105 protein-coding genes and 6 pseudogenes (2 of these 111 only partly in view) are annotated in these 112,656 nt (G+C 71.4%); 68 read left to right on the top strand and 43 right to left on the bottom strand.

Going from position 1 to position 112,656, the window contains the following annotated elements:
- A protein-coding gene (locus tag N5875_RS04995) for a heavy metal translocating P-type ATPase (protein ID WP_318209428.1) crosses the window boundary here: on the top strand, window positions 1–918 show its 3' end. 1,053 nt of this gene lie to the left of the window's left edge; only the last 918 of its 1,971 coding nucleotides appear in the window; its start codon lies off the left edge, out of view; it ends in the stop codon at window positions 916–918.
- 8 nt (window positions 919–926) lie between these two features.
- Window positions 927–1,346, top strand: a complete 420-nt coding sequence (locus N5875_RS04990; RefSeq protein ID WP_318209427.1) for a (2Fe-2S) ferredoxin domain-containing protein — start codon at window positions 927–929, stop codon at window positions 1,344–1,346.
- Window positions 1,347–1,356: 10 nt separating this feature from the next.
- Here N5875_RS04990 and N5875_RS04985 read toward each other — a convergent pair.
- Window positions 1,357–1,788: pseudogene (locus N5875_RS04985) on the bottom strand (methyltransferase domain-containing protein); the annotation flags it as partial.
- A 184-nt stretch (window positions 1,789–1,972) separates the two neighbouring features.
- Here N5875_RS04985 and N5875_RS04980 point away from each other — a divergent pair.
- Complete coding sequence (locus tag N5875_RS04980; RefSeq protein WP_318209426.1) at window positions 1,973–3,847, top strand: potassium transporter TrkA; 1,875 nt, start codon at window positions 1,973–1,975, stop codon at window positions 3,845–3,847.
- 27 nt (window positions 3,848–3,874) lie between these two features.
- Here the strand turns inward: N5875_RS04980 and N5875_RS04975 are convergent, their stop codons facing one another.
- Window positions 3,875–4,234 carry a DUF4190 domain-containing protein gene (locus tag N5875_RS04975; RefSeq protein ID WP_318209425.1) on the bottom strand — a complete coding sequence of 120 codons (360 nt, stop codon included), beginning with the start codon at window positions 4,232–4,234 and terminating at the stop codon, window positions 3,875–3,877.
- Window positions 4,235–4,287: 53 nt separating this feature from the next.
- Here N5875_RS04975 and N5875_RS04970 point away from each other — a divergent pair.
- Window positions 4,288–4,587 (top strand): annotated as a pseudogene (locus N5875_RS04970) (transporter associated domain-containing protein); the annotation flags it as partial.
- Window positions 4,584–5,586 (top strand): annotated as a pseudogene (locus N5875_RS04965) (hemolysin family protein). The pseudogenes N5875_RS04970 and N5875_RS04965, both read left to right, overlap by 4 nt.
- 28 nt (window positions 5,587–5,614) lie before the next feature.
- Here the strand turns inward: N5875_RS04965 and N5875_RS04960 are convergent.
- Window positions 5,615–6,967 (bottom strand): MFS transporter, encoded by a 1,353-nt coding sequence (locus N5875_RS04960; protein ID WP_318209424.1) that lies wholly within the window; start codon window positions 6,965–6,967, stop codon window positions 5,615–5,617.
- 193 nt (window positions 6,968–7,160) lie between these two features.
- On the opposite strand from N5875_RS04960, the gene N5875_RS04955 reads away from it, so the two are divergent.
- Entirely contained in the window at window positions 7,161–7,529 is a 369-nt protein-coding gene (locus N5875_RS04955; protein WP_318209423.1) for a hypothetical protein, read from the top strand.
- Window positions 7,530–7,553: 24 nt separating this feature from the next.
- Here the strand turns inward: N5875_RS04955 and N5875_RS04950 are convergent, their stop codons facing one another.
- Both N5875_RS04950 and N5875_RS04945 read right to left on the bottom strand, forming a co-directional pair.
- Window positions 7,554–7,913, bottom strand: coding sequence for a metalloregulator ArsR/SmtB family transcription factor (locus tag N5875_RS04950; protein ID WP_318209422.1), 360 nt, complete (start codon window positions 7,911–7,913; stop codon window positions 7,554–7,556).
- Window positions 7,914–8,169: 256 nt separating this feature from the next.
- On the bottom strand, window positions 8,170–8,301 hold the full coding sequence (locus N5875_RS04945; RefSeq protein WP_318209421.1) for a hypothetical protein: 132 nt from the start codon (window positions 8,299–8,301) through the stop codon (window positions 8,170–8,172).
- 388 nt (window positions 8,302–8,689) lie between these two features.
- On the opposite strand from N5875_RS04945, the gene N5875_RS04940 reads away from it, so the two are divergent.
- Window positions 8,690–8,830 (top strand): hypothetical protein, encoded by a 141-nt coding sequence (locus N5875_RS04940; RefSeq protein WP_338492045.1) that lies wholly within the window; start codon window positions 8,690–8,692, stop codon window positions 8,828–8,830.
- A gap of 97 nt (window positions 8,831–8,927) precedes the next feature.
- Here the strand turns inward: N5875_RS04940 and N5875_RS04935 are convergent, their stop codons facing one another.
- The 5 genes from N5875_RS04935 to N5875_RS04915 form a co-directional block, all read right to left on the bottom strand.
- Window positions 8,928–9,584 (bottom strand): DUF1326 domain-containing protein, encoded by a 657-nt coding sequence (locus tag N5875_RS04935; protein ID WP_318209420.1) that lies wholly within the window; start codon window positions 9,582–9,584, stop codon window positions 8,928–8,930.
- A 242-nt stretch (window positions 9,585–9,826) separates the two neighbouring features.
- Entirely contained in the window at window positions 9,827–10,699 is an 873-nt protein-coding gene (locus N5875_RS04930) for a DUF2182 domain-containing protein (protein WP_338492043.1), read from the bottom strand.
- A gap of 161 nt (window positions 10,700–10,860) precedes the next feature.
- Entirely contained in the window at window positions 10,861–11,556 is a 696-nt protein-coding gene (locus N5875_RS04925) for an ATP-binding cassette domain-containing protein (protein ID WP_318209781.1), read from the bottom strand.
- A gap of 26 nt (window positions 11,557–11,582) precedes the next feature.
- The gene (gene pstC, locus N5875_RS04920) at window positions 11,583–13,415 is read right to left on the bottom strand and encodes a phosphate ABC transporter permease subunit PstC (RefSeq protein WP_338492042.1); all 1,833 of its coding nucleotides are present in this window, start codon (window positions 13,413–13,415) and stop codon (window positions 11,583–11,585) included.
- Window positions 13,416–13,417: 2 nt separating this feature from the next.
- Window positions 13,418–14,329: a phosphate ABC transporter substrate-binding protein gene (locus N5875_RS04915; protein ID WP_338492040.1), complete on the bottom strand. Its 912-nt coding sequence runs from the start codon at window positions 14,327–14,329 to the stop codon at window positions 13,418–13,420.
- Between the two features lie 801 nt (window positions 14,330–15,130).
- On the opposite strand from N5875_RS04915, the gene N5875_RS04910 reads away from it, so the two are divergent.
- The 5 genes from N5875_RS04910 (at window position 15,131) to N5875_RS04890 (ending at window position 20,161) form a co-directional block, all read left to right on the top strand.
- Window positions 15,131–16,381 carry an RCCLKC-tail radical SAM protein gene (locus N5875_RS04910; RefSeq protein ID WP_318209416.1) on the top strand — a complete coding sequence of 417 codons (1,251 nt, stop codon included), beginning with the start codon at window positions 15,131–15,133 and terminating at the stop codon, window positions 16,379–16,381.
- A 30-nt stretch (window positions 16,382–16,411) separates the two neighbouring features.
- Window positions 16,412–17,674 carry a GNAT family N-acetyltransferase gene (locus N5875_RS04905; RefSeq protein ID WP_318209415.1) on the top strand — a complete coding sequence of 421 codons (1,263 nt, stop codon included), beginning with the start codon at window positions 16,412–16,414 and terminating at the stop codon, window positions 17,672–17,674.
- 37 nt (window positions 17,675–17,711) lie between these two features.
- On the top strand, window positions 17,712–18,818 hold the full coding sequence (locus N5875_RS04900; RefSeq protein ID WP_338492039.1) for a GTP-binding protein: 1,107 nt from the start codon (window positions 17,712–17,714) through the stop codon (window positions 18,816–18,818).
- A 19-nt stretch (window positions 18,819–18,837) separates the two neighbouring features.
- The gene (locus N5875_RS04895; protein WP_318209413.1) at window positions 18,838–19,626 is read left to right on the top strand and encodes a methyltransferase domain-containing protein; all 789 of its coding nucleotides are present in this window, start codon (window positions 18,838–18,840) and stop codon (window positions 19,624–19,626) included.
- A gap of 199 nt (window positions 19,627–19,825) precedes the next feature.
- On the top strand, window positions 19,826–20,161 hold the full coding sequence (locus N5875_RS04890; protein ID WP_318209412.1) for a metalloregulator ArsR/SmtB family transcription factor: 336 nt from the start codon (window positions 19,826–19,828) through the stop codon (window positions 20,159–20,161).
- Window positions 20,162–20,385: 224 nt separating this feature from the next.
- Here the strand turns inward: N5875_RS04890 and trxB are convergent, their stop codons facing one another.
- Both trxB and N5875_RS04880 read right to left on the bottom strand, forming a co-directional pair.
- A complete protein-coding gene (gene trxB, locus N5875_RS04885; protein ID WP_338492036.1) occupies window positions 20,386–21,384 on the bottom strand; it encodes a thioredoxin-disulfide reductase in 999 nt (332 codons plus the stop codon).
- A gap of 5 nt (window positions 21,385–21,389) precedes the next feature.
- Window positions 21,390–21,809 carry an arsenate reductase ArsC gene (locus N5875_RS04880; RefSeq protein WP_318209410.1) on the bottom strand — a complete coding sequence of 140 codons (420 nt, stop codon included), beginning with the start codon at window positions 21,807–21,809 and terminating at the stop codon, window positions 21,390–21,392.
- A gap of 71 nt (window positions 21,810–21,880) precedes the next feature.
- On the opposite strand from N5875_RS04880, the gene N5875_RS04875 reads away from it, so the two are divergent.
- From N5875_RS04875 to N5875_RS04825, 11 genes are all read left to right on the top strand, one after another.
- Window positions 21,881–22,189: a metalloregulator ArsR/SmtB family transcription factor gene (locus N5875_RS04875; protein WP_187620930.1), complete on the top strand. Its 309-nt coding sequence runs from the start codon at window positions 21,881–21,883 to the stop codon at window positions 22,187–22,189.
- Window positions 22,186–23,271, top strand: coding sequence for an ACR3 family arsenite efflux transporter (arsB, locus tag N5875_RS04870; RefSeq protein WP_338492033.1), 1,086 nt, complete (start codon window positions 22,186–22,188; stop codon window positions 23,269–23,271). Before N5875_RS04875 ends, arsB begins: the two co-directional genes overlap by 4 nt.
- A gap of 75 nt (window positions 23,272–23,346) precedes the next feature.
- Complete coding sequence (locus tag N5875_RS04865) at window positions 23,347–24,405, top strand: ArsO family NAD(P)H-dependent flavin-containing monooxygenase (protein WP_338492031.1); 1,059 nt, start codon at window positions 23,347–23,349, stop codon at window positions 24,403–24,405.
- An 88-nt stretch (window positions 24,406–24,493) separates the two neighbouring features.
- On the top strand, window positions 24,494–24,874 hold the full coding sequence (locus N5875_RS04860) for a metalloregulator ArsR/SmtB family transcription factor (RefSeq protein ID WP_318209406.1): 381 nt from the start codon (window positions 24,494–24,496) through the stop codon (window positions 24,872–24,874).
- 243 nt (window positions 24,875–25,117) lie between these two features.
- Window positions 25,118–25,426: a metalloregulator ArsR/SmtB family transcription factor gene (locus N5875_RS04855; RefSeq protein ID WP_318209405.1), complete on the top strand. Its 309-nt coding sequence runs from the start codon at window positions 25,118–25,120 to the stop codon at window positions 25,424–25,426.
- Between the two features lie 539 nt (window positions 25,427–25,965).
- Window positions 25,966–27,228 carry an ATP-grasp domain-containing protein gene (locus N5875_RS04850; RefSeq protein WP_338492029.1) on the top strand — a complete coding sequence of 421 codons (1,263 nt, stop codon included), beginning with the start codon at window positions 25,966–25,968 and terminating at the stop codon, window positions 27,226–27,228.
- A 37-nt stretch (window positions 27,229–27,265) separates the two neighbouring features.
- Complete coding sequence (gene mtnA / locus N5875_RS04845) at window positions 27,266–28,291, top strand: S-methyl-5-thioribose-1-phosphate isomerase (protein ID WP_338492028.1); 1,026 nt, start codon at window positions 27,266–27,268, stop codon at window positions 28,289–28,291.
- Window positions 28,288–28,980 carry a methylthioribulose 1-phosphate dehydratase gene (gene mtnB, locus N5875_RS04840; RefSeq protein WP_318209402.1) on the top strand — a complete coding sequence of 231 codons (693 nt, stop codon included), beginning with the start codon at window positions 28,288–28,290 and terminating at the stop codon, window positions 28,978–28,980. The genes mtnA and mtnB overlap by 4 nt, the downstream gene beginning before the upstream one ends.
- A complete protein-coding gene (locus tag N5875_RS04835; RefSeq protein ID WP_318209401.1) occupies window positions 28,977–29,552 on the top strand; it encodes a cupin in 576 nt (191 codons plus the stop codon). The genes mtnB and N5875_RS04835 overlap by 4 nt, the downstream gene beginning before the upstream one ends.
- The gene (gene mtnC / locus N5875_RS04830) at window positions 29,552–30,334 is read left to right on the top strand and encodes an acireductone synthase (protein WP_318209400.1); all 783 of its coding nucleotides are present in this window, start codon (window positions 29,552–29,554) and stop codon (window positions 30,332–30,334) included. Before N5875_RS04835 ends, mtnC begins: the two co-directional genes overlap by 1 nt.
- Window positions 30,327–31,148, top strand: a complete 822-nt coding sequence (locus tag N5875_RS04825; protein ID WP_318209399.1) for an S-methyl-5'-thioadenosine phosphorylase — start codon at window positions 30,327–30,329, stop codon at window positions 31,146–31,148. The genes mtnC and N5875_RS04825 overlap by 8 nt, the downstream gene beginning before the upstream one ends.
- 80 nt (window positions 31,149–31,228) lie before the next feature.
- Here the strand turns inward: N5875_RS04825 and N5875_RS04820 are convergent, their stop codons facing one another.
- Complete coding sequence (locus N5875_RS04820; protein WP_318209398.1) at window positions 31,229–31,741, bottom strand: GNAT family N-acetyltransferase; 513 nt, start codon at window positions 31,739–31,741, stop codon at window positions 31,229–31,231.
- Between the two features lie 117 nt (window positions 31,742–31,858).
- Complete coding sequence (locus tag N5875_RS04815) at window positions 31,859–32,980, bottom strand: permease (RefSeq protein ID WP_318209397.1); 1,122 nt, start codon at window positions 32,978–32,980, stop codon at window positions 31,859–31,861.
- Window positions 32,981–33,378: 398 nt separating this feature from the next.
- Between N5875_RS04815 and N5875_RS04810 the strand changes: the two genes are divergently transcribed.
- Both N5875_RS04810 and N5875_RS04805 read left to right on the top strand, forming a co-directional pair.
- Entirely contained in the window at window positions 33,379–33,708 is a 330-nt protein-coding gene (locus N5875_RS04810; protein ID WP_318209396.1) for a metalloregulator ArsR/SmtB family transcription factor, read from the top strand.
- A 32-nt stretch (window positions 33,709–33,740) separates the two neighbouring features.
- Window positions 33,741–34,115: a metalloregulator ArsR/SmtB family transcription factor gene (locus N5875_RS04805; RefSeq protein WP_318209780.1), complete on the top strand. Its 375-nt coding sequence runs from the start codon at window positions 33,741–33,743 to the stop codon at window positions 34,113–34,115.
- 141 nt (window positions 34,116–34,256) lie between these two features.
- On the opposite strand, the gene N5875_RS04800 is transcribed toward N5875_RS04805, so the two are convergent.
- Complete coding sequence (locus N5875_RS04800) at window positions 34,257–34,619, bottom strand: metalloregulator ArsR/SmtB family transcription factor (RefSeq protein WP_318209395.1); 363 nt, start codon at window positions 34,617–34,619, stop codon at window positions 34,257–34,259.
- A 303-nt stretch (window positions 34,620–34,922) separates the two neighbouring features.
- On the opposite strand from N5875_RS04800, the gene N5875_RS04795 reads away from it, so the two are divergent.
- From N5875_RS04795 to N5875_RS04755, 9 genes are all read left to right on the top strand, one after another.
- Window positions 34,923–36,347, top strand: a complete 1,425-nt coding sequence (locus N5875_RS04795; protein WP_338492025.1) for an NAD(P)-binding domain-containing protein — start codon at window positions 34,923–34,925, stop codon at window positions 36,345–36,347.
- A gap of 36 nt (window positions 36,348–36,383) precedes the next feature.
- Window positions 36,384–36,851 carry an ArsI/CadI family heavy metal resistance metalloenzyme gene (locus N5875_RS04790; RefSeq protein ID WP_338492024.1) on the top strand — a complete coding sequence of 156 codons (468 nt, stop codon included), beginning with the start codon at window positions 36,384–36,386 and terminating at the stop codon, window positions 36,849–36,851.
- A gap of 7 nt (window positions 36,852–36,858) precedes the next feature.
- Entirely contained in the window at window positions 36,859–38,076 is a 1,218-nt protein-coding gene (locus tag N5875_RS04785) for an MFS transporter (protein ID WP_318209392.1), read from the top strand.
- A gap of 378 nt (window positions 38,077–38,454) precedes the next feature.
- Window positions 38,455–39,195: an RNase A-like domain-containing protein gene (locus tag N5875_RS04780; protein ID WP_338492023.1), complete on the top strand. Its 741-nt coding sequence runs from the start codon at window positions 38,455–38,457 to the stop codon at window positions 39,193–39,195.
- Between the two features lie 10 nt (window positions 39,196–39,205).
- Window positions 39,206–39,865, top strand: a complete 660-nt coding sequence (locus N5875_RS04775; protein WP_318209390.1) for a hypothetical protein — start codon at window positions 39,206–39,208, stop codon at window positions 39,863–39,865.
- A gap of 35 nt (window positions 39,866–39,900) precedes the next feature.
- Window positions 39,901–40,311 carry a WXG100 family type VII secretion target gene (locus N5875_RS04770; protein WP_318209389.1) on the top strand — a complete coding sequence of 137 codons (411 nt, stop codon included), beginning with the start codon at window positions 39,901–39,903 and terminating at the stop codon, window positions 40,309–40,311.
- A gap of 73 nt (window positions 40,312–40,384) precedes the next feature.
- Complete coding sequence (locus N5875_RS04765; RefSeq protein ID WP_318209779.1) at window positions 40,385–40,639, top strand: WXG100 family type VII secretion target; 255 nt, start codon at window positions 40,385–40,387, stop codon at window positions 40,637–40,639.
- Between the two features lies 1 nt (window position 40,640).
- Window positions 40,641–40,991 (top strand): RNase A-like domain-containing protein, encoded by a 351-nt coding sequence (locus N5875_RS04760; RefSeq protein ID WP_338492020.1) that lies wholly within the window; start codon window positions 40,641–40,643, stop codon window positions 40,989–40,991.
- Between the two features lie 8 nt (window positions 40,992–40,999).
- Window positions 41,000–41,638 (top strand): contact-dependent growth inhibition system immunity protein, encoded by a 639-nt coding sequence (locus tag N5875_RS04755; protein ID WP_318209387.1) that lies wholly within the window; start codon window positions 41,000–41,002, stop codon window positions 41,636–41,638.
- Between the two features lie 63 nt (window positions 41,639–41,701).
- On the opposite strand, the gene N5875_RS04750 is transcribed toward N5875_RS04755, so the two are convergent.
- On the bottom strand, window positions 41,702–42,829 hold the full coding sequence (locus tag N5875_RS04750) for a hypothetical protein (RefSeq protein ID WP_338492019.1): 1,128 nt from the start codon (window positions 42,827–42,829) through the stop codon (window positions 41,702–41,704).
- 170 nt (window positions 42,830–42,999) lie between these two features.
- Window positions 43,000–43,393, bottom strand: a pseudogene (locus N5875_RS04745) (amino acid transporter); the annotation flags it as partial.
- 195 nt (window positions 43,394–43,588) lie between these two features.
- Here N5875_RS04745 and N5875_RS04740 point away from each other — a divergent pair.
- Window positions 43,589–43,924, top strand: a complete 336-nt coding sequence (locus N5875_RS04740) for a metalloregulator ArsR/SmtB family transcription factor (protein WP_318209385.1) — start codon at window positions 43,589–43,591, stop codon at window positions 43,922–43,924.
- Window positions 43,924–44,631, top strand: a complete 708-nt coding sequence (locus N5875_RS04735) for a cation transporter (protein WP_318209384.1) — start codon at window positions 43,924–43,926, stop codon at window positions 44,629–44,631. Before N5875_RS04740 ends, N5875_RS04735 begins: the two co-directional genes overlap by 1 nt.
- Window positions 44,632–45,201: 570 nt before the next feature.
- Here N5875_RS04735 and N5875_RS04730 read toward each other — a convergent pair.
- Window positions 45,202–45,396 (bottom strand): annotated as a pseudogene (locus N5875_RS04730) (metal ABC transporter permease); the annotation flags it as partial.
- Window positions 45,393–45,756, bottom strand: a pseudogene (locus N5875_RS04725) (ABC transporter ATP-binding protein). The pseudogenes N5875_RS04725 and N5875_RS04730, both read right to left, overlap by 4 nt.
- Window positions 45,757–45,937: 181 nt before the next feature.
- On the opposite strand from N5875_RS04725, the gene N5875_RS04720 reads away from it, so the two are divergent.
- Window positions 45,938–46,507 (top strand): HutD family protein, encoded by a 570-nt coding sequence (locus tag N5875_RS04720; RefSeq protein ID WP_338492017.1) that lies wholly within the window; start codon window positions 45,938–45,940, stop codon window positions 46,505–46,507.
- Window positions 46,508–46,514: 7 nt separating this feature from the next.
- Here N5875_RS04720 and N5875_RS04715 read toward each other — a convergent pair whose 3' ends face one another.
- From N5875_RS04715 to N5875_RS04705, 3 genes are all read right to left on the bottom strand, one after another.
- A complete protein-coding gene (locus N5875_RS04715; RefSeq protein ID WP_338492015.1) occupies window positions 46,515–47,981 on the bottom strand; it encodes a cytosine permease in 1,467 nt (488 codons plus the stop codon).
- A 167-nt stretch (window positions 47,982–48,148) separates the two neighbouring features.
- Complete coding sequence (locus N5875_RS04710) at window positions 48,149–49,864, bottom strand: ABC transporter ATP-binding protein (protein ID WP_318209381.1); 1,716 nt, start codon at window positions 49,862–49,864, stop codon at window positions 48,149–48,151.
- Window positions 49,861–51,579, bottom strand: a complete 1,719-nt coding sequence (locus N5875_RS04705; RefSeq protein WP_338499091.1) for an ABC transporter ATP-binding protein — start codon at window positions 51,577–51,579, stop codon at window positions 49,861–49,863. The genes N5875_RS04710 and N5875_RS04705 overlap by 4 nt, the downstream gene beginning before the upstream one ends.
- A 259-nt stretch (window positions 51,580–51,838) precedes the next feature.
- Between N5875_RS04705 and N5875_RS04700 the strand changes: the two genes are divergently transcribed.
- The 4 genes from N5875_RS04700 to N5875_RS04685 all read left to right on the top strand — a co-directional run bounded on the left by N5875_RS04700 (window position 51,839) and on the right by N5875_RS04685 (window position 54,963).
- Window positions 51,839–52,519, top strand: a complete 681-nt coding sequence (locus N5875_RS04700; RefSeq protein WP_318209380.1) for a TetR/AcrR family transcriptional regulator — start codon at window positions 51,839–51,841, stop codon at window positions 52,517–52,519.
- A 123-nt stretch (window positions 52,520–52,642) separates the two neighbouring features.
- The gene (locus tag N5875_RS04695) at window positions 52,643–53,467 is read left to right on the top strand and encodes a DUF4389 domain-containing protein (protein WP_338492013.1); all 825 of its coding nucleotides are present in this window, start codon (window positions 52,643–52,645) and stop codon (window positions 53,465–53,467) included.
- A gap of 108 nt (window positions 53,468–53,575) precedes the next feature.
- Window positions 53,576–54,244 (top strand): DUF998 domain-containing protein, encoded by a 669-nt coding sequence (locus N5875_RS04690; protein WP_318209378.1) that lies wholly within the window; start codon window positions 53,576–53,578, stop codon window positions 54,242–54,244.
- 71 nt (window positions 54,245–54,315) lie between these two features.
- Window positions 54,316–54,963, top strand: coding sequence for an alpha-ketoglutarate-dependent dioxygenase AlkB (locus N5875_RS04685; protein ID WP_318209377.1), 648 nt, complete (start codon window positions 54,316–54,318; stop codon window positions 54,961–54,963).
- Between the two features lie 52 nt (window positions 54,964–55,015).
- Here the strand turns inward: N5875_RS04685 and N5875_RS04680 are convergent, their stop codons facing one another.
- From N5875_RS04680 to N5875_RS04665, 4 genes are all read right to left on the bottom strand, one after another.
- On the bottom strand, window positions 55,016–55,480 hold the full coding sequence (locus tag N5875_RS04680) for a hypothetical protein (RefSeq protein ID WP_338492010.1): 465 nt from the start codon (window positions 55,478–55,480) through the stop codon (window positions 55,016–55,018).
- A gap of 64 nt (window positions 55,481–55,544) precedes the next feature.
- Window positions 55,545–56,759 (bottom strand): mannosyltransferase family protein, encoded by a 1,215-nt coding sequence (locus N5875_RS04675; protein ID WP_318209375.1) that lies wholly within the window; start codon window positions 56,757–56,759, stop codon window positions 55,545–55,547.
- Window positions 56,760–56,955: 196 nt separating this feature from the next.
- A complete protein-coding gene (locus N5875_RS04670) occupies window positions 56,956–57,357 on the bottom strand; it encodes a hypothetical protein (RefSeq protein WP_318209374.1) in 402 nt (133 codons plus the stop codon).
- Window positions 57,350–57,847, bottom strand: a complete 498-nt coding sequence (locus N5875_RS04665; RefSeq protein ID WP_318209373.1) for a SigE family RNA polymerase sigma factor — start codon at window positions 57,845–57,847, stop codon at window positions 57,350–57,352. Before N5875_RS04665 ends, N5875_RS04670 begins: the two co-directional genes overlap by 8 nt.
- A gap of 279 nt (window positions 57,848–58,126) precedes the next feature.
- On the opposite strand from N5875_RS04665, the gene N5875_RS04660 reads away from it, so the two are divergent.
- Window positions 58,127–58,534, top strand: coding sequence for a YciI family protein (locus tag N5875_RS04660; RefSeq protein ID WP_318209372.1), 408 nt, complete (start codon window positions 58,127–58,129; stop codon window positions 58,532–58,534).
- Between the two features lie 11 nt (window positions 58,535–58,545).
- The gene (locus N5875_RS04655) at window positions 58,546–59,769 is read left to right on the top strand and encodes a DUF6596 domain-containing protein (RefSeq protein WP_338499089.1); all 1,224 of its coding nucleotides are present in this window, start codon (window positions 58,546–58,548) and stop codon (window positions 59,767–59,769) included.
- On the opposite strand, the gene N5875_RS04650 is transcribed toward N5875_RS04655, so the two are convergent.
- Window positions 59,762–60,577 (bottom strand): DUF4232 domain-containing protein, encoded by an 816-nt coding sequence (locus N5875_RS04650; RefSeq protein WP_318209371.1) that lies wholly within the window; start codon window positions 60,575–60,577, stop codon window positions 59,762–59,764. The genes N5875_RS04655 and N5875_RS04650 overlap by 8 nt on opposite strands.
- A gap of 221 nt (window positions 60,578–60,798) precedes the next feature.
- On the opposite strand from N5875_RS04650, the gene N5875_RS04645 reads away from it, so the two are divergent.
- Window positions 60,799–62,064, top strand: coding sequence for a helix-turn-helix domain-containing protein (locus N5875_RS04645; RefSeq protein WP_338492009.1), 1,266 nt, complete (start codon window positions 60,799–60,801; stop codon window positions 62,062–62,064).
- Window positions 62,065–62,338: 274 nt separating this feature from the next.
- A complete protein-coding gene (locus tag N5875_RS04640; RefSeq protein ID WP_318209776.1) occupies window positions 62,339–63,415 on the top strand; it encodes a nitric oxide synthase oxygenase in 1,077 nt (358 codons plus the stop codon).
- Window positions 63,416–63,439: 24 nt separating this feature from the next.
- On the opposite strand, the gene N5875_RS04635 is transcribed toward N5875_RS04640, so the two are convergent.
- Both N5875_RS04635 and N5875_RS04630 read right to left on the bottom strand, forming a co-directional pair.
- Window positions 63,440–63,730, bottom strand: a complete 291-nt coding sequence (locus N5875_RS04635) for a hypothetical protein (protein ID WP_338492007.1) — start codon at window positions 63,728–63,730, stop codon at window positions 63,440–63,442.
- A gap of 121 nt (window positions 63,731–63,851) precedes the next feature.
- Window positions 63,852–64,736 (bottom strand): NAD(P)-binding domain-containing protein, encoded by an 885-nt coding sequence (locus N5875_RS04630; protein ID WP_338492005.1) that lies wholly within the window; start codon window positions 64,734–64,736, stop codon window positions 63,852–63,854.
- Window positions 64,737–64,809: 73 nt separating this feature from the next.
- On the opposite strand from N5875_RS04630, the gene N5875_RS04625 reads away from it, so the two are divergent.
- On the top strand, window positions 64,810–65,160 hold the full coding sequence (locus N5875_RS04625; protein WP_318209367.1) for a helix-turn-helix domain-containing protein: 351 nt from the start codon (window positions 64,810–64,812) through the stop codon (window positions 65,158–65,160).
- A gap of 145 nt (window positions 65,161–65,305) precedes the next feature.
- Here N5875_RS04625 and meaB read toward each other — a convergent pair whose 3' ends face one another.
- From meaB to N5875_RS04610, 3 genes are read right to left on the bottom strand one after another with little or no spacing between them, the layout of a single operon-like run.
- On the bottom strand, window positions 65,306–66,289 hold the full coding sequence (gene meaB / locus N5875_RS04620) for a methylmalonyl Co-A mutase-associated GTPase MeaB (RefSeq protein WP_338492003.1): 984 nt from the start codon (window positions 66,287–66,289) through the stop codon (window positions 65,306–65,308).
- Window positions 66,286–68,460: a methylmalonyl-CoA mutase gene (gene scpA, locus N5875_RS04615; protein WP_318209365.1), complete on the bottom strand. Its 2,175-nt coding sequence runs from the start codon at window positions 68,458–68,460 to the stop codon at window positions 66,286–66,288. Before scpA ends, meaB begins: the two co-directional genes overlap by 4 nt.
- Entirely contained in the window at window positions 68,460–70,271 is a 1,812-nt protein-coding gene (locus tag N5875_RS04610; protein ID WP_318209364.1) for a methylmalonyl-CoA mutase family protein, read from the bottom strand. Before N5875_RS04610 ends, scpA begins: the two co-directional genes overlap by 1 nt.
- A gap of 93 nt (window positions 70,272–70,364) precedes the next feature.
- Here N5875_RS04610 and N5875_RS04605 point away from each other — a divergent pair, with 93 nt between their 5' ends.
- Window positions 70,365–70,640 carry a hypothetical protein gene (locus N5875_RS04605; protein WP_318209363.1) on the top strand — a complete coding sequence of 92 codons (276 nt, stop codon included), beginning with the start codon at window positions 70,365–70,367 and terminating at the stop codon, window positions 70,638–70,640.
- Window positions 70,641–70,677: 37 nt separating this feature from the next.
- Here the strand turns inward: N5875_RS04605 and N5875_RS04600 are convergent, their stop codons facing one another.
- Window positions 70,678–71,148 carry a hypothetical protein gene (locus tag N5875_RS04600; RefSeq protein ID WP_318209362.1) on the bottom strand — a complete coding sequence of 157 codons (471 nt, stop codon included), beginning with the start codon at window positions 71,146–71,148 and terminating at the stop codon, window positions 70,678–70,680.
- Window positions 71,149–71,237: 89 nt separating this feature from the next.
- A complete protein-coding gene (locus tag N5875_RS04595; RefSeq protein ID WP_318209361.1) occupies window positions 71,238–72,557 on the bottom strand; it encodes a hypothetical protein in 1,320 nt (439 codons plus the stop codon).
- A gap of 168 nt (window positions 72,558–72,725) precedes the next feature.
- Here N5875_RS04595 and N5875_RS04590 point away from each other — a divergent pair, with 168 nt between their 5' ends.
- Window positions 72,726–73,430, top strand: coding sequence for a DUF2470 domain-containing protein (locus tag N5875_RS04590; protein WP_338492002.1), 705 nt, complete (start codon window positions 72,726–72,728; stop codon window positions 73,428–73,430).
- A gap of 42 nt (window positions 73,431–73,472) precedes the next feature.
- Here N5875_RS04590 and N5875_RS04585 read toward each other — a convergent pair whose 3' ends face one another.
- The gene (locus N5875_RS04585) at window positions 73,473–74,408 is read right to left on the bottom strand and encodes a TIGR03564 family F420-dependent LLM class oxidoreductase (protein WP_338492001.1); all 936 of its coding nucleotides are present in this window, start codon (window positions 74,406–74,408) and stop codon (window positions 73,473–73,475) included.
- A 150-nt stretch (window positions 74,409–74,558) separates the two neighbouring features.
- Between N5875_RS04585 and N5875_RS04580 the strand changes: the two genes are divergently transcribed.
- Genes N5875_RS04580 through N5875_RS04570 form a run of 3 tightly spaced genes read left to right on the top strand, consistent with a single transcriptional unit; the run spans window position 74,559 to window position 76,836 of the window.
- A complete protein-coding gene (locus N5875_RS04580; protein WP_338491999.1) occupies window positions 74,559–75,113 on the top strand; it encodes an HD domain-containing protein in 555 nt (184 codons plus the stop codon).
- A complete protein-coding gene (locus N5875_RS04575) occupies window positions 75,110–75,775 on the top strand; it encodes an RNA polymerase sigma factor (RefSeq protein WP_338491997.1) in 666 nt (221 codons plus the stop codon). The genes N5875_RS04580 and N5875_RS04575 overlap by 4 nt, the downstream gene beginning before the upstream one ends.
- Entirely contained in the window at window positions 75,772–76,836 is a 1,065-nt protein-coding gene (locus N5875_RS04570; RefSeq protein WP_318209356.1) for a CU044_5270 family protein, read from the top strand. Before N5875_RS04575 ends, N5875_RS04570 begins: the two co-directional genes overlap by 4 nt.
- 3 nt (window positions 76,837–76,839) lie before the next feature.
- On the opposite strand, the gene N5875_RS04565 is transcribed toward N5875_RS04570, so the two are convergent.
- Window positions 76,840–77,763, bottom strand: a complete 924-nt coding sequence (locus tag N5875_RS04565; protein ID WP_338491995.1) for a glycerophosphodiester phosphodiesterase family protein — start codon at window positions 77,761–77,763, stop codon at window positions 76,840–76,842.
- Window positions 77,764–78,141: 378 nt separating this feature from the next.
- Here N5875_RS04565 and N5875_RS04560 point away from each other — a divergent pair, with 378 nt between their 5' ends.
- From N5875_RS04560 to N5875_RS04550, 3 genes are all read left to right on the top strand, one after another.
- Window positions 78,142–79,746, top strand: coding sequence for a hypothetical protein (locus tag N5875_RS04560; RefSeq protein ID WP_338491993.1), 1,605 nt, complete (start codon window positions 78,142–78,144; stop codon window positions 79,744–79,746).
- A 144-nt stretch (window positions 79,747–79,890) separates the two neighbouring features.
- Entirely contained in the window at window positions 79,891–80,628 is a 738-nt protein-coding gene (locus tag N5875_RS04555) for a helix-turn-helix domain-containing protein (protein ID WP_318209353.1), read from the top strand.
- 177 nt (window positions 80,629–80,805) lie between these two features.
- On the top strand, window positions 80,806–81,276 hold the full coding sequence (locus N5875_RS04550) for a hypothetical protein (protein ID WP_338491992.1): 471 nt from the start codon (window positions 80,806–80,808) through the stop codon (window positions 81,274–81,276).
- A gap of 68 nt (window positions 81,277–81,344) precedes the next feature.
- On the opposite strand, the gene N5875_RS04545 is transcribed toward N5875_RS04550, so the two are convergent.
- From N5875_RS04545 to N5875_RS04530, 4 genes are all read right to left on the bottom strand, one after another.
- A complete protein-coding gene (locus tag N5875_RS04545) occupies window positions 81,345–82,787 on the bottom strand; it encodes a GH1 family beta-glucosidase (protein ID WP_318209351.1) in 1,443 nt (480 codons plus the stop codon).
- 83 nt (window positions 82,788–82,870) lie between these two features.
- Complete coding sequence (locus tag N5875_RS04540) at window positions 82,871–83,791, bottom strand: carbohydrate ABC transporter permease (protein WP_318209350.1); 921 nt, start codon at window positions 83,789–83,791, stop codon at window positions 82,871–82,873.
- A 4-nt stretch (window positions 83,792–83,795) separates the two neighbouring features.
- The gene (locus N5875_RS04535) at window positions 83,796–84,800 is read right to left on the bottom strand and encodes a sugar ABC transporter permease (RefSeq protein ID WP_318209349.1); all 1,005 of its coding nucleotides are present in this window, start codon (window positions 84,798–84,800) and stop codon (window positions 83,796–83,798) included.
- An 87-nt stretch (window positions 84,801–84,887) separates the two neighbouring features.
- Window positions 84,888–86,234: an ABC transporter substrate-binding protein gene (locus N5875_RS04530; protein ID WP_318209348.1), complete on the bottom strand. Its 1,347-nt coding sequence runs from the start codon at window positions 86,232–86,234 to the stop codon at window positions 84,888–84,890.
- 327 nt (window positions 86,235–86,561) lie between these two features.
- Between N5875_RS04530 and N5875_RS04525 the strand changes: the two genes are divergently transcribed.
- Window positions 86,562–87,635 carry a LacI family DNA-binding transcriptional regulator gene (locus tag N5875_RS04525; protein ID WP_318209347.1) on the top strand — a complete coding sequence of 358 codons (1,074 nt, stop codon included), beginning with the start codon at window positions 86,562–86,564 and terminating at the stop codon, window positions 87,633–87,635.
- A 128-nt stretch (window positions 87,636–87,763) separates the two neighbouring features.
- Window positions 87,764–88,678, top strand: a complete 915-nt coding sequence (locus N5875_RS04520) for an NAD(P)-binding domain-containing protein (RefSeq protein ID WP_318209346.1) — start codon at window positions 87,764–87,766, stop codon at window positions 88,676–88,678.
- A 127-nt stretch (window positions 88,679–88,805) separates the two neighbouring features.
- On the opposite strand, the gene N5875_RS04515 is transcribed toward N5875_RS04520, so the two are convergent.
- Both N5875_RS04515 and N5875_RS04510 read right to left on the bottom strand, forming a co-directional pair.
- Complete coding sequence (locus N5875_RS04515; protein ID WP_338491989.1) at window positions 88,806–90,551, bottom strand: glycoside hydrolase family 6 protein; 1,746 nt, start codon at window positions 90,549–90,551, stop codon at window positions 88,806–88,808.
- Window positions 90,552–90,634: 83 nt separating this feature from the next.
- Entirely contained in the window at window positions 90,635–92,143 is a 1,509-nt protein-coding gene (locus N5875_RS04510) for a cellulase family glycosylhydrolase (RefSeq protein WP_338499088.1), read from the bottom strand.
- Between the two features lie 320 nt (window positions 92,144–92,463).
- On the opposite strand from N5875_RS04510, the gene N5875_RS04505 reads away from it, so the two are divergent.
- From N5875_RS04505 to N5875_RS04455, 11 genes are all read left to right on the top strand, one after another.
- On the top strand, window positions 92,464–95,376 hold the full coding sequence (locus N5875_RS04505) for a glycoside hydrolase family 48 protein (RefSeq protein ID WP_338491987.1): 2,913 nt from the start codon (window positions 92,464–92,466) through the stop codon (window positions 95,374–95,376).
- 173 nt (window positions 95,377–95,549) lie between these two features.
- Window positions 95,550–97,481 carry an aminotransferase class I/II-fold pyridoxal phosphate-dependent enzyme gene (locus N5875_RS04500; RefSeq protein WP_338491985.1) on the top strand — a complete coding sequence of 644 codons (1,932 nt, stop codon included), beginning with the start codon at window positions 95,550–95,552 and terminating at the stop codon, window positions 97,479–97,481.
- On the top strand, window positions 97,478–98,281 hold the full coding sequence (locus tag N5875_RS04495; RefSeq protein ID WP_338491984.1) for a phosphatidate cytidylyltransferase: 804 nt from the start codon (window positions 97,478–97,480) through the stop codon (window positions 98,279–98,281). Before N5875_RS04500 ends, N5875_RS04495 begins: the two co-directional genes overlap by 4 nt.
- A gap of 103 nt (window positions 98,282–98,384) precedes the next feature.
- Window positions 98,385–99,908: an alpha-N-arabinofuranosidase gene (locus N5875_RS04490; protein WP_338491983.1), complete on the top strand. Its 1,524-nt coding sequence runs from the start codon at window positions 98,385–98,387 to the stop codon at window positions 99,906–99,908.
- Between the two features lie 186 nt (window positions 99,909–100,094).
- Window positions 100,095–101,378, top strand: coding sequence for an extracellular solute-binding protein (locus tag N5875_RS04485; RefSeq protein WP_338491981.1), 1,284 nt, complete (start codon window positions 100,095–100,097; stop codon window positions 101,376–101,378).
- The gene (locus tag N5875_RS04480) at window positions 101,378–102,460 is read left to right on the top strand and encodes a sugar ABC transporter permease (protein ID WP_318209339.1); all 1,083 of its coding nucleotides are present in this window, start codon (window positions 101,378–101,380) and stop codon (window positions 102,458–102,460) included. Before N5875_RS04485 ends, N5875_RS04480 begins: the two co-directional genes overlap by 1 nt.
- On the top strand, window positions 102,457–103,332 hold the full coding sequence (locus N5875_RS04475) for a carbohydrate ABC transporter permease (RefSeq protein WP_338491979.1): 876 nt from the start codon (window positions 102,457–102,459) through the stop codon (window positions 103,330–103,332). Before N5875_RS04480 ends, N5875_RS04475 begins: the two co-directional genes overlap by 4 nt.
- A gap of 14 nt (window positions 103,333–103,346) precedes the next feature.
- A complete protein-coding gene (locus N5875_RS04470) occupies window positions 103,347–103,922 on the top strand; it encodes a hypothetical protein (RefSeq protein WP_318209337.1) in 576 nt (191 codons plus the stop codon).
- Window positions 103,923–104,298: 376 nt separating this feature from the next.
- Window positions 104,299–107,031, top strand: a complete 2,733-nt coding sequence (locus N5875_RS04465) for a Tat pathway signal sequence domain protein (protein WP_338491977.1) — start codon at window positions 104,299–104,301, stop codon at window positions 107,029–107,031.
- Between the two features lie 17 nt (window positions 107,032–107,048).
- Entirely contained in the window at window positions 107,049–108,098 is a 1,050-nt protein-coding gene (locus N5875_RS04460; RefSeq protein WP_318209335.1) for a rhamnogalacturonan acetylesterase, read from the top strand.
- A gap of 194 nt (window positions 108,099–108,292) precedes the next feature.
- Entirely contained in the window at window positions 108,293–108,604 is a 312-nt protein-coding gene (locus N5875_RS04455; protein ID WP_338491975.1) for a hypothetical protein, read from the top strand.
- 36 nt (window positions 108,605–108,640) lie between these two features.
- On the opposite strand, the gene N5875_RS04450 is transcribed toward N5875_RS04455, so the two are convergent.
- Window positions 108,641–111,526, bottom strand: a complete 2,886-nt coding sequence (locus N5875_RS04450) for a glycoside hydrolase family 2 TIM barrel-domain containing protein (RefSeq protein WP_338491973.1) — start codon at window positions 111,524–111,526, stop codon at window positions 108,641–108,643.
- A 237-nt stretch (window positions 111,527–111,763) separates the two neighbouring features.
- Between N5875_RS04450 and N5875_RS04445 the strand changes: the two genes are divergently transcribed.
- Window positions 111,764–112,656, top strand: partial view of a LacI family DNA-binding transcriptional regulator gene (locus tag N5875_RS04445; RefSeq protein WP_338491971.1) — the 5' portion only. Its footprint extends 232 nt past the window's final position; only the first 893 of its 1,125 coding nucleotides appear in the window; its start codon is at window positions 111,764–111,766; the stop codon falls past the right edge of the window.

The following is a 112,656-nucleotide window of genomic DNA, read 5'->3' as shown; positions in this document are numbered from 1 at the left end:
CGGCTGACCGACCTGCGTGCCCTGGACGGCTCCGGCCTCGACGAGGACGCGCTCCTGCGCCTCGCGGCGGCAGCCGAGCACCCCAGCGAACACCCCCTCGCCCGCGCTGTGGTGGACGCCGCCCGCGCCCGTGGCCTGGAACTGCCGGCGGCCGAGGACTTCACCTCCACGCCCGGCACCGGTGTCACCGCCACTGTCGACGGCCATGCCGTCGCAGTCGGCAGCCCCGCCCGCCTCCTCGACGAACCGGCCCACCCGGCCGCGGTCCTGGCCGCCGCGCTGGAGGAGGAGGGTCGCACCGCCGTCGTGGTCACCCTCGACGGTCGCCCGGCCGGCGCCCTCGGGATCGCCGACCGGCTCCGTCCCGAGGCCGCCACCGCCACCCGCGCGCTGGCCGAACTGACGGGCCGCACCCCGGTCTTGGTCACCGGCGACAACCCGCGCGCCGCGGCCCGTCTCGCCGCCGAGGTCGGCATCACCGACGTACGGGCCGGACTGCTGCCCCAGGAGAAAGTCGCCGCCGTCCACGAACTCCAGAACAGCGGCGCCAAGGTCCTCGTCGTCGGCGACGGCGTCAACGACGCCCCGGCTCTCGCCGCCGCCCACACCGGCATCGCCATGGGCCGGGCCGGCTCCGACTTGGCCTTGGAGACCGCCGACGCCGTCGTCGTCCGCGACGAACTCGCCACCATCCCCACCGCCGTGAACCTCTCCCGTCGCGCCCGCAAGCTCGTGATCCAGAACCTCGTCATCGCGGGCACCTTCATCGCCGTCCTGGCCGTCTGGGACCTCGTCGGCACCCTGCCCCTGCCGCTCGGCGTCGCCGGACACGAGGGCTCCACCGTCCTCGTCGGCCTCAACGGCCTGCGCCTGCTCGCCGACGGCGCCTGGCGCCGCGCCCGCCCAGAGACCCGGTAGGACGTGCGATGAGCCTCCGTACGAACAAGCGCAAGGAGGCCGCCCCCACACGGGCGGGGGCGGCCTCCTGCACGGTCGCGGTGTGCCGAGGCTGCTGCTGCGGCAGACCCAAGATCCCCGGCGTCGACCACGCCGCACAACTGGCGGCCCTGCGCCGCACCATGCCGGACGGGGCGCAGGTCCGGGTCACCGGCTGCCTGGACTCCTGCGAGCGCGCCAACGTCATCGTCGTCCAGCCCTCCGCCGCCGGACGCGCGGCGGGCGGCCGGCCGGTCTGGCTCGGCCTCGTCCACGACGAGGACGCTGCCACCGACATCGCCGCCTGGATCGAGGCCGGTGGTCCCGGCCTCGCGGACCCGCCCGGTGTCCTCGAGCTCTACGCCTTCAGCCCCGCCCGCCGCGTCCGCGCCGAACTGCCCAACGGATAGGGCCCGGTCGTCAGGCCCCCTTTCCGAAGACGAGGACTTCGGTGGAGGCGAAGCCCATGCGGGCCGGGAAGCTGGCCTCCAGGGCGCAGCCGAGGGTCGCGAAGAGGTCCACGCACGTCTGGCGGGGCATGGCGGCCGGGTAGGAGTCGTGTCCCACCCCGCCCTTCGTCGCCCAGGCGCGCACCGTCGTCGGGTCCAGGCAGGTCTCCGTCATGACGTCGAAGACGATCCGGCCGCCGGGTCGCGTGACGCGTGCCATCTCGAAGAAGTAGCGGGAGGCATTGAGGAAGGTCACGGTGTTGAAGACCTTGTGGGCCTGGACGAGGTCGATGCTCCCGTCGGGCGTGGGGGCGAGGCTGCTGCCTGAGGTCGGTTGGGCGACCACCTTGAACGTGTCCACGAGGTAGTCGGCCCAGGGGGCCGCTGTCTCGTAGATCTCGTACGACAAGGGACCGGTGCCGGAGCCGACTTGGCCCTGGTTGCTGACGCGAGCCCGGGTCCCAGCGCATTCGTCGGCGAATGCCGCCTCCGAGGTCTGAAAGAATGATCAACCGCGCCAGGTCGGAGCCACGGGAACGACCTGTGCCGCACGAAGACGACGGATGGCGCGGGGCGGGGGACATTCGGTGGCGCGCGACAGGCTGCGGACCCGGTTTCGGTACTGGTTCGACGGGACGATGGACCGGGGAACACCGGCGCTGATCAGCTGGCTGGCGCTGGCCTCGGTACTGCTCATCGCGCTCGCCTCGACCCTGGTCGTGCTGTTCACCGACACGGACGCCGAGGACAACGGCGGCTGGTTCGGCGTGGCGTGGATGAGTCTGCTGCGCACGCTTGACGCCGGCACCATGGGCGGGGACACCGGCAGCCCGGTCTTCCTGGGCCTCATGCTGGTGGTGACGATCGGCGGCATCTTCCTCGTCAGCGCCCTGATCGGTGTCCTGACCACCGGCCTCAACCAGAAGATCCACGAGCTCCGCAAAGGCCGGTCGCAGCTCATGGAACGCGGTCACACCATCGTCCTCGGCTGGTCCGACCAGGTCTTCACGGTCATCGCGGAGCTCGTGGAGGCGAACCAGAGCGAACGGCGCTCGTGTGTCGTGCTCCTCGCGGACCGCGACAAGGTGTTCATGGAGGACGCCATCCGGGCCCGGATCCCGGACACCGGCAGCACCCGCGTTATCTGCCGCTCCGGCAGCCCGCTCGTCCGGACCGACCTGGAACTGGTCAGCCCGGACACGGCCAAGTCGATCATGGTGTTGCCGTCGGCCGACGAGGAGAAGGACGTCGAGGTCATCAAGGTCCTGCTGCTGCTGAACAGCCGGCCATGGCGGGGCGCCCGGCCGGACATCGTCGCCGCCGTGCACGACTCGGACAACATCGCCGCGGCCCGACTGGCCGCGGGCGAGGGCGCGTTGGTCATCGACGCCGAGGACATCGCCGTACGCCTCATCGCCCAGGCGCACCGCCAGACCGGTCTGTCGGGCGTCTTCAACGAACTGCTCAGCTTCGTCGGGAACGAGTTCTACCTCCGCGAGGAGCCCGCCCTGGTCGGGGCCACATACGGGACGGCGCTGCACGCCTACGAAGTCGGCGCTCCCGCCGGACTGCGGCGGGCGGACGGCGCGGTACTCGTCAACCCGCCCATGGACACGCTCATCGGCCCGGGCGACCAACTGCTCGTCATCGCGCAGGACGACCTGCTCATCCGGCTCGCCCGGACTCCTCCCCGGATCGTCGAATCGGCCATCACCTCGGCCCCGGCCGAGCCGCCACGGCGCGACCGCACCCTCCTCATCGGCGAGAACTCCCGTACGAGCAAGCTCGTCACGCTCCTCGACAGCTTCGTCCAGCCCGGATCCACCCTGGACATCGCCGCGCCCCGCCGCCCGGACACCGCGCTGGAACAGCCCACGGTGAACCTCACCGTGGGCTACAAGCACTGCGAACCCACCCGCAGGTCCTCGCTGGAGACCCTGAACCTGGGCGCCTACCAGCACATCGTCGTGCTCTCCGACGACACGATCGCGCCCGGCCCGGCCGACGACCGGACGCTCGTGACCCTGCTCCACCTGCGGGACATCGAGGTGCGCCTCGGCGACCCGTACTCGATCGTCACGGAGATGAACGACGACGCCAACCGCGAGGTCGCCCAAGTGACCAAGGCCGACGACTTCATCGTCAGCACCAAGGTGATCAGCCTGCTCCTGACCCAGCTGAGCGAGAACCGCGACCTGTACGACGTCTTCACCGACCTCTTCAACCCGGAGGGCTCGGAGATCTACCTCAAGCCGGCGTCGGACTACGTCGTCCTCGGCGCGGAGGCCGACTTCGCCACCGTCGTCGAGGCGGCCCGGCGGGAGGGCGAGACCGCGATCGGCTATCGTCTCGCCCGACACGGCGAGGCCCCGCCCAACTACGGGATCTTCCTCAATCCGTCGAAGACCGCCCCCCTGACCCTCGGGCCCGCGGATGCGATCGTCGTCCTCGCGGAGGGCTAGGACCCCCGCCGTGCGCGAAGGGCCAGGTCAGTTCATGTGGTCGAACAGGACCGCCAGACCCACCACCAGGCCGACCGCCACCAACGTGACGAGCAGTGCGTAGAGAGCACACAACCAACCGGTGACGATTGCTCCGAGAGCCCACCAGCGCCCTCCCAATCCCTGGCGCTTCGCCCGACGGCGGGCGACGTGCCCGGCGACGATCGCGGTCAGGGAGGAGAGTTCGACCAGCACCAGCCAGCCGAGCGTCAGGGGAACGTAGAGCGTGCCCGCCGAGCCCCACACGCTGCCGCTGGCCACGATCACCGCGAACACCGCGGCCCCGACGCTGATGTTCGCTGCCCGGTTCTCCGGCTCGGCCGGAACGGCGTCCCCCGTTTCGATCATGTCGGGGACCCTAACAGCAGGGGGATCAGGAGGTTGCAGTCGCCCTGGGAACCGAGGCGGCCACGGTCGTCGCCCCGGCCGTGCCCGACGTGGCGGGCTGGCGGATCGACGCCGGACGCCGACTCGACGAGGTCGAGGACGCCACCGGCATCGCCCTGCCCGAGGACGAGGACTACGACACCGTGGCCGGCCTGGTCATCGACCGCCTCGGCCGCTTCGCGACGATCGGCGACACCCTCACCGTCGACGACGTCCGCATCGAGTTCCTCAGCCTCGACCGCCACGTCCCCGAGCGCGTCCGCATCGAGCGGTCCGCCGACGCCGCCGAGCAGGCCGAGGAGGCCCAGGCATGAGCTTCCCCATGGCTCTCTTCATCACCGTGCTGCTGCTCATCGGCAGCGGCTTCTTCGTCGCCGCCGAGTTCGCCCTCGTCGCGGCCAAGCGCCACCGCATCGAGAAGGCCGTCGCCGACGGGCAGCGCGGTGCGAAGGCGGCGCTCGCGGGCATGCGCGAGCTGTCGCTGATGCTCGCTGGCGCCCAGCTCGGCATCACCATCTGCACCCTGGGCCTCGCTTCCATCTCCAAGCCCGCTGTCTCCCACGAGCTCGACCCGCTGCTGGTCAAGCTCGGTCCGCCCACCGGCCTCAGTTATGCCGTCTCCTTCGCCGTCGCCATGATCATCGTGGTCTTCCTCCACATGGTCGTCGGCGAGCTGGCCCCGAAGTCCTGGGCCATCGCCCACCCCGAGCGCTCCGCCATGCTCCTCACCCCGCCCTTCCGGGCCCTGGTCAAGACCGTCCGGCCGCTCATCTGGCTGCTGAACAAGGTCCAGCAACGCACTTGTACGGATGGGCCGTGTGCAGCCACGGGACGAACTGGCCGCCGTCCACAACCGCGAGCAGCTCACCCACCTCGTCGAGGAGTCCGAGCGACTCGGCCTGATCAACAAGACGGACTCGCAGCTGATCACCCGCTCGCTCACCGAGCCCCAGACCCCGGTCGCCGAGCTGCAGACGCCGGCCGCCGACGCCGACCTTGACACCGTCCTCGAGCGCGCGGCCGACGCCGGCCGCTCCCGCCTCCTCGTACGGGAGACGGACCGGATCCTGGGGTCCGTGCACGCACGCGACGCTCTCGTCGCCGCCTCCCGCGGCCGGAACGCCGTGGCCCGCGACCTCGTCCGCCCCGTACCCGAGCTCGCCGGCACCGACACGGTCTCGCACGCCGTCGAGCAGCTGCGCCGCCGCCGTGCTTCTCTGGCGCTGGTACGGGATGGGGGAGGAACCGTGACGGGACTGGTCAGTCTCGACGACCTGCTGGTCCGGCTGATGGGTCCGCAGACGGCGTCCTGATCGACGCCGTCCGGCCACCGGCTGCGTATTACGCCGCGGACCGCTCCCGTACGGGTGTGTGCGCAGGCCACCGCTGGTGAAGGGCGTCGATGTGGAAGGTGTGGCTGTGACTGCGGCCGGGGACATCGGCGAGGTGAGGGTGGTCGCCGGGTAGATCGGGGTGGGAGTGCGTCAGCTCCGCGGGATCGGTACGCGGCCACAGGCGTACGGCGACCGCGGCGGCGGCGAGGGCGATGGCGGTGAGCACGGCGGCTGACACGGCCAGGCCGGCCTGGGCGGCGAGCCAGCCGGCCAGCGGGTAGGTGACGAGCCAGCAGGCGTGCGTGAGGGAGAACTGGGCGGCGAAGGCCGCGGGCAGATCCGGTGCCGCCGCGGAGCGGCGTAGCAGTCGTCCGCCGGGGGTGAGGATCGCGGAGGTTGCGGCCCCGATGACCAGCCAGGCGGCCAGCAGGAGCGGCCACGTCAGCGCGCCTCCGCCGAGAATGGCCGCCAGCAATGCGAGCGCGCCGGTCATGGCGAAGGCGGCGGGCAGCATCAGAGTCCGGTCACCCAGGCGTCCGACGGCCCGCGGCAGCAGCAGCGCGACGATCATCGAGCCGGCCCCGTACGCCCCCAGCGCGAGTGACACGTCACCGGCCGAGTGGTCGAGGGTGTCCCTCACCAGGACGACCGTGTTGACCAGCACCATGGCGCCGACGGCCGCGACCACGAAGTCGAGCGCGAGAAGGGCCCGCAGGCGTGGGGTGGCGAGGAAGAGGCGGGTCCCGAAGGCGGCCTTCGCGTAGACGCCGCCGGTGCGTTCGACCGGCAGGGGCTTGGGCAGCAGGACGGAGACGACCAGGACTCCGGAGACCACGAAACCGGCGGCCGTGCCGGTGAAGAGCCAGTTGTACGAGACGAGCGAGAGCAGCGCGGCGGCCAGTACGGGGCTGAAGAGGCTTTCCAGGTCGTAGGCGAGCCGGGAGAGCGACAGGGCGTGGGTGTAGTCGTCCTCGTCGGGCAGTACCTCGGGGATGGTCGCCTGGAAGGTAGGGGTGAATACAGCGGACGCGCCTTGGAGCAGGAAGATCAGGATGTAGACCTGCCACACCTCGGTGACGAACGGCAAGGTCAGGGCGACGCCCGCACGGATGAGGTCCATGGTGACGAGCAGCGCCCGCCGGGGTATCCGGTCGGCGAAGGCACTGATCAGCGGGGCTATGCCAACGTACGCGACCATCTTGATGGCCAGGGCGGTGCCCAGCACAGCCGAGGCGCTCCCGCCGGCGAGGTCGTACGCGAGCAGGCTCAGGGCCACGGTCGCCAGACCGGTGCCCACGAGGGCGACGACCTGGGCGGTGAACAGGTGGCGATAGGTGCGGTTCCTCAGGACGGACAGCATGCGGGCATCCCTCGGTCGGCAGCAGGTGATTCCAGCCTAGCCGAAGCGTGCATATGTGCGCACCTATTGATTTGTGGGGTCCGGCATGGCGGCGCTGACCGTGCCCTCGCCGCGCTGCAAGCATGGTGGTTGCGGGCGATCCGGGTGGCCGATCCTCGCGGTCCTCCTGTGGCCAACGCGGAAGGATCACATCATGATCGACTGGCCCCAGATCCTCTACGGCGCAGCCCTCTCCGCCATCGTGGCCGCCCTGCTGCTCGCACTCGCCCTGCGCCCTCGACGGCCGGCCGCCATCATCATGGGAGCCCTCGCGGCCGCGGCCGGAGCGATCGCCTGGAACGGCATCTTGCGCGCCGCGCACGGGGACCGGTTCTTCACCGACGCGTCCTTGGCGGTCCTTCCCGTCAGCTGGCAGGACACCGGCTCCGGTGTCTTCGCCCTGGCAGCCGCAGCCCTCGTGCTGGGGCTCGGCCCCTTGCGAGCCGAGCCGGCCCGTCGGGCGGTCGGCGGCGCTCTCCTCGCCGGACTCGCCGCCCTGGTCGTCGACGTCTACCTGTACTGAGGTCCTGGCGACCCGCAGCCGGCCTCAGTCGTGCCAGGGTTCGCCGGTCACCTGGTGGTCGGCGTGGCTGATCGCCTCGACGACCAGGCGCTTGAGGTGGCCGTCCGGCAGTGAGTAGACCACGCGACGGCCTTCCTTACGCGACTCGACGAGGCCGCCGAGCCGGAGCTTCGCCAGATGCTGGCTGACCGCGGGCCGGGCGGCGCCGACCGCCTCTGCGAGCGCGGTCACGTCCGACTCCCCGCGGGCCAGCAGCCACACCAGGTGCAGCCGGGTCGCGTCGGCGAGCAGCGCGAAGACGCCGGCCGCCGCCAGAAGCTCGCGAGAGCTGGGGGTGTGCTGATGCGCAGAAGTGGCAGCTGGAGAGGTGTCGCGTGAGGACATGCAAGCATCGTAGGCGCACGGCACGGGCGGCACCGCGACGGATGTCGCACGCAGCCCATCTCCGCATGGGCGGTTGGGAAGGGGCTGGAGCGCCGGTTCCGAAGGGGGTCCGCACAGGCCGCTGCAGGAGACACCTGCAGTGTGGTGAGGGCGCCCGGCCAGAGGACGCAGACGAGCCGGCGGGATCTGAGCGGATGCCTCAACGCCAGCGCCGCCATGCCGAAGCCCCGTCGTGGGCGATGCGGACTGCGTGCTGTCACTCGCCAGATTCGTCGATCAGGTCTTCTGTGATCCATCCATAGGGGACCAGTGCTTCGCCGTTGCTGCGCCTCCAACGAGCCTGGACCGCACTGCGGAAAGGCTCGTCGTCGAGGTCGGCGTGCTCCATGACGATGACCTGGAGCGTTGACCCTGGGGACCACTTGGGGACCACACGGTGTGCGCGGCGGTGCACGATGGGCCCTCGCGTGCACAACCTACGCCCGGATTAAGTCCGCTATATCCAGAAAATACCCTTGACTCTCACTCCTGGGGGTCAAGGGGTCGCAGGTTCAAATCCTGTCGTCCCGACTTTTCGAAGTCGTGGGTCAAGGGGCCGTTTCAGAGCAATCTGAAACGGCCCCTTGACCGTTTTGGGGGACCGCTTGAGGGTCAACTCGCCCTTGACCGGTCAGCGCGCGACCACGACAGGGCTCGGCAGGGACCGCGGCGCGCGGAGCACGCTGAGGTGTGCCGAGAGGGCGGCACCGACGGCGGTGGCGAACCAGGTGAGTCCGGTGTGCCGGAGGTCGTGGCGGCTCGCCCCAGGCCCGGTACTCGCCGTTCGAGGCGGCCACGAGCGCGTCGGCCGGCTCGGCGAGCGCTTCCCGGTCGGGCAGCGTCAGTGCTCGCGGGTCGAGGAGTTCGTCCTCGGCTGATGGACGGCGCCATCGACGGCATCGGGCCCCGGTGTCCCGGGCGGCAGGCAGTCCTGGGGCTGCGCGCCTACGTGGCCGGGTCGGGCAGATGGGCTCTTCACTCAGGGCCGCTCCAGTCGAAGGGGAAGTGCTTGCTCGACTTCCCGGTGCGTTCCCAGGCGAAGCCGAACGCGTCCGCGCGGTCGACGGTGGACCGCCCCCATGTGGCGATCTGGCCCGGCCCCACCTCGGAGCCCGGCGAGTTGAGGACCTGGACGCGTGCGCCGTTCGGGGTGGTCGGGCCGGTGAGCGCCTCGGCGGTCGCCGTGACACGGCCCGGGATCTCGGCTCGCCACGCGGCGAGATCCTCGTCGATCTCCACGTGGATGGGGACGACGTCCATGCCCCGCATCTCGGGGTGGAACATCGCCACGAACTCCGCCGGCCATCCGCCCGCCTCACCGCCGAAGACGGTCCCGAGCGCGGCCCGCTGCCGGTCGTCGGCACGCTCGTCCAGGAAGACCGCGGCGTAGGGCTCGGTATGCGTGCCGGCCCACGGGTTGCCCTCGAACGACCCGAGCATCAGGACATTGAGATCGTCGAGCCGTACCTCCCCGAAGTTGCCCTCCCGGATGTGCCAGACCATGACGCCTTCGCAGTCGCCGTAGGTCGGGGGCTGCGCGAACGTGCACGGGCACGGAATCGCGCACTTGCATACGTCGAACCAGTCGCCGGCCAGATGCCAGCGCGTGCCGGTGGTGGCCTGCTGTGTCATGTCGCTTCCTCCAGCCGAGCCCCGAGGAGCTCACTCGGAGTGGCGAGACCGCGCTTCCCGAGCCCGTTCCGGGGATCGGAGGACGGTCTCCCTTCCAGCTTGCACCTCACGTGCCCGGCGGGAAACCGGCCGACGTCAGCGGTGGCCCGCGCCCCAGCCCGGTCCGGCTGGTGGGCACGCCCGAGGGCCGCCTCCCCCTGACGTGCCGGTGTCCGACGGCATTACCGCGTGCGCACAGAGGATTACATGCCGTCCATGGGTGGCATCGAGCCCTCCAGCCCAGGCAGCATCCAGTCCTGGAACGGTGCGAGCAACGCCAGGACGAGGAAGGCGATGCCCACGACACCACTGAGGAGGACGCCCCGGGACCACAGCTTCTCCACGAAGATCACCACGGCCAGTCCGGCCATCGCCGCCACGTTCATCATGCCGAGCGGAACGAAGACGACCATCAGCCCGGCACAGCAGCCGACGCAGTACGCGCCGTGGTGGACGCCCACCCGCAGGTCGCGGGCCGGTCGCCGGAAGCCGGCGTAACGCACCAGATGACTCAGCGGGTCACGACAGTGCCGCAGACAGACGTTCTTGAGGGGACCGAGCTGATACAGGCCGGCGAGCAGGAAGGCGACCGCACCGATCCAGCGTCCGGCGGTGGGATGGTCGTCCACCAGGCCGCCCGTGATGGCCAGGGCCGCATAGGCGAGTAGTCCGAAGGCGGTCCACACGAGCAGGTATCCGCCCACGAACTCGACGGTGCGGGCGGTCCGGGTCCAGCCGGAGGACTGGCGGCCGATCCCACGTACCCAGGTGATGGCCACCGGTGCCATGGACGGAAGCATCATGGCCGCCATCATCGTCACCCAGAGCAGCAGGAACAGGGGCAGCGTCATCCCCATGGTGCCGGGCTCGACGCCCATGTCCCGGGCCTGACCGATCGTCAGAACCCAGGCGGGCACCGCGATCAGGACGACGAGGATCCAGGCGGCCGCGAGATCCCGCTTGGGCTGCAACCCCCCGCCGGCTCCGGTCGGGGCGGTCGACCGGGCGGATACGAAGGCGGAGATCCGGCTGCGACGCATCGGCGTGCCTTCCTGCGGCTGCTTCCAGAACAGCACACGTCCCCCTGCGACGCGACCGGGACCGGCGCGGCAGCGGTCCTCGCGGACCGCCGGCTCGGCGAACGCGCAGGTCCGAGCGACATGAACCCGCCATCGCGCATACGTCGCGATGGCGGGCCCCGGTCCCAGCGGGCACGGAGTGCGGAGAGGGCCGGCGCTCAGACCGCGGCCGGGGAAGGCTGCCACGTGTTCGGCAGGTCGATGCGGACCGTCCGGTCGCAGAGCCGTTCCACCTGTGCGGGGTCGTGCGAGACGAGCAGGACAGTCCGGTTGCCCCGCAGAGCCGCCACGGACTCCTCGACCGTGTCGCGGCTCCGTTCGTCCAGGGCGCTTGTCGGCTCGTCGAGCAGGAGGGCCGCGGGTTCGAGGGCCAAGGCCCGGGCCAGGCAGAGCCGTTGGCGCTGGCCGTTGGACAGCGTCTGGGCCGGCGTGTCCAGCCGATCGGAGATCTCGCTCCACAGGCCCGCCTCGCGCAGTGCCTGCTCGACGCGGTCGTGCATCTCCGTCCGGGACGCCCGTACCAGGTGACGGAGGCCGAACAGGGCGTTGTCCAGGATGCTGCCGCCGAAGACCACGGGGGTCTGCGGTACCAGGACGACGGTGCTGCGCAGGCCGGCGTCCCCCTTGCCGTACCGGACGGGACGGCCGAGGACCTCCACCTCGCCCTGACGGCGGAGCCCGTGGGGCAGCAGGTCGACCAGGGCACGTAGCACGGTGGACTTGCCGGCGCCCGACGGACCGCACAGGCCGGTGGTGGATCCGGCGGCCAGTTCGAACGTCACTGGTCCGACCAGGCGCTTGGTGCCGTCGAGGATCTGCAGGTCGCGGACCGCGATGACAGTCCTGTCGACCATCTTGTCCGTGGTCGTGACACGGGTCGTCACGTCGTCCATCGTCGTGCTCCTTCGAAGCGGTTGCGCAGGAGGACCGCCAGGCTGAGCAGGCCCGCGGTGATCAGGACCAGGACGAGGGCGCTGCCCCACGCCTGGGCGATCGCCTCCGGGGCGCCCGAGTCCTGCGACAGAGTGAAGATGTGCGTGGGCAGGGCCTGGACCGGAGCGTTGACGATGCCGGTCGGGAGGGCGGGGGCTCCGAAGAACACCGTGGCGGTGAAGATGAGGGGGGCCGTCTCGCCCGCCGCGCGGGCCAGGCCGAGCAGGAGGCCGGTGAGCGTGGCCGGCCAGGTGTACGGGATGACCACGGAGCGGACGTACTGGGAGGTGGTGAGGCCCAGGGCGAATGCGGCCTCGGTGATCTCCGCCGGCATGCTCCGGATCCGGCCCGCGGTGGTGAGGGCGACCACCGGCACCACCACGGGCACCAGGACCACGGCGCCGGCCAGCCAGGAACGGCCCCAGCCCATGGTCGTGCAGAAGAGGACGTACCCCGCGAGGCCCAGCAGGATGGTGGGCGTCCCGCCGATCGCCACGGTCAGCGTCTCCAGGACGCGGGCGGTTCTCGCGGAGGCCCGCGTGCCGATCATGACGCCCGCTCCGTAACCGAGCGGCAGCGCGATCAGCGCCGTCGTCGCAAGGAGCAGGAGCGTACCGAGGATCTGGTCGCGTATGCCGCCACCTGCCGCGCCTTCGGAGGGCGAGAACCAGAAGGCCGGATCGAGCGCCGCGCCGCCGCGGGCCAGCAGGATGCCGAGCATGCCGACGAGCAGGGCCCCCGGCAGCAGCAGTGCCCCGAGACGGACGACGGCGGTGAGCCGGTCCTTCGGAGTGCGCAGCCACGCGGAGGACCGACGGGCACGCGGAGCGCGCGCGGCCCGTCCCGTGGAGCCGCGGGTGCCCCATACGGTGGCGACGGCGACCAGGGCCAGCAGGATGATGCCGAGACCGCACAGTGCTGCGAAGTACGGGCCGGAGGTGCCCGCGAGCATCGGCTCGGGGCCGGCCAGCTTGGTGGTGAGCGTCTGACCGGGGCGCACGAGGGAGGAGAAGATGTCCCCCGACGACTCCGGCAACCGTCCGTCGGCGCGGCCGATGACCATGAAGACCGCGATGGCCTCGCCCAGTGCCCGGGCCAGGCCGAGGAGGACACCGGCGCGCATGCCCGACCGGGCCTGGGGCAGGACGGCGGACCGGACGACCTCGCGGCGGGTCAGGCCGAGGGAGTACGCGGTCTCCCGGTACCGGCCGGGCACGGCGGCCAGGGCGTCCACGCTGACCGCCACGATCGTCGGCATGATCATCACAGCCAGGACGATGCCGGCTGCGAGGAGGCTGTCACCGCCGGGCACGTCGCCGAGGTCCGCCACGAACGGCCTGATCACCATGATGCCGATCAGGCCGTAGACGATGGAGGGGACTGCCGCCAGGAGTTCGATGCTCAGGCGCAGCGGCTTGGCGAGGCGGGGCGGCAGGTACTCGGACAAGGCGACGGCCGCCGCCCAGCCGACAGGGACGGCGAGCGACAGTGCCAGGACGCATACGGCCGCCGAGCCGTAGATCATGGCGAGGCCGCCGAAGGCGAGAGTCCCCGGACTCCAGGTGGATGAGGTGAACAGGGCCGCCCAGTCGACCGTTCCGCTCGCGATGCCCGTGACCAGGTAGCCGAGCAGGACCGTGAGGGTGAGCAGCACGGACAGGATGCCGCTGTACGCCCAACCCCAGACCCATCTCGCCCGGCTGCCGCGGCCGCTCCCGGAGGACGGCCGCGACGCGGCGGGTCCGGGCGCCTGGGCGGGGCGCTCCAGAGTGAGCCCCATGGTCAGAGGCCCATCTGCTCGCGCGTGAGGTAGCCGTGCTTGGGCAGCAGCTTCTGGCCCTCGGGCGAGAGGATGTGGTCGATGTACTGCTTGACGGTGCCCTTCGGCTTGCCGTTGGTGATCATGTACAGCGGACGGGTCATCGGGTACGTGCCGGACGCCACGTTCGCCAGGGTGGGCGCGACGCCCTCCAGAGGCACGGCGACCAGTTCGGGGTGACCGTCGATGAAGCCGGTCGACAGCGGGGCGACGGAACCGCGGGTGGACTTCAGCTTGTTGCGGGTCTCCAGGTTGCCGCCGACGATGGCGTAGTTCGCGGACTTGGGCGGGGCCGGCGGCTCGTCCTTGCCGTAGATGAACTTGTCGAGGACCTCACGGGTGCCCCGGCCGGGCTCCTTGTCGTACACGAAGACCTGGAGGTCGGGGCCGCCGACCTCCTTCCAGTTGGTGATCTTCCCCTCGAACAGGCCCGCCACCTGTGCCTTGGACAGACCCTTGACCCCGCCGTCGGCCACTTCCCTGGTGATGATGACGCCGACGGCGTCCGCGCCGATCTGCGTGGTGACGAAGTCCGCGTCGGGGTACGCCTTGTGGTCCTTGTCGGACAGGGGCTTGGAGCTGAGGGCGATGTCGATCTGGCCGGTGCCGAGCTGGGAGATACCGCCGGCGGAGCCGCCCTGAGTGGCGACGGTGATGTTCAGGCCCTTGGCCTTCAGTGCCTCGGCGGCGTCGGAGGCGACCGGGGCGACGGTGGTGGAGCCGCTGGCCTGGATGGCGTCCGAGCCGGCGTTCGCGGAGCCGGCGCAGCCGGTCAGGGCGGCGGCCAGGAGAAGAGCGGCGGAGGCGGCAGAGGCGCCCTGGCGGACACGCCGTCCGGTGAAGCGCGGCGCTCTGCGGCGGATTTCGGTGGACATGAAAGACATGGCGGTGCCTTTGCGGTGAGGGAAGGGGTGGGATTCGGGTGACGCCGGTGGCCGATCGCCGAGGCCAGGGCCCCATGTGGCAGGCGGGTCTGGGGTCGTGAGGGTGAAGGGGTGCGGTCGCGCGCCCCGGCGGAACCCGTACCGCGTGGACGAATGACGGCGACTCACGGTGTGCAGCCGGATGCCCTTGCGGATCCTTACCGCGTTCTCCGTTGAACCTGCTCAGGACCGCAGGGCTGCCGTAGGGCTCACACGCCTGAACGATTGAGTGCTCGGCCCACTCCCCTTTGAAGGGCCTGAAGCATGAAGGCATCGGTATCCGTCCACCCGCTGACCCCGGGTGTGGACCGCGATGCCGTGGGCGAACGCTACCGCCTCCGAGTCGCGCTGGCGACATTTTGATGGGCGAAATCATCGATGATCGGCGATTGAATTTGAGTCACGGGCTGGGATGGCGGCTGCACGGCATGAGGCCGGCCACGAATTCCGAAGCCGCATGGGTCGCCAGTCCACGGCCTCGCCCTGGACGGCTTCAAGCTGTGTGAACAAATGGATTCAAGCGGGTGACCTCTCTTCGCAACCAGCCACAGACGAGGGCGAATCGGGGCAGTGGCGCTCTGTGGCGACGGGGGCCCGAGGGATGGTCTTTCAGTCATTCATCGATCTATTGACATACATCGCTCAACGCTGGCAGGGTTCCGGCCGTCGGTCGACAGCGTCGTTACCGACCTGGGCTCTGACCCGGCCCCACCTCGATCCGTCACGCTCCTTGATCACTCCCTGGGGGGAAGTGTGAGTAGTCCCCGTGTTCTGGTCGCCTCCGCGTTCGAAGCGGAGCTCCAGCCCTTGACGTCCGCGTGTGCGGCAGCCGCTCTGCAGCAGCACGGCGCCGACGTCGTCGGCTGGGACGCGCACCTGCTTCCCGACGCCATTCCGGAAGGCCCCTTCGACCTCACGCTGGTCTCGGTCCAGCAGTTCGAGGGTCTCGAGCGGGGAATCGCCCTGGCGCGCAGGGTCTCGGAGGCGTACGGCACCACGGTCGTGACCTTCGGCCAGTACGCACAGATGAACCACCGAGAGTTCCTCGAGGTCGCCGACGGCATCATCATGGAGGAGCCCGAACTCATCAGCGAGGAGCTGGCCCAGCTCGCCGCCGGCGCCATCGCGCTCGACGCGGTGCCCGCCCTGATGACCCGCACGGGCATGCGGCCCAAGCCCCCACGCCGGCGCATCTCGGTCACCAAGCCTGCCCGGGACCTCTTCCCCTCCCTCGTGCACTACCCGGCGCACCACTCGCCGTTCGGCCTGATGGGCAACATCGAGGCGTCCCGCGGCTGCCACCACAAGTGCACCTACTGCTCCGTGTACGGCGCGTACGACGGCGGCGTCGCCGCCTACGACGCCGACAGCGTCCTGGCCGACGCCCTGCAGTTGGCGGAGGAGGGCGTGCGGCACTTCTGTTTCATCGACGCCGAGTTCTTCAACTCCCGCACCATCGGCATCGGTGTGGTCGAGCGACTCGTCGAGGCCATCGGCCCCATCACGTTCGAGTTCACCACCCGCGTCGACCACGTCCTCGACTACACGAAGGAACTGGAGAAGCTCGTCTCCCTCGGGCTGCGCCGCGTCACCTGCGCCCTCGAGTTCCCCTCCAACCGCATCCTGCGCATCTTCGACAAGCACATCGACGTCGACCACATGCGCGAGGCGGTCGACGAGGCCGAGCGGATCGGCTTCGAGCTGTACCCGACGTTCATCCCTTTCACCCCGTGGATCGAGTACGAGGAGCTCCTCGGCTTCGAGGACTGGCTGGTCGAGACGGGCCTCGCCCGCGTCACCGACCCCACCGCCCTGCAGACCCGACTGCTGCTGTTCAAGGGCTCCCCGCTGCTCTCCTCGCCCTGGATGGAGGACATCGCCACCGTCGACCGCGGCTTCTGGGTGGAGTGGACCCACCCCGACAAGCGAGTCGAGGAGCTCTGGCAGGAGCGCCGCACCGACGCCGAGGACGCGGGCAAGATCCGCTGCTGCGTGAAGTGCTGACCCACCCGCTCACAAGAAAAGGACACTGACATGGGTGGATCACCCCGCGTCGTCATCTCCACCGGCCAGGCCCTCCCGGACATGGACTGGACCGGCGAGCTCGCCGGTCTCACCGACTCGTGGCCGTACCTCGGACCCACCTGGCTGCGCGCCACGGAGAAGGTACTCCCCGACGTCCAGCCCTGGCACACCCTCGCCCACCGCGCCCGCGGTGAGCTGGCCCTTCTCCCCGGCTACATCCTCACCACCCCGCCGGTCGTCGACCACGAGCCGCGCACCTACCTCGGATGGCAGGCGCCCTCCGGCGAAGAGGTGTGCTGCGGCGCCGAGACCGACGCCGCGCGCAGCGCCGAGGTCGACGCCCTGGGAACCGAGCCCTTCTTCCCGACGCTCCTGCTCGGCTCCCCTCTGGGCTACCGCACCGAGGTCGCCTACAACTTCTGGACACCCACCCTGATGGGGTCCATCGTCGACAAGCTCGTGCCCGCCGCGTTCGAGGCAGGCATCCGCTGCATCGTCGCCCCCTGGATCCCCAGCCGGCGCGGCAACGACGCCCTCGTCGACGCGCTCGACGCCGCCGGCGCGTCCACCACCTTCTGGGGCTACGAGGACTTCATGAGCCTCGACGCGCCGAACTGGGAAGGACACCTCGCCGCCCTGCCGCTGAAGAAGCGTCAGCGCATCAAGGGCGACGTCCGCCGCGCCGAGGCCGCCGGCGTGACGATCGAGCGCGTCGACGGCACCGACATCCGCCCCTATGTGGCCCGCATCGCCGAACTCACCTGCCTCAACCGGGAGAAGAACGGCGCCGGCGAGGAGCCCGAGCACATCGTCGGCATCCTCTCCGCGCTCATCGACGAGGGCGCGGACGTCCGTGCCTACCTCGGCTACAAGGATGGCGCGCTGGTCGCCACCTGCGTCACCATCCGCAAGAACCACCGACTCTTCCCGAAGTGGGCCGGCTTCGACTACGCCGCGATCGGCGAGCGCAGCGGCATCTATTTCGCCCTCGTCCTGGATGCGCCCGTCCGCGACGCCTACGCCGAGGGGCTGCGCACCGTCGAGTTCGGCGCCGGAGCGCACCAGGCGAAGGCCCTGCGCGGCTGCACCCCGCGCGAAGTCCGTACATCGATGCTGCTCTCCGACGCGGCGCTGCGGCCGCAGGCGAGCGCATGGCTCGCCGCCTTCGGGAACAGCAGGCGCGTCGCGTTCGGCGCGGCGTCCCCCGCCCCGGCCCAGCCCGCGAACCTGCCCCTCCTGGGCGGCTCCGGCGACAGCGGCTGCTGCGGCTGACCCCGCCCGACTCCACGACAAGGACGAGAAGGACCACATGATCACCTTCATCCCCCTGACCGGATTCCTCGGGGCGGGCAAGACCACCACCATGACCGCCGCCGCGCTCGCGCTCCAGGAGCAGGGCCGCAAGGTCGCCGTCATCACCAACGACCAGGGCGTCGAACTGGTCGACACCAAGCTGGTGCGCAGCAAGCTCGACAGCGTGGCCGAAGTCACCGGCGGCTGTTTCTGCTGCAAGTTCGAGGACCTCGTCGAGGCCATCGTCGCGCTGGTCGCCTCCGACAGCGTCGACACCGTGATCGCCGAGGCCGTCGGCAGCTGCACGGACCTCCAGGCCACCGTCGTACGACCGCTGCGCCAGTACTACGGCGACGACATGGTCGTCGCCCCGCTGACCACCGTGGTCGACCCGCTGCGGCACCTGGCGTTCGCCCGCGCCGCCGAGCGGGGCGAGCCGGAGTCGGACCTGTCGTACCTCTTCCGCCAGCAGCTCACCGAGGCCGACGTCATCGCGGTGAACAAGCTGGACACCATCACGCCGGACCGGGCCGAGGAGCTCCTCGCCTCGCTCCGTACGAGCAACCCGAAGGCGACCGTCGTCGGTTACTCGGCCACCACGGGCGCCCACCTGGACACGCTGCTCGACGCGTGGCAGGCGCCGGCGACGAACGAGGACGTCGTCCTCGACATCGACTACGACCGGTACGCGGCCGCCGAGGCGCAGCTCGCCTGGATGAACCAGGAGCTCGACCTCACCGCCGCCGGGGAGGGTTTCGACGCGACCGCGTGGGCCCGAACCGTCCTCCAGGAGCTGTCCGCCTGGGCCGCGGAGCAGGACGCCGTGATCGGACACGCCAAGATCACCGTGGAGACGGCCGACGGCGACTTCGCCAAGCTCAGCCTCACCGAGTCCGGCGCGCAGCCCACGCTCGACCGCGCCGCCGCCGCGCACGTGCCGGCCGGCCGGGCCGTCGTCAACGCCCGGGTCGCCTGCGAGCCCGACGCCCTGGACGCGGCCGTCACCGAGGCCGTCAAGGCCGCCGACCTGGCCACCGCCGTCACCTCCTCGGCGACCACCCCGGTGTCGTTCAAGCCCTCCTACCCGCGCCCCGTGCACCGCCTCGCCCCCGCCGGCGCCTGACCGAGAAGGACCACCCGTCATGAGCGACACCACCACCGCCGGCAGCCTGCAGGAAGAGGTCCGGGAGTACTACCGGGCCAAGGCCGCCGAAGCCGAGACGAGCGGCGCCTGCTGCTCGCCCGACCCGCAGACCTTCGGCCCCGCCGCGTACGACGAGATCGGTCCCGGCACCGCCCCGGACGCCGCCCTCCTCGCCAGCCTCGGCTGCGGCAACCCGAGCGCCGTCGCCGAACTCCGCGAGGGCGAGACGGTCCTGGACCTCGGCTCCGGCGGCGGCCTGGACGTCATCCTCAGTGCCCGGCGCGTCGGCCCCGACGGCCGCGTCTTCGGCCTGGACTTCCTGGAGGAGATGCTCGCCCTCGCCGCCCGCAACGTCGCCGACGCCGAGATCGACAACGTCGTCCTCCTCAAGGGAACGATCGAGTCCATCCCGCTGCCCGCCGACACCGTCGACGTGATCATCTCCAACTGTGTGATCAACCTGTCGCTGAACAAGCCCGCCGTCTTCGCCGAGATGGCCCGCGTCCTCACCCCCGGCGGCCGCCTCGGCATCAGCGACGTCGTCGCCGAGGACCGGCTCAGCCCCGAGGAGCGGGCGGAACGCGGCGGACACAGCCAGTGCATCGCCGGCGCCCTCTCGGTCGCCGAGTACAAGGAACTCCTCGACGCGGTCGGCCTGAAGGACGCGGAGGTCGTCTTCACCCAGGAGGCGGCCGACGGCCTCCACGCCGCGATCATTCGCGCCAACAAGCCGGTCGACAGCACCGCCGGCGCGCAGGAGTGCGCGCCCGGCGGCACCTGCTGCTGACGCCATCGTCACGGCCAGGTGTCCGTGGCCGGAGCCGAAGCTCGGGCCACGGACACCTGGCCACGTTGTGCACCCTTGTGCTCGCCGCGAGCCGATCCCGGCGCGTGCAACGGCCGACAGCTCCTGATCGCAGGGCCGGTCCGCTGCTCGCCACGGCCGGCGTGGCGGCCGTTCTCCTCGTGGTCCGCCAAGGATTCCCATGCCCGAAACGTCGCTCGACCGGGAGACCGTCGAGGAGTACGCCCGCTGGTTCCGAGCCCTGGCCGACCCCACGCGCATTCGCATCATGCGGTTCCTGAGCGGTCGGCCGGGGCCCGTGCCGGTGGGGGAGATCGTCGACCACCTTCGACTCAACCAGTCGACGGTGTCGCATCACCTGAAAATCCTCCACACCGTCCGCTTCCTGACCCGGCGCCGGGCCGGTGCCAGCATCCGGTACGCCATCAACCCCCGCTGCATCACCGAGTTCCCGAGCGCCGCCGACATCCTCATCGGTGCCACCGCCCCCTCCTGCCAGGAACCGGGATCCAGCTGAAGGCCCCTCGGCCGCTGCCGTGGGAGCGGATCAGCCGGCAACGAATCTCGTGCCGGCTCCTTGTGCTCGCTCGTGGCGGTGGGACGGAGGGAAGACCGACTGGAGTGCGACTCGCCACGCCGGCCCGGAGCAGAGGGCCAGCTCCTGCCCGTCAGGTCCGCCAACGTGACGGGCAGGAGCTGGTGTTCATGGGGAGCGTCGACAGCGTGGGCCTCGGTGTGGCCTCAGGCTGTGACGGCGACGCTCGCGGCGGCCTTGCTCCTGTCGGCAAGGGCGGCGAGGTATCGCTCCGCGTCGAGTGCGGCCTGGCAGCCGGAGCCTGCCGCGGTGATGGCCTGGCGGTAGGTGTGGTCGACGACGTCACCGGCGGCGAAGACTCCCGGCAGGTTCGTGCGGTTGGAGGGCGCCTCCACCTTGACGTAGCCCTCGTCGTCGAGGTCGACCTGGCCGGTGAGGAGTTCGGTGCGCGGGTCGTGGCCGATGGCGATGAACAGGCCGGTGGCGTCGAGGTCGCGGGTCTTGCCGGTGAAGGTGTCGCGCAGGACGACGCCGGCGAGCATGCCGTTCTCGGACTTGATCTCCGCGATCTCGCTGTCGAAGGCGAAGGAGATCTTGTCGTCCGCGAAGGCCCGGTTCTGCATGACCTGGGAGGCGCGCAGGGTCGAGCGCCGGTGGACGACGGTGACGGAGCGGGCGAAGCGCGTGAGGAAGGTGGCTTCCTCCATTGCGGTGTCGCCGCCGCCGACCACGACGATGTCGCGGTCGCGGAAGAAGAAGCCGTCGCAGGTCGCGCACCAGGAGACGCCGCGGCCCGAGAGCTCGTCCTCGTCGGGGAGGCCGAGCTTGCGGTAGCCGGAGCCGGTCGCAATGATCACGGCCTTGGCGCGGTGGACCGTTCCCTCGCTGTCGGTGACTTCCTTGAAGTCTCCCGTCAGGTCGACGGAGACGATGTCGTCGTCGATCATCTCGGCGCCGAAGCGCTCGGCCTGGGCCCGCATGTTGTCCATAAGGGCGGGTCCGTCGATGCCGGTGGGGAAGCCGGGGAAGTTCTCGACCTCGGTCGTCGTGGTCAGGGAGCCGCCGACGAAGATCGAGCTGCCGAAGAGCAGAGGCTTGAGCTGGGCGCGGGCGGTGTAAAGGGCGGCGGTGTATCCGGCGGGGCCGGAGCCTATGACGATGACCTCACGGACGTCATCCCCGGTCGCTGCATGCGAGGCGGTCAAGGGAGTCACGCCTCCTGCTTCGCGTCGATCTCGTCGATGAGGCCCTCGATCAGGACCTTGATCTCGTCACGGATCGGACGGACGGCCTCGACACCCTGGCCGGCCGGGTCCTCCAGGGCCCAGTCGAGGTACTTCTTGCCGGGGAAGATCGGGCAGGCGTCGCCGCAGCCCATGGTGATGACGTAGTCGGACGCCTGGACGGCCTCGGGGGTCAGGACCTTGGGCTTCCGGCCGGAGATGTCGACGCCGACCTCGGCCATGGCCTCGACGGCGGCCGGGTTGACCCGGTCGCCCGGAATCGAACCGGCGGAGCGGACCTCGACGCGGTCGCCGGCCAGATGGTCGAGGAACCCGGCGGCCATCTGGGAGCGGCCCGCGTTGTGGACGCAGACGAAGAGCACGGAGGCGAGCGGAGCGGTGGTCATCGGTTCTTCCTTGCCGGCAAGAGGTCAGCCCCGGCTGGTATCAGCAGCGAGTGATGTGAGAGTATCAGCCCATGATGACGTCAGTCGACACTGATCTGATCCGGGTTCTGGCCGATCCCCTCAGGCTCCAGATCGTGACCCTGCTCGCCCGCGAGACCCTCTGCACCACCCACCTCGTCGAGGAGACGGGCGCCAAGCAGACCAACCTCTCCAACCACCTGCGCGTGCTGCGTGAGGCCGGTGTGGTGGAGACCGAGCCCTGCGGTCGCTTCACGTACTACCGCTTGAAGCCGGACGTCATCGCCCAGCTCGCCGGCCAGTTCGCCGACCTGGCCGAGTCCGCCCGTACCGCTGCCGAGAACAAGAGGGCCTGTCCGTGACCCCCACCCAAGCGCCCGCTCCGCCGGAGGATTCCTCGGTCGTCGCGAAGCTGTCGACGCTCGACCGCTTCCTCGCCGTCTGGATCCTCCTGGCCATGGGCCTCGGCCTCGGCCTCGGGCGGCTGATCCCCGGACTGAACGACGCGCTCGCCAAGGTCGAAATCGGCGGTATCTCGCTGCCCATCGCCGTCGGCCTGCTGATCATGATGTACCCGGTCCTCGCCAAGGTCCGGTACGACAAGCTCGACGCCGTCACCGGCGACAAGAAGCTCATGATCTCGTCGCTCGTCATCAACTGGATCCTCGGCCCGGCACTCATGTTCGCCCTCGCCTGGATGTTCCTGCCGGACCTGCCCGAGTACCGCACCGGCCTGATCATCGTCGGCCTTGCCCGCTGCATCGCCATGGTGATCATCTGGAACGACCTGGCCTGCGGCGACCGTGAGGCCGCCGCGGTCCTCGTCGCGCTGAACTCGGTCTTCCAGGTCCTCGCCTTCGGTGTCCTGGGCTGGTTCTACCTCGACCTGCTGCCCGGCTGGCTGGGCCTCGGCGAGGGCGAGACGCTCGACATCTCGATGTGGAAGATCGCCCTGAACGTCGTCATCTTCCTCGGCGTCCCGCTGGTGGCCGGGTTCCTCACCCGCCGGATCGGTGAGAAGAGGATGGGCCGGGAGTCGTACGAGACGAAGTTCCTGCCGAAGATCGGTCCGTGGGCGCTCTACGGGCTGCTCTTCACGATCGTCATCCTTTTCGCCCTCCAGGGGAAGACCATCACCTCTCAGCCGCTGGACGTCGCGAGGATCGCGCTGCCGCTCCTCGTCTACTTCGCGGTGATGTGGTTCGGCACCTTCGTCCTCGGCAAGGCCATCGGCCTCAGCTACGACCGCACCGCAACGCTCGCCTTCACGGCCGCCGGGAACAACTTCGAACTCGCCATCGCCGTCGCCATCGCCACCTTCGGCGTCACCTCCGGCCAGGCGCTCTCCGGAGTCGTCGGCCCGCTCATCGAGGTGCCGGTCCTGGTCGCGCTCGTGTACGTGTCGCTGGCCTGGCGCAAGAAGTTCGCCCCTGCTCGGCGGTGACGCCGCCACGCCACTCCTCGGTGCCTCGCCCCCTCGACCGGGCGAGGCACCGTCGCACGAAGGGAAGCCGGAGAGATGAGCAGCTCACTCGACGTCGTCGTGATCGGCGGTGGCCAGGCGGGACTCGCCGCCGGATACCATCTGCGCCGCCTCGGCGGCCTCGGCTTCGCAGTCCTGGACGCCCGGCCCACGCCGGGCGGAGCCTGGCAGCACACGTGGGACTCGCTGCACCTCTTCTCGCCGGCCGCGTACTCGTCCCTGCCGGGTCGCCTCATGCCGCCGCAGCAGGGGGAGACGTACCCCGACGCCGCTCACGTCGTCGACTACCTGACCGACTACGAGCAGCGGTACGAGCTCCCCGTACACCGGCCCGTTCACGTCGAGGAGGTCCGCCGCGACGGCGAGCACCTGCGCGTCGAGACGGACGCCGGTGTCTGGCGCGCCCGCGCCGTCATCAGCGCCACCGGAACGTGGTCACGGCCGTTCCTTCCCGCCGTTCCCGGCCGTGAGGCGTTCCAGGGGCGGCAGCTCCACACCGTCGAGTACCGCACCCCCGGCGAGTTCGCCGGAATGCGAGTCATCGTCGTCGGAGGCGGGAACTCCGGAGCGCAGATCGCCGCCGATCTCGCGTACGACACCGACCTCACCTGGGTCACCCAGCGACCCGCGCGGTTCCTCTCCGACGAGATCGACGGCCGTGCCCTCTTCGACCACGCCACCGCCCGCCGCCGTGCCCTCGACGAAGGCCGCACCGACGGCGGGGGAGTCGCTTCGCTCGGTGACATCGTCGCCGTACCGCCCGTACGTGAAGCCCGTGATGCGGGCCTCCTCAAGGCGCAGCCGATGTTCACGCGTGTGACGGGGGCCGGTGTCGAGTGGGCCGACGGTACGCGCGCCGAGGCCGACGCGATCATCTGGTGCACCGGCTTCCGTCCCGCTCTTGCCCACCTCGCCCCGCTAGGGCTCCGCGGTCCTCGCGGACACATCCCCACCCGGGGAACAGAGGCTGTCGGAGAGCCCCGACTTCATCTGCTCGGGTACGGCGACTGGACCGGGCCGGCCTCGGCCACTCTTGTCGGCGTCGGCCGTCCCGCCCGCGAAGCCACCCGAGCCATCGCTGCGCTTCTGCGATGAGACTGCGTGGGTGAAGGAAGGGTGAACGCCTGACGGATATCGATCGTCGGATTCGCCGTGCGATCTTGTCGGCTCGTATGGTGTCCGGATGGCAACTCCGTTGGCAGGCATACCGATCGAAGACGTCAGCGAGGAGCACTGTGCGCCCTGCTCCCCGGGGCGGCTGATCGGCCGCGACGAAGTCGAGACGCTGACAGCCCAGTTGAAGGCAATGGCCGACCAGACCCGCCTCCAGATCATCCACCTCATCGATCAGTCGCCGGCCGGAGAGCTCTGCGTCTGCGACCTGACCGAGTCGCTCGATCTGGCGCAGCCCACGGTGAGCCGTCACCTGAAGATCCTCACCACTGCAGGGCTGCTGCGCCGTGAACAACGAGGGACGTGGGCCTGGTTCTCGATCCGCTGGGATGCTCTTCAGGAGCTCAGGAGGCGCGCCTTCCCCCGAGGTGTCGACTGCTCGCCCTTCTGACCGCTCCGTTCAACGCACAGGCGCCGCATCCATCTCCACGATGAGATTCTCGACGAGGCCCCTGATCGCGTCGCCGCACCGCCTCCACCCCTTGCCCGGCCGGGGCGTCGAGCTTCCCATCGAAGGAGCGCTTGCCGGGGAAGCATCCGGGATACCTACGTCTCCTCAAATGGGTTGCGATACAAGAGTGTTCGGAAATCTGGTGGTTGACACCGGTTGCGCTCGGTGTGTCACGATCAGGCCATGCTGACGTCGGTGAACGCGGAACTGCTGAGGGCCCTGGCGGACCCCCTGCGGCTTCGCATCGTGTGCCTGCTTGCCCGTGAGTCGCTGTGCACGACTCATCTCGTCGAGGAGACGGGCGCGCGGCAGACGAACCTGTCGAACCATCTCCGGGTTCTCCGGGAAGCGGGCGTCGTGGAGACCGAGCCCTGCGGGCGTTTCACCTACTATCGCCTGCGCCCCGAGGCGCCGGCCGAACTGGCCACGTTCTTCGGTGCTCTGGCCGACGGGGGTCACGAAGCCGCTGCGGCTCGGCGGCCCTGCGGTTGAAAGCCCGGCCGCTTCTCCTTCGGAGCGCCCGGGTCGTCTCGACGTCCCTTGCCCGTGACCCGGGGCCTGAGGATCGCGATCCGTGCGCGAAGGTTACTCCCTCCCCGCCCCTCTGACGACCCCGTGCAGGCGGCTTGATCGCCTCGGCGTCAATAATCGATAGTCGACGATCAATTTTCGCCGCGTGACATGCGACCCAGGCGTCACCCTGCCGTCCGGCGACAGAATCCGCAGGAGTCGCAAGATGTGCGGGCGCCCTTGGTTCGCACCGGTCTCATCTGCAGAAACGCCCACACTGGGTGACCTGGCCGACTGGCACAAGCACGCGCAGAGGTGGGCGAATCGGGGCAGGGGTGCCCTGTGGCGGTGACGTCCGGCAAGGGGCGACCCTCGGCCATTCATCGATCTATTGACATACATCGCTCAACGCTGGCAAGGTTCCGGCCGTCGGCCGACAGCGCCGTTGGCGACCTGGGCGCTGCCCCGCTCCGTCGGCCGGCCTCGGCCCCGACCACACGTCGACACAAAGGTTTCCCGCCATGGCCGCCACGCCCCACCCGCACTCGTCCACCACCGAGGCACCGGTTCTGCTCCTCATGGGCAGCGGCGACCGCCGCTACCGGGAGTACATCGTGGCGGCCGTCTCCCGCCACTTCCGCCTGTGGCTCCTCGACGCCCACGAGCCGAGTTGGCAACTGCCGTACGTGGAGGGGACCTCACTCCTCGACACCAAGAACCTCGACGAACTCCTCGCCGAGGCGAAGAAGATCATGCAACAGCTCCCCGTCGCAGGGGTCTTCACCTACGACGAGTCCCTCGTGCACGCTGCCGTGCTCCTCGCGGAAGCCCTCGGTCTGCCCGGAAGCGCGCCCGATGCGGTGCTCGCCTGCCGCGACAAGGCGACCACTCGGGCACGGCTGACGGCAGCCGACGTGCCGCAGCCGGCCTGTACCCCGGTCTCCACGGCGGCCGAGGCACGCCGTGCGGCCGACGCGACCGGCTATCCCGTGGTGGTCAAGGCCCGTGGACTCGCAGGCAGCCTCGGTGTCGTCCGGGCCGACCACGGCGACGCGGTGGAAGCGGCCTTCGACGCGGCGAGCTCCGCCAACTGGCCCGGAGTACCGCGCTACGAGGCCGACGTCCTGGTCGAGGAGTACCTCACCGGTCCCGAGATCAGCATCGACGCGGTCGTCGTCGACGGCGTGTGCACCCCGCTGATCGTGGCGCGCAAGCAGGTCGGCATGGACCCGTACTTCGAAGAGACCGGCCACACCGTCGACGCCGCCGACCCCCTCCTCCAGGACGGTGAACTCCTGGACCAGTTGCACCGCATCCACAAGGCGCTCGGCTTCGAACACGGCGCCACGCACACCGAGTTCAAGCTCACCCCCAAGGGGCCCCGCCTCGTCGAGATCAACGCGCGCCTCGGCGGCGACTTCATCCCTCTCATCGGAATGCTCGCCACCGGGACCGACCCCGCCGTCGCAGCCGCCCACGTGGCGGCCGGACTCGCCCCCGACACCGCGCCGAAGGCGCAGAAGACCGCAGCCATCAGGTTCCTCTACCCGGAGCGCGACTGCGAGGCGGTCGAAGTGGTCGTCCGTACCGACCTCTTCGGGTCCACGGTGCACAGCGCGGTCGCGACGGCCGGCCCCGGCACCCGACTGGCCCTCCCACCCCGGGCGTACATGAACCGGTACGGCTACGTCATCGCCGTCGGCGAGGACCACGACCAGGTCACGGCCGACGTGGATGCCGCGCCCACCCTGGTCGAGCTGCGGTCGCGCCCCCTGACCGACTGACTGGCCCCCCTTTCAGGCCCCCAAGGAGCCGCCGCCCGTGATCAAGCCCTCCGACCAGCCGTCACTGCGCTGGGACGACAACGCGATCGTCACCCTCGACCAGCGCGCGCTGCCCCACGAGAGGCGGCTCCTGCGCCTGGACACGGTGGGCGACGTCATCACCGCCATCACGACCCTCGCGGTACGGGGCGCCCCCTCCATCGGTCTCGCGGGCGCCCTGGGCGTCGCGCTCTCGGCGTACACCCACTGCTCGCCGGGCAGCACCGGCGACGGTCAGGCGGCCGTGCGCGCGGACGCACAGCGGCTCGTCGCCGCCCGCCCGACGGCCGTCAACCTGGCCTGGGCCGTCGACCGGGCTGTCGGGAGGCTCGCAGACGGCCCGGACGCGGTCCTGGCCGAAGCCACCGCCATGATCGACGAGGACCGGGCGGTCAACCGGCTGATGGTCGCGCACGCGGTCCAGGCCGTACTGGACCGCTGCCCGCAGCGGTCTCTGCGACTGCTGACCCACTGCAACACCGGTCGGCTCGCGACCGCGGCCGTGGGCACCGCCCTCGGCACGATCCTCGCCCTCGCCGACGCCGGAAAGGTCACCGAGGTCCTCGTCGACGAGACCCGGCCACTCCTGCAGGGCGCCCGGCTGACGGCCTGGGAACTGGCCGAAGCCGGCGTGCCGCATCGCGTATGCGTCGACAGCGCGGCCGCCGCGGCCATGAGCCAGGGGCTCGTCGACTGCGTCCTCGTCGGAGCCGACCGCATCACCGCGCGCGGGGACGTGGCCAACAAGATCGGCACCTACGGACTGGCGATCGCCGCCGCCCACCACGACATTCCGTTCATCGTCGTCGCCCCGGAGTCGTCGTGGGACAGGTCTCTCGCCGACGGCCGGGACATCGTCATCGAGGAGCGCGCTGCCGACGAGGTGACCTCCTACGGCGGGGTCCGCACCACGCCGCGCGGTACACGCGCGTACAACCCCGCCTTCGACGTCACCCCGGCTTCCCTGATCACCGCGATCGTCTCCGAGCACGGTCTCCACCACGCATCCGAGGTAAGGGCATGAGCTACGCGCCGTCCACCGCCGCCGGCAAGCAGACCGCCCAGCAGCTGGCCGACATCTCCCGCACCCTGTACGAGCGCGGATGGATGCCGGGCACGTCCGGCAACATCTCCATGCGCCTGCCCGACGATCCCGGTCGGGCACTGATCACGGCGAGCGGCCGGGACAAAGGCGAACTGACCGCCCGGGACGTGGTGGAGGTCGACGCCCGCACGGGCCGGGCGTCCCATCCCGGCCAGGACCGCCCCTCGGCGGAGACCTCCATCCACGCGGCGGTCTACCGTGTCACCGGCGCCCGCGCTGTCATCCATGTCCACTCCCCGTACGCCACCGTCGTCGCCCACCGCGCCGCTGCCCCGGACACTGTCTCCGCGGTACGAGTGGACCGCTTCGAGCTGCTCAAGGGACTGGGGCTGAAGGACCCGACCTTCACGGACCTGCCGGTGTTCCCCAACTGGCCCCAGGTCGACCGGATCGCCGACGACGTGGCCGCCCACCTCACGGCGGACCGGGAGGGACCGCCCGGGCTCCTTCTGGCGGATCACGGCATCACCGCGTGGGGCGACTCGCTGGGCCAGGCGAAGAACCGGCTCGAATGCCTCGAGGCGCTCTGTCAATTGCTCGTGCTCTCCCAGCCCGAGCTGCATGTCTCCCGTGCCGCGCAGGCACCCGACCACAGGACCGCGCCATGACACTGCTGCAGATCATGCCGGACGACGCACCGGACACCGTCCTGCTCCGCACCCGTGACGAGGAGGCCATCGCGCAGGCCCTGCGTGAACGGTCGGTCTCCTTCACCCGGTGGCCGCTGCGCGCACAGGTGACGCCGCAGACGTCGTCCGAGGAACTGCTCGACGCCTACCGGGCCGAGGTCGACGAGTTGTGCGCCGACCAGGGGCTTCGCCTCGTCGACATCGCCCGGCTGCACCCCGAGGAGGGAGCGGAATGGCAGCAGCGCGCGGCCAAGGCACGGTCGACGTTCCTCGACGAACACCGGCACGCCGAGGACGAGGTCCGGTTCTTCGCCCAGGGCACCGGCTGCTTCTACCTGCACCTGGACGACCGCGTGTACGCCGTGGTGTGCGAGGCCGGTGACCTGCTGTCGGTTCCGGCCGGCACCCGGCACTGGTTCGACATGGGACCCGTACCGGACTTCTGCGCCATCCGGTTCTTCGAGAAGGAGGACGGCTGGGTGGGCGACTTCACCCAGGAGCCCATCGCCGATGGCTTCCCCCGCCTCGACGCGCTCCTGCGAGAAGGCTGATGCCGGGCAGCCGACGGGCCCCGGTTCCGGAGAACGGGCTGCGGGCCGTCGTCCTCGACATCGAGGGAACCACCGGCTCCCTCAGCCACGTGCGTGACGTCCTCTTCCCCTACGCGCGTGAGCGGCTCGCTCCCTGGCTCGCCGCTCACCGCGGCACCGAACCCTGGCAGCAGATCCTCGACGCGGTCACCACCCACACCGGGGCGGCCCACGACGAGGCACGTGCTCTGACCCTCCTGGAACAGTGGGCCGACGCCGATGTGAAGGCGGCGCCGCTGAAGACGCTGCAGGGACTGATCTGGTCCGGCGGCTACGCGGCGGGCGAGTTGTACGGTCATGTGTACCCGGACGTACCGCTCGCACTGGAGCACTGGAAGACACAGGGCACAGGCCGCTTCATCTACTCCTCCGGCTCCGTGGCCGCCCAGCGGGACTGGTTCGGCCACACCGCCCACGGCGACCTGCGCCCGCTGCTCGACGGCTACTTCGACCTGACGACGGCCGGCCCCAAGGCGGACGCCGACTCCTACCGGGCGATCGCGGCGGACCTGGGGCACCCGCCCGCCGACCTGCTGTTCGTCAGCGACGTCGGTGCCGAGCTCGACGCCGCGGCCGAGGCCGGCTGGCAGACGGTGGCCGTGCGCCGCCCCGACGACGAACGCGCGGCTGTGACCGGCCACGAGGCCGTCGCCTCTCTCACCCCACTCGTTTCCCGACCCGGCCCCGGGAGATCGACGGAGCCGGTCGACACGCACACGCAGGAGAACCCGAGCGATGAGTGATCCGTCCGACACGACACCGAAGGCCGACATCGCGGTCATCGGCGGCAGCGGCTTCTACGAACTTCTGGAGTCGGTACAGCGCGTCGAGGTCACCACCCCGTACGGCGCACCCTCCGACGCGGTGTCCGTCGGCACCGTGGGCGACCGCAGAGTGGCCTTCCTTCCGCGGCACGGCAGCCACCACGAACTCCCCCCGCACCGCATCAACTACCGTGCCAACATGTGGGCCCTGCGCTCGCTGGGAGTACGGCAGGTCCTCGCGCCCTGCGCCGTCGGCTCGCTGCGCGATTCCCTCGGCCCCGGAAGCGTCGTCCTCCCTGATCAGCTCGTCGACCGGACCGCCGGCCGCGTACAGACGTACTACGAGCACGGCGCCACCCACGTGTCGTTCGCCGATCCGTACTGCGCGTCGGGCCGCGCGGCCGTGCTCAAGGCCGCGGGGGAGGCGGGCGCCGACGTCCACGACGGGGGAGTGATGGTGGTCGTCGAAGGCCCCCGGTTCTCCACCCGGGCCGAGTCCCGGTGGTACGCCTCGGCAGGCTGGTCCCTGATCAACATGACGGGGCACCCCGAAGCCGTACTCGCCCGTGAACTCGCCCTCTGCTACACCTCCATAGCCCTGGTCACCGACTACGACGCGGGTGTGGAGCACGGAGAAGGTGTCTCGCAGGACGAGGTGTTCCGTGTGTTCGCGGCGAACGTGGAACGCCTGAAGGGCCTGGTCCTGAAGACCGTCGACGTCCTGGAGCGCGAGCGGGCCTGCGCGTGCGCGAAGGCGCTGGACGGGATGGACCTGCCGTTCGAGCTCCCCTGACGCGGCGGTCGGTACGAGCCGGATCCGTACCGGTCAAGAACGTGCGGGCTGATGCCGGTCACCGTGGTGACCGGCACCGGTCATTCGACCACCGGGCTACGGCGCTCCACGAGGAGGACGTCGCGCCAGACGCCGTGGTGGCGGGCCACGCGTTCCCGCCGGCCCAGCACGCGGAACCCCACGGACTCGTGCAAGGCCAGGCTCGCCGTGTTCTCGGGGAAGATGCCTGCCTGGATCGTCCAGATCCCCGCCTTCTCCGTGGAGACGATCAGCGCTTCCAGAAGCGCTCGTCCCACGCCGGCTCCGCGCGCCGTGGGACTGACGTACACGGAGTGCTCGACGACTCCCGCGTAGGCGGGGCGAGCCGAGACGCGGGACACCGCCGTCCAACCGACGACCTGCCGTTGAGGGTCGAGCGCCACGAGCCGGTGGGCGGGCAGCTTGGAGGTGTCGAAGGCGCTCCACGGCGGTGCGGCCGTCTCGAACGTGGCGTTTCCCTCGTCGATGCCCTGCTGGTAGATCGCCATGACGGCGGGCGCATGGTCGTCGGTCATGGGGGCGAGAGCGATTGCGGTGCGTGGGGGTGCGGCCATGCTCGGCTCCTTTCCGGGTGCGCTCCTGGAAGGTGCGCACGGGCGGGGACGGCGACGCTCCTGTGGCGGCGCCGGCCGCCACAGGAGCGTGGGTGGGGGGTGAGGAGGAGTTCCAGGTCAGAGGATCGCCAGCGAGACCAGGCCGATACCCATGCTGCCGAGGAGGCCCACGCCGAGGTAGAACGCGAAGACCTTGGCCTTGACGACGCTCTTGACAGCCACCATCGCCGGGATCGTCGTGATGGCACCGCCGAGGAGGAAGGTGACACCCGCGGCAGCGACCATGCCCTGGTCCAGGAGGCCCTCGACGACCGGGATGGCACCGACGCCGTTGAGGTAGAGCGGGACGCTGATGAGCCCGGCGACCAGGACGGAGAGGACGCCGTCCGTGCCCAGGATGCCCGACACGACGTCGGTGGGCACGTAGCGGACGATCAGGGCTTCGAGGACGATGGCGAGCAGCAGCCACTTGCCCAGGATCAGCGAGTCGCTGACGATCTCCTTGAGGATCTCGCCGGCGCGGAGGTTCTTGATGTCACGCCGGACGAGCACACGCCACGGAGTGCCGTCGTCGTCCGCGTCGTTCCGTGCGGGCGTCGAGCACCCTCCCGCTGCGGGCGCGGGCTCCTGTGCGGTGCCTCCGCAGCCGCCCTCGGACGTGCCGCCGCCCGCACCGCTGCCACCGACGGTCACGGGCTCGGGGACGGTCGCCTTCGCCGTGGAGCACGCCGTCTCGGGAACGGTCACCGTCTCCTGCGAGCAGGTCTTCGCCGGCGTCTTCTCCTCAGTGGAGTCGAGCAGCGGATCGGCGAACCGTCCACGCCGTTCGAGCGCCAGGACGATGAGACCCGCGCCGAAGCTCAGTGCCAGGGCACCGATGAGGCGGGCGGTGGCGATGGGGAGCCCGAGCTGGGCGGCGGAGAGCGCGTAGATCTCCGGGTCCATGGAGGGGGAGGCGATCCAGAACGACATGACCGCCGAGAGCGGGACGCCGGCTATCAGGAAACGGCGGATCAGAGGGATCACGGTGAAGGAGCAGAAGGGGCTGAACGCTCCGATGGCCGTGACGATGGCGATGCCGAGGACGCCCCTGCGCCCGTGGGCGAAGCTGCGGCGCGCGACCACGTCGATCGACAGACGCTGTACGGCGATCCCCAGGACGATGGCGACCAGGAACCACGGGAGATAGTGCAGCACCTCGAACAGGATGAACCGGCCAAGGGCCAGCAATTCGTCCACAGGTGAACCTCTCTGAGACGGTGACACATGAGGGGGAGCGGCGCCGTGAAGGGACGTACGGGGGACGTGGCGAGCCGCGGGGGAGGCTCGATCGGCATCCCCTTTATCGAATATCGATGATAGACGATTAAAGAGATGCCCGGCAATGGGGATCAGGGGTCCCTCGTCGCGCCGAAGTGGCCTGTCCCGTACATTCGGTGGCGGCATCCGGGAAGTGGAGCTTGTTCCCAGGTCGCACTGATGCGGCTGCCTTCCATGTGGTGCCTACACAGTCGCTCGTGCCAGCGGTTTCGGACGTACATGAGGCGCCGACGGGCCTCCGCCGGCTCCCCCCGGGCCCCCTCTGTGCGGAACGAACCTTGCCGTCGTGGGCGGTCATCGAATAACATCGATGGATCATGAGCGGTACGATGAATGCCCAGCTGATCGACCGAAGCACGGCCGAGTCCTATGCAACCTGGTTCAAGGCCCTCTCCGATCCCACCCGCGTGCAGATCCTCAATCTCCTCGCGCTGGCGACCGGGCCGATGAGTGTCGGCGAGATCGTGGACCGGATGGGCGTCGGACAGTCGACGGTGTCCCACCACCTGAAGCTGCTCGCCGACGTGCGCTTCGTCCTGCGCGAGCGCCAGGGGACGTCGATGCTCTACTCCATCAACGTCGCCTGCGTGGCTTGCTTCCCCAGTGCTGCCGACGCCGTCATGGGCCGCCCCGCGGCCACGGCGTGAGGGCCGGCCCATTGACCAAGTCGACCCCGCACATATCCGGTGCGAACGCTGCCGCCTGCTGCCCACCCATCGTGACCGCCGCGCTGTCCGAAGGGGACGCCGAGATCATGTCGGCGATGTTCAAGGCGCTGGCCGACCCCGTCCGGCTCCGCCTCCTGTCCAGAGTGGCATCGCACCCCAATGGTGAGGCATGTGTCTGTGACATAGCCGACGTGGGCGTCTCCCAGCCCACGGTCAGCCACCATCTGAAGAAGCTCCGGGAAGCGGGCCTGCTCACCTCCGAGCGGCGCGGTACCTGGGTGTACTACCGCCCGGCGCCCGGTGTCCTGGCCTCGCTCGGCGCGTTTCTCGCCGACACCGAGAAGGCCGGGAAGGAAGAGATCTCTCTGGCGGCCCACGTCTCCTGAGGTCCGGCGCCGCTGCCCCTGAACCCGGGCGGCGGCGCCGTTCTGTCGTGGCCTGCCTGCATGCCGGGCAGGCCGTGCGTTCGGCCCACGAGCGGCGCCACGTAACGCCGCCCGTGGTACCCCGGCGGCCTGGAGCCGGGGTCAGGCCGAGGCTGCCTTGGTGAGGAGGGCTCCCATGGCCGCGAGGACGGTGGGCTCGACGCGGTAGTAGACCCAGGTGCCGCGCCGCTCGGAGGAGAGCAGCCCGGCCTCCTTGAGCTTCTTCAGGTGGTGGGAGACCGTGGGCTGGGAGACGCCGACATCGGAGATGTCGCAGACGCAAGCCTCTCCGCCTTCGTGCGAGGCGACGGAGGAGAAGAGCCGCAGCCGGACCGGATCGCCCAGCGCCTTGAACATGACAGCGGTTCGCTCGGCCTCCTCGGCGGTCAGCGGCCGCTCGTTCAGGGGCGGGCAGCAGGGCGCTGTCTCGGGCTCCAGTACTGGCAGCACCTTCACGTTCGACATCTATCTATGTTGACACATGTCGAACCAGGTTGGGGTCGTTGTCGACTTCGATCCGGTTGTCGCAGAAGGTCCACTCGCACCGCCAACCGCTACAGCCATCGGCGGTGGCGGGGCTTGCCGACAGCGCTCCCCATCCGGTGACCGCCGCCGCGATTCCGAAGAGGCGCGAGTGCCTCGATGTCCGGGTCATGGCGAGCGAGCGTCGTTCTGTCCCCGGAGCCGCACCCAGCCTCGTTCCGGCCGTACCGAGGCGGTCGCCAGCTTCGACGGATGTCTATGTTGACGCTTGTCGAATCAAGTGCCATGCTGAAGGCGCAAGAGATCGACGAACGTCGAATCAAAAGGGGAAGAGCCGTGAACGTCACCGCCACCGCCACCGACCAGCTGCCCGTCGTGGTCGTCGGAGCCGGGCCCGCCGGTCTGGCCGCTGCCGCGCACCTCGTCGGCCGAGGCCTGGAACCCCTGGTGCTGGAGGCCGGCACCCAGGCGGGAGCGGCGGTGCGGGAGTGGTCCCACGTACGGCTCTTCTCCGCCTGGGGCGAGGTCGTCGACCCGGTCGCCGAGAAGCTCCTGGCCCCGACCGGCTGGGTGAAGCCCGACGCGGACACGTACCCGACCGGCGGAGACTGGGCGGCGGCGTACCTTCAGCCGCTCGCGGACCTCCTCGGCGACAAGATCCGGCTCGACGCCCGGGTCACCGGCATCTCCCGCACCGGCCGCGACCGCGTCGTCGACGCAGACCGCGAGCAGCAGCCCTTCACCGCCCACGTCCGGTACGGCGACGGACGCGAGGAACGCGTCCTCGCCCGCGCCGTGATCGACGCCTCCGGTACGTGGTCCACCCCAAGCCCGGCAGGCGGCGACGGCCTCCCGGCCCTCGGTGAGCGCGCGGCGGCCGACCGGATCTCCTACCGCGTCCCCGACCTCAAGGACCCCGCCGTGCGCGCCCGGTACGCGGGCAGGCGCACCGCCGTCATCGGTTCCGGAGCCTCCGCCTTCACCGCGCTCGCCTCCCTCGCCGCTCTCGCGAAGTCCCAGGACGGCGCGGACACCCGTGCGACCTGGATCCTGCGGCGCGGCATCTCGGGCAACACCTTCGGCGGGGGCAGCGCCGACCAGCTCCCCGCCCGTGGCGCCCTCGGCCTCGCGGCGAAGGCCGCGGTCGACGAGGGGTACGCGGAGGCCGTCACCGGCTTCCGTACGGACACGATCGAGCCCGACGGCGAGCGGCTGGTCCTGGTCGCCGAGGACGGCCGCCGGGTCGAGCAGGTCGACGAGGTCATCGTCCTGACCGGCTTCCGCCCCGACCTGACCTTCCTCGACGAACTGCGCCTGGGTCTCGACGAGCGGCTCCAGGCCCCCATCGAGCTCGCTCCGCTCATCGACCCGAACCAGCACTCCTGCGGCACCGTCTACCCGCACGGCGTGAGGGAGTTGGCGCACCCCGAGGAGGGCGTCTACCTCGTGGGCATGAAGTCCTACGGTCGCGCGCCGTCCTTCCTCGCCCTCACCGGCTACGAGCAGGTCCGCTCGGTCGTCGCCGCCATCGCCGGTGACCGGGAGTCCGCCGAGCGCGTCGAACTCGTACTTCCCGAGACCGGGGTCTGCGGCGGCGCCGGCCTCTTCGACCAGCCCGCCGACCCCACGACCGAGGCCGACGGCTGCTGCGCGACCCCGACGGCGCTCCAGATCGGCGTCGGAGCACCGGCCGCCTCCGGCGGCTGCTGACCCGCCCATCCACCCACCCGCAGCTGGAGGAACACGATGTCCCGCGTACAGCTCGCCCTGCGCGTTCCCGACCTGGCGGCATCCGTCGCCTTCTACACCAAGCTCTTCGGCACCGAGCCGGCCAAGATCCGTGACGGCTACGCCAACTTCGCCATCGCGGAACCGCCCCTCAAGCTCGTCCTCATCGAAGGCCCCGAGAACGAGGACACTCGTCTGGACCACCTCGGCGTCGAGGTCGACACCACCGAGGCGGTCCACGCCGCCACCGCCCGCCTGGGCGAGGCCGGTCTGCCGACGACGGAGGAGAACGACACCACCTGTTGTTACGCCCTCCAGGACAAGGTGTGGGTCCACGGCCCCGGCCGCGAACCGTGGGAGGTGTACGTCGTCAAAGCAGACGCCGACACCCTGACCAGGCAACAGGGCAGCGCTTGTTGCGCCGGCGCTGCGGCCACAGTCGACAACGAGGCCACTGCACCGGTCGCCGCCGGCGGATGCTGCTGATCTCTCGATGGCCGACCTTCACACCCGCGGAGCCGCGACCGGAGCAGGGGACCGGTCGCGGCCTCGCGTCGTCCTGCCCGCGCTCTGCGCCACCCAGATCACCAGTTGGGGCATCGTCTACTACGCCTTCCCGGTCCTGAACCCGCAGATCACCGCCGACAGCGGCTGGTCCACCGGCGCCACGACGGCGGCGTTCTCGTTCGCCCTGGTTGTCTCTGGCCTCGCCGGAATCCGGGTCGGCCGGATCATCGACCGCCGCGGCCCACGCACGGTCATGACGGCAGGCTCCGTGGCCGGGGTCCTGAGTCTGGTGATCGTGGCACTGGCACCGAACCTGCCGGTGTTCTTCGCCGGGTGGCTGCTGGGCGGGTTCGCCATGGCGGCCACTTTCTACCAGCCCGCGTTCGCCGCACTCACTCGCTGGTGGGCCCCCGATCACGTCCGCGCCCTCACGATCGTCACCCTCGCCGGCGGCCTCGCCTCCACGGTCTTCGCGCCGCTCACCGCGGCCCTGGCTACCCATCTGTCGTGGCGGGAGACCTATCTGGTGCTGGCGGCGATCCTCGCCGCCGTCACGATCCCGGCCCACGCGATCGCGCTGAAAGCCCCCTGGCCGCCGGCACCATCCTCCTCGGCCGGTACGGACGCGAGCCCCGGCACGGTCGCCCGTAGCCGACCGTTCCTCCTGCTCGCGGTCGCGTTCACGCTCTCGGCCTTCGCGATGTACGCCGTCGTCGTCACCCTCGTCCCCCTCCTGCTCGAACGCGGCTACACCACATCCCAAGCGGCCTGGGCTCTCGGCCTCGGCGGCGCAGGCCAGACCTTCGGCCGCGCTCTCTACGCGCCACTGGCCCGCCACACCGGGACGACAGTCCGCACCGCGACCCTCATCGCCCTCGGCGCCCTGACCACCGCGGCTCTCGCCGTCACGCCAGGCCCGTACGGCCTGGTGATCGTGGTGTCGGTCGCCGCCGGCATGGTCCGCGGCAACCTCACCCTCCTCCAGGCAACCGCGATCACCGACCGCTGGGGCTCTCGGCATTACGGCCGACTCTCCGGAATCCTCACCGCTCCAGTCATGACCGCCTCAGCCCTCGCCCCCTTCGCCGCCGCCCTTCTCGCGGGACCGCTGGGCGGCTGTCCCGAGCTGTTCGGAGCGCTGGCTGGTGTCGGGGTGGTGGCAGCCGTGGTCGCGACGGCGACATCCGTCCGGATCGCGAGGTAGGCGGAACTGTTCGTGGTCTGCCGGCCTCGGGGTGATCTCCCTTTCGACGGTGTCTGCGTCCAGAGTTGCGAGTGCGGAGGGTCCGTCCTGATCCACCACGCTTCGGGGGGATGGCGCCGTCGAAGGGATTGAGAATCCGAATCTGGCCACCAGGCACGGCGACGTCGATCGAGCGCCCCGAGGTTGACTCGCCGCCACGGCGGCCGGGACGGACTTCCGTCGGGCGGCCTGTCGGGTGCGGATGAAGGCGCGCCGACGCGCGTACGTGGGGGTGGTCGCCGAGTATCTCGGCGCGGTCGGCGGGCAGTCTTTCGGCCAACCCCGCTGCCGATCATTTTCGAGCGCCTCAAGAAGCTGTGGAAGGGCCTCGGCGCCGCAGTGCTCCTCAGCATCGACACGGACGCCGTCAACCGGGCTGTCGACACCTACGAGACCGGGCTGCGGACGCAGACGCAGAAAGTGAAGGGCCTGCTCGAACCGCTGCGGGAGGCCTCGCGCGCGGTGCCGACCTTCCAGTCGGAGTCGGCGAGGGCGGAGGCGTTCGGGGCGCGCTCGCTCTTCGAGTTCGACCGGTCGATCGTCCCGCTCAACGAGCAGTCCCGGGACCCGAACAGCAGGTTCGGCATCGACCTCGCGTCGATGGAGTGGGAGAGAAACGACTTCCAGCCCCCGCACCCCGAGGCTCTGAGGCTCGGGAAGGAGGCCCACACGATCGACAAGCACATCGGACTCACCCCGGAGCAGCTGATGCACCGGCTGCGCGACCAGGGCGGCGCGGACGCGTCGACGTTCCGCGACCTTCCGTCCGCCGAGCAGTACGTGCACACCGCGGTGAACGACCCCGCGAGGAGGAACGAGCTGGAAACCTGGATGCGCAACCAGGAGCGGAAGGTCGCCGACGGCACCTTCAGGCCCGGATCCGTCAAGGCCTGGGACTTCCCGGTCACGGACGCGAACGGGCAGCAGGTGGCTGTCGGGACCTCGGTGAGCCAGGCGGACTTCGCCACGTCGGGCTACTCGGCCCAGGCGAAGAACGTGCACACGGTGCACGTGGTCCTCGCCTACTCGCCCGAGTCGAAGTCCTTCTACGTGCTCACCGCCTATCCGAAGGCCCCTTAGCATGCGTCAGGTGACCGAACCGACTGACTCCGTCCTCACCAGCGGGGTGCTCGCCCGCCTCGTCGACCTCGCCGTGGCCTCGCGGAACCCGGGGGCCGCCCCGTTGGAGGACGAACTCCAGCGGTTCTCCAGGGTGATGCAGGACTCGCACGCGATCGCCTGGGTCATGCCCTTCAGCGCGGTGGCCTCGCTCCTCGACGGACTGGCGGACGAGTACGGCACGGAGCGGTTCAGCACCAGACCGGCCGCTTTCCGTGACCGGCTCGCCCTGGCGGCCGGCGGCGAACCTGTCGATGCGTTCCTGCGCTCCCTGGCGGAGCTCGTCCGCGACCCGTGGTTCGGCGTCTGCCCGCGCTACGACGAACTGCCGCTCTCGCAGTGGGAGGCACTGGCCCGTTTCGACGTCGTCAACGAGTTCGCGTCACAGCTGCCCACAGGTGAGTACGGCAGCGACCCGGCGGCGGAGGCGCGTGACCTGGTCGCCATGGACCACCCCGACTGCCACGGCAGGATCGCCGATCTCGCCGGTCAACTCCAGCGTGTCCTTTACATGTTCCGTTCGCCCGCCGAGCTCGACGGGGCCTTCGCGCCCGTCATGCCGTCGGTGACGAGCGCACGGCTGCGGCTGCTCCTCGATGCCGTCCACGCCCACTTCGCCGAGCAGCACTGACCCACCACACCATCGCCCCGGAAGGAGCCGTCGCCATGCCCGTCGAGCCGAACCTCGCCGTGACGGACGAGGACCTGAAGCGTCTCGCGGACGATCTGGACGCCATGCGGACGCACATCGACGGGCAGGTGCGCCGGATGGACGCGATCGTCGACCGGGCCGAGGCGCGGTGGCGCAGCGAGGCGGCGACGGCGTACCGGAAGCTGCACCGCGAGGCCGGGGCGGACGCCGTACGGGTCCGGGAGATCCTCGGAGTCCTCGCGCACGCGGTCCGGATGAGCCGGGACGGCTTCACGCGCCAGGAGCTGGACACCCTGCGGCAGTTCCGGGCCGAGGTGAAGAAGGTCGACATCGACGCGGAGGTACGGGAGCTGTCCGGCGAGGGGCCGGGCGGCGCGGGTCCCGGTGGCGGTTCGGCACCGGTCAGCCGGATCAGCGAGCTCTGAACGTCCGCACCACAGAGGGGGAATCGTGAACGACGACGGCTCGATCACCGTCGACCTGGCCGCACTGCGCGAGATGGCGGGCGAACTCGAGGACATCGTGAAGAAGCTCAACGAGCGCCTGAGCGCGCTGTACGACCGCACGGTGCCGGTCGTCCTCGCCTGGCAGGGCGAGGCCCGCGAGGCCTTCGTGGACGAACTCGACCGCTGGGACCGGCAGATGGAGGACCTGCAGGCCGCGCAGAAGTGGCTGCACTCCGTCGTCGCCACCGGGCACGCCAACTACACCGCCGCCCAGCGGGCCACCCTGCGCGGCTGGGGCGGGGCCTGACATGACGACACCCCCCGCGCCCCCCGCGCCCCCCGCCCAGGCCCGCGCCGACCGCGCCGCGACCTTTCCGGACCAGGCGACCGCCCAGTGGGCCACCCAGCAGGTGATCACGCTGAACGAGCAGGTCATCCACCGCTGGCTCGCCCAGTCCACGCGGCAGCGGCTCGTGATCGAGGCAGCCTGGCCCTCGCGGCCCGATCCGGTGGGCACGCTGCTCACCACCGGGATGGCGCTCGCCGGCCAGGAGCCGATCCCGGTGCGCGCCGCCAGGGTCGTGCTCCGCCGGACCGGATCCGGCGAGCCCGGCGCGTACCCCTTCACCGTGCACTCCTCGCTGCCCGTCGACCTGTAGAGGCCACCGTGTCCCTGAACCCCGCCGAGCACGACCGCAAGTACGGCGAGCTCGACCAGGTCGTCCGCGCCCATCTCGGCCTCGGTCCGCACGCTCCCGAGGCGGTGGCCGGCTATCTGAGGCAGACCTGGCGCACCCGGCCCTGGGCGATCGCCGTCGCGGCCGAGCAACTGCGCGTCTACGCCGACAATCCGCCGGGGCGACTGCGGCTGCGGCTCGGCGAGTACTACCGGCTGCCCGACGTGGGGGTACCCCCCGAGGAGATCCGGGACTGGCTCACGGATCTCGCCGACCGGCTCGACGGGAGCCTCGCGAACGGGCAGGCGCCACCGCCTGCCACGCCCGCGACGCCCTGGGAGTGGCGGGCCCGCTTCCCCGAGCTGGCGCAACTGCTCGGCGGCTGGTTCTCGCAGGACATGCCGGACGAGTTCGGCGACCACGAGGCCGCGCTCGCCGACTACCTGGCGGGCACCGATACGGGGCTCGTCGCCCAGCTGACGGGGGAGTTGCACGACCTGCTCGCCCTCGGCCTCGACGAGGACGGCCTGGCCCTGGCGCTGGTGACGCTCGGCGCGGAGGTCGAGCCCCCGGTGCCGTTCACCCCCGGCGCCTGGCTCGCCACGCTTGCCGTACGGCTGCGCGGCTGAGCTTGTCCCGCGGTGATGCGGTCGCGATGCCTTCGAAGGCCCCGAGCGCCTCCCGCGCCCGGCTCAGCGGCGGATGCCCGCGTATGCCGACGGGGAGATGCCGCCCTCCGCGCCTGCCGTGCCGCCCACGGTCCATACCCGGCCGGCCTCGTCCGTCGCGGCCCCGTACAGGTAGCCGGCGCCGGGCGGTTCCTCGGTACGGGTGAGGAAGCCCCGCGGGCCGGGAGTCAGGACGTAGTTCCCGGCCGGGTTGACGGCGGGGTCCATGGTCTCGCCCACGACCACCGGGCTGCCGGAGCCGTCGAAGGCGATGTCGAACAGCTGGCCCGTCTCGGCGGGGGTACGGACCGTGCGCCACGCGCGACCGTCGTAACGCACGATCACGGGACGCCGCCACAGCTTCTCGTCCCTGATGTGGCCGACGGCCCAGATGTCGTTCGCCGCCCGCATCTCGATGCCGTCGTACATCGCCCCGTCGAGCGAGGGCGGCAGGCTCTGCCTGGTCCACGACCTGCCGTCGAAGCGGGAGACGCCGTCGCCGATGGCGTGGGCGACGCCGCCGGGGCCCACCTCCAACTGCGCGACCCAGGTGAGCCCGGTGTCCGCGGGCAGCCGGGTCCAGCCGCCGCCCCCGTCCGCGTCCCCGCGGAACATGACCGGCACGTACTCGCCGGCCGGGTCGGCATAGCCGCCGTACACCCAGACCGAGCCGGCAGCGTCGACGTCGACGGCGGACAGTGACGTATCGCCCGCGCCCTCCGGGAACGGCAGGGCGACCTCGCTCCACGCGGTGCCGTTCCAGTGCTGGAGCAGTGCGCGGCCCCGGTCCCAGTCCGTGTCGCCCACGGTCTCGTTGCGGGTGCCGACGGCCCACACCTCGTCGGGCGCGCCGACGGCGAGGTCGTCCAGACGGCCGTGGTCGGCGGGCTGCGGGGGCGCCTGCCAGCCCTTGCCCGTCCAGTGCATCGCCACCGGCGCGAAGGGGCGGGTGGTCGCGTCGCTGCGCAGGCCGACCGCCCAGGTCGCACCTCCGGCGGTCTCGACGTCGTACAGCACGCTGCCGTTGCTGTCCGCCGGGCTGACGTCCCGCCAGCTCGTGTCGGCGGCGGCGGGTGAGGCAGCGGTGGCGACGACCGCCGCAAGTCCGACGGCAAGGGCGGTCGTAGCCCGGGGCAGGGAAAGACGTCGCATGAAGGCATCCTCGGCTCGGTGTGAAGTACGTGACGTGCTTGCTCTCCGTACCTTCGATGCGCTGAGGCACCGAAAATGTTTCACCCTCATTGGAGCGGGTGCCGGTCATGTCGCGGGCGTGCAGGACCTCGCCCCGGACGGTCAGCCCGGCCTCGAACTCCGAGGGGTCGGTTCTCCACGAGGTGGGTGGAGGCGTCCGCCGCCGACAGCGTGATGGTGATGAGGAAGTCGGTCGCCGCGAAGCCCAGCAGGGTCAGGACGAACAGCTTGCCCTTCCAGGAGGACAGCAGCCGGGACAGCATCGCGATCGATCCCTCGCCGCGCGGGCTCTCCTCCGCCATCCGCCGGTAGACCGGGAGGGCGCCCGCCGGCGTGACGATCACCAGGACGGTCGTCGCGATGGGAGAGAGCAGACCGGCGGCGAGAGCGGCGATGCCGGGCGGGTAGCCGAGGGTGGAGAAGTACGGGTCTCGGGAGGGGTGGACATGGAGCGCTCCAGGGTTCTGCTCGATGGGGGGTCTCGGCCGCCGGTCCTGCGGCCGAATCACCGCAAGCAGCACGGATGCGCGCGGGCTCGGCGAGCGCGTCAGGGAAGCGTCGAGATCCGCCGTTGGGGCATCACCTTCCTCACACCGGTCGCAGCCAGGAGGCGTACGAGACGCCTGCGAGGGGGTCGAGGGAAGGCTGCGGCGGGGGCCGCCTGTCGTGCGCGGTCGGTTCATGGTTCCCTGAATTCAGGAATCGCTGTACTGTCGCCCTGTGCTGACCACCGCCCCTGAGGTCGAGGTGCTGGCCCGTTTCGGCCGGGCGCTCGCCGATCCCCTCCGCTGCCGCATCCTGCTCGCCCTGCGAGCAGGTCCCGCCTACCCCGCCGATCTCGCCGACGCACTCGGCGTGCCCCGTACGAGGCTGTCGAACCACCTGGCATGCCTGCGCGACTGCGGCCTGGTGGTCACGGTGCCCGACGGCCGCCGCATCCGCTACGAGCTCGCCGACGCCCGCCTCGGACACGCCTTGGACGACCTGCGCACCGCGGTGGTCGCCGTCGAGACCGACCGCACCTGCCCGGACGCCGAGACCAAGGACTGCTGCTGATGACCACCGGCATACCCATGTCCGTGGGCTCGTCCCCGGCCCGCCGGGACGTCCTCACCCGCCGCATACGCCTCCTCGTCGCCGCGACCATCACGTACAACGTCATCGAGGCGGGCGTCGCCCTCACCGCCGGCACGCTCGCCTCCTCCACCGCCCTCATCGGCTTCGGCCTCGACTCCGTCATCGAGGTCTCCTCCGCCGCCGCGGTCGCCTGGCAGTTCTCCGCCCGCGACCACGCCGTCCGTGAGGCCCGTGAGAAGACGACCCTGCGGATCATCGCCGTCTCGTTCTTCGCCCTCGCCGCGTACGTCACCGTCGAGTCCGTACGCGCCTTCGCGGGCACGGGCGAGGCCGGGCACTCCACCGTCGGGATCGTCCTGGCCGCCCTGTCGCTGGCCGTGATGCCGTTCCTGTCCGCGGCACAGCGCCGCGCGGGCCGTGAACTCGGTTCCGCGAGCGCGGTCGCCGACTCCCAGCAGACCCTGCTCTGCACCTATCTGTCGGCGGTCCTGCTCGTCGGCCTTCTCGCGAACAGCCTCTTCGGCTGGTCCTGGGCCGATCCGATCGCCGCCCTCGTCATCGCCGCCGTCGCTCTCAAGGAAGGCCGTGACGCCTGGCAGGGCAAGGGCTGCTGCGCACCCACGCCCGGAGCGCCCAAGGCCGAAGACCCCACAGAAGACGCGTGCGGCTCCGGCTGCTGCGCCTGATCGGGCGACCGGCGGGCATGGACGTCGTCGATGCTCGGGTCCGCCGCCACGGCGCCGGCCGTCATCGGTGCACTCCCCGGTGGTCGTGACCCCCGTTGGGTGTGCCGCCCACACGCCGGGAGGGTTCTGCGGGGTTGTCCATCGGCCGCCGCTCCGGAGTACGAATGTACGGCGCCGATTCGATCGCGCCGTTCCTGGAGGAGTCGGATCGACGGCCGGATCGGTTCCCGCATCCGCGGGCCCGCGCCCGGTGGGTGGGGCAGGAGGCGGGCCCGCCCCCCCGCCCCACCGAGCACCGTCAGGCGAGGGCGGCCCGTGCGAGCCTTCCCCGTCCTGCCGCGTCCTGGTCCGCGGCCGGCGCGGGCCGGGGCGCCTCCTCGCCCCGGAGGAGGGCGATCAGCGAGATGCGGGCCCGAGCGACGCGCGAGCGAGGCGGACCGGGCGGCAGCCGCGGCCGCCACCGGCGGACTCGCGCCCTGGGCCGACGCCGACACCGCGACCCGTGGACTGATCCTCTGGTACGGCACTGCCCTGGCCACCGGGGACGCGGATGCGGACGCCCTGCGCGCGGGTCAGGAGCCCGACCGCGATGCCGAGCAGCGCCACGTGCATCATGGCGAACCGCACCGGCATGATGTCGAGCCCGACGATGACGACGCCGATCACCGGCAGCCCGATGGCGGCGAGGAGCAGGGCGAACCCGGCCCGCTGCACCGGTACGAGCTGGAGCACGGCACCGAGGTCGGCGGCCGCGAGGGCGTTCAACGCACCTCCCGCAGCCGTCCGGCGGCCATCTCCAGGACCCGGTCGCACCGCTCGGCGAGCGCCCGGTCGTGGGTGACGACGACGAGCGTGACCGGCAGCGCGGCCAGCACGTCCGCTGCCTCCTCCTGCCCTTCGAAGTCGAGCGCGGCGGTCGGCCAGGTCGGCGGCGGAGCGCGCCCCGCGCCAGCCGACCTCGATGGTGACGCTCGTCTGCCGGTGCAGCCCCAGGACCGCACGCAGCAGCGTCGTCCTCCCGGACCCGTTCGTCCCGGTCAGCGCGACGCGTTCACCTGCGGCGATCTCCAGGTCCACCCCGGCGACGGCCTCGGTGCGACCGTTCCGGCAGGCGACTGCGCGCATCCGTATGTCCAATCCGCCCGTCCTCTGCCTCTCGCCGCTGTCGTACCGGTGCGGTGAAGAAGTCGGACGCCGGGGACGCCGGGTTCCCGCGTCCTGACAGGACACCGGGGCGATCGCAGATGCCTGCGGGAGGGCCGCATAGACTTTCCGCACCCCTACCGCGCCGTGCTCAGGAGCCCCCATGCACCCCTTCGATGTCGAGAGCCTGACGGCGGGCCGGTGGCGCAACGGCGGGGGCGCCACCCGGGAGATCGTCTCGTGGCCGGCGGGCGGCGGGGAGTTCGGGTGGCGGGCGAGCGTCGCGGACATCGACCGGGACGGGCCGTTCTCGGCGTTTCCCGGGGTCGACCGGACGCTCACCCTGCTGGCGGGCGACGGTGTGCGGCTGGCCTCGCCCGGAGTGTTCGACCGGCTGTTGTCGCGTCCGGGCGAGCCGCTCGGGTTCTCCGGCGACCTCGCGCTCGCCGCCGAACTGCCGGGCGGGGCCTGCCGGGTGCTCAACATCATGGTGAGGCGTGGCCGCTGGACGGCCCGGGTGGACCGGGTCGCCGGTCCGGTCGTGCCGCCCGGCGGCCACGCCGGGGTGTTCTACGTGCTGCGCGGCACCTGGCGGGTGGGGCCCGAGGGGCGCATCGCGGCCGACGGCCAGGGCGTGTGGTGGGGCGAGGGCGACGACGCGGCGGGCCGAGCGGTCTCGCCGCTCTCAGCCGACGCCGTCGCCCTGTGGGCGGATCTCGTGCCCGTGGGGTGAGTACGGGTCAGTCGACGGGCGCCGCCACCCGGTCGGTGTCTTTGGTGTCTTCGGTGCCCTCGGTGGCCGCCGGATGGACGGTCTCGGCGGGCGGGTCGGCGGTGCGCCGCACCCACAGCCAGTACAGGGCCGCGGTGACCAGCAGACCGACGATCCACGAGATGTCGGCGCCGTCGAGCCTCCTGGTGATCGCGCCGGTGTAGAGCTTGGTGGCCAGGAACGGGATCTGTACGGCGACGCCCACGACGTAGCAGGTCAGCGCGGTGACGTTCCAGCGCCCGTAGCGGCCGTCCGGGTCGTACAGGGCGGGGATGTCGACCCGCTCGCGGGAGACCAGGTAGTAGTCGACCAGGTTGATCGCGCTCCACGGGGTGAACACCATCAGGATCAGGAGCACGAAGTTCTTGAAGTTGTTCAGGAAGTCGGCGCTGGCGGCGAGCGCGATGAGGATCGACACCGCGGTGAAGCCGACGATGTAGGAGGCGCGGGCGACGGCCGAGATGCGCGAGCGGCCGTCGAACGCGGTGACGGTGGTCAGGATCGACATGAAGCCGCCGTACGCGTTGAGGCAGTTGACGGTCAGCTTGCCGACCACGATCACCAGGTAGATGAGGAAGGCCAGGGCCGCGGGCCCGGCCAGGTCACCGAGGAAGCCCACCTGGTCGGTGAGGAAGGCCTTGCCCGCGACCGCCGCGGTGAGCGCTCCCAGCGTCATGGCCCACTGGGAGCCGATGACGGAGCCGGCGAAGGTGGACCAGAACGTCGCGCGCGTACTGGTGTCGCGCGGCAGGTAGCGCGAGTAGTCGGCGACGTACGGACCGAAGGTCAGCTGCCATCCGGCGCCGAGTCCTACGGCGAGCAGGAAGGTCGCCGTCTCGAAGCCCTTGTTTCCCACGTGCGCGCCGACGTCGTACTGCGTGAACACCCGGACCAGCAGGTAGCCGAGGCCGAGGACGCCGACGACGGTGGCGATGCGGCCGGCGATGTGGATGAGCCGGTAGCCGGTGACGGCGACCACGGCGGTCAGCACGCCGAAGACGAGGATTCCGATCGCCGTGTTGTCGATGTGCAGCATCTCGGACAGCGCCTGGCCGGCCAGTACGCTGCCGGTCGCGGCGAAGCCGAGGTACATGAGGATCACCAGGAGCAGCGGCAGGACCGCCCCGTGGACGCCGAACTGCGCGCGGCTGGAGATCATCTGCGGCACGCCGAGCCGCGGCCCCTGTGCGGAGTGCAGCGCCATCACGATGCCACCGAGCACGTTGCCGATCAGCAGCGCGGGTATCGCCCACAGCGCGTCGGCGCCGAAGACGACGGCCAGCGCGCCGTCGACGATCGCGGTGATCTGCATGTTGGCGCCGAACCACAGGGTGAACTGGCTGCGCGGCGTGCCGTGCCGCTCGGCGTCGGGGATGACCTCGATGGTGCGCGTTTCCAGCGCGAGTCGTTCCCCGGGGGCGTGTTGGACCGGCATGGTGGAGACCTCTCCCCGCAGCGATGCGTGTGTCTGGGCGAACCGCAGCCGTCGACCCGCACCGCGGTGCGCCGAATCTCGCATAGTGGTCTGCAGGTATCAAGACTCTGAATGAACAATTTCAACAGGTGGTCGTTCCGCTCACGCGCTCTCCACACGAGAGCCCGTCATTCGCTCACCGCCGGGGTCAGGGACATGTTCCAGAAATCGGCGTAACGGCCACCGCGCCGCAGCAGTGCCTCGTGGTCGCCCTCCTCCACGATCCGGCCGTCGGCCAGGAAGACGACGCGATCGGCGCGTCGGACGGTCCGCATCCGGTGCGCGACCATCACCACCGTCCGGCCGGCCATCAGGCGCTCGATGCCCTCGTGGACGGCTGCCTCGTTCACCGGGTCCAAGGCGGAGGTCACCTCGTCGAGCAGCACGACGGGCGCGTCCTTCAGCAGCGCTCGCGCGATCGAGACACGCTGGCGCTCACCGCCCGACAGCAGTGCGCCGCCCTCGCCGACGTTCGCCGCCCACCCGCCGGGCAGCCGCTCGATCACCTCGTCCAGCCGTGCCGCGGCGGCCGCCGCCCGTACCTCGGCCTCGTCGGCGTCGGGCCGGCCCAGGCGTACGTTCTCCTCGATCGTGCCGTCGAAGAGATAGACGTCCTGGAAGACGATGGCGAACCGCGACATCAGCACGTCGGAGTCGATGTCGCGGACGTCCGCCCCTCCCACGCGCACCGCGCCCGCGTCCACGTCGTAGAACCGCGCGAGCAACTGCAGCAAGGTGCTCTTGCCGGAGCCCGACGGTCCGACGACGGCGAGCCGCTGTCCTTGCGGCAGGGACAGGGACAGGTCGTCGATCACCGTCCGGTCCCCGTGCCGGAAGGTGACGGACCCGAACTCCAGGTCGTGGCGCACCGGCTGGACCGGCTCGGCCGGTTCCGGCAGCGGCTCGGTGCGCAGTACCGTGTCGAGCCGCGCCAGCTCGTACCGCGCGCCGCGGAGTTGGCCGCCGATGTCCGACAGCGACAGCAGCGGATCCGCGCAGCGGCCGGCAAGGACCAGGAGCGCCAGGACCTCCGCCGCACCGATGTGCCCGCCCAGCGCGAGATAGGTCCCCAGGGCCGCCACGACGGTGAACGCCAGCTGCACCGCGAGCGCCACCCCCACCACGCCGGGCAGCGTGGACAGCGCCGTCCGGCGGGAGGCGCGCCGGACTTCACGCAGCGAGTCGTCGAGCATCCGGAAACGTTCGGCCGTCCGGCCGCCGGCCCGCAGCACCGGCTGGGCCTGGAGGTACTCGATGACGCGCCCGGTGGCCTCGTGGTCGCGCGCGTGGCGCTCCGCGTCCACGGCGGCCATCGAGCGCCCCGCCAGGATCTGGACCGCCGCCACGACCGGTACGGCGGCCAGCGCGGCCAGACCCATCTGCCAGTTGAAGGCGAGCATGACGGCGACGATCGCCAGGGGAGTCACGGAGGCGGAGATGAACGGTGCAAGGAGATGCGCGATCACGCTCATCGCCTGGAGGACGCCGCGGCTGGCCAGGACGGACACCTCCCCGACGCGGCTCGCGTCGTACCAGCCGATGGGCAGCCGGGCCAGGTGGTCGCCGAGGCGGTGGTACGTGCCGCGCAGGAGCGTGGTCCCGGCCCGGAATCCGGACCGGTCGCTGACGTAACGCAGTACCGCGTAGCCGGCGACCGCGGCGCCGAACGCGATGAGCCAGGGCCAGGCGTCCTCGGGTGCGGTCCCGAAGAGCGCGCGCAGCACGGGCACAAGCAGGGCGTACGACAGGCCCTCGACCAGGGAGGTCATTGTCATCAGGGCCACGGTGCGACGCACGGGCCGGGCGTACTCGTGCCCCAGTACACGCAACAGCAGTCGAATCATCGGGGCTCGTCTCCTCGCGGTGCGCCACCGTGGGCTTCGGTGCGGTCGGCGATCGCCGACCGCTGGGCTTGCCAGAACGCGGCGAACCTGCCGTTCCGCGCCAGCAGTTCGGCGGGCGCGCCGCGCTCGACGACCGATCCGTCGTCCAGCATCACGACGGTGTCGGCATCGGCGATCGTCTCCAGGCGATGGGCGATGACCAGGGTCGTGCGGGTGCCGCCCGATGTCGCCAGTGCGCGGCGCACCGCCCGTTCGGTCTGCGGGTCGGCGAAGGCGGTCGCCTCGTCGAGTACGAGAACCGGCGCGTCGGCGAGCAGCGCGCGTGCGAGGGAGATCCGTTGTGCCTCGCCGCCCGAAAGACCGGCGTCCTCGCCGATCACCGAGTCGTATCCGCGGGGCAGTTCGAGAATCCGGTCGTGAACGTGCGCCAGCTCGGCGGCGCGCATCACGTCGTCGAGGCCGGCGTGCGGTACGGCCAGCGCGATGTTGTCCGCGACCGAAGCGCGCAGCAGCCGGACGTCCTGGAAGACGAAGGAGACCTTCCGGTAGAGCTCCCGGCTGCCGAGCTCGCGCAGATCGACGCCGCCGAGGGCGACCGAACCGTGGGTCGGGTCGAAGAACCGCGGCAACAGCTGCACCAGTGTGGACTTCCCGCTGCCCGACGGACCGACGAGCGCGGTGACCGTCCCCGGCTCGAGCACCAGGTCGATCCCGCGCAGTACCTCGTGACCCGCTTCGTAGCCGAACCGGACGTCACGCAGCTCCACCCGGTGCCCTCGGGGCGTGGCCGGATGGGTGGGCTCCGGCAGAGGCCGCACCTCCAGCACGTCCCGGATCCGGCCGACCGCGCGCCGGGCGGCCTGCATGTCGTCGAAGCCGTGCCCCAGGGCCGCCACAGGAGCGGTCAGGCCCCATCCGAGCAGCAGGAAGGGCAGCAGGTCGGCCGCGTCCATGCCACCGGTGGTGATGAGAGCCGTACCGCCGATCAGTACGACGAGCAGCACGAACGGTGGCGAGAGCGCCACCTGCATCCCGGCGGCGATCCCGGCGAGCCCGCGCACCATCCGGAAGAAGCTGTCGGCGAAGTCGTCCACGGCCGTGCGGAACGTACGGTGGGCGCGCTCGCTTCCGCCGAACGCCTTGACCACCGCGATGCCCTGGACGAACTCGACGACCGAACTCGCGATCCGCCCCATGCCGACGTCGAACTCCTTCTGTTCGCGCAGCCGCGTCGGGGTCATCATCAGGGGGACCAGCGCCACCGCCAGCACCACCGGTATCAGCGTGATCAGCGTGAGCCGCCAGTCGACGGTGAACAGATAGATCAGCGAGACCAACGGCACCACGAAAGCGGAGACCAGCTCGCCCGGGGTGTGGGCGATGAACGGGTGTACGGCGCTGACGTCGTCCCCGACCACCTTCGCCAGCTCGCCGGTCCCGCGCCGGGAGAACCAGCCCATCGGCACCCGCCCCAGCTGAGCGGCCAGTTGCCGGCGGAACGTCAGTTGCACCTGGCCGTCGACGATGTGCCCGACTCCTGACGACGCGGCCGTGAACAGCAGTCGGAGGAAGAGGCCGGCCGCACCCGCGGCCACGACGATCCAGGCGTGACCGTGATCGATCGGGCCGGGCGCGAGCAGGGTGCGCCCCAGCTCGACGACCGCGAGCAGCGGCACCAGACCCGCGAGGGCGCCCATGACCTGCAGGGTCACCATGACGGTGAACGTCGCGAAGTAGGGGCGCAGCAGCCCCGCCAGGCTCCGTCCCACCGTGGGATCGGCATCGGGTGGTGGTGCTGTGGACTGCTCCCTCGCCTCGGCGAGGTCGGTGGCGGTCATGGTGAACTCCCTTCCAGGTGCTGCTCTTTGACTTTCCGAACGTGTTCCGAAAGTAACACGAGACAAGCGGGTGCGAACGCGCATGCCGGACCGCGCGCGTTTCGAGGCGGTGGTGACGGGGCGGCATGATGGGACGATGTCCCGAGCGCCCGCACCGCACGGCCGCACCGGCCGGCCACCCCTGACCTCCCGTGCGCAGATCCTGGTGGCCGCCCGTCGGCTCATCGACCAGGACGGCTGGGAGAAGCTGACGATCCGCCGCCTGGCGACCGAGACCGGCGTCGGAGCGACGACCCTGTACCACCACATCCGGAACAAGGACGACCTGCTGCTTCTCCTGCTCAATCAGCACATCGAGCAGATCGAACGCCCCCGGCTGCCGAGTGACCCACGGGAGCGCATCGTCACGGCCGCCACCGCGATGCACGACGCCCTCACGGCCTGGCCATGGGCCGCGGAGGTCCTCTCGGCCGACGGATTCGTCGGTCTCCTCGACGAGTCGGCGATGTGGATGGTCGAAGCCATCGTCGCCGGCGCCCACGACCACGGATGCACCCCCGAGCAGAGTGTCGATGTCTTCCGCGGCATCTGGTACTTCACCGTCGGCGAGGTCCTGGTCCGCGCCAACTCCGCCCGCCGACTGGGCGAAGGCCGGCCCTTCGCCTACCGGGACGACCTCGACCCGTCCCAGGTGCCCCACCTGGCCGCCATCGGCGTCCGATGGGGCGCGCTGGCCGCCCGGGACCTCTATCCGCAGGGGCTCCGCACGCTGGTCGACGGGCTTCTCGCGCGAGCCGCGCCCCACGGGGTCGGCTGAGCGCCGACGGCCGGCCGCTTCCCGAGTGCTCCAGGTGGCCCCGTGGCCGTGCGAGGGCCTGCTCGCCGGGACACCATCGACGTGACCCGGGAAGCGTGGGACGCGGGAGAGACGGAGACCGTCATGGCAGCAGGTTGGGAGCCCCGGCCCTCGGCCGGCGCCGATGCCTACGGGGCCGATGGGGCCTATGGGTCCGACGGGCCCGAATGGCGGCCGGTTCTGGACGTGGCCCCGCCGGGGCGGCAGCGGCGGTGGACCGTGCTGCTGCGCTGGCTGCTGCTCCTGCCGCAGTTCATCGTCGTGGCCCTGCTGTCCTTCGTCGCCTTCTTCGTCACGATCGCGGGCTGGTTCAGCGCTCTGGTCCTGGGCCGCCTGCCCGACCCGATCGCGTCCTTCCTCGGCGCGGTCCTCGCCTACCAGACCCGGGTCACGGCCAGTGCGACCCTGCTCGTCGACCGCTACCCGCCGTTCGCCTTCGACGCCCCCGACTACCCGGTGCGCATCGAACTGCGCGCCACCCCGCTCAACCGGCTCGCCGTGTTCTTCCGGCTGATCCTGATGATTCCGGCGGCCATCATCAGCAGCCTCGCGCAGTCCGGCTGGTTCGCGATCAGCTGGGTCTTCTGGCTGATCGGCATCATCCTGGGCCGCCTGCCCGAACCGATCTTCGGAGCCACGGCGGCCGTCGTCCGGTACCGGATGCGCCTGGCGGCCTACGCGACGATGCTGACGCCGGTGTACCCCAAGGGACTCCTGGGCGACGCCCCCGAAGCCGCCGCACAGCCCGCGTACTCCGCGACCCGTCCGCTCCGTCTGGGCACGGCCGCGCAGGTGCTGGTCTGGCTCTTCCTGCTCCTCGGGCTCGCCGGCCATCTGACCTCGGGCACGATCGACTACGACGCGCGGGACGACCACCCTGGCGCGGCTGCCGGTCGCGTGGCGGGCTGACCGCTCCGCCGAGCCCCCGCACGTTCAGGAGACCGCCGTGCGAGGAACACGGCTGACGTGCTCCCCGTGGTGCGGTGGGGGACCGGCGGCGCGTCTTACGGTGGTTCGATGCGATCCGTTCCCAGATGGGCCCTGTTGTCCTCGGGGTGTGCCCCGTTGCTGCTGGTCGGTGGCTGGACCGCCGCGGCACTGCTCGAGGGGTCCACCTACGATCCCGTCACGCAGACGATCAGCGTTCTCGCGGCCTACGGGGCCGAGGGGTCCTGGGTCATGACCGGGGCGTTCCTCGCGCTGGGTGTCTGTCATCTCCTCACCGCCTGGGGGCTGCGGCCCGCCGCTCCCGCCGGGCGGTTGGCGCTCGCCGGTGGTGGCGTGGCGGCCCTCGCGGTCGCCCTGGTGCCCGCGCCCAGCAGTGGGGGGTCCCTGAACCACGGGGCGGTCGTGGTGGTCGGCTTCACGCTGCTCGCGGTGTGGCCGGTCCTTGCGGCCGTGCACGGTGGCGGCGTGCCGTGGGGGCTGCGGCTGACGCCGTCCGTCGCCGCGACCGCGCTGATGGCCCTGGGGGCGGTCTGGTTCGTCGTCGAGATGAACCGGCAGGGGTCCGTCGGTGTCGCCGAACGGCTCGTGACCTGCATCCAGTCCACCTGGCCCCTCGTGGTGGTCGCCTCCTGCCTCCGCTACACCGGCGGCGGGAGCAGCGGGAGTGGCGGGAACGGTGAAAGTGGTGAGAGCGACGCGAGCGACGAGAGTGATGAGCGGTCCGCGCCGCCTCGGTGACCGTCGGGGGTGAGGCGCGCCGCCCGCCCTCGCGTTCGCTTGTGTGTTCGATTTGACGCTATGGTGGTTCCGTGACCACCGAACGACCCGCCCTGCCCGGACTCCAGGGCTCCTTGTTCGACCAGGGCGACGACATCGGGTTCGGCCCGCTGGACGGTCTCCGGCGGACGCCGCTCGACGGCGGCGCCTGGGTCGACCACCTCCCCGGCTGGCTGCACGGCGCCGACGCGCTGTTCGAGGAGCTCGCCGGCCGGGTGCCCTGGCGGGCCGAGGAACGGCCGATGTACGACAACGTCGTCGCCGTACCCCGGCTCCTGGCCCACTACGGCGAAGGCGCGCCCCTCCCGCACCCGGCCCTCACCGAGGCCCGGCAGACCCTCGGCGCCCATTACGCCGCCGAGCTCGGGGAACCCTTCGTCTCCGCCGGCCTCTGCCTCTACCGCGACGGCCGTGACAGCGTCGCCTGGCACGGCGATCGCACCGGCCGTTCCGCACACCACGACACGATGGTCGCCATCCTCTCCCTCGGCGACCCCCGTGACCTCGCCTTCCGCCCGCGCTCGGGCGGCCCCACGTACCTCCGCCTGCCGCTCGGGCACGGCGACCTCGTGGTGATGGGCGGCTCCTGCCAGCGCACCTGGGAACACGCCGTCCCCAAGACGAGCCGGGCCGTCGGACCCCGCATCAGCGTCCAGTTCCGCCCCCGCGGAGTCCGCTGAGACCCGGGCTCGGGCCTCTGCCTGGGCCTCGGCCTCGGGCCCGTACCGAGACCTACAGCCCGGTCTCGGCCTCGGCCCGGTGCGGGCGGAGCGCGATGGCGCACCATACGGCTGCCGCGATCAGGGCGGTCGCCGCCATCGCGCCGACGAGCGGTGCCTCCGGACGCCAGCCCAGGGAGAGCCGGGTGCCCAGGTAGGTCAGCGCGGCCGCGATCCGGCCGGGGGCGTGGACCGGGACCCTGGCGGCGGTGGCTCGCAGGACGGCCGCCACGGCGAGGCCGATCGCGGCCCAGGCGGCCAGGTACGGCCACAGCGCGCCCGGAGCGGCGGGCGGGAGGCCGTACTGCTCGGGCCCGATCCGGAACAGGGAGGTGACCCAGCCCGCCGCCACCGCGGCCGCGCTGACGCCCGCCACCCACAGCGCGTGGCGCCAGAACGGGCCCGGCCGTACCGCCCCTTCGTCGTCGTCGAAGGGATCGGTTCCGGAGGGGGAGTCGGGTGCGAAGAGGTCGGTCACGGCCGGTAGGACGTCGTGCGGCGGTACGGGGTTGCCCTTCGGCGCTCCCAAGATCGTCGGCCGGTCAGCCGGCCCAGCGCCCGGTCAGATACGTCAGGGCGAACAGCGTCGACAGGGGCGCGACGAGGCAGAAGTACGCGGTCCTGAAGCGTGGTGAGCGAAGGGTCCAGGCGGCCAGCGTGATCCACAGGGGCCACCACAGGAGGGTCGCCCGGGGGATGGACTGGTACCAGTAGGACGTCCCCAGGGCCCACAGGCTGAGGCCCACGTAGGCGGCTTCGGGCCGGTGGCGGCGCCGCACCAGGAGGGCGACCAGCGCGAGGCCGACGACCATGGCGAGGAGTTCGGCCTGGAACATGAACGCGTAGCCGGTCGTCTGGACCTGGTCGAACGCGGACTCCCAGGTGTTGCTCCAGGCGTCCCACGGTGCGTGGAAGTGGCGGTACCACCCTCGCTCCTGGGCGTGTTTCCAGGCCATCCAGTCGCCGGTGCGGGCGTGCAGGTACCAGGTGTACAGGGCGGCGGGAAGGGCCGGCAGGGCGAGCCAGGGCAGCGGCCGCCAGTCGGACCGGGTGCGGGCCGTCAGTACGAAGTGCAGCGCGAGGGCCGCGGCGAGGAACAGACCGCTGATGCGGACGGTCGTCGCCAGGGCGGCCAGCGTGGTGGCGAGGGGCCAGTTGCGGCGGTGGGCGGCGAGCCAGGCAGGCAGGGCGAGGGCGAGGAAGAGCGACTCGCTGTACCCGGTGGCGAGGAAGACGGCACACGGCGAGAGGAGCAGGAGCTGTGCCGTCCGCCGGCCGGCGTTCGCGTCGGGCAGATACAGGCGCGCGATCCGTACGAGTGCCAGAACCGCGATCCCGCCCGCGACGAACGAGATCAGCAGCCCGGCCACCGTCCAGTGCGGGACGACGGTGTGGACGGCCCGCAGGGCGAGGGGGAATCCCGGGAAGAACGCCTCGCGGTTGTCCCACTCGGCCTCCCACGGGCCGCTTCCCGCAGGGAAGTAGCCGTCGCGCGCGACGTTCAGGAAGTGGCCCCAGTCCCAGCGTTCGAAGGGGGCGAGGACGGCGCCCGCGTCGCGCGTGCCGGCGTCGGAGGGGAAGAGCCATCGAGCGCCGTAGGCGGTCATCCACAGGGCCGTGCGGGTGAGGAGATACAGCCACAGCACGTCCCGGTCCTCGGCGCTCAGCACCGGGCGCCGGCGGCCGGCGCGGGGGAGGGGGAGGAGCGGCGGGACGGACGGTGTCTTCTCCCGCGACCTGGGGGATATCACAGACATAGGGGACTTTCGTCGAGGTGGGAAGGCATGGCGGACCGCGCGACGGCGGTGCGTCACGTGCGATGCGGCGGAGGCCGGGCGGGGGCTGCGGAGATCCTGCTGGTCGTGCCCGTCGTGCCTGTCCTGCTGGGCGTGTTGGTCGTGGTGGTGTGCGGGCCGGGAGCCGCTGCACGGGGTGGTCCAGCCCGTGCGTTGCTCAGGGCGGCGTCGTCGTCACCCGTCCCGAGGGCTGGGTCGACGTCGCCGAGGGATCGCCGGCGGTGCCCTCGTGAGTGGGTTCGCCCGGTGCCGTCGTGCTGCTCATCGGAGGCCTGGTGGTCTCCCGGGGAGAAGGCGCCTCGGGTGAGGGGCTGACGGCCGGTACGACCGGGGTCGGCGCGTCCGACAGGAGAGCCGCGGCGGTCACCCCGCCACCGGCGAGGATCAGGCACGCGGCCCCCGCGGCCACGGCGACGCGGCGCCGGTGCGCGCGCCGGGCCCGTTCGGCGATGCGCGCGACCGGTACGGCGCGGGCGCGGGCCTGCCCGGAGGCGGCGGCCTGCCGGAACATCTCGCGGAGAGGGTCCTGGGGGTCCTGGGCGTCCCTGGGGTCAAGCACCGGGGTCCTCCTCAACGTTCCGGGGCCGCAGACGATCGGCGAGCGCGACCCGGCCACGGACCAGGTGCGTCTTGACGGTGCTGGCGGACTGTCCCGTCTCGCCGGCGATCTGTTCGACGCTCAGGTCGCACAGGTAGTGCAGGGTCACCGTGCGGCGCTGCTGGGCGGGCAGGTCGCGCAGCGCGTCGATGAGCACCACGTACTCGGGGCCGGGGCCCTCGACGGGCGGGGGCGCGCCCGCGCGGTCCCAGGCGTCGGACGTACGCCTCCGGAAGCGCCAACGGCTCACCGCCAGGCGCCAGGCGACCGTACGGATCCACGCCTCCGGCTGCCCGTCACGATCGAGCTGCCGTCGCCGGCTCCATCCCTTGACGAACGCTTCCTGGACGACGTCCTGAGCCTCGTGCAGATCGCCCAGCATCACGTACAGCTGCCCTGTGAGTCGCGCGACCGCCTGCTCGTAGAACGCCTCGAACTCCTCAACGGTCAACACTCACTCCCGGATCTTTCGCTTCACCACGCATACGCCCGGCGCCGGCCGTCCGGTTGACACGGTCCGCGTATCCACGGAGTGATGGTGATCACAGAACGGGGGCGGGTGCACGACGTACGGCGGGCGGCGCGACCCGCGGCGTTCCCCGAGGGGCTCCGGTTCAGCCGGAAGGGCGAAAGAGATCCGGACGCCGATGTCGAGAACCCGCGGTCGGCTCCGTCCCCGGGGTGGAAGTGACCACAATGGGTCGCACCGGCACCGAGGAGACGAACCGTCATGGCCAAGTACCTGCTGCTGAAGCACTACCGAGGCGCTCCGGCCGCGGTCAACGACGTACCCATGGACCAGTGGACGCCGGAGGAGATCTCGGCGCACGTCGGGTACATGAACGACTTCGCGGCCCGGCTCGAGAAGACCGGCGAGTACGTCGACAGCCAGGCGCTCTCCCCGGAGGGCACCTTCGTCCGGTACGACGGTGAGGGGCGGCCTCCGGTCACCGACGGCCCGTTCGCCGAGACGAAGGACGTCATCGCCGGCTGGATGGTGATCGACGTCGACAGCTACGAGCGGGCGCTGGAACTGGCCGGCGAACTGTCCGCGGCGCCGGGCGCGGGCGGGAAGCCGATCCACGAGTGGCTCGAACTGCGTCCGTTCCTGTCCACGGCGCACACGATCACGGAGTGACGGGCCCTTCCATGGACGAGGCCCTGCTCAGGAGCCTCACGCCGGGCGTGCTCGGGATCCTCGTCCGCCGCGGAGCCGACTTCGCGGCGGCTGAGGACGCCGTACAGGACGCCCTGGTCGAGGCGGTCCGGGTCTGGTCGGCGGAGCCGCCCCGCGACCCGAAGGGCTGGCTGGTCACCGTGGCCTGGCGCAAGTTCCTCGACGCGACCCGGGCGGACTCCGCCCGGCGCCGGCGCGAGGACCTCGTCGAGGAGGAGCCGCGGCCCGGGCCCGCACCCGGGCTGGACGACACGCTCCAGCTCTACTTCCTCTGCGCCCACCCCTCGCTGACGCCGTCCTCGGCGGTCGCGCTCACGCTGCGCGCGGTCGGCGGACTCACGACCCGCCAGATCGCCCAGGCCTATCTGGTGCCCGAGGCGACGATGGCGCAGCGCATCAGCCGCGCCAAGCGCACCGTCTCGGGAGTGCGGTTCGACCGGCCGGGCGATGTCGCCACCGTGCTGCGCGTCCTCTACCTGGTCTTCAACGAGGGCTACTCCGGCGACGTCGACCTCGCCGCCGAGGCCATCCGGCTCACCCGGCAGCTCGCGGCCGTCATCGACCACCCCGAGGTGACGGGGCTGCTCGCCCTCATGCTGCTCCACCACGCCCGGCGAGCCGGCCGTACCGCTCCCGACGGCAGCCTGGTGTCGCTCGCCGAGCAGGACCGTGGCCGCTGGGACAGCGTGATGATCGCCGAGGGCGTCGAGATCCTGCAGGCGGCTCTCGCCCGCGACCGGCTCGGCGAGTACCAGGCACAGGCCGCCGTCGCCGCGCTCCACGCCGACGCGCCCAGCGCGGAGGAGACCGACTGGGTGCAGATCGTCGAGTGGTACGACGAACTCGCACGGCTCACCGACAGCCCGGTCGTCCGCCTCAACCGCGCCGTCGCCATCGGCGAGGCCGACGGACCGCGCGCCGGGCTCGCGGCGCTCGCGGACGTGACCGGCTCCTCCCCGGACTCGTCCGCCCGTGGCCACCCCCTGCCCCGCGCCACCGCGGCGGCGGCCTACCTGCACGAGCGGGCGGGCGACCTGGCGACGGCGGCACGGCTGTACGCCGACGCGGCCCGAGAGGCCCCCAACCTCGCCGAACGCGACCACCTGACACGCCAGGCCGCCCGCCTCAACACCCGCCGGCGCCGCGAACGGGGTGACGGCGCGACGGGGCCGGGGACGGAGCCGCCGGTCAGTTGAGGGCGTCGTCCATGGAGCTCTGCCAGTACGTCACGCGCAGCGAGCTGTCGACGTACACGCCCTTGCCGGCGAGCGGGGGCCTGGCGGTCGTGCCGTCGGTGAAGCCGACCGTGAGGCTCGTCGTCGTGTAGCCGTGCTGTCCGCTGCCGTCGGCAGCCGCAAGGATCACGCCCGCGTACCCGGACTCACCCGGAGCCAGGGTCACGACAGCCTGCGGGTGGGTCTCCTCGATGACGGGCGGGACCGACTGGGCCTCGCCGAAGCGGGCGACCGGGTAGCCGAGGAGGTCGCAGCGAGCGGATCCGGTGTTGGTGACGGTGAGCAGCATGTGGTTGAGCGGGCGGGAGACCGGGGTGGCGGTGGCCTTGGTGTTGCTCGCACCGCACTGCTTGTTCTGCGAGGGCCCGCTCGTTTCGCCGCTGCCGCCGGAGGCCGGGTCGCTCGCCCCGCTGGTGCCGCCGGAACCGGAGCTCCCGGTGGAGGAGCCGCTTCCGGTCTTCCCTCCGGTGGTGGTGCCCGTGGTCGTACCACCGTTCTTCGAGCCGCTCGCCGATCCGCCGGTCGATCCGGCCGTCGAGCCGCTCGCCGTGCTGCCGGAGGAGCCATCCTGCGGGGTGGTCGTCGTGTCGCCCGTGGGGGTCGTGGTCGGAGTCCTGGCCGGCTGGGTGGCCGAGGCGGTGGGCGTGACGGAACCCGTGGCGGCGCCTTCGTCCTTCGCGGCGCCGCTGCCGCAGGCGGTGAGCGAGAGCGCGGCGACCGCGAGCGTCGTGGCGGCGAGAAGACGGGCGCGGCTGGTGCGTCCGGACATGGGAGTCCCCCTTGAGGAGAGGTCGGAATTCGGTCGTTGTGCGGCGGCGGCCACCACTTCCCCGTGGCGGCCTTGCTTCGCTGACCACAGCGTGTGACAAGATCCGTTCCAGCTGCCGCTCCTACCGGGCGGTACGGGACGCTGGAATGATTTCAAGGCGCTGACCTGCATGGATGTCCCTGTCTGGGACGCGGGATCGAACGCCGGAAGAGGGTGGAACGGTGGCGGGGGACGAGTTCGCGGCGCTGCTGGGGCAGCTCAAGGACCGCTCGGGGCTCAGCTACGGCACGCTCGGCAAGCGTCTGCACATGAGCGCCTCGACCTTGCACCGGTATGTGAACGGGGACGCCGTACCGGTGGACTACGCGCCCGTGGAGCGGCTCGCGCGGCTGTGCCGGGCGACCCCCGACGAACTCGTCGAGCTGCACCGGCTGTGGGTACGGGCGGACGTGTCGCGCGGCCGGAAGGCCCCGGCCGCCGGGGCGGAGCCGTCGCCCGAGGTGCCGTCCGAGCCGTCGCCCGAGGCCTCGCCGCCGAAGCCGCTGAAGCGGACGGGGCCGACCGAGCCGGAGCCGACGGAGCCGGCGCAGGCGGACGCGGCAGTGGCGCCCTGGGCGCCCCCCGCGGTGGCGGCCGCGTCCCCCCGGAAGCGCCGGCTGTTCCGGCGTACCGCCGTGGTCGTCGGCACGGCCGTGGTCGCCGCAGCCGTGGCGGTGGCGCTCGTCGTGAACCTCCCGGGCGGGGACGGAGCGGGGAAGGATCAGCGAGCGGGCGACGCACCCACGCCCTCGTCGAGCACGAGCGGCGACGGCCCGAGCACATCGGCCGGAGCGCCGGGCCGGACGGGGTCCTCCGCCGGCGAGGCGACGGGCCAGGCGAGCGCGCCGACCGTCGCCACCGCGCCGCACACCTGGGAAGGGCCCTGCAGCCAGCACTACCTGATCGACCGTGAGCCCGAGCAGGTTCCGCCGCCGCCCACGGAGCAGGACGCGCCGGGCTGGATCGCCGCGCTCGACGCGGTCCCCGGCGGGGACCAGCTGCTCCGGCTGACCGTGCAGGGCACCGGGAAGCAGACGGTCGTCCTGGAGGCCCTCCACGTCCGGGTCGTCAGCAAGAAGGCGCCACTGGCGTGGAACGACTACGTGATGGGCGTCGGCTGCGGCGGCAACGTGTCGACGAAGTCCTTCGCCGTCGATCTCGACGCAGGCCGGCCGACCGCCGTCCCCACGGGCGGGCAGCGGAAGTTCTCGTACAAGACGAGCGAGTCCGACCCCGTGATCTTCAACGTGGCCGCACGGGCCCAGGCACACGACGTCACCTGGTACCTGGAACTCGTCTGGTCCAGCGGCGAGGAGCGCGGCACGCTCCGCATCGACGACAACGGCCACCCGTTCCGTACCAGCGGCAACCTCGCCCGGCCCGCGTACGCGTACCCCCTGGGCTGGACCGAATGGATCGACAACGACGTCGATACCGAGGGGCGCTAGCGCCCCTCGGGCAATCGCGGTCACACAGGCATGATCGGCACAAGCGTAGCAGCGCGACCGTTCCGAAACCGGATGTTCACGCACTCTCCGCGCCCGAATGTGTTCATACGGTAGTCATGAGGCCGGGAGGAACACATTGATCTTCAGTCGCAGCCGCCGCCGGAAGTCCGTCGCCAGCACCACCAGCCCCAGCACCGGCACCTGCCCCTACGCGTCCGGGGACCACGCGCCCGCCGTCCCCGTCCACGAGGCCCCCGGCCAGGTGCCGTACCGCGTGGACCGGCACGAGGCGGAACGGTTCATCCGTCAGTTCCACGACGAGCAACCGGGTGCCGGGGACGACGTACGGAGCCGGCTGCGTGAGGTGCTGGCCGAGGTCGATCGCACCGGCACCTACACCCACTCCCCGGCCGAACTCGCCTTCGGCGCGCGCGTCGCGTGGCGCAACGCGGCCCGCTGCATCGGCAGGCTCTACTGGCGCAGCCTCGTGGTGCGCGACCTGCGGCACCTCACCTCCGCCGACGACATCGCCGCCGCGTCCTTCGAGCACCTCAGGCTCGCCGGCAACGGCGGCAGGATCCGGCCCGTGATCACCGTCTTCGCCCCCGACCGGCCGGGCCGCCCCGGCCCCCGGATCGTCAACGACCAACTGGTGCGCTACGCCGGACACCGCACGCCGGAGGGTGCGTGGCGCGGCGACCCGCGCAGCGCACCCCTGACCGCCCTGGCCCGCGATCTGGGGTGGAAGCGGGACGGAGAACCCTTCCAGGTACTGCCGTTGATGGTCCGGGAGCGCCCCGACGTCCGGCCCGAGTGGTACGAGCTGCCGGACGACGCCGTCCGCGAGGTGCCGCTGAGCCACCCCGAACACGGGTGGTTCGCCCAGCTGGGACTCCGCTGGTACGCCGTGCCGGCGATCAGCGACATGACGCTGGAGATCGGCGGCGTACGGTATCCGGCGGCGCCGTTCAACGGCTGGTACATGGGCACCGAGATAGGCGCCCGGAACCTCGCCGACACCGAGCGGTACGACCTCCTCCCGGTGGTGGCGGACCGGCTCGGCCTCGACCGGTCGAGCGAGCGCACCCTGTGGCGGGACCGGGCGCTCGTCGAGCTCAACGTGGCGGTGCTGCACTCCTTCCAGGAGGCCGGGGTGACCATGGCCGACCACCACACCGAGTCCCAGCGGTTCCTGCGGCACATAGCCCAGGAAGGCCGCCACGGGAGGGAGACGCCCGCCGACTGGAGCTGGATCGTGCCCCCGGTCTCCGGCTCCGCCACCCCGGTCTTCCACCGGTACTACGACCCGGTGGACCCCTCCCTGCGGCCGGCCTTCCTGGCCCGTACGTAACCGGCAGGCGACGGCGGGGGGCCGTCAGCCGGCCGCCCCGGGAGCCCAGTAGTTGTGCACTCTCAGGACGCGGGGGGCCGCTGCGGTGACCGGAAAGCCCTCGGCGGCCGCGATCGGCATCATGCGTTCGCCGAACGCGTTCATCTGCTGCTCGGTCTCCCACACGTCGAAGATCTCCAGGCCGTCGTCCGTCGGCGCGCACGCGTGGGACACGCAGCCGTCGAACATGTCGGGCGCCTCCTGGAGCTTCGCGTTGAGGGCGTCGTACTGGTCCGTGGTGGCCCCTGGCAGGACGGCGTGCACGAAGATCGCCATGGTGGATCACTCCTTATGAGGTGGGGCGGCCCCTCCCGCGCCACCCCGTGGCGATGTCCCCCTACCAGCCAGCACAGCACGACCCGCCGGGGACGGCATCCGAGGAGGAGCCCGGGGCCGGTCAGCGGCGCCCCAGGACCTCGGTGACCCGGGTGAAGCCCTCCGCGCCGTGGCCCAGGCCCACCGTCCGGCGGGCCAGGCCCTCGGCCGCGCGCATCAGGCTCGCGTCGATGCCGTGCGCCTCGGAGGCGTGCACGATGTGCGCCATCGTCGACACCGCCGAGGTGAGCGGGTTCCCCTCGCCGGAGTACGTGCCGCTCTCGATGTCCTCGGCCAGCTGCTCGAACAGTGGCGGCAGGATCGCGCCGATGCCCTGGGCGAAGGGCGCGAGCTCGGTCGCGGAGATCCCCTCGGCCCGAGCCACCGCCACAGCGTGGGCGTAGCCCGCCATCGAGGTCCAGAAGATGTCGAGCAGCGCGATGTCGTACGCCGCGGCCCGGCTGATCTCCTCCCCGAGGTGGGTGTGGGTGCCGCCCAGGGCGTCGAGCACCGCCCGGTGCTCGACGTAGAGCGCCTCCGGGCCACTGTGCAGGAACACCCCGGCCGGAGTGCCGATGGTCGTCGTCGGCGTCATGATCGCGCCGTCGAGGTAGCCGATGCCCTGCTCGTCGGCCCAGCGCCCGGTGTCCCTGGCCCGCTCGGGGGTGTCGGCGCTGAGGTTCACGACGGTCCGCCCCTTGAGCGCGGCCGTCACGGCATCCTGCCGCAGTACGGAGTCGGTGGCGTCGTAGTTGACCAGGCAGACCACGGTCAGCGGGCTCGCGGCGACCGCCTCCCCGGCGGACGCGGCCGAGACGGCACCGGCGGCCACGAGCTCCCGGTCCTTGCCCGGCGTCCGGTTCCACACGGTGGTCCTTACGCCGGCGGTCAGGAACGCGGCGGCCAGCGCACGGCCCATCGGTCCGAGACCGATGACGGTGACGGCGGTGTCGCGGGAAGAAGACATGGGTGAACTCCCTTGTAGACAGATGAGGTAGACAGATGAGAAGGAAAATCCCGGAAGAAGGAGGAGGACGCGGATGGCACGCGCCCGGGCCGAGGACAGGAACGTGTGCGGAGTGAGTGCCGCGATCGCGGTCGTGGAGGGCAAATGGAAGCCCACCGTGCTCTGGTTGCTGGAGTCGGGACCGCACCGCCCCGCCGAACTGCGCCGGAGACTCCCCGCGATCAGCGAGAAGGTGCTGACCCAGGCGCTGCGCGAGATGGAGGCGGACGGCCTCGTGCACCGCGAGGTGTACGACGTACTGCCGCTGAAGACCGTCTACTCGCTGACCGGTATCGGGCGTGAACTCTCCGCGTTGCTGGCCCCGTTGTCGGACTGGGGCCACCGTCGCCTGGACAGGGTCACGGCTGTTCCGACCGCTTCCTGAGGCCCTCGCGTACTCCCTTCCTCCGGGCCGCTCTCAGCTTCGCCCGGGGGTCGTACCGCCGACAAGTACGCACAAAAAAGTGGGTAGGAGACGGCGCACGCGAAAGGGGGGCCTCCCCGAAGGAAGGCCCCCGAACGGCGATGCGTCAGCCGCGCCGCTCCCCGAACGCGTCCAGGATGCGTTCCGCGGCCAGCGTCGCCGTCAGCTCGCCCGCGCGCACCCGCTGCTCCAGCTCGGGCGCGAGGTCCTGGACCGTCGGGTCCGAGTGGAGGCGGCGCAGGAGCTCGTCCTGGACCATGGTCCAGGTCCAGTCGACCTGCTGGTCGTGCCGCTTGGCCGTGAGCCGGCCGGTCGAGTCCAGCAGCGCCCGGTGCTGTTCGAGACGCCCCCAGACCTCGTCGAGGCCCGCCGACTCCCGGGCGCTGCAACTCAGCACCGGCGGCGTCCAGAAGGAGTCCGCGCCGTGCATCAGCCGCAGCGCGCCCGCGAGTTCACGCGCGGCGGCGCGCGCGTCCCGCTCGTGCGGGCCGTCCGCCTTGTTGACGGTGACCACGTCGGCGAGTTCCAGGACGCCCTTCTTGATGCCCTGGAGCTGGTCGCCCGTGCGGGCCAGGGTGAGCAGCAGGAAGGAGTCGACCATGTTGGCGACGGCGGTCTCGGACTGGCCGACGCCCACGGTCTCGACGAGCACCACGTCGTAGCCCGCGGCCTCCATGACGACCATCGACTCCCGGGTCGCCTTCGCGACCCCGCCGAGGGTGCCGGCGCTGGGGGAGGGCCGCACGAAGGCCGCCGGATCGACGGCAAGCCGCTCCATCCGCGTCTTGTCGCCGAGGATGGAGCCACCGGTACGGGTCGACGACGGGTCGACGGCGAGCACCGCGACCCGGTGGCCGAGCCCGGTCAGCATCGTGCCGAACGCGTCGATGAACGTCGACTTGCCGACACCGGGCACCCCGCTGATCCCGATCCGCACGGCGTTCCCGCTGTGCGGCAGGAGCGCGGTCAGGAGCTCCTGGGCGAGTGCCCGGTGCTGGGGTCGGGTCGACTCGACGAGGGTGATCGCGCGGGCGACCAGCGCCCGCTTCCCCTCCCGTACCCCCCGGACGTACGTGTCGAGATCGATCACCGCTCGTGTCCGAGGTCGGCCGACAGACGCGTCACCAGGTCGTGCGCCGCGTCGGGGATCACGGTGCCCGGCGGGAACACGGCGGCCGCGCCCATCTCCAGGAGCGTCGCCACGTCCTGCGGAGGAATCACCCCGCCGACCACGATCATGATGTCCTCGCGGCCCTCAGCCGCCAGTTCCTCCCGCAGCGCCGGTACGAGCGTGAGGTGTCCGGCGGCGAGCGACGAGACCCCGACGATGTGCACGTCCGCCTCGACGGCCTGACGGGCCACCTCGGCCGGGGTCTGGAACAGCGGGCCGACGTCCACGTCGAAGCCCAGGTCGGCGAAGGCGGTGGCGATGACCTTCTGGCCGCGGTCGTGGCCGTCCTGGCCCATCTTGGCGACCAGGATGCGCGGCCGGCGGCCCTCGGCCTCGCCGAAGGCGTCCACCAGGGCCCGGGTGCGGTCGACGGACGGGGACGCGCCGGCTTCGTTGCGGTACACACCGGAGATCGTACGGATCTGGCCGGCGTGCCGTCCGTAGACCTTCTCCAGGGCGTCGGAGATCTCGCCGACGGTCGCCATCGCGCGGGCCGCGTTCACCGCGAGCTCCAGGAGGTTGCCGTCGCCGCCCGCGGCCCGGGTGAGCGCGGCGAGCGCGTCCTGGCAGGCCTGCTCGTCGCGCTCCTCGCGCAGCCGCTTCAGCTTGGCGATCTGCTGGGCGCGCACGGAGGAGTTGTCGACCTTGAGGACGTCGATCTGCTCGTCGGTCGCCACTCGGTACTTGTTGACGCCGATCACCGGCTGCCGGCCGGAGTCGATCCGGGCCTGGGTGCGGGCCGCGGCCTCCTCCACGCGCAGCTTGGGGATGCCCGCGTCGATGGCCTTCGCCATGCCACCGGCCTGCTCGACCTCCTGGATGTGCTTCCAGGCGCGCCGGGCGAGGTCGTAGGTGAGCTTCTCGACGTACGCGCTGCCGCCCCACGGGTCGATGGTCCGGCAGGTGCCCGACTCCTGCTGGATGAGCAGCTGGGTGTTGCGGGCGATCCGGGCGGAGAAGTCGGTCGGCAGGGCGAGCGCCTCGTCGAGGGCGTTGGTGTGCAGCGACTGGGTGTGGCCCTGGGTGGCCGCCATCGCCTCGACGCAGGTGCGGGTGACGTTGTTGAAGACGTCCTGCGCGGTGAGCGACCAGCCCGAGGTCTGCGAATGGGTGCGCAGGGAGAGGGACTTGGCGTTCTGCGGGTCGAACTGCTGGACCAGCTTGGCCCACAGGAGCCGCGCCGCGCGCAGCTTGGCGATCTCCATGAAGAAGTTCATGCCGATCGCCCAGAAGAACGACAGCCGCGGCGCGAACGCGTCCACGTCGAGCCCGGCCTCGCGGCCCGCGCGGATGTACTCCACACCGTCGGCGAGCGTGTACGCCAGCTCCAGGTCGGCCGTCGCACCCGCCTCCTGGATGTGGTACCCGGAGATGGAGATGGAGTTGTAGCGCGGCATCCGCTGCGAGGTGTAGGCGAAGATGTCGGAGATGATCCGCATCGACGGCCCGGGCGGGTAGATGTACGTGTTGCGGACCATGAACTCCTTGAGGATGTCGTTCTGGATGGTCCCGGCCAGCTTCTCGGGCGGTACGCCCTGCTCCTCGGCCGCCACGATGTACAGCGCGAGGACCGGCAGCACGGCGCCGTTCATCGTCATCGACACCGTCATCCGGTCCAGCGGGATGCCGTCGAACAGCTGGCGCATGTCGTAGATCGAGTCGATGGCCACGCCGGCCATGCCGACGTCACCGGTGACACGCGGGTGGTCGCTGTCGTAGCCGCGGTGGGTCGGCAGGTCGAAGGCGACCGACAGGCCCTTCTGGCCGGCCGCGAGGTTGCGCCGGTAGAAGGCGTTCGACTCCTCGGCCGTGGAGAAGCCCGCGTACTGCCGGATCGTCCAGGGCTGGTTGACGTACATCGTCGGGTACGGGCCGCGCAGGTACGGGGCCATACCCGGGCGGGTGTCCAGGAAGTCCAGGCCCTCGAGGTCCTGGCCGGTGTACAGCGGCTTGACGCCGATGCCCTCCGGGGTCTCCCAGAGCAGGTCGTCGCCGCCCGTGGCCTTCTTGACGGCAGCGCGCCACGCGTCGGGACCGCCGTCGGCGGTCGGCGCCCCGAGCTCGATCCCGGAGAAATCGGGGATGGACATCAGGACACTCCCATGCGGTCGAGGGCGGTGGAGAGCAGGGCGACGGCGTCACAGCCCGCGAAGAGGTACGAGTCGACACCGGGGTACTCCCCGGGGCGTCCGGCGAGGAGGACGTGCTCGGCGCCCGCCGCGCGCAGCTCCGCCGCCACGGTCCCGGCCTGTTCCGCGTACAGCGCGTCGCTGGAGCAGAGGCAGACCTCGCGGGCGCCGCTCTCCTCGAACGTGCCCTCGGTGACCGGCTCGATGCCGCCCGCCTGGAAGAGGTTCGCGGCGAAGGAGAGACGGGCCGAGTGCGCGGCCGCCGGGCCGAGCGTGGCCAGATAGACACGGGGCCGGGCCCCGGTCGACGCCAGGTGCGCGTCGGAGCGGGCGCGCAGGGTCTCGTACGCCTCGTCGCGGCGGACCCGGGGGAGACCGCCGGTCGGCTGCGCGGGCGCGGGTGCCCGGTCGACGGGCTTCTCCGTGAGGTGGGGGAACTCGCTGACACCGGTGATGGGTTCGCGGCGGGTGGCGAGCTTCCTGCTGCGCGCGGACCAGGTCTCGGCGAGGCGCTCGCCGATCGTCCCGGACCGCAGCGCGGCCTCCTGGCCGCCCGCCCGCTCGATGACCTGGAAGAACTCCCAGGCGGCGTGCGCGAGTTCGTCGGTGAGCCGCTCCACGTACCAGGAGCCGCCCGCCGGGTCGATCACCCGGGACAGGTGCGACTCCTCGATGAGGACGGTGGAGGTGTTGCGGGCGATCCGGCGTGCGAAGGCGTCGGGCAGGCCGAGGGCGTCGTCGAAGGGGAGCACGGTGACGCTGTCGGCGCCGCCCACCCCCGCGGCGAGCGTGGCCACCGTGGTGCGCAGCATGTTCACCCACGGGTCGCGGCGCGTCATCATCACCGTCGAGGTCACCGCGTGCTGGCGCTGGCCACCCGCGTCCGGGGCGCCGCAGACCTCGGCCACCCGGGCCCAGAGCCGGCGCGCCGCGCGGAGCTTGGCGATGGTCAGGAACTGGTCGGCGGTGGCCGCGTACCGGAACTCCAGCTGTGCGCACGCCTCGGCGACGCTCAGCCCTGCGCCGGTCAGACCCCGCAGATAGGCCACGCCGGTCGCGAGGGAGCAGCCGAGCTCCTGCGCGGCCGAGCCGCCGGCCTCGTGGTACGGCAGGGCGTCCACGGTCAGGGCCCGCACCCCCGGGTACCGGTCGGCGCAGCGGCGCGCGAGTCCGGCCACGGACGCGAGGTCGTACGCCGGGCGGCCGGTACGGGCCTCGTGGCCGAGCGGGTCGGCCCCGAGGTTGCCGCGGGCCGCGTCGTCGGCGACGCCCCGCTCCTCGTACAGCGCGAGGAGACGCTCGGCGGCCGCCGCCGTCTCGTCGCCCGCGTCGAGGACGACCGGAGCCAGGTCGAGGTAGACCCCGTCGAGGACCGTGGCGAGCGAGGAGACCGGGATGCCGGCGCCGCCGGCGCCCAGCCAGAGGGAGGTGACGCCGTTCTCCAGGTCGGCGAGGACCGCGTCGTTGTCGGCGGCCAGGTGCCGCTGGCGCACGTCCCAGCCGCCCAGGGTGTTGCCCTCGGCGCGGCTGCCGCGCACGAAGGGCGCGAAGCCGGGGAGCCCGGCGTCGGGCGCGGTCTCGCGCGCCGTGTACAGCGGACGGACGTCGAGGCCGTCCTCCAGGAGTGTGGAAAGGGCGTCCTCGGCGGCGTCGCCGGACACCTCTTTGCCGGACTTGCGCAGGACACCTGCCACAAGGTGTTGCCACTGTTCGTGTGGCGCGTCGGGAAATTCGGACGCCAGGGTGAGCCCGTCGTCAGGCAGGACCGTCATGCTCGGATGCTAGGGGAGATCGACAAAGCAGCAGGAGGGCGTACGACTGTGACCTTCTTCTCGTTGTCAGTGGCGGCTGCGACGCTGTGTCGTATGGACAGGGACGAGGAGCTGCTGAGAGGCCGGGTCTACGGCCAGGACCACGACGACCCCCGGCCGGGCCCGAGACCCGGCCGTGTCTACGCCGAACTGGTCGGCGGCCCGCTCGACGGACTGCTGCTGGACGTCACCGGCCGGACGCCGGAGCAGCGGGCGGCCGGCGCGGCCCTGGAGACGGAGCTGGGCCGGTACGGCGCCGGGGGCCGGTCGCTGTACGACCCGCGCCCCGGCGATCCGAGCCGCCTCGACTGGTCCGGCGACACGCCGTGACGTCCGCCGTGGCCCCGCGGCCGGACCCTCACCGGCCTCAGCGCATGACGGAGGAGAAGTTGTCCAGCTGGATCCAGGTCACCTTGTTGGTCGCCTGGGGGCCGTAGACGTTGACGGCGCCGGCCGTGTTGGCCTCGATGCGGACCGCGTTGATGCCCAGGCTGTTGTTGCGGGGGCAGACGCCGCGGGTCAGCTTGGGCGGGCGGATGGTGGCGGGCAGGGTGCCGAGAGTGCCGTCGGCGGTGAACGAGCAGGTGACCGTTCCGCGCAGCTGGAGGAACTCGGTCCCCGCGAGTCGTATCACGCGGGCCTCGGCCGGTGCGCCGGGCTCGTTCACCACGGCGGCGTCCACCGTGATCGGCGTCCAGTCGACGACGACCTGGCAGCCGTCGACGGGGTCGGCGGCGGCCGCCGGTGTGGCCGCGAGCAGCGGCCCCGCGACGGCGACGGCGGGGGCGGCGAGCGCCGCGGTGAGCAGGGAGCGGCGGCTGGTGGTGTGCTGGGTCATGCTCGATCCTCCGGATCGGGTGGTGGGGTGCGCGGGCGGGATGACGGCGCCGTTCACGGGGCTGTCCACGGGGCTGTCCACGAGGCGGCTCATCGCCAGGCGACGGAGACGCCGTCGAGGTCGATCCAGGTGATGGCGTTGTCGCTGGTGGCGCCGTAGACGCGGAGGGCGCCCGTGACGTCCGTCTCGATCCGGCACACACAGCGGCCGGTGTTGTTGTTGCGGGGCACGTTCTGGCGGGTCAGGCGGGTCGCGCGCAGCCGGTGCGGCAGGGTCCCGATCCTGCTGTCCGCGGTCAGGCCGGGGGAGCAGGTGACGGAGCCGCGCAGCTGGAGGTAGGTGGTGCCGGCGAGGGCGATCAGCCGTCCGCGCGGGCGCTCGGCGCCGGGGGAGACACCGGCCTCCAGTGCGAGGTCCTCCCAGTCGGCGAGCACCTTGATGCCGTCCACCGCGGGCTTGGTGGGGTACCAGCCGATGGTGACGTCCCGCGAACCCGTGGTGCCGGGGACGGTGTTGCTGAAGCCGAAGAGCAGCCGGGTCTCGCCGGTCGCGGGGTCGACCTCGGTGGTGACGCCCTCGGGCTCGCGCCGGGTGAGGCCGTCGGCGTTGGTGACGACCTGGCGGTCGATGCGCTGGCCGGTCGTCCACGAGTACGAGGTGAGGAAGGCGATCCCCGGGAAGGAGTCGGGTATCTCGGGGTAGTTCTTCTTGTCGTACGGCGCCCACTGGTACGCGTAGAGGACGTCGCCCAGTGCGGTGTACCCCTGGGAGACGAGGGTCTTCTGCAGCGGGTAGGGCGTCGGCACGTCGGGGGTGACGTCCTCGCCGGCCGGCATGACGAAGGTGGTGCCCACCGGGACCCACGAGCCGGTGGCCGCCACGGCCGCGTCGTAACGGGTGAAGTGCCGCTTTCCGTCCTTGTGGTACATCACGCACAGCTGGTTGTTCACCGGGTCCAGCGAAGGGCCGGTGCTCGACGTGCTGCCGGGCGGGGTGAACTTCTGGCTCTGGGGTATCAGGGCTCCGTCGAGGACCGCTCCGTCGACGAAGCGGAACCGGGTGACGGCCTTGCCGAACGCGGCGCCGTCCGCGGAGATCTGCAGCGGGCCGACCTCGGTCCAGAGGTAGGTGTCGGCGCCCACCGGCTCGGCGCCCATGGAGAGCCCGTGACCGAAGCCCTTCAGCTGCATCGAGCCGGTGACCGCGCCGGTCCGGCGGTTGATGCGGTTGAGATACAGGTTGCCCTCCGGGGCCGTCGCCGAGCTCTCGACCTGGAGGACGAAGACGTGTCCGTTGACGGTGTCCGTGGCGATGGCCTGCGGCGCAGGGCCCTTCACCAGGTCGACGGTCTGGATCAGCCGTCCGGTGACGCCGGACAGATCGACGCCGTTGGTGTCCGTTGTGCCCATGTTCTCTCCCCATGGGATCCCTGATGGATCCGTTTTTCGGAAGGGAGATCATCACATAGGGCGTCAGCCGTTCCGCGCCGCGCCGGATTTCACCGTTCCGCACCGAGCCCATCATGGGTTAGCTTAGGCTTACCTAAGTACCTCGTCCTCTGTCCTGGGAGAACTCGGATGCGTCCCTTCACCACCCGCGTCACGCGGCCCACCCCCGCCGAGCGCGTGCGATCGGTCCTCGCCGCCGCCCACTCGATGACGGTGGTGTCCGACGGACACCACCAGGAGGTGCACCTCCTGGACGGGACCGGGCCCATGGGCCACATCCACCTCCACGACCCCTCCGAGGAGAGCCACTCCGGGCAGGCCGCGCGGATCCCCGTACGCCTGGAGTTCACCGACATCGCTCCCACCCCTGTACGCGAGCGGCTCCGGGCCCGCGTCACCCTGACCGGACTCCTCGCCTCCCCGTACGAGCCCGGGGTCACCGACAGCATCTGCATGGAGTTCGGACAGGCCCTGCTGGAGGACGCCGAGGGCCGCTCGTACATCACGCTGGAAGAGCTCCACGCGACCGACGTCGACCCGATGGCCGGCTGCGAGGCGTCCATGCTGACCCACCTCGTCGACGGCCACAGCGAACTCGTCCCCCTCCTGCTGCGGCTCGTCCGGCCGCGCCCCGAACGGGACATGGTCCGCGCCCTTCCCGTCGCCCTCGACCGGTACGGCATCACCCTCCGCCTCGAACACCCCGCCGGTCACCAGGACGTCCGGCTTCCCTTCCCCACCCCGGTCACCGACATCGACCAGGCCGGCCCCCGCATCCACGCCCTCCTCGCCGCGGCCCGCCGCTCCTCCCACCCCAACAGCCTCCTGACCTGACCTGACTGGGTGGGCCGAGGGTGCGGCGAAGGGCGGCCGGGCTCAGTCGCGTGACAGTTCGCCGAGCAGTTTCCAGGTGCGTACGCGACCGTCCTCGCCGTTCAGCTCCGTCGCCGTGAACACCACCTCCGTCGCCCCCGCCTCGCGGTAGCGCCGGACCTCCGCGGCGACCGTCTCCTCGTCCCCGATCACGGCGAGTTCGGCCGCCCGGGTGGCGCCGGACGCCTCGATCGCACGCCGGTAGGACGGAATCCGCTCGTACAGCGCGAGGGCCTCGGCCGCCTTCTCCCGTACGGCCGCCACCTCGGTCCTCGCGGTGACCACGCCCGGGACGAGGGCCACGATCCGGGGCGCCGGGCGGCCGGCCGCCGCGGCGGCGGCGGCGGTGACGGTGGGGACGATGTGCTCGGCGAGCGCGCGCGGCCCCGCCAGGAACGGCAGGATCCCGTCGGCCAGTTCACCGCTGACGCGCAGGGCCTGCGGCCCCATCGCGGCGACGAGCAGCGGCACGGTCGGCCGCGCGCCCGGCACCGCCGCCGAGTACGGCGTCGTCGCGGTCAGCAGCTCGCCGTGGAAGTCGGCGCTGCCCGTTTCGAGCAGCGGGCGGAGCGCCGTCAGGAACTCCCGGAGCAGGCCGATGGGCCGCCGGTACGGGATGCCGAAACCGGTCTCGGTCAGGTGCCGGGTGCCGAGGGCGAGCCCGAGGTGATAGCGACCGCCGGTGGCCGCCTGGGCGGTCTGCGCCTGGCTGGAGACGAGCAGCGGATGGCGGCCGAAGACGGGGATGGCAGAGGTCCCGACGTGCAGGCCGGGCACCTCGCGCCCGACGATCGCGGCCAGGGAGGGCGAGTCGTACGCGAAGGTCTGGCCGAACCACGCCGAGTGCAGGCCCGCGTCGCGCGCCTCCCGCGCGAGCCGCACCGTGCTGTCGATCGTGCGCTGGACGGCGGTCGAACCGAGCGTCACTCCGAGAGTCATACCATCGCCAACCGGCCCGTCCGGGAACGGGATTCCCGCCCGTCCGTGAAGAGTGTGTTGCACGGCGTCGGCAGGCCGGCGGCGGAGCACGGCTGCGGAGCCCGGCGGGGTGAGGCGGGACGGCGCGCGGCACCCCGCGATGATGGGGCGATGACGACTCTCGCCGAGGTGGACGCGCTCGCCGGCCGCGCGCACGCCGGACAGACCGACAAGACCGGTGTCCCGTACGTCGAGCACGTCCGTGCCGTCGCAGCCGGCCTGGAACCGCTCGGCCCGCACCTGGCCATGGCCGGGCTGCTCCACGACGTCATCGAGGACACCGACTGGACGGCGGAACGGCTCAGCGCCGCCGGGATCCCCGACCACGTCGTCGCCGTCGTCGAGGCCGTGACCAACACACCCGGCACGGCGTACGAGGAGAAGATCCGCCGGATCACCGAGGACCCCGACGCCACCCTCGTGAAGATCGCCGACAACGCCCACAACAGCCGCTCGGACCGGGCCGCCGCCCTGCCGCCCGCACAGCGGGAACGGCTCGCCGCCAAGTACCGCGCGGCCCGGGAGACGCTGTGGGCGGCGGCCGACCCCGAGCACATCGCGACCATCCTGCGCGTCGTCAACCCCGAACTCCTGGAGGAGCTCTCCGCCCACTGTGACGCGGGTCACGGGAACCCGCTCCGGGGGCCGGACAGACGAGAGACGTGAACAACGACATGCGCGCACGCGTCCGGGACGGAGACCCCTCGGCCTTCGCCGAACTCTTCGACTCCTACGCCCGGAGCGTCTACAACCACGCCTTCCGGCTGACCGGCGACTGGTCGGTCGCCGAGGACGTGATGGCGGCGACCTTCCTGGAGGCCTGGCGGCTCCGGCAGAAGGTGGACCCGGACGGGGGCTCGCTCCGGCCCTGGCTGCTGGGCGTCGCCACCAACGTCTCCCGCAACCACTGCCGCGGCAACCGCCGCTACCGGGCGGCCGCCGACGCGTACGCCGCCGCCGGACAGGCGGAGGCCTCCGTACCCGACCACGCCTCCGAGGTCGCGGGCCGGATCGACGACCGGCGCCGCATCGCCGCCACCCTGCGGGCACTCGGCACGCTCCGCCGCACCGAACGAGAAGTCCTCGTCCTCTGCCTCTGGGAGGGCCTCGCCTACACCGAGGTCGCCCAGGCGCTGCGCGTCCCCGTCGGCACCGTCCGCTCCCGGCTCTCCCGCGCCCGCGCCAAGCTCCGTACCGGCGCCGAGGAGGAACTCGCCCGGGAAGGAAGCGAACGCTCCCCGGAAAAACGGGAACCCGCCTCCCGCACCCGACAGACAACAGGTGATCGCGTGAACGCGGTCCGGCCCGCGCAGGAAGGAATCCGATGAACCCCGACCCGGACAAGACCCGTACGGCGACCCGGCACGAGACCGGAGGCCTCCCGGCGACCGAGGAACACGACCTTCCTCCGGGCCGCCACCAGTTCCACAAGGAGCGCCTGATGAGCCAGATCCACGACGACCGCCGCACGGCCGCCGCTCGCACCCCGCGCAACCCCTTCCTGCGGAAGGCGATCCTGCTGCCCGCCGCCACCGCACTCGCCGGAGCGCTCGCCGTCGGCGTCCTCGTCCTCACCCCCGGCGATGCCCAGCGCCCCGACGGCCGCGCCACCGGCCCCGCCCTCACCACCAGCATCGGCGCCGTCGACGCCGAGGGAGCGCCCCGGCTCCTCGATCGCATCTCGCTCGCCGCCGCCGGGGCCGAGACGCCGAACGGCCGCGCCGGCCAGTACATCTACATCGAGACGCGGACCGCGAACACCCATGTGAGGACCGTCGACGGCGAGAGCAGCCTCGTCAGCGACCCCCTGCACACCCGGCAGTCCTGGAGGTCGCCCGACGGCCTCAGGGGCTGGCTGATCGAGCCCGGCAACACCGCCCCCGAGGGCATCACCCTGGAAGGCCGTGACGAGCAGGGCAACGTGCCGAAGCCGCACCTCGGTGCGCCCTCCCACGACTACCTCGCGACCCTCCCCACCGACCCCGACGCGCTGCTGCGGAAGATCTACAAGGAGACCGAGGGACAGGGCAACGGCAAGGACCAGCAGGCCTTCACCACCATCGGGGACCTGCTCGTGGAGAGCTGGCCGACCCCCGAGCTGACGGCGGCTCTGTACCGGGCCGCCGCGAAGATCCCCGGCGTCGTCATGGTGGACAGCGCCACCGACGCCGCCGGGCGCAAGGGTGTCGCCGTCGCGCGGCTCGACGAGACCAGCGGACAGCGGACCGAGTGGATCTTCGACAGCAGGACCTTCGCCTTCCTGGGCGAGCGCACCGTCCAGGTGAAGGGTGACGGCGGCGAGGGCGGCCTGATCAAGCCCGGGACCGTCGTCTTCACCCACGCGATCATGGTCCGGGCCTTCGTCGACGACATCAAGCTCGTGCCGTAGGCCTCAGGAGACCCGCCCGGACGACCAACCGCCCAGCTCCGTCGGGCGGTTGGTGATGATCCCGTCCACGCCGAGTACGTCCAGGGCCTTCCAGCGGGCCGGGCTGTCGACCGTCCAGACGTTCACGGCGACACCCGCCGCGTGCAGATCGCGGACCACCTCAGGGCGGGCGGACAGGGCCCGGTCCGAGGGGTTGTACGAGGCGAGGTGCAGGTCCTCGGCGAGCGCGACGGGGTCGGTGTCCAGGGTGTCCCGCAGCAGCCCCAGCGGCAGTTCGGGAGCCAGCTCGTGGACGAACCGCAGGTGGGTGACATCGAAGCTCTGGACGAAGACCCGGTCGCTCATGCCCTGTTCGCGCACCAGCTCGATGATCCGGCGGACCTGCGCGTAGCTGTGACGGCCCTTCACCTCAAGGAGCAGCTTCCCGCCGCGCAGCCGCAGATCCTCCAACTGGGCCGCCAGCGTGGGCACATGCGTGCCGGCGAACGCCGGGGCGAACCAGGAACCGGCGTCGAGGACGTCCAGCTCGGTGGAGGTCAGCGAGCGGATCGGCCCCGTACCGTCCGTCGTCCGGTCGACGGTCGCGTCGTGAAGGACGTAGGGGACGCCGTCCTTGCTGGGCTGGACGTCGTTCTCGATCCAGACCGCCCCGCCCCGCCGGGCCACCTCGCCGGCGATCAGGGTGTTCTCGGGGGCGGCCGAGGAGGCCCCCCGGTGCGCGATCACGGTCACGGGCGCGCCCGCCGGGCGCAGCCAGGGACTCGCCGCCGCGGTGTCGTGCGCCGCGGGCCGGAGGGCGGCCAGCGAGGGCGGGGCGGCGGCGACGAGCACGGCCGCGAAACCGGCGACGGCGGTGACCACGACGACCAGGCCGGCGCTCCCGCGTCGCCGGCGGGGCCGGGAGGCGGGCGGGTGAGGGTCTCTCATGTCCGCCCACCCTAAGGGGCGACGGGCCGATCGGGCCGGATCGCGGAACGGCGGCTCGCGTCGTGCCGCGTGACCGCGGAGGTCACGGTCTCGCGTCGTGCCGCGTGACCGCGGAGCCCGCGGACACGGAGCCCGCAGGCATGGGGGAATTCCGGAGAGTTCCCTCCGGGGTGCTCACCGGACCCGGCGGGAAACTTCACCTCGCCCTCACCGATCGGCGACCGGATCGCCGGGATGGTGACAATATGGCCGTATTCTCCCCAACTGTACACCGGCAGGGCACTGTTGCCGGCGATGCGAACAGGTTTGCGTTTCGCTCAAGCGTTCTGGAACTCTCCGTTCGACTTACTGTCATACGAGCAACGGAGACAACCCCACATGCCCACAAGGCGCATACGGCGCATACGCCGCGCGTGGCTCACGGCCGCCGCCACGGCCTCACTCGCGTTCACCGGCCTCGCGGCGCCGGCCCAGGCGGAGGACCTGCCGCCCGCCACCCCGCAGAGCTGGAGCCAGGAGCCCCGTACGACCGAGGCGACCGCCTCGCCGTTCACCACCAGCGCCTGGACCGAGCCCGGCGGCGCGGCCTCACCGGGTGACTTCACGATGGCGCCCGGCGCGATGAACGCCGAGACCACCACACGGGTGACGCGACTGGACTCGGTGCTGCCCAAGTCGGGCGTCCAGAACCTGCTGGCCGGGGCCAACCGCACCGTACAGCCGTGGTGCTCCCGGGACCCGTTCGGCACGGCCCCGGACCCCGACATCAAGTACTGCCTGCAGGACGACGACTCCGTCTCGCGGGAATGGGTTCCCCAGGGCATGACCGGCGTCTCCGACGCCAAGGACAACGAGCTCTGGGGCGACGCCGGGAACATCCAGCTGTTCGCCTCCTACGACGGCTGGGACCCGGGCCGGGAGACCGACCCCGACCCGGCGACCGGCGACTGCACCACCGCCGAGATCGAGGCGAACGACGCCTGCAACCAGAAGGGCGTCCGGATCACCTTCGTCCAGAGCCGGACCAACCCGGCCACGGGCAGCCCCGAGGTCAAGTACCGGCACGTCCTGCTGGGCTGGACCTATGTGAACTCGGCCGACCACGTCTCCTTCGACGGTCTGCACGCCGGCGAGTACCCGATCCAGAAGGGCGTGCACGCCGGCGGGATCGTCTGGTACGGCAACTACCTCTACGTCGCGGACACCCGCAACGGACTGCGCGTCTTCGACATGCGCACGATCATGGACCTCGACCCGGACGGCGACCCCAAGACGCACGACGCGATGGGGGCCGACACGGACGGCGTGAAGACCACCGCCAACGTCGAGGACAAGACGAAGGTCGGCCGGCACAACAACGTCTGGTACAGCTTCGGCTACCGCTACGTCATGCCCCAGGTCGCCGCCTGGAAGTTCAAGGCGACCCAGAGCAACCCCAAGGGTTCCTACGCCTGCGTCTCCACCGGAGCGCCGAAGGCCTCCTACATCTCGCTGGACCGCAGCACCACCCCGGACCGGCTGCTCATGGGTGAGTACTGCCGTCCCGAGAGCGGCTACCCGTCCACCGGCCGCATCGCCTCCTACCCGGTCGCGGCCCTGGAGGGCCGCTCGGCCGACGTCGCCGCGGAGGGCTGGGCGAACTACCTGCCGTTGACCAACGGCGGCGCGCAGGGCGCGGCGGCGCACAACGGCACCCTGTACGTGAACGAGTCGAAGGGCACCGACGAGCCGGGCAACCTCTGGCGCTACACGTGGGACGGCGGCCGGCTGGTCCAGTCCGGGCAGGCCGTCAAGACCGCCCGGGGCGCCGAGGACCTCTACGTCGAGCGCGGCACGGGCCGCCTGTGGTCCGTCTCCGAACACCGCCCGGGCCAGGCCGGCGACTGCGTGGCGAACCCCGGCGCGGGCGATCCGGCGGGGACGGACTACTGCCAGCGGGTGCTCTACGGGCACAAGCTGAGCTGGCTCGACGGCCAGCCGTAGCGGAGGGACGGCGGTACTCGCCCCGCGACACGACGGGCGACGCGAGCCCTTCGCCGGAATCGCCCGGTCTGCGGCATGGTGGACGCGTGCCCGGAGCCGCGCCGTCGGGGGTTCGCGGCCGGGCGTGCCGAGTCGGGGGGAACCATGGACGGCCGTACGGGGAGTGCGTCGGGCAGAGCCGGGCACGGGCAGGCGGGCGACGGAGGGCCCCGGCGGGCACGTGGCCGGGGCGTACTCGAAGGGGCGTTCGCCCTGCTCGACGCCCTGCGCCGGAGCGGTGACGAGGCCGGCGTGACCGAACTGGCCCTCCTCTGCGGAGTGCCCAAGGGCAGCGTCCACCGGCTGCTCGACCAACTGGTCACGCTCGGCGCCGTCGAACGGAACGGGAACCGCTACCGGGTCGGCCCCCAGCTGTACCGCCTGGGCCAGGCCTGGGAGCCGCACCCCGGTCTGCGCCCCGCCGCCCGGCTGCCCCTCCAACGGCTCCGGGCCGCCACCGGCGCGAGCGTCGTCCTCGCCGTGCTGCGCGAGGACATGGCCCTCACGGTCAGCTCGGCCCCCGGGGACGTCGAACCGCTCCTGCCCGTACGGGACGGCATCGCGTTCCGGCTCGACACCGCCGCGGGGAAGGCCCTGCGGGGACCACTCCGCGGCGGCCCGGTCCTCGACCGGGAGGACGTGATGGACGGGGTGTGCTGCGCCGCGCTGCCGGTCCGCACCCCGGACGGGCGTACGGTCGCGGCGCTCGCCGCCATGGTTCCCGCGGGCCGCCCGCTCGACTCGCTGGCCCGGGGCGTCGCCGGGGCGGGGGCCGCGATCGGCCGCGCGCTCGCCCGGGGCGGGCCGCGACGAACGGCCCCGCCGACCGCGCTCGTGCTCTGAACGCCTCGTGCGCCTCAGCCAGATGGTGCTGTTCCGTCCAGCGGAACGCGCGTAGAACCGGGCGGGCCGACCGGCCACAGTAGGTGGTGTGCCGAGGGGAACGGCACACCGGACCCGCCGCCACGAGGCGGGCCGGAACCACCGTCACATGAGTGACCCGAGGTGTGGGGGGACCACATGCGCAAGAACCGAATCGCCCGAACGGCCGCCACCGCCCTGCTCGGACTCGGCAGCGTCGCCGCCTTCGCCGGCACCGCCCAGGCCGAGCCGATCGACTACGTGCGGATCGAACTGGTCGAGCTGCACTGCCAGAAGAACAGCGAGGGCGACCACGACGAGGCGTACCTCAAGATCACCGACGCCAACGGCAACGCCGTCAAGGTCTGGCCCGGCAACGGCATCAAGTACCAGACCATGGGCACCGGTTACGTCCGCTCCATGGCCGACGGCAACGGCAACGCGGCCCTCATCCTCGGCAAGGAGCAGGCCCGTACCCTCACCCTGTGGGACTACGACTCCACCAGCGGCGACGACAAGCTCGGCGCCACGCTCGTCACCGGCAGCGAGGTCGGCGCCGAGACCCAGTGGCGCTCCGTGGAGGGCTCCGGCGGCATCTACGTCATCGGCTACCGGGTGATCGACATCTGATCCGCCCTCAGGACATGAGGAAGGCCGTACCGGTACGTCCGGCACGGCCTTCCTCGCTGCCCGGGGTTTCAGCCGGCGTCGGGGGCGTGCAGCTCACCCGACCGGGCCACCCGTGCGTACCAGCGGGCGCTGGACTTCGGGGTCCGCTCCAGGGTGTCGTAGTCCACCCGGACCGCGCCGAAGCGCTTCGCGTAGCCGTACGCCCACTCGAAGTTGTCGAGCAGCGACCACAGGAAGTACCCGCGGACGTCCACGCCGTCGCTCATCGCCCGGTGCACGGCCTCCAGGTGCGCGTGCACATACGCGGCGCGCTGCGGATCGTGCACCGAACCGTCCGGGGACACCACGTCCTCGTACGCCGCCCCGTTCTCGCTGATGACCAGCGGGAGCTGGGGGTAGGCGTCCGACACCCGCGTCAGCAGGTCGTAGAGGGCACTCGGGTCGACCGCCCAGCCCATCGCGGTCGGCTCGCCGGGACCCCGGTGGAAGGCGACCGAGTCGGCGCCGGGCCACGGCGAGAAATCGCTGTTGCCGTGCCCGTCGTCCTGGGGCTTCTCGGCCCCCGCCGGGACCTCGGAGACGATGGTCGGCGCGTAGTAGTTGATGGCGAGCAGATCCAGCGGCTGGTGCGCCGCGGCCGCGTCGCCGTCCCGGACGAAGGACCAGTTCGTGAGGTGCGCCGTGTCGGCGAGCAGGTCCTCCGGGTAGGCGCCCTCCAGCATCGGGCCCAGCCAGATCCGGTTGCCCACCGCGTCGATCCGGCGGGCCGCCTCCGCGTCCGCCGCCGAAGCGGTCAGCGGGCGCACCTCGTGCAGGTTGAGCGAGACCGAGATCTGACGGTCCGCCGGCATCGCGGCCCGCAGCGCCTGGACCGCGAGACCGTGGCCCAGGTTGAGGTGGTGCGCGGCCCGCAGAGAAGCGACCGCGTCCGTGCGGCCGGGGGCGTGCACCCCGGAGCCGTACCCCAGGAAGGCACTGCACCAGGGCTCGTTGAGCGTGGTCCACCGCTTGACCCGGTCGCCGACCGCGTCGGCGACGATCCCCGCGTACTCGGCGAACCGCTCGGCGGTGGACCGCTCGGGCCAGCCGCCCGCGTCCTCCAGCTCCTGCGGCAGATCCCAGTGGTAGAGCGTGAGCGCCGGTTCGATCCCGGCGGCGAGCAGCTCGTCGACGAGCGCCCGGTAGAAGTCCAGGCCCTTCTGGACGGCCGGCCCGCGCCCGGTGGGCTGCACGCGGGACCAGGAGACGGAGAACCGGTAGGCGTTCAGGCCGAGTTCGGACATGATGCCGACGTCCTCGCGGAACCGGTGGTAGTGGTCCACGGCCACGTCACCGGTGTGCCCCTCGAAGACCTTGCCGGGGGTGTGCGAGAAGGTGTCCCAGATGGACGGAGTACGGCCGTCCTCGGCCGCCGCTCCCTCGATCTGGTACGCGGCGGTGGCCGCGCCCCAGAGGAAGTCGGCCGGGAACGAGCGGGTGGCGGTGAGCGGCCGGGTTTCGGACGCGGTCATAGGAGAGAGCTCCCAACGCGGGTACGGGGTCGGTACGTTCGAGACGTGCGAGACCTTCGGAAGGGTGGGGCGGGGCGGCGGGGTCAGCTCTTGACGGCGCCGGCGGTGATGCCGCCCACGATGTGCTTGCCGAGGAAGGCGAACACCAGGAGGAGCGGCACGGTGGATATGAGCGCGCCGGTCAGCACGACGGCGTGGTCCACTGTGTGGTTGCCCGCGCCGAGGCCGGCGAGCGCCACCTGAAGGGTGGGGTTGCCGTCCGGGGTGAGGGCGATGAAGGGCCAGAAGAAGTCGTTCCAGGCCTGCACGAAGACCAGCATGCCGAGCACGGCCATGGCGGGCCTCGCCACCGGGAAGACCACGTGCCAGATGATCCGGAGGCTGTGCGCGCCGTCCATCCGGGCCGCTTCCACCAGCTCCATCGGCAGCGCCTCCACCAGGAACTGGCGCATGAAGAACACGCCGAACGCGGCGACGAGCGAGGGCAGGACGACCGACTGGAGCTGGTCGAACCAGCCGAGGTCGGTGATGATCTGGTACAGCGGGATGACGCTGAGCTGCGGCGGGATCGTCATGGTGGCGACCACCAGGGAGAGCAGCATGCCCCGGCCCCGGAACGGCAGCTTGGCGAAGGCGAAACCGGCGAGCGTGGAGAACAGCACGGTGGACAGGGCCACCAGGCTCGCCACGATCGTGGTGTTGATCAGCGCCTCGCCCATGTCGACCTGGTTCCAGGCGAAGCTGAGGTTGTCCAGGAGACGGTTGCCGGGCAGCAGCGGCGCCGGAGCCTCCACGACCCGTTCGCCACTGTGCGAGGCGGCGACCAGGTTCCAGTACAGCGGGAAGAGGGAGACGAACGCGGCCACGACGAGCAGCACATAGGTGAGCGGTCCGGCGTGGTGCTGGCGGCCGGCGGTCTGCCGGAAGCGGCGCCCGGGGCGGGCCGCCGGGGCGGCGGCCGGGATTCCGGACTCCGCCGGGCTCCTGTCGAGTGTGTGCGCCATGAGGTCAGCCCCCCAGCTTCTTGCGGTTGTGGCGGGAGACGAGCGCCTGGACGCCGCCGACGAGCAGCAGGAGCAGCAGCATGACCCACGCGATCGCCGAAGCCTGGCCCAGCGCGCCGGTCACCCACCCCTTCTCGTACATCAGCAGGCTCAGCGTCTGGAACTGGTTGCCGCTGCCGCCACTGATCCCGACGCTGCCGCCGAAGAGCATCGGCTCACCGAAGAGCTGGGTGGCGCCGATGGTGGAGACGATGATCGTGAAGAAGATCGTCGGCTTGATCGAGGGGATCGTGACGCTGATGAACTGGCGCCAGCGCGAGGCCCCGTCGAGCGAGGCCGCCTCGTACAGGTCCTGCGGCACGGCCTGCATGGCGGCCAGGTAGATCAGCGCGTTGTAGCCGGTCCAGCGCCAGGTGACGATCACCGAGATGGCGATCTGCGCCGGCCACTTGGACGACTCCCAGTTCACCGGGTCGAAGCCGACCCAGCCGAGGACGCCGTTGATCATCCCGTAGTCGGTGTTGAACAGCTGGGCGAAGACCAGGGTCGCCGCCGCGATCGAGGTGGCGTACGGGGCGAGGATCGCGACCCGGAAGAAGCCCCGGCCGCGGAGCTTGTAGTTGAGCAGATGCGCCAGGCCCAGCGCCATGAGCAGCTGGGGAACGGTCGCGATCACCCCGATGGTGAAGGTGTTGAAGAGCGCGTTCCAGAAGAACTCGCTGGTCGCGAGGTCGGTGTAGTTCTCCAGACCCTTCCATGTCGGATCCCCGCCGAGCTCGACCCGGTTGAGCGACAGCCAGCCGGTGTAGATCAGCGGGAAGAGGCCGAAGGCGGCGAAGGTGAGGAAGAAGGGGGCGATGAAGACGTACGGGATCGCCTTGAGGTCCCAGCGGTAGAGCGTGCTGCGCCAGCCGCCGGGGGAGCGGCGGCGGCCGCGCGGGCCGGGGGAGGAGGGCGGTGCGGCGGGCGGCGGGGAGCCGTCCGGCCTGGCCCGAACGGAGGTGGCCACGGGGGCGTCCTTCCAGGGTCGATGCGTGCGGTGGTGCGGACGGTGCCGGTCCGCCGCCCGCGGGCGGCGGACCGGCAGCTGTCCCCGCTACTGGTCGATCTTGTCGTCGACCAGCTTCTTGACGTTCTCCCAGGCCTTGGCCGGGTCGGTGCCGCGCTGCTCGATGTCGAGGATGCCGTTGTCGGTGAGGAAGGTCTTCACCTGGCCGTCGTAGCGGCTGATCGCGGCGGGGGTGATCCCGGACGCCGCGCTGGAGAAGATCTTGCCGACGGGGGTGTCACCGAAGTACGGCAGCTTCGCCTCCTGGACCGCCGAGGAGGTGAGCGTGTCCTTGGACGAGGGGATGTTGCCGTTGACCGCGAAGACCTTGGCGTGCTGCTCCGGAGCGGTCAGCCAGGCGGCCAGCTCGGCGGCCTCCTTGGTGTGCTTCCCGGCCTTGGGCACGGCGAGGAAGGAGCCGCCCCAGTTGCCGGCGACCGGCGGTGCGGCGATGTCCCACTTGCCCTGGTTGGCGGGGCCGGCCTGGTCCTTGATGATGCCGGTCATCCAGCTGGGGCAGGCGACGGTGGCGAACTTCGAGTTCTTGAAGGCCGCGTTCCAGGTGCCCTTCTCGTCGAACTGGCGCAGCTTGGCGGTCAGTCCGCCCTGGGCGGCCTTGACCGCATTCTCCCAGGCGTTCTTCACGCCGGGGCTGTTCTCCCAGTCGAGCTCGCCGCTGGTGTTGGCGTACTGCACCGGGTCGCTGGAGACGACGGCGTTGAAGAGACCGCTCGCCGAGTCGTGGAAGGAGGTTCCGGCGGGCGCGGCCGCCTTGTACTTCTCGCCGGTCGCGATGAACTTGGCCCAGTCGCCGGACCACAGCTTGCCGACCGCGTCGCGCTCGGTGGGCAGCTTGGCCTTGGCGAAGAGGTCCTTGTTGTAGCAGATGGCCATGGGGCCGATGTCGGTGCCGAGGGCGATGACCTTGCCGTCTCCGGTCGTCGCCTGCTTGACCTTCCAGTCGAGGAAGGCGTCGACCTTGGCGCCGCCCTCCTTGCCGAGGTCGACCCACTTGTTCGCCATCGCCGTGCCGGTCGCCTCGGCGATGTAGCCGACCTCGACGGCCTGGATGTCGGCGACGCCGCTGTTCTGGGCGAGGCGCAGCTTCAGCGTGTCCCAGTACTTCTGGCCGTCGGAGACGTTCGATTCCTCGATCTTGATGTTCGGGTGGAGCCGCTCGTACTCGGCGTAGAGCTTCGCGCCGGTCTTGTTGTCGTAGCCGAAGGAACCGAAGGTCCCGATCCGCAGCGTGATCTTCTCGTTGCTCTGGCCGCCCCCGCCGCCCTTGCCGTCGTCGTCGCTGCCGCAACCGGTGAGCAGGGTCGTGCCGGTCACGACGACGGCGACCGCCGCGATCGCCGCACGGCGTCCGCGTCTGCTGCTGGAAGTGCGCATTCCACTCTCCTCGTCCAAGGTGGTGCTCGTTGTGCGCCAAGAGGCCCGGCCGGCTGATCGCGGCTCGGCGGCGCCTGCCCGGACCCGATGCAAGGTTGTGTGCGTCCCGGATGGGAGCGCTCCCACGTCGCTGCCGGAAGGTTGCTGCCTGGCGGGTGTGGGTGTCAAGACATGAACGCGGATTCGTTACCGGAAGGTTTTCCGGGGGTTTCGCGGACCTGGGCGGCGGCGGTCGCATCATCTCCTGAATGCACCTCATGGCGCGGGGGCCTGAGCTTGGACTAGTGTGGGAGCGCTCCCATCGCTGCTTTCGTTCCCGACGGGGCCATGGTGAGCTGCGCGTTGTCCTACGAGGGGAGTTCGGGAGTTGTGAGCGGACGGCAGAGCGGCAGACCCACTCTGGAGCAGGTCGCGGCCAGGGCCGGGGTCGGCCGGGGTACGGTCTCCCGGGTGATCAACGGCTCCCCTCGGGTGAGTGAGCAGACCAGAACGGCCGTCGCCAGAGCCGTCGCCGAACTCGGCTACGTACCCAACCAGGCCGCCCGCGCGCTCGCCGGCAGCCGTACGGACGCGATCGCTCTCGTCATCCCCGAGGCCGAGGCCCGGCTCTTCGCGGAGCCGTACTTCCTCGACCTCATCCGTGGGGTGAGCGCCGAACTGGCCGAGGCCGACAAGCAGTTGCTGCTCACTCTGGTCCGCAGCGAGCAGGAACGGCAGCGCTTCGAGCAGTATCTGGCCGCCCAGCGCGTCGACGGTGTCCTGCTCGCCTCCGTCCACGGTGACGATCCGTTGCCGGACCGGATCAGGGAACTGGGCCTGCCGGTCGTCATGAACGGACGCCGCTCCGAGGCGGAGCCCGTCCCGTACGTCGACTCCGACAACATCGGGGCCGGTCGGGCGGCGGTCGCCCATCTCGTGGGGCGCGGGCGGAGCAGGATCGCGACCGTCACCGGGCCGCTCGACATGTACGTGGCGCGCGCCCGGCTCGGCGGCTATCGGGCGGGGCTCGCGGAGGCCGGGCTCGCCCCCGACGAGGCGCTGGTCTCGGCGGGCGACTTCACCGAGGAGGGCGGGCGACGGGCCATGCGGCTGCTGCTCGACCGCAGCCCGGACGTGGACGCCGTCTTCGCCGCCTCCGACGTGATGGCGGCCGGCGCGCGCGGGGTGCTGCGGGAGGCGGGGCGGCGGGTGCCGGAGGACGTGGCGCTCGTGGGGGTCGACGACTCGGCGGTGGCGCGGCTGATGGACCCGCCGCTGACGAGTGTGCGGCAGCCGATCGAGGAGATGGGGCGCACCATGGCGCGGATGCTGATCCGGGAGATCCAGGGAGGCGCGGAGGCGCCGGAGGAGCCCCGCCGGCACGTGCTGCCGACGGAACTGATCGCGCGTGAGTCCTGCTGAGGAAAAACGGATTCCTATCCGTCTCCCCTTGACCTCAAGCGCGGTTCAGTTTTTAGCGTGACGTTCCTCGGACCACCACAGGTGCCCCGGACGATGGTCCGGGGCGACCCGACAGAGGGATGACGTCGATGACCACCACCACAGCACAGACCACCACCACAGCACAGACCGCCGCCCAGCCGCCCGTGACCGTGACCGTGATCGGTCTGGGTGAGATGGGCCTGGCGCTCGCGCACGCGTTCCTGGACGGCGGGCATCCGACCACCGTGTGGAACCGTACGCCGGAGAAGGCCGACTCCCTGGTGGCCAAGGGAGCGGTGAGGGCCGCGACCGTCCGCGAGGCCGTCGCCGCCGGTTCCGTCGTGGTCGTCAGCGTGAAGGGTGCCACCACGGCCCGCGAGCTGCTCGACGCGTCGGGCGACGCGCTCTCCGGCCGGGCCGTCGTCAACCTGACGGACGGTACGTCGGCGGAGGCCAGGGCGGTGGCCGACTGGGTCGAGGGCCGGGGCGCGCAGTACCTCCACGGCCAGATCATGACGATCGCTCCGGGCGTCGGAGGAGCGGAGAGCGTGGTCTTCTACGGTGGTTCCGCCTCCGTCCACGACCGCTTTCAGCCGGTGCTCCGGCGCATCGGCGGTCGGGGCACCCTGATCGGCGAGGACGCCGGCGTACCGGCCCTGTACGGCATGGCCGTGCACGGCACCATGTGGGGCACGCTCAACGGCTTCCTGCACGCGGCCGCCCTGCTGTCCAGCGAGGGCATCGAGGTGAAGCGGTTCCTGGACGATGCCCAGGCCTCCTTGGCGGCGCTCCTCGCGTCCTTCCCGATGATCGCCGACGAGGTCGACCGCGGGGAGTACGCGACGGAGTACGGAGCACTCCAGCACCACCGGCCGTCGGTCGAGGACCTGGTCCGTGAGAGTGCGGCGCGGAACATCGACGCCGAGTTCCCCCGCTACACCCTTGAGTTGGTGAACAAGGCCGTGGAAGAGGGGTTCGGCGGCGACAGCTACGCGCGTCTGGTCGAGCACTTCAGGAAGTAGTGCGACGACGGCCTCCTGTCGTCGCCGCCGCCTGACAGCCCGCGGCCGGCCGGGACCCGGGGGTCCGGCCGGCCGCAGGCCTCGTGCGAGGGATCTCGCCAGGGGTGTCACACCCTCGCGAGGGGTGTCACAGCGCCGGGTGGGCGTTCTTCATGAGCTCCTGGAACTGTGCCGAGAACCAGGCGCCCGCGAGCGGGGAGTCCGGCAGCGCACCCGACATGCTGTTCCCGTTACGGACGTTGCCCGTGTACGTCGGGTCGCACATCCGGTCGAAGCCCTTGCCCTCGGTGTTCGGGATCTCCTTGGAGGCGCCGTCGGACTCGCCCGGGGGCTTCATCCAGACGTACGCGTCGATGCCCGCGGCGGGCGCCGGCTGGGGCCGTTCGCCGAGACCGGCACCGGACTGGTTGCACCAGTTGCCGAGGTGGATGCGGCGGTCGTACTTGCCTCCGTTGACGTACGTGTCGACGTTGGTCAGCGCCCCCGGGCCGGTGGGCCGCTGGGTGCCGCCCCAGCCGTTGCGGGAGGTGTCGACCAGCATGCCGAGGTTGCTGTTGAAGCCGATCGAGACCAGCTTGTCGCGCATCGCCTGGGCGTACGACAGCTCGTCGGTGTACTGGTTCCAGTCGATCCACTTCGACGTGCGCACCGAGGTGCCGTTGACGGAGTCCCCGATCTTGAAGTGGTCCTCCTTCAGGGCGCTGTAGTTGGCGGTGTTGACGATGAAGCCGTGCACCTTGTCGACCGTGGAGCCCTCGGCCGTGGCGGCCGTCTTGAACAGCTCGGCGGACGGGCCGAAGTTGCTGTCCCAGCCCAGCCAGCCGTGGTGGCCGGCGTCGACGTAGTTGTAGACGTTGCCGATCGAGCCCAGCTTGTTGAGGGCGTAGCCGACACCGGTGATGTAGTTGCCGTTGGCCTTCATGACGTCACAGTTGGCGGTGGCCGTCGGACGGCCGGAGACGTTGGTGACCAGGTTCGGCAGCGAGTCGATCTCGACCGCGTTGACGATCCGCAGGCCCGCGTACTTGGGGTCGGCGAGGATCGCGGCGATCGGGTCGATGTACTCGGTCTTGTAGCGGCCGATCTCCGTGGCGCCCAGCTCGCCGTTGGAGGCGAGCGCCGCGCAGTCGCGGCCCGGCAGGTTGTAGATGACCAGCTGGACGACGAGCTCTCCGGAGCCCTTCTGCTTCAGGGCTTCGTCGAGGTGGGCGCGCAGGCCCCTGGCGCCGGGGGTGCCGTTGATGGCGGCGATCCGGTCCATCCATACGCCGGTGGGCTGGTTGGCGATCCTGCTGCCGCCGGGCTCGGCGGCGGCCTTCGCGCTCCAGTCGGGGTTCACGTACACCTTGGCGCCGGCGTACGGGTTGTCGACCTTGCTGCCGGCCGGCGGCGGGGTGGTCGGGGGAGTGGTGGGCGGGGTGGTCGGGGGCTCGGTCGGCTCGGTGGCCCCGTTGCAGGTGACACCGTTCAGCTTGAAGGTGGCGGGCACGGCGTTGGTGCCGCTGTACGTGCCGTTGAAGCCGAAGGAGGTGGAACCGCCGGTGGCCAGGGCGCCGTTGTAGGAGGCGTTCTTGGCGGTGACGGCGGCGCCGGCCTGGGTGATGGTGGCGTTCCAGCCCTGGGTGACCTGCTGGTTGCCGGCGTAGGACCACTCCAGGGTCCAGGCGGAGACCGGGTCACCGGTGTTGGTGACGGTCACGTTGGCGCCGAAGCCGGTGCTCCACTGGTTGGTGACCTGGTAGTCGACCTTGCAGCCCGGGGCGGCGGCGCCGGCGGTGGCGGTGCCGAAGACGGTGGCGGTGGCGCCGGTGGCCGTGATGAGGCCGAGGGCCGCCAGGAGGGCGGTGCGGCTGGTGCGACTGGTGCGGCTCATGCGGGTGGGGGTTCCTTTCAGGGGATTTTGCAGGGAATTTTTCAGGGGATCTTTCAGGGGGTCGGGGCCCTTCGCGGGCCCATTCACGGGGTGAGGGCGCGCAGGTGGTCGCGCAGCCCGATGCCGAACGCGGTGGGTGTGCCGTCGTACGAACTGATCAGCGCGGGCCCGGAGTTGCAGTTCCAGGTGTTCCAGGTCCAGCCGAGGTACGAGAGGCCGCGGTCGTCGAACCACTTCATGACGCGGTCGATGAACGCGTGTCCGCAGGTGTTCTCGCCGATCTCACCCGCGAGCAGAGGTACCTGTGCGGCTACCGGGGCGAGGGTGTCGTTCCAGCACGTCTCATTGGCGCAGGTGTTGAAGTTGTAGACGTGCCAGGCGGCGGCCAGATTCGCCGCCGAATCCGTGGGGCGGTACGTGAGCCACTGGCTCAGGTCGTTGGAGTACGCGATGCCGGGGACGAGGACGAGGTTCTTCGCCCCCGTGGCGCGGACGGCGTCCAGCAGGTCCTGCATGCCGGCGACCTCGTAGCCGATGCCGGGGCAGGTGCCGCCGTCGCGCCAGCAGGTCCACGCCTGGGTCGCGGTGGAGGTCGCCCGGTCCGGATAGGGCTCGTTGAACAGGTCGAAGACGACCCGCTTGTCGTTCTTGAAGGTGTTCGCCACCGAGGTCCAGAACGCCGGCGTGTACTGGGCGTTGGGCATCGGCTTCTGGCAGGAGGCGTGGACGTCGGCGCAGCCCGCGGAGTTGCCCGTGTACTGGCCGTACGTCCAGTGGAGTTCGACCACCGGGGTCATGCCGTGCGCGATGACCTTGGTGACCAGGTCCTTCACGGCGTTGATGTAGTTCGTGCCCCGGTACTCGGGCTTGATGTTGTCCAGGCCGAGCCAGCACTCCTCGTTGAGGGGGATGCGGACCGTGTTGGCCTTCCAGTCGGCGATCGCCTTGATCGAGGCGTCGTCGACGGGACCGTCCCAGATGCCGTAGCCCTGGACGCACATGAACTCGCCGCCGGAGCGGTTGACGCCGAGCAGACGGCGGACCGCGCCGTTCTGGTCGACGAACTTGTTGCCGACGACGCCGAGTTCGGGCGCGCCGGTGACCGGAGTCGGCGGCGGCTCGGTCGGCGGAGTCGTCGGGGGAGTGGTGGGCGGGGTGGTCGGAGGAGTGGTCGGGGGAGTCGTCGGAGTGGTGGGGGTGGGGGTCGGGGTCGGCGTGGGCCCGGTGGTGACGCAGGGCGTGCCGTTGAGCGTGAACGCGGTGGGGGCCGTGTTGGTCCCCGTCCACGAGGCGATGAATCCGGCCGTCACCTTCGCGCCCGTGCCGAGCGAGGCGTTCCAGCTCTCGTTCGTCACGGTGACGGAGGCGGCGGACTGGGACCACTTGCCGCCCCAGCCCTGGCTGACCACCTGGCCGGCCGGGAAGTCGAAGCCGAGGCTCCAACCGTCCAGCGCGGCGCTGTTGTTGGTGACGGTGAGGGCGCCCTGGTAGCCGCCGGACCATTGGCCGGCGACCGAGTGCTCCACCGTGCAAGCGGGTGCGGCCGCGGCTCCTGAGGCCGTACCCATGAGGGCGAACGCGGTGCTCGCCATCGTGAGCGCCACTCCGGAGAGCAGCGCGGACAGACGTGGGGGATGCATGAGCGAGTCCTCGCAGCGAGGGCACACCTGGCGGTGCGCCGACTGGATGGAATCGCTCCCACTGGGTCGGGGCAGACCGTAGCGGCAACTGACGCCAAGCAAAAGAGGAGTTGAGTAAATTCCCTGGGTTTTGGCTTCGACTTCCTCACACACCTTGACGGGGTGGCGCCCCAACTGCACAGTGGGAGCGCTCCCACTGGTCAAGGCTTGACCTTCGAACGTTTCAGCTCTTCGCACCCCCGACCTTCCGAGCCGCGAGGAGAACCACCCGCATGCCACGTCTCCGCCCGAGAACGCGATCCCGCCGGCAGCTGACCGCGCTGGCCGCGGCGCTCTCCCTCCCCCTCGGCCTCACGGCCGTCGGAGCCACGACGGCCCAGGCCGCCGCCGTCCAGTGCAGCGTCGACTACAAGACCAACGACTGGGGTTCGGGCTTCACCGCCGAACTCACGCTCACCAACCGGGCCACCGAGCCGCTGAACGGCTGGACGCTGACGTACTCCTACGCCGGCGACCAGAAGCTCACCAACGGCTGGAGCGGCACCTGGACCCAGTCCGGCAAGAACGTCACGGTGACCAACGCGTCCTGGAACGGCACCCTCGCAGCGGGGGCCGCCGCCACCACCGGAGCCCAGTTCACCTACAGCGGGGCCAACGCCGCCCCGACCGACTTCGCCGTCAACGGCACCACGTGCGCCGGCGCTCACCAGCCCCCCGTCGCCGTCCTCACCAGCCCCGCCCCGGGGGCCGTCTACAGCCAGGGCGACGCGGTGCCGCTCGCCGCGACGGCAGCCGCGGCCGACAGCGCCACCGTGAGCAAGGTGGAGTTCTACAGCGACACCACGCTCCTGGGCACGGACACCACCGCGCCGTTCACCCACAGCGCCGCCGGCCTCGCCACCGGCGCCCACTCCCTCTACGCCAAGGCCTACGACAGCCTCGGCGCCTCCGCCGAGTCGGCGCCCGTCGGCATCACCGTCGCCGCGGGCCCCTCGCTCGTCGCCGCCCCGAGCCAGCTCGGCGTGCGCCAGGGCGCCACCGGCACCTTCGACCTGAAGCTCTCCACCGCCCCCACCGCCAACGTCACGGTGAGCGTCGCCCGTACCTCGGGCAACACCAACCTCACCGCGACCCCGGCCGCGCTCACCTTCACCCCGGCGAACTGGAACACCGCCCAGAAGGTGACCGTCGCCGCCGCGGCCACCGGCACCGGCTCCGCCGTCTTCACCGCGACCGCCCCCGGCCACGCCAAGGCCGAGGTCACCGTCGCGCAGCTGGCCGCGAACTCCACGTACGACGCCCGCTTCCTCGACCTCCACGGGAAGATCACCAACCCGGCCAACGGCTACTTCTCGCCCGAGGGCATCCCGTACCACTCCGTCGAGACCCTGATCGTCGAGGCCCCCGACCACGGGCACGAGACGACCTCGGAGGCGTACAGCTACCTCATCTGGCTCCAGGCCATGTACGGCAAGATCACCGGCGACTGGACCAAGTTCAACGGCGCCTGGGACACCATGGAGAAATTCATGATCCCCACCCACGCCGACACGCCCACCACCGGCTCCTACAACGCCTCGAAGCCGGCGACGTACGCCCCTGAGTTGGACCTGCCCTCGCAGTACCCGGCCCGGCTCGACGGCGGAGTGACCTCCGGCTCCGACCCGATCGCCGGCGAGCTCAAGAGCGCCTACGGCACCGACGACATCTACGGCATGCACTGGATCCAGGACGTCGACAACGTCTACGGCTTCGGCAACGAGCCCGGCAAGTGCTCCGCAGGACCGACGGCGACCGGCCCCTCGTACATCAACACCTTCCAGCGCGGCCCGCAGGAGTCCGTCTGGGAGACCGTCACCCACCCGACCTGCGACAACTTCTCCTACGGCGGTAGGAACGGCTACCTCGACCTCTTCACAGGCGACGCCTCCTACGCCAAGCAGTGGAAGTTCACCAACGCCCCCGACGCCGACGCCCGCGCCGTCCAGGCCGCCTACTGGGCCGACCTCTGGGCCAAGGAGCAGGGCAAGGGGACACAGGTCTCCGCGACCGTCGGCAAGGCCGCCAAGATGGGCGACTACCTGCGGTACGCGATGTTCGACAAGTACTTCAAGAAGGTAGGCGACTGCGTCGGCCCGACCGCCTGCCCGGCCGGTACCGGCAAGGACAGCGCGACCTACCTGATGTCCTGGTACTACGCCTGGGGCGGCGCCACCGACACCTCCGCCGGATGGTCCTGGCGGATCGGTTCCAGCCACAACCACAGCGGTTACCAGAACCCGCTCGCCGCCTACGCGCTCAGCGAGTACGCCCCGCTCAAGCCCAAGTCGGCGACGGGCCAGGCCGACTGGGCGACCAGCCTCGACCGGCAGCTGGAGTTCTACCGCTGGCTCCAGTCCGACGAGGGCGCCATCGCGGGCGGCGCCACCAACAGCTGGCAGGGCCGCTACGCCACCCCGCCGGCCGGCACCCCCACCTTCCACGGCCTCTACTACGACGAGAAGCCCGTCTACCACGACCCCGCGTCCAACCAGTGGTTCGGCTTCCAGGCCTGGTCCATGGAGCGGGTCGCCGAGTACTACCAGCAGACCGGTGACGCCGCGGCGAAGACCGTCCTCGACAAGTGGGTCTCCTGGGCGCTGTCCAAGACCACGATCAACCCGGACGGCACCTACCGCATCCCCTCCACCCTCCAGTGGTCCGGCAAGCCCGACACCTGGAACGCGGCGAACCCCGGCGCCAACGCCGGGCTGCACGTCACCGTCGCCGACTACACGAACGACGTCGGCGTCGCCGCCGCCTACGCCAAGACCCTCACCTACTACGCGGCCAAGTCCGGCCACGCCGAGGCCAAGCGCGTCGCCAAGGCCCTGCTCGACGGCATGTGGGACCACCACCAGGACCCGCTGGGCATCGCCGTCGAGGAGACCCGCGCCGACTACAACCGCTTCGACGACCCCGTGTACGTCCCGACCGGCTGGACCGGGGCCATGCCGAACGGCGACACGGTGAACAACTCCTCCACCTTCGCCTCGATCCGCACCTTCTACCAGGACGACCCGGCCTGGCCGAAGATCGAGGCCTATCTCGCGGGCGGTGCCGCGCCCGTCTTCACGTACCACCGGTTCTGGGCCCAGGCGGACATCGCCCTGGCCATGGGCTCGTACGCGGAGCTGCTCGAATAACAGCCGCCCCGCACGGAGCGGTTCCGCGTACGACGAGGCCGGGCGGACCCCGAAAGGGGCCCGCCCGGCCTTCGGCCGTTCCCCCCCCGGGGCTGAGTACGCGTACTCAGGTCTCGTCGTCCGCGATCTTCCACACTGGTGCGCGAACGCCGGAACGTCTCAAGGGGACACGCATGGACCACGCCCTGCAGCTGCGCGCTGCCACGGCTCGCGATCACGACTGGATCCACGAACTGCGCCATCGTGTGTACGCGGAGGAGTTGGGCCAGCACGCGGTGGATCCGTCGGGGCGGCTGAGCGACGGACTCGACGGCGACAACGTGTATCTGGTGGCCGCCCGCGGGGAGACGCGGATCGGCTTCGTCAGCCTCACCCCGCCCTGGGTGGGCCGCTACGCCCTGGACAAGTACCTGACGCGCGAGGAGCTGCCGGTCCTGACGGAGGAGGAGCCGTTCGAGATCCGCATCCTGACCGTCGAGGAACGCTGGCGGTCCACCGCCGCGGCGCCGCTCCTCATGTACGCGGCGCTGCGCTGGGTCGCGGCGCGGGGCGGTCGCCGGGTGGTGGCGATGGGACGCACGGAGCTGCTCGACATGTACCTCGCCGCCGGGCTGCGGCCGGTGGGGCACACGGTCCGCTCGGGTGCCGTCTCGTTCGAGGTGCTGAGCGGCTCCGTGGCCGAGCTGACGAGGACGGTCGGGGAGCGCCACGGCCGGACACTGGAGCGATTGCGGGCAGGACTCGACTGGCGGCTGGACGTGCCGTTCGCGCCACGCGCGGACGGCTGTGAGCACGGCGGGGCCTTCTTCTCGGCGATCGGAACGGACTTCAGAACGCTGACGCGACGTCATGAGGTGGTGGCCGCCGATGTGTTGGACGCGTGGTTCGCACCGGCGCCGGCGGTCCGCGCGGCCCTGTCGGAGGACCCGGGATGGACGGCGCGGACCTCGCCGCCGACCGGCGCGGAAGGGCTGCTCGCGGAGCTCGCCGCGGTCCGTGGGCTGCCGTCGGAGTCACTGGTCGTCGGGGCGGGCTCGTCCGACCTGATCTTCCGTGCGTTCGGCCGGTGGCTGACGCCGGAGAGCCGGGTGCTCCTGCTCGACCCGAGCTACGGCGAGTACGCCCATGTCACCGAGCGCGTGATCGGCTGCCGGGTCGACCGGCTCCGGCTGCGCCGGGAGGACGGCTGGCTGCTCGATCCTGCCCGGCTCGCGGACGCGACCCGGAGCGGACGGTACGACCTCGTGGTGGTGGTCAATCCGAACAACCCGACCGGCGTCCACGCTCCCGCCGACGCCCTGCGCGCGGTGATCGAGGCCTCGCCCGCGCGGACCCGGTGGTGGATCGACGAGGCGTACCTGGGCTATGTCGATCCGGCGGACTCGCTGGCCGGGCTCGCCTCGGTCGACCCCCGGGTCGTGGTCTGCACCTCGCTGTCGAAGATGTACGCACTGTCGGGGATGCGGGCCGCCTATCTGGTGGCAGACCCGGAAACGGCAGGGGAGTTGCGCCGGTGGACGCCGCCGTGGCCCGTCAGCCTGCCGGCCCAGCTGGCCGCGGTGACGGCGCTGCGCGAACCCGCGTACTACGCGGAACGCTGGGCGCGCACCGCCGCGCTGCGCCGGGGGCTGGCCGACGGGCTCGCGGCGCTCGACGGGCTCGCCTCGGTCGACGAGGGGGTGGCGAACTTCCTCACCATGACCCTGCCGCCGGACGGGCCGAGCGCGGCCCGGCTGGTGCGCGAGTGCCGTCGCCACGACGTGTACCTGCGGGACCTGTCGCCGATGTCTCCCTCGTACGAGGGGCGGACCGTCCGTGTCGCCGTCCGCGACACGGCGGAGAACACGCGGATCGTGGCGGCGGTCCGGAGCGCCCTGGACGCGCTGCGGTCGCCGGTGGCGTCGGGGGCGCTGGGCGTGCCGGAGGCGCTGGGTGTGCCGGTGGGGTCGGGTGCGCGGGTGGCGACGGGTGTGTCGGTGGGTTCGGGTGCGCCGGTGGCGACGGGCGTGCCGGTGGGTTCGGGTGCGCCGGTGGCGCCGGACGTGTCGCTGGCATCGGTCGTGCCAGTGGCGTCCGGCGGGCCGGACGGGCGGGTCTCCGGGTGACGACGGTCGCCGGTCTCGTGCCCTACCTCGGCGGGGCACTGGCCGCCGGAGGACTCGCGGTGGCGGCGACCCGACGGCGCGAGCTGATGGTCCGCTGGTGCGTGTGGGCCCTCGGAGTACCCGTGGTCACCGCCGCGTTCTGGTTCGGCCCACCGGGGATCGCCGTGCTCGCGGCCGTGGTCGGGGTGGTCGCCGTGGCCGAGTACGGCGGACTGCTGAGCCTGGGCGCGGTGGACCGGGTGCTGCTCGGCGCGGCCGTCGTCGGGCTCGTCCTGACCGTCTGGCTCGCGCCCGGGGAGGTGCTCAGGGTCGCGGCGGTCGGAGCGCTCGCGATCGCCGGGGCGCCGCTGCTGTCGGGCGACGCCGAGCACGGGCTCCGCCGACTGACGGCGGGCCTGTTGGGGCTCGTGTGGCTGGGCGTCCTGGCCGGCCTCGTGTCGATGGGCGCGCTCGGTCTCGTACTCTTCGTGGCCGTGTCGATCGCCGACATCGTCGCGTACGCGGCGGGTCGCCGTCTCGGCGGCCCCCGGCTCTCCCCGCTGTCGCCCGCCAAGCGCTGGAGCGGCACCCTGGCCGGGGCGGCCGCTGGTCTCGGCACGCTCGCCGTGCTGTCGTCCCTGACGTGGCAGACGGCGCTCGCCGTCGCGGTCGGGGGCCCGCTCGGCGACCTGCTGGAGTCGATGGTCAAGAGGGGCGCCCACGCCAAGGACGCCGGCCGTTGGCTGCCCGGCTCCGGCGGTCTGCTCGACCGGATCGACTCCCTCCTCGTCGCCCTGGCGGTGGTACTGGTCCTGGGCTGAGGTCCATTGACGCGCGCGAGCTCCCCTCCTACGTTCTCGTTCGGACATACGACCGTTGGTCGATATGTCGAACGTCCTGAACGAGAACGTAGGAGGGAATCGCGTGTCCCGCACCGAACGCACCACCCGCACCGCTCGTTTCACCCTCGACCCCGACTTCACCGTCGGCCCCGTCGACCCCCGACTCTTCGGCTCCTTCGTCGAGCACCTCGGCCGCTGCGTCTACACCGGCATCCACGAGCCCGGCCACCCCGCCGCCGACGAGGACGGACTCCGCACCGACGTGCTGGAACTCGTCCGCGAGCTGGGGGTCACCGCGATCCGCTACCCCGGCGGCAACTTCGTCTCCGGCTACCGCTGGGAGGACGGTGTCGGGCCCGTCGAGGAGCGCCCGCGTCGACTCGACGTCGCCTGGCGGTCCACCGAGACCAACCGCTTCGGCCTGGGCGAGTTCATCGCCTTCCTGCGGAAGGTCGGCCCGCAGGCCGAGCCGATGATGGCGCTCAACCTCGGCACCCGGGGCATCACCGAGGCGATGGACCTCGTCGAGTACGCCAACCACCCCGGCGGCACCGAACTCTCCGACCGCCGGGTCGCCCACGGCGACAAGGACCCCTTCGGCATCCGCCTCTGGTGCCTGGGCAACGAGATGGACGGCACCTGGCAGACCGGGCAGAAGACCGCCGAGGAGTACGGCCGGCTCGCCGCCCAGACCGCGCGTGCCCTGCGTCAGATCGACCCCGGCCTCGAACTCGTCGCCTGCGGCAGCTCCGCGCGCGGACTTCCCACCTTCGCCGCCTGGGAGGCCACCGTCCTCGCCGAGACGTACGAGGTCGTCGACCACGTCTCGCTGCACGCCTACTACGAGGAGACCGACGGCGACCGCGACTCCTTCCTCGCCTCGGCCGTCGAGATGGAGGCCTTCATCCAGGAGGTCGTCGCCACCTGCGACCACGTCGGGGCGCGGCTGAAGTCGGCGAAGCGGCTCACCCTCTCCTTCGACGAGTGGAACGTCTGGTACCAGCGCAGGCCCAACCCCCACCCGGTGGAGGACTGGCAGGAGGCCCCGCGCCTCCTGGAGGACGTCTACACGGTCACCGACGCCGTCGTGTTCGGCAGCCTCCTCATCACCCTGCTCCGGCACGCCGACCGGGTCGCCGTCGCCTGTCTCGCCCAGCTGGTCAACGTGATCGCCCCGATCATGACCGAGCCCGGCGGCCCCGCCTGGCGCCAGACCACCTTCTTCCCCTTCGCCCAGGCCTCCCGGTACGGCCGGGGAACCGTCCTCGACGTGCGCGTCGACTCGCCGACTTATCCCACGGAGCGGTACGGCGACGTCCCGCTGCTGCACGCCACGGCCGTACGCGACGAGGACGGCGGTGTCACCGTCTTCGCGGTCAACCGTGGCCGGAACGCGCCCCTGACACTCGACGTCGCCCTGCGCGGACTCGAACTGAGCCGGGTCGTCGAGCACAGCGCGCTCGCGGACGCGGACCCGGAGGCGTCCAACACCCTCGACGAGCCGGAGCGGGTCGCGCCGCACGCGGTGACGGGTGCGACGCTCGTGGACGGGACGCTGCGGGCCGTCCTGGAGCCGATGTCGTGGAACGTGATCCGGCTGCGCTGACGGCCACATCGCGGGACGCTCCGGCAGCCTTGTTTGAATCCTTTCACTACCCCCGTCCGGCGCTCGCACTTCGAAGCGCTTCGAAAGATCCTGTCCGAAGCGTTGACGTGGCTGGCAGGCGAACCTACTTTGTCCCAGCAAGCGCTTTCCTGAAACGTTCAAATCACACGCGCGGGAGGACGAACTGTGCGTACTCAAAGCACTGTCGACCGTCGGAATCTGCTGAAGTTCGCAGGCGGGTCACTGGCGGCACTCGGCCTGACCGCCGCGGGATGCGGCACCGGCTCCGGATCCGGGGACGGCACCGTCACCCTCCGGTACGCCTGGTGGGGCTCCGATGACCGGGCCAAGCGGATCAACCAGACGATCGCCCTCTTCGAGAAGAAGCACCCGAAGATCAAGATCAAGACCGACTTCCAGCCGTACGCCGACTTCTGGAAGAAGTTCAACACCCAGGCCTCGGGCGGCAACGCCCCCGACGTCTTCCAGAACGCCATCGGCTTCCTGCGCAAGTACGACGCGAAGAACGTCCTGCTCGACCTGCGCGAGCAGGCCGAGCAGGGCAACCTCCGGCTCGACGGCTTCCGGGCCGGCCTGGAGAAGTTCGGCGAGGTCGACGGCAAGCTCCTCGGCATACCCGTCGGCAGCAACTCGATGGCCCTGGTCGTCGACCAGACCGTCTTCGGCAAGGCGGGCGTCGCCCCCAAGGCCGGGTGGACCTGGGACGAGTACCACGCCGCCCTCGCCAAGATCCGCGACACCCAGGGCCGCGCCGGAGACGCCGGCCCCTACGGAATCATGTACCTGTACGACCTCTACCTGCGCCAGCAGGGCAAGGCCTTCTTCACCACCGCCGGACTCGGCTTCACCGAGGCGGATCTGACGGACTGGTGGACCAAGGCGCACCAGGGTGTGAAGTCCGGCATCTACGCCGACCCGAAGCGGACCATCCAGGCCAAGCCGAAGTCGGCGGTCACCGCCGAACTCGCCGCCTGCGAGTTCACCTGGGACAACTTCACCGTCCGCTACGCCTCCGAGGGCAAGAGCCAGTACGGTCTCGCCCCCATCCCGACCACCGACGGCCGAAAGACCGGCCAGTACCTCGGCTCGCTCATGCTCAGCGGCTCCCGGCGCACCAAGCACCCCAAGGAAGTAGCCCAGTTCATCGACTTCATGGTGCACGACCCGGAGGTCGGGAAGATCATGGGCTACGACCGCGGCGTCCCGGCCACCACGGCCCAGTACGACGCGTACGTGCCGAGCGACGCGGTCGGCAAGCAGATCGCCGCGTACGAGAAGCAGCTGGTGGAGTCCCGCGTCCTGGAGCCCATCACTCCGCACCCGGCGGGCGCCGACGTCACCGAGGCCGCCTTCCTGCGGCTCGGCGAGGAGATGTCGCTGGGCACGAGGCCCGTCCCGGACGCGGTGAAGCAGTTCTTCACCGAGGCGAAGACGGCGCTCTCCGCCTGATGGACGCCGCCGTGACCTCCGTACCGAACGCCGGGTCGAACCCCGTACCGCACCCCGTGCCGCCGACCGTGCCGGAGCCGACGACCGCAGCCGCGGACGTCGGCCCCGGCGGGACGCGCCCGCGCCCGAAGCCCGGCGGCACCGGGCAGAGCGGCGGGGCGGGCCGGAAGGGCGGCGCCGGGCCGCGCGGCCGGGCCCGCCGTGAGAACCTCGCCGGCTATCTCTTCATGTCCCCCTGGATCGCCGGCTTCCTCCTGCTCACCGCGGGGCCCATGGTCGCCTCGCTCTACTTCGCGTTCACCGACTACAACCTCTTCGACGCCCCGCAGTGGGTCGGCTTCGACAACTTCACCGAGATGTTCGGCGACCCCCGCTGGCGCACCTCCGTCGAGGTGACCAGCTGGTACGTGGTGATCGGCACCCCGCTCAAACTCGCCGCGGCACTCGGCGTCGCGCTGCTGCTCAACCAGAGCCGCCGCGGACAGGGCTTCTACCGGGCCGCGTTCTACGCCCCCTCGCTCGTCGGCGCCAGTGTCTCCATCGCCATCGTCTGGCGGGCGCTGTTCTCCGACGGGGCCGCCATCGACCGCGGACAGCAGTTCCTCGGCATGGAGGCCGGCGGCTGGATCGGCGACCCCGACCGGATCATCTACAGCCTCGTCGCGCTCACGGTCTGGCAGTTCGGCGCCCCCATGGTCATCTTCCTGGCCGGACTCAAACAGGTGCCGCGCGAGCTGTACGAGGCGGCGCAGGTCGACGGCGCGGGCCCCTGGCGGAGATTCTGGAGCATCACCCTGCCGATGATCTCCCCGGTGCTCTTCTTCAACGTGCTCCTGGAGACCATCCACTCCTTCCAGATCTTCGGATCGGCCTACATCATCGGCAGCCAGGGCAACGCCTGCGGACCGGCCGACGGCACCCTCGTCTACACCTGCTACCTCTACATCCAGGGCTTCGAGAACAGCCGGATGGGCCTCGCCTCGGCGATGGCATGGATGCTGCTGCTCGCCGTCGCCCTGGTCACGGCGTTCCTTTTCTGGTCCCAGCGGCGCTGGGTGCACTACGAGGAGGGGGCCCGATGAGCCTCGTACGCACCCGGACCGGCGCGCGGGCGGGAGCGGGCCGCTCGGCCGGCTCGCTCGCCTGGCACCTCGGAGCCCTCGCCGTCCTCGCGGTCATCCTCTACCCCGTGGTGTGGGTCATCGGTGGCTCCTTCAAGCCGAACGACGAGATCGTCGGCAGCCTCTCCCTCTTCCCCACCGAACCCATCACCGACAACTACCGGCGCCTCGCCGACGGCATCGCCGACATCCCCATCACCACCTTCTTCGGCAACTCCCTCTTCCTGGCCGTCGGTTCGGTCATCGGCGTGGTCCTCTCCAGCTCCCTCGCGGCCTACGCCTTCGCCAAGGTCCGCTTCGCCGGGCGCGGACTGCTCTTCACCGCGATGATCGGCACGCTGCTCCTGCCGTACCACGTGCTGCTCATCCCGCAGTACGTGCTGTTCCAGAAGCTCGAACTCATCAACACCTACACGCCGTTGCTGCTCGGCAAGTACCTGGCCACAGATGCCTTCTTCGTCTTCCTGATGCTCCAGTTCATGCGTGGACTGCCGAAGGAACTCGACGAGGCGGCGCGGCTCGACGGCTGCGGGCACCTGCGGACGTACTGGTCGATCGTGCTGCCGCTGTGCCGCCCCGCGCTCATCACCAGCGCGATCTTCACCTTCATCAACGCGTGGAACGACTTCATGGGCCCGCTGATCTACCTCAACGAACCCGAGAAGTACACGGTCTCGCTCGGCCTCAAGATGTTCGTCGACCAGGACGGCGTCGCCAACTACGGCGGCATGATCGCGATGTCGCTGGTGGCACTGCTGCCGGTGGTCGCGTTCTTCCTCGCCTTCCAGCGGTACCTCATCGACGGCATGGCCACGTCCGGCCTCAAGGGCTGAGGGGCGGTGCCGAGATGAGAGCCCGGTTCCTGGCGCGGTTCGCCGTCTTCGCCGAGTGTCTGCTCGTGGGGGTGTGGATCGCCGTCGCCGCGCTGCCCCTCGTCACGCTCCCGGCGGCGCTCGCGGCCGGCGCGGCGCACCTGCGGCGCTGGACGGGGGACGAGGAGAGCGGACTGCGGTTCTTCGTCGCCGACGTGCGTGCGGCGCTGAAGGGCGGGGGCCTGTCGGCGGGCCTCGGCTACGGGGCCGTGCTCGCCCTGGTGGCCGCCGACCTCGCGTTCGTACGGGCGCTGCCGGTGCCCGGCGGGCGGGCCGTGGGCGCCCTCGCGATCCTCGCGGCGCTCTGGCTGACCGTCGCCCTGCTGCGGGCGGCCACGACGTGGCGGCCTGGCCTGCGCTGGCGGGCCCTGCTCGGCCCCGCGGCGCGCCGAGCGCTGCGCGACCCGGCGGGCTCCCTGCTCGTCGTCTGCGGCCTGGCGGTGATCGCCGCGTCGGCCTGGTTCTCCGCACCGCTGGCCCTGCCGGCCCTGGGCATCCTGGTCGCGGCGACGCTGGCGACGGAACGCCGCGCGGCCCTACCGGGCGCCTGACCCCCCCGTTGTGGGCCGCGCCCACGCCGCCCCCCCCGTTGTGGCTTTCGCCCCGCCGGGGCGGTGCCCCCCGCCACCCCCGTTGTGGGCAATCGTCCCGCAGGGTGGGACGGGCGGGCACAACGGACGGCGCCCCGTGCCGGGCCTAGGCTCCCGCGCCTGGACCCGCACCGGGTGCGCGCCGCGATTGTTGGTGCGGGTCCAGGCACAAGGGGCGGAGGCGCCGCCAGAGGGCGCCGTCCCGTGTGCCCACCCGTCCCGCCCTGCGGGACAACTGCCCACACGGAGGGGGCGGCGGCCGACCGACGTGGCCCCCGTCCCCCGTACCTTCCGCTTCCGCACGCATGCCATCCGCATGCCCATGAAAGGAGATCCCGTGTCCGCCATACCTCGTCGCTCCCTCCTCAAGGCCGCCGCCGTGGCCGGGGCCGCCGCTCAGTTCAGCTGGGCGCTCGGGCGTGGGGACGCCCGGGCCGCCGTACCCGCGGAGGTTCCGGCGGCCGACCGGCCCGCGAGCGTCAGCTGGCTGGAGCCCGGTGGGCTCGGCGCCGCCGCCGGGTCGACCTTCGGCGTCGCCTGGCCCAAGGGCGTCCACCCCGGCGACCGGGCCTTCGCCCTCACCACCGCCGACGGCGCCGACGTCCCCGTACAGACCTGGACCACCGCCCGCTGGCCCGACGGCTCCCTCAAGTGGACCGCGCACGCCGTCGGGCCCGAGGCCGCCGGGGCCGAGCGGTTCACCCTCGCGCCCGGCACCCCCGCGACCGCCGCGAAGACCGTCTCCGTCACCGAGACCGGCCGCCGGATCACCATCGACACCGGCACCGTCCGGGCCGTCGTCTCCAAGGACGGCGGGAAGCTCGTCGAGTCCGTGACCCGCGACGGCGTGAAGATCGCCACCGACGGCCGGCTCGTCCTGCTCCGGCAGAGCGACCTCGACGACGGCGACCAGGGCAACGCCAAGTGGGAGCGGTTCGACGGCGAGATCTCCGGCGCCGTCGTCGAACAGCGCGGTCCCGTCCGGGCCGTGGTCCGCGTCGACGGCAAGCACCGCAAGGGCAGCCGCAGCTGGCTGCCGTTCTCGGTCCGCCTCTACTTCTACGCGGGCTCCGAGTCGTTCCGTATGGTCCACACGATCACCTACGACGGCGACCAGAACAAGGACTTCATCCGCGGGCTCGGAGTCCGCTTCACCGTCCCGATGCGCGACGCCGCCTACGACCGGCACGTCCGGATCGCCGGCGAGGGCGCCGGATTCCTCACCGAGGCCGTCCAGGGCGTCACCGGACTGCGCCGCGACCCCGGCGCCGCCGTCCGCACCGCCCAGGTCAAGGGGGAGAAGCTGCCCGACCCCGCCACCTGGGACCAGCGCGTCACCACCCGCATGCAGTACGTCCCGACCTGGGGCGACTACACCCTCGCCCAGCTCTCCGCCGACGGCTTCGCCCTCCGCAAGCGCACCAAGCCCGGCCGCGGCTGGATACCGGCGGGCGGCGGCCGGCGCGCGAGCGGCTTCGGCTACGTCGGCGGCGTGACCGGCGGACTCTCCTTCGGCCTGCGGGACTTCTGGCAGAAGCACCCCGCCCAGCTCGACATCCGGAACGCCGCCGGCGACGAGGCCGAGGTCACACTCTGGCTCTGGTCGCCCGAGGCCCAGCCCATGGACCTGCGCTTCTACCACGACGGCATGGGCCAGGACACCTTCCCCGAGCAGCTCGAAGGCCTCAACATCACCTACGAGGACCACGAGCCCGGCTTCGGCACTCCCTACGGCATCGCCCGCACCAGTGAGCTGATGTTCTGGGCCAACGCCGCCACCCCCACCGCCTCGACGCTCGTCGACCAGGCCGCCGCCGTCCGTACCCCGCCCCAGCTCGCCGTCAGCCCCGAAGACCTCGTCCGCGCCCGGGTGTTCGGCGGACTGTTCTCACCCGTCGACCGCTCCACCCCCGCCAGGGCGACGATCGAGGACCGCCTCGACTACCTCTTCACCTACTACAAGGACCAGGTGGAGCAGCGCCGTTGGTACGGCTTCTGGGACTACGGCGACATCATGCACACCTACGACGAGGACCGGCACCAGTGGCGGTACGACGTCGGCGGCTACGCCTGGGACAACTCCGAGCTCTCGCCCGACCTGTGGCTCTGGTACGCCTACCTCCGCTCCGGCCGCGCCGACATCTTCCGCTTCGCCGAGGCCATGACCCGGCACACCGGCGAGGTCGACGTCTACCACCTCGGTACGTGGGCCGGCCTCGGCACCCGCCACGGCGTCCAGCACTTCGCCGACAGCGCGAAGCAGCAGCGCATCTCCACCGCCGTCTACCGCCGCCCCTACTACTTCCTCACCGCCGACGAACGCGTCGGCGACCTCATGCACGACCTGGTCGACTCCGACGAGACCTTCCTCGCCCTCGACCCCATCCGCAAGATCCGCACCGAGCCCTACACCCCCGACCGGCACGCCCTCTCCATCGGCTTCGGCACCGACTGGAGCGGTCTCGCCGCCGCCTGGCTCACCGAATGGGAGCGCGGCGGACCCAAGGCCGCCAAGGCCGAGGCCCGGCTGCGCTCCACCATGGAGACCATCGCCGCCCAGCCCAACGGCTTCGTCCAGGGCACCGGTCTCTACGACCTCGACACCGGCCGGTTCGCCGTCGCGACCGAACCCGTCGTCGGCGTCTCCCATCTCTCCGCCATGTTCGGCCTGGTCGAGATGTGCGCCGAGCTCATCGACCTCGTCGACATGCCGCAGTTCAAGAGCGCCTGGCTCGATTACTGCCGCTACTTCAACGCCACCAAGACCGAACAGGCCGCCCGCTACGGCAAGAACTTCGGCACCCTCCTCCTCTTCCAGGGCCACTCGCGCCAGGACGCCTACGCGGCCGCCCAGTCGAACGACACCAAGCTCGCCCAGCGCGCCTGGGCCAAGTTCGACAAGAGCGACGGCTACACCGCCGCCATGGTCTGGAACAAGACACCCGTCCAGGGGCCGGCCGCCCTCGAACCGGGCTACGAACACCTGTGGATCAGCACCAACACCACGGCCCTGTACGGCCTGGCCGCCATCCAGAACCTCGCCCTCGTCGGCGACCACCTGCCCGCGTGACCACCGGAGGCCACCCGATGAGGACGACAGCGCTGCTCGCCGCGGCGGCGACCCTGCTCGGCACCCTCGCCGCCGCACCCACCGCCCACGCCGACGGCTCGTACGGCCAGGGCCTCGACCACTGCACCACCACGGACACCGGCCCCCTCGCCTGCCACTTCGACGTCCCGCCCGGCACGTACGACATCACCGTGACGCTCGGCGGCGACACCGCCGGCTCCACGGCCGTCACCGGCGAGACCCGGCGGGCGCTGCTCCCCGAGACCGCCACCGGCGCCGGGCAGTACGTCCGCCGCTCGTTCACCGTGGACGTACGCGATCCGGAGGGCGAGCCCACCGGACCGGCCGGAAGCCCCGGACTCGACCTGGTGCTCGGCGGCTCCGCACCGCGTGTCACCGCGCTCCGGGTCACCCCCGCCCGCTCGGCCCGCCGGCTCTTCCTCGTCGGCGACTCGACCGTCTGCGACCAGCCGGGCGAGCCGTACACCGGCTGGGGCCAGCTCCTCCCCGCCCGGCTGAAGCGGGGGATCGCGGTCGCCAACCACGCCGACTCCGGCGAGAGCACCGTCACCTTCCTGGCGAACCCGGCCCTCTTCGACCGGGTCGAGGCCGCGATCCGGCCCGGCGACCCCGTCCTGATCCAGCTCGCCCACAACGACAAGCAGACGGACGCCGCCACCTATCGCGCGAACCTCACCACCCTGGTCGAGCGGGTACGGGCCCGGGGCGGCGAACCCGTCCTCGTCACCCCTGTCGTCCGCCGCTGGTTCAACGCCGACGGCACCCTGAACAACGGCACCGCCCTGCTCGTGAACGGCCTCGGCGTGGACCATCCCGCCGAGATCCGCGCCCTCGCCGCGACCCTCGGCACCCCCCTCGTCGACCTCACCGCCCTCACCAGGGCGCGGGTCGAGGAGCTGGGTCCCGAGGCCTCCAAGGCGCTCTATCTGACGACGGAGAAGCGGGACAACACCCACACCTCGGTGCGCGGGGCCACGGAGTACGCGGCCCTCGTCGCGGCGGAGCTGCGGGCCCGTGGCATCGTCCCCGAGCGTCTGATCCGGTAGGCCGGGTCCGAAGGGCGTCCTCCTTGGACGCCCTGGCCGAAACCCACCGACTATGCCGGTGCTCACCGCCGCCGTGACGCTCCACGGCGGCGTCACCGCATCCCGGGGGGATTTCATGGACGCCTACAACGTGCCGGTCGGACCGGCCGTCGTGCGGGCCCGCGCTTCAGATTCCGGGCAGCCACACGTACCCGGTGGGCTTCGCCATCGGCGCCTGGGCCATCCCGCTCGCCATGTGGTGGCTGCCGCGCCGCATCACCCTCGACATCCACCGGGCCGGCGGCCCGCCCCGCGACGCCTGGCCGGTCAACGCCTGGTGGTTCGTCCGGCTCGCCGACGGCCCGCTCTCGGTCGCCTTCCACTTCCTGGTCCTCGACCACTTCGACCACCGCAACCCGGTCGACCAGAGCCTCGACATCCTCTGCGCGATCCTCGCGATCGCGGTCATCCGCCGGGTGACCGCCGCGCAGCCCGCCGGCCCCCTGCCGTACTTCAACATGACCTGAGCCCCGGCCCCCCGCCGGGGGACCGGGGCCACACGGTCAGCCGAGCGGGGTGAAGTCGAGGGTGAAGGCGGCCGGAGCCGCGTCGAGCCGGTACTCCGGCAGCACCCCCGGCCCGCAGGACTGGGAGCCGATGCCGTGCTGGGCGTGGTCCAGGTGCAGCCACAGGGTGTCGCCCGGCGCCAGCTCGCCGGGGTGGGCGGCCGCGTCCAGCTGCTCGGTGGTCCAGCGGCGGGCGGTGAACGCGAACGCCGGGTCGCCCTCCACCCGTACACCCGCCGCCGGGGAGGTCAGCTCCACCCACCGCGTGTCGATCCGGGCCCCGTTCTCCTGGGGACGCAGATACGGGGTGTGGAGCGCGTCCGCGGTCGTCTCCCAGCGACCGAGCCGCGCCGCCTCCCGGGTGTCGGGGTACGCCTCGCCCGGCCCCGCGCCGTACCAGACCACCCGGTCCAGCGCGGCCGGCAGACCGAGCCGGAGCCCGAGCCGGGGGAGCGGCACCCGCCAGTCGCCCTCGGGCACCACCTCGACGTCGAGCCGCAGCGCGGTGCCGTCCGAGGACCAGCGGTACGTGGTGCGGAGCCCGACGTCCGACGCGGCGGGCGCGACCCGCGTCCGTACGGTCAACGCCGCGTCGTCCGCCACGACTTCGTCCGTACGGTGCCGCATCCGGTGCAGTCCGAGCTCGCGCCAGAGCGGGCCGTGGCGCTCGTCGGGCTGCCAGGGCGCGCCCTCGTCGTTGTCGGTCGGCGCCCGCCAGACGTCGAGACGCGGGCCGGCGGTGACGGGGAGGGAGCCCAGGGCCAGGAGGAGACCGGTCCGGGCGTCGAAGACGCCGGGACCGAGCGTGGTCCGTCCGTCCGTGCGCGTCGGGCGCACGGGGGGCCGGGGAGCGCGGCGGATCGGTTCGGTGGCCGGGATCTGTCCCCAGGCGATCTCGTGCCCGGCCGGCGCCCACGCCGTGTCGTGGGCGAGCAACGCCCGTACCGTCCATACGGTTTCCGTCCCGACGGGGTGCGCGGGCGCTGCGGGAAGCACGACCCGGGTGCTCGCGCCGGCGGCGAGCGCGGGCACCTCCAGGGTGCCGGTGGTGAGGGTCTCCCCGTCGACCAGGAAGGACCAGGTGAAGGTCAGATGCGTGAGGTCGGCGACGTCATGGCCGTTGGTCACCAGGACCGTGCCGGCTCCTCCGTCGGCGATGCGGACCGGCTCGACGACCTTCTTGTACTCCAGGAGCCCGGGCGACGGCGTCCGGTCGGGGAAGAGCAGTCCGTCACAGACGAAGTTGCCGTCGTGCAGCTCCTCCCCGAAGTCGCCGCCGTAGCCGTACCCGTGGACCGGATGGGCGAGGCCGTGGTCGATCCACTCCCAGACGAAGCCGCCCTGGCAGCGCTCGTACGTCTCGAAGAGCCGCTGGTAGTCGGCGAGTCCGCCGGGGCCGTTGCCCATCGCGTGGGCGTACTCGCAGAGGATGAAGGGGAGTCGGGCACGGGCCTCGGGTCCTTCGTCGGCCCGGCGGCCGATCTCCTCGACCTCGGCGTGCGGCGGGTACATCCGGGAGTAGACGTCGGTGTCCGCGCAGGAACGGTCGCCCTCGTAGTGGACCGGCCGGGACGGGTCCCGGTCGCGGATCCACCGCGCCATCGCGGTCAGACCCGCCCCGGTGCCGCACTCGTTGCCCAGCGACCACATCATCACCGACGGATGGTTCTTGTCCCGCTCGACCAGCCGGGCCGCCCGGTCGAGCAGCGCCGGGGTCCAGCGCGGGTCGTCGACCGGATTGCCCTCCCAGGCCAGTTCCTCGAAGCCGTGGGTCTCCAGGTCGCCCTCGTCGATCACCCAGAGCCCGTACGTGTCGCAGAGGTCGAGGAAGGCGGGGTGGGGCGGATAGTGGGAGGTGCGGACGGCGTTGATGTTGTGCCGCTTCATCAGCTCGACGTCCTGCCGCATGGTGGCGAGGTCCAGGCTGCGACCGTGCTCCGGGTGGAACTCGTGCCGGTTCACGCCCCGGAAGAGCACTCGGCGCCCGTTCACCGTCATGACACCGTTCTCGACGGCCACCGTCCGGAAGCCGACGCGCAGCGGGACCCGCTCCCCGCCGGCCGCGAGCTCGGCCTCGTACAGGCGGGGGACCTCGGCGCTCCACGGCTCGACCGGCACCGTGACCGCCTCGCCGGTGGCGAGGTCGAGGCCGAGCTCGGGGACGGTCACCCGGCCCGGCACGTCGCACTCCACCCGCAGGGTGCCGGTGCCGGTGACGTGGTCGTACGAGGCATGGGTGAAGAAGTCGCCGGGCGCGCCCTCCGGCCGGTGCAGCAGGGTCACGTCACGGAAGACACCCGGCAGCCACCACTGGTCCTGGTCCTCCAGATAGGAACCGGAGGACCACTGGTGGACGCGGAGGGCGAGGACGTTGTCGCGGGCCTTCAGGAGGTGTCCGACGGCGAACTCGTGGGCGAGACGCGAGCCCTTGAACTCGCCCAGCTCCGTGCCGTTCAGCCAGACCCGGGCGCAGGACTCGACCCCGTCGAGACGGAGCACCGCCCCGCCGGACGCCGGCCAGTCGGTGGGCAGGTCGAAGCGGCGCAGATGGTCGCCGGTCGGGTTCTCGGTGGGGACGCGGGGCGGATCGACGGGGAAGGGATAGCGGACATTGGTGTACGCGGGGCCGCCGTACGGCCCGGGCACCCCCCTCTCCTTGCCCTGGAGCACCCAGTGCCCCGGGACCGCCACCGTCCCCCAGGCGCCCGCGTCGAACTCCGGCGCGGCGAAGGACTCGTCCTCGGCGTCGGCGCTGGGGGAGAGGCGGAACGCCCAATCGCCGTTCAGGGAGAGGGCGGCGGCGTCGGAGCGGGAGTACCAGGCGCGCGGCGGGAGCGTGCCGCGGCCTGGGGAGACGTCTTCGTACCAGGGCAGGGCGGACATGGTCCTCCTGTCGGAAAGAGGGAGGGAAAGGGGAGACCAGAGGTTCAGAAAGCGCTTGCTGGCCGGAGTCCATCCCATCGCGCGGAACGCCCCCGCACAACCCCGCCCGCCCGGCCGACCCTTGGACTCTTCGCGGCCCACCTGGACAGCTCGACGAGCGGCCGCTTAGGGTCGGGGTCCGAATCATCGACGGGCGCCGTTCGCCCGGAACACCGGGAACAGCCGAGGAGCGCGCACGTGGTCACCCTCGCCGATGTCGCCCGCCACGCCGGGGTGTCTGCCAGCACCGTCAGCTACGTGCTCAGCGGCAAACGCTCCATATCCGCCCCCACCCGCGAGCGGATCCAGCACAGCATCGACACCCTCGGCTACCGGCCGCACGCCGGCGCCCGCGCCCTCGCCAGCAGCCGCACCGACATCCTCGCCCTGATGATGCCGCTCCGCACCGGCCTCTACGTGCCGGTCATGATGGAGATCGCGATGGCCGTCACCACCACGGCCCGCTCCCACGGCTACGACGTCCTGCTGCTCACCGGCGAGGAGGGCCCCGAGGCCGTCCGCCGCGTCGAGGGCAGCGCCATCGCCGACGGCATGATCGTCATGGACGTCGGACTCGACGACCCCCGGCTTCCCTGCCTCCAGCAGGCCGAGCGGCCCGCCGTTCTCATCGGCCTCCCCACCGAATCCGCGGCAGCCGCCGACACCACCGGACTCGACTGCGTCGACCTCGACTTCGAGGCCGCCGGAGCGCGCTGCGTCGAGCACCTCGCCGGCCTCGGCCACACCCGCGTCGCCGTCCTCGGCGAACCGCCCGCCGTCTACGAGCGGGGTACGGGCTTCGCGGCGCGCACCCTCACCGGACTGCGCGCCGCCGCCGACACCCACGGAGTCGGCCTGCTCCACCGGCCCGTCGACGGCACCTACGCGGCCGTCGCCGCCGCCGTCACCCGCGTCTTCGAGGAACGCCCGGGCACCACGGCCCTCGTCGTCCAGAACGAGGCCGCCGTCGAGCCGCTGCTCGCGCTGCTTCGCCACCACGGCCGCGCCGTGCCCGAGGACGTCTCCGTCGTCGCCATCTGCCCCGACCAGGTCGCCGTCCACGCCTCCGTACCCCTCACCGCCGTCTCCGT

It is taken from the genome of Streptomyces sp. SJL17-4, assembly GCF_036826855.1.
GTDB lineage: Bacteria > Actinomycetota > Actinomycetes > Streptomycetales > Streptomycetaceae > Streptomyces.
Note: the sequence above shows the minus strand (reverse complement) of the source record. Positions and strands in the feature narration are given on the sequence as shown.

What these genes read in the sequence shown, in the direction of transcription:
- N5875_RS04750 (WP_338492019.1), bottom strand. Translation starts at nt 42,829, where the DNA reads ATGCGACGTCTTTCCCTGCCCCGGGCTACGACCGCCCTTGCCGTCGGA.
- N5875_RS04675 (WP_318209375.1), bottom strand. Translation starts at nt 56,759, where the DNA reads ATGTCTGTGATATCCCCCAGGTCGCGGGAGAAGACACCGTCCGTCCCG.
- N5875_RS04880 (WP_318209410.1), bottom strand. Translation starts at nt 21,809, where the DNA reads ATGACCACCGCTCCGCTCGCCTCCGTGCTCTTCGTCTGCGTCCACAAC.
- N5875_RS04555 (WP_318209353.1), top strand. Translation starts at nt 79,891, where the DNA reads ATGGACGGCCGTACGGGGAGTGCGTCGGGCAGAGCCGGGCACGGGCAG.
- N5875_RS04520 (WP_318209346.1), top strand. Translation starts at nt 87,764, where the DNA reads ATGACCACCACCACAGCACAGACCACCACCACAGCACAGACCGCCGCC.
- N5875_RS04530 (WP_318209348.1), bottom strand. Translation starts at nt 86,234, where the DNA reads ATGCGCACTTCCAGCAGCAGACGCGGACGCCGTGCGGCGATCGCGGCG.
- N5875_RS04890 (WP_318209412.1), top strand. Translation starts at nt 19,826, where the DNA reads ATGCCCGAAACGTCGCTCGACCGGGAGACCGTCGAGGAGTACGCCCGC.
- N5875_RS04585 (WP_338492001.1), bottom strand. Translation starts at nt 74,408, where the DNA reads ATGACTCTCGGAGTGACGCTCGGTTCGACCGCCGTCCAGCGCACGATC.
- N5875_RS04925 (WP_318209781.1), bottom strand. Translation starts at nt 11,556, where the DNA reads ATGGTCGACAGGACTGTCATCGCGGTCCGCGACCTGCAGATCCTCGAC.
- N5875_RS04900 (WP_338492039.1), top strand. Translation starts at nt 17,712, where the DNA reads ATGATCACCTTCATCCCCCTGACCGGATTCCTCGGGGCGGGCAAGACC.
- N5875_RS04550 (WP_338491992.1), top strand. Translation starts at nt 80,806, where the DNA reads ATGCGCAAGAACCGAATCGCCCGAACGGCCGCCACCGCCCTGCTCGGA.
- N5875_RS04625 (WP_318209367.1), top strand. Translation starts at nt 64,810, where the DNA reads ATGGCACGCGCCCGGGCCGAGGACAGGAACGTGTGCGGAGTGAGTGCC.
- N5875_RS04630 (WP_338492005.1), bottom strand. Translation starts at nt 64,736, where the DNA reads ATGTCTTCTTCCCGCGACACCGCCGTCACCGTCATCGGTCTCGGACCG.
- N5875_RS04810 (WP_318209396.1), top strand. Translation starts at nt 33,379, where the DNA reads ATGAGCGGTACGATGAATGCCCAGCTGATCGACCGAAGCACGGCCGAG.
- N5875_RS04655 (WP_338499089.1), top strand. Translation starts at nt 58,546, where the DNA reads ATGGACGAGGCCCTGCTCAGGAGCCTCACGCCGGGCGTGCTCGGGATC.
- N5875_RS04475 (WP_338491979.1), top strand. Translation starts at nt 102,457, where the DNA reads ATGAGCCTCGTACGCACCCGGACCGGCGCGCGGGCGGGAGCGGGCCGC.
- N5875_RS04505 (WP_338491987.1), top strand. Translation starts at nt 92,464, where the DNA reads ATGCCACGTCTCCGCCCGAGAACGCGATCCCGCCGGCAGCTGACCGCG.
- N5875_RS04875 (WP_187620930.1), top strand. Translation starts at nt 21,881, where the DNA reads ATGATGACGTCAGTCGACACTGATCTGATCCGGGTTCTGGCCGATCCC.
- mtnB (WP_318209402.1), top strand. Translation starts at nt 28,288, where the DNA reads ATGAGCTACGCGCCGTCCACCGCCGCCGGCAAGCAGACCGCCCAGCAG.
- N5875_RS04700 (WP_318209380.1), top strand. Translation starts at nt 51,839, where the DNA reads ATGTCCCGAGCGCCCGCACCGCACGGCCGCACCGGCCGGCCACCCCTG.
- N5875_RS04935 (WP_318209420.1), bottom strand. Translation starts at nt 9,584, where the DNA reads ATGACACAGCAGGCCACCACCGGCACGCGCTGGCATCTGGCCGGCGAC.
- N5875_RS04990 (WP_318209427.1), top strand. Translation starts at nt 927, where the DNA reads ATGAGCCTCCGTACGAACAAGCGCAAGGAGGCCGCCCCCACACGGGCG.
- N5875_RS04510 (WP_338499088.1), bottom strand. Translation starts at nt 92,143, where the DNA reads ATGGCGAGCACCGCGTTCGCCCTCATGGGTACGGCCTCAGGAGCCGCG.
- pstC (WP_338492042.1), bottom strand. Translation starts at nt 13,415, where the DNA reads ATGGGGCTCACTCTGGAGCGCCCCGCCCAGGCGCCCGGACCCGCCGCG.
- N5875_RS04915 (WP_338492040.1), bottom strand. Translation starts at nt 14,329, where the DNA reads ATGTCCACCGAAATCCGCCGCAGAGCGCCGCGCTTCACCGGACGGCGT.
- N5875_RS04945 (WP_318209421.1), bottom strand. Translation starts at nt 8,301, where the DNA reads ATGGAGCACGCCGACCTCGACGACGAGCCTTTCCGCAGTGCGGTCCAG.
- N5875_RS04565 (WP_338491995.1), bottom strand. Translation starts at nt 77,763, where the DNA reads ATGAGAGACCCTCACCCGCCCGCCTCCCGGCCCCGCCGGCGACGCGGG.
- N5875_RS04600 (WP_318209362.1), bottom strand. Translation starts at nt 71,148, where the DNA reads ATGACCCAGCACACCACCAGCCGCCGCTCCCTGCTCACCGCGGCGCTC.
- N5875_RS04710 (WP_318209381.1), bottom strand. Translation starts at nt 49,864, where the DNA reads ATGATTCGACTGCTGTTGCGTGTACTGGGGCACGAGTACGCCCGGCCC.
- N5875_RS04660 (WP_318209372.1), top strand. Translation starts at nt 58,127, where the DNA reads ATGGCCAAGTACCTGCTGCTGAAGCACTACCGAGGCGCTCCGGCCGCG.
- N5875_RS04460 (WP_318209335.1), top strand. Translation starts at nt 107,049, where the DNA reads ATGAGGACGACAGCGCTGCTCGCCGCGGCGGCGACCCTGCTCGGCACC.
- N5875_RS04860 (WP_318209406.1), top strand. Translation starts at nt 24,494, where the DNA reads ATGGCAACTCCGTTGGCAGGCATACCGATCGAAGACGTCAGCGAGGAG.
- N5875_RS04595 (WP_318209361.1), bottom strand. Translation starts at nt 72,557, where the DNA reads ATGGGCACAACGGACACCAACGGCGTCGATCTGTCCGGCGTCACCGGA.
- N5875_RS04540 (WP_318209350.1), bottom strand. Translation starts at nt 83,791, where the DNA reads ATGGCGCACACACTCGACAGGAGCCCGGCGGAGTCCGGAATCCCGGCC.
- N5875_RS04785 (WP_318209392.1), top strand. Translation starts at nt 36,859, where the DNA reads ATGGCCGACCTTCACACCCGCGGAGCCGCGACCGGAGCAGGGGACCGG.
- N5875_RS04545 (WP_318209351.1), bottom strand. Translation starts at nt 82,787, where the DNA reads ATGACCGCGTCCGAAACCCGGCCGCTCACCGCCACCCGCTCGTTCCCG.
- N5875_RS04955 (WP_318209423.1), top strand. Translation starts at nt 7,161, where the DNA reads ATGATCGACTGGCCCCAGATCCTCTACGGCGCAGCCCTCTCCGCCATC.
- N5875_RS04705 (WP_338499091.1), bottom strand. Translation starts at nt 51,579, where the DNA reads ATGGTGACCCTGCAGGTCATGGGCGCCCTCGCGGGTCTGGTGCCGCTG.
- N5875_RS04580 (WP_338491999.1), top strand. Translation starts at nt 74,559, where the DNA reads ATGACGACTCTCGCCGAGGTGGACGCGCTCGCCGGCCGCGCGCACGCC.
- N5875_RS04765 (WP_318209779.1), top strand. Translation starts at nt 40,385, where the DNA reads ATGGCGGGCGAACTCGAGGACATCGTGAAGAAGCTCAACGAGCGCCTG.
- N5875_RS04760 (WP_338492020.1), top strand. Translation starts at nt 40,641, where the DNA reads ATGACGACACCCCCCGCGCCCCCCGCGCCCCCCGCCCAGGCCCGCGCC.
- N5875_RS04515 (WP_338491989.1), bottom strand. Translation starts at nt 90,551, where the DNA reads ATGAGCCGCACCAGTCGCACCAGCCGCACCGCCCTCCTGGCGGCCCTC.
- scpA (WP_318209365.1), bottom strand. Translation starts at nt 68,460, where the DNA reads ATGTCCATCCCCGATTTCTCCGGGATCGAGCTCGGGGCGCCGACCGCC.
- N5875_RS04500 (WP_338491985.1), top strand. Translation starts at nt 95,550, where the DNA reads ATGGACCACGCCCTGCAGCTGCGCGCTGCCACGGCTCGCGATCACGAC.
- N5875_RS04790 (WP_338492024.1), top strand. Translation starts at nt 36,384, where the DNA reads ATGTCCCGCGTACAGCTCGCCCTGCGCGTTCCCGACCTGGCGGCATCC.
- N5875_RS04905 (WP_318209415.1), top strand. Translation starts at nt 16,412, where the DNA reads ATGGGTGGATCACCCCGCGTCGTCATCTCCACCGGCCAGGCCCTCCCG.
- N5875_RS04570 (WP_318209356.1), top strand. Translation starts at nt 75,772, where the DNA reads ATGAACCCCGACCCGGACAAGACCCGTACGGCGACCCGGCACGAGACC.
- N5875_RS04825 (WP_318209399.1), top strand. Translation starts at nt 30,327, where the DNA reads ATGAGTGATCCGTCCGACACGACACCGAAGGCCGACATCGCGGTCATC.
- N5875_RS04605 (WP_318209363.1), top strand. Translation starts at nt 70,365, where the DNA reads ATGGACAGGGACGAGGAGCTGCTGAGAGGCCGGGTCTACGGCCAGGAC.
- N5875_RS04855 (WP_318209405.1), top strand. Translation starts at nt 25,118, where the DNA reads ATGCTGACGTCGGTGAACGCGGAACTGCTGAGGGCCCTGGCGGACCCC.
- N5875_RS04695 (WP_338492013.1), top strand. Translation starts at nt 52,643, where the DNA reads ATGGCAGCAGGTTGGGAGCCCCGGCCCTCGGCCGGCGCCGATGCCTAC.
- N5875_RS04960 (WP_318209424.1), bottom strand. Translation starts at nt 6,967, where the DNA reads ATGCTGTCCGTCCTGAGGAACCGCACCTATCGCCACCTGTTCACCGCC.
- N5875_RS04450 (WP_338491973.1), bottom strand. Translation starts at nt 111,526, where the DNA reads ATGTCCGCCCTGCCCTGGTACGAAGACGTCTCCCCAGGCCGCGGCACG.
- N5875_RS04770 (WP_318209389.1), top strand. Translation starts at nt 39,901, where the DNA reads ATGCCCGTCGAGCCGAACCTCGCCGTGACGGACGAGGACCTGAAGCGT.
- N5875_RS04650 (WP_318209371.1), bottom strand. Translation starts at nt 60,577, where the DNA reads ATGTCCGGACGCACCAGCCGCGCCCGTCTTCTCGCCGCCACGACGCTC.
- N5875_RS04950 (WP_318209422.1), bottom strand. Translation starts at nt 7,913, where the DNA reads ATGTCCTCACGCGACACCTCTCCAGCTGCCACTTCTGCGCATCAGCAC.
- N5875_RS04470 (WP_318209337.1), top strand. Translation starts at nt 103,347, where the DNA reads ATGAGAGCCCGGTTCCTGGCGCGGTTCGCCGTCTTCGCCGAGTGTCTG.
- N5875_RS04690 (WP_318209378.1), top strand. Translation starts at nt 53,576, where the DNA reads ATGCGATCCGTTCCCAGATGGGCCCTGTTGTCCTCGGGGTGTGCCCCG.
- N5875_RS04850 (WP_338492029.1), top strand. Translation starts at nt 25,966, where the DNA reads ATGGCCGCCACGCCCCACCCGCACTCGTCCACCACCGAGGCACCGGTT.
- N5875_RS04895 (WP_318209413.1), top strand. Translation starts at nt 18,838, where the DNA reads ATGAGCGACACCACCACCGCCGGCAGCCTGCAGGAAGAGGTCCGGGAG.
- N5875_RS04610 (WP_318209364.1), bottom strand. Translation starts at nt 70,271, where the DNA reads ATGACGGTCCTGCCTGACGACGGGCTCACCCTGGCGTCCGAATTTCCC.
- N5875_RS04975 (WP_318209425.1), bottom strand. Translation starts at nt 4,234, where the DNA reads ATGATCGAAACGGGGGACGCCGTTCCGGCCGAGCCGGAGAACCGGGCA.
- N5875_RS04820 (WP_318209398.1), bottom strand. Translation starts at nt 31,741, where the DNA reads ATGGCCGCACCCCCACGCACCGCAATCGCTCTCGCCCCCATGACCGAC.
- mtnC (WP_318209400.1), top strand. Translation starts at nt 29,552, where the DNA reads ATGCCGGGCAGCCGACGGGCCCCGGTTCCGGAGAACGGGCTGCGGGCC.
- N5875_RS04835 (WP_318209401.1), top strand. Translation starts at nt 28,977, where the DNA reads ATGACACTGCTGCAGATCATGCCGGACGACGCACCGGACACCGTCCTG.
- N5875_RS04525 (WP_318209347.1), top strand. Translation starts at nt 86,562, where the DNA reads ATGGTGAGCTGCGCGTTGTCCTACGAGGGGAGTTCGGGAGTTGTGAGC.
- N5875_RS04800 (WP_318209395.1), bottom strand. Translation starts at nt 34,619, where the DNA reads ATGTCGAACGTGAAGGTGCTGCCAGTACTGGAGCCCGAGACAGCGCCC.
- N5875_RS04480 (WP_318209339.1), top strand. Translation starts at nt 101,378, where the DNA reads ATGGACGCCGCCGTGACCTCCGTACCGAACGCCGGGTCGAACCCCGTA.
- N5875_RS04720 (WP_338492017.1), top strand. Translation starts at nt 45,938, where the DNA reads ATGCACCCCTTCGATGTCGAGAGCCTGACGGCGGGCCGGTGGCGCAAC.
- N5875_RS04635 (WP_338492007.1), bottom strand. Translation starts at nt 63,730, where the DNA reads ATGGCGATCTTCGTGCACGCCGTCCTGCCAGGGGCCACCACGGACCAG.
- N5875_RS04560 (WP_338491993.1), top strand. Translation starts at nt 78,142, where the DNA reads ATGCCCACAAGGCGCATACGGCGCATACGCCGCGCGTGGCTCACGGCC.
- N5875_RS04715 (WP_338492015.1), bottom strand. Translation starts at nt 47,981, where the DNA reads ATGCCGGTCCAACACGCCCCCGGGGAACGACTCGCGCTGGAAACGCGC.
- N5875_RS04590 (WP_338492002.1), top strand. Translation starts at nt 72,726, where the DNA reads ATGCGTCCCTTCACCACCCGCGTCACGCGGCCCACCCCCGCCGAGCGC.
- N5875_RS04865 (WP_338492031.1), top strand. Translation starts at nt 23,347, where the DNA reads ATGAGCAGCTCACTCGACGTCGTCGTGATCGGCGGTGGCCAGGCGGGA.
- N5875_RS04735 (WP_318209384.1), top strand. Translation starts at nt 43,924, where the DNA reads ATGACCACCGGCATACCCATGTCCGTGGGCTCGTCCCCGGCCCGCCGG.
- N5875_RS04795 (WP_338492025.1), top strand. Translation starts at nt 34,923, where the DNA reads ATGCTGAAGGCGCAAGAGATCGACGAACGTCGAATCAAAAGGGGAAGA.